Origin of the sequence: Curtobacterium sp. MCPF17_031 (genome assembly GCF_003234035.1) — a bacterium.
In the GTDB taxonomy this organism is placed as follows: Bacteria; Actinomycetota; Actinomycetes; order Actinomycetales; family Microbacteriaceae; genus Curtobacterium.
The window spans coordinates 453,845-567,917 of the sequence record NZ_QKSG01000001.1 but is presented as its reverse complement, the minus strand read 5'-3'; the positions used below and the strand labels follow the sequence as shown (position 1 = coordinate 567,917).

100 protein-coding genes and 1 other RNA gene (1 of these 101 only partly in view) are annotated in these 114,073 nt (G+C 71.8%); 51 read left to right on the top strand and 50 right to left on the bottom strand.

Annotation, left to right across the window (positions count from 1 at the left end; genetic code table 11):
• From tsf to DEJ31_RS02600, 8 genes are all read left to right on the top strand, one after another.
• Positions 1-610, top strand: the 3' portion of a protein-coding gene (gene tsf / locus DEJ31_RS02635; protein WP_110902049.1) for a translation elongation factor Ts. Its footprint begins 218 nt before the window's first position; 610 of the gene's 828 nt are visible here — the last part of the coding sequence; the start codon falls outside the window, past its left edge; its stop codon occupies positions 608-610.
• Between the two features lie 105 nt (positions 611-715).
• The gene (gene pyrH, locus DEJ31_RS02630; RefSeq protein WP_110902050.1) at positions 716-1,435 is read left to right on the top strand and encodes a UMP kinase; all 720 of its coding nucleotides are present in this window, start codon (positions 716-718) and stop codon (positions 1,433-1,435) included.
• A gap of 54 nt (positions 1,436-1,489) precedes the next feature.
• Complete coding sequence (frr, locus tag DEJ31_RS02625) at positions 1,490-2,044, top strand: ribosome recycling factor (RefSeq protein ID WP_111043857.1); 555 nt, start codon at positions 1,490-1,492, stop codon at positions 2,042-2,044.
• Positions 2,044-3,036, top strand: coding sequence for a phosphatidate cytidylyltransferase (locus DEJ31_RS02620; RefSeq protein ID WP_111043856.1), 993 nt, complete (start codon positions 2,044-2,046; stop codon positions 3,034-3,036). The genes frr and DEJ31_RS02620 overlap by 1 nt, the downstream gene beginning before the upstream one ends.
• Positions 3,037-3,122: 86 nt before the next feature.
• Complete coding sequence (locus tag DEJ31_RS02615; protein ID WP_110902053.1) at positions 3,123-3,671, top strand: DivIVA domain-containing protein; 549 nt, start codon at positions 3,123-3,125, stop codon at positions 3,669-3,671.
• A gap of 104 nt (positions 3,672-3,775) precedes the next feature.
• Positions 3,776-4,750 (top strand): transglycosylase SLT domain-containing protein, encoded by a 975-nt coding sequence (locus DEJ31_RS17495; RefSeq protein WP_258366087.1) that lies wholly within the window; start codon positions 3,776-3,778, stop codon positions 4,748-4,750.
• A gap of 12 nt (positions 4,751-4,762) precedes the next feature.
• Entirely contained in the window at positions 4,763-5,068 is a 306-nt protein-coding gene (locus DEJ31_RS02605) for a hypothetical protein (RefSeq protein ID WP_181421432.1), read from the top strand.
• Entirely contained in the window at positions 5,065-5,835 is a 771-nt protein-coding gene (locus DEJ31_RS02600) for an alpha/beta hydrolase (RefSeq protein ID WP_111043855.1), read from the top strand. The genes DEJ31_RS02605 and DEJ31_RS02600 overlap by 4 nt, the downstream gene beginning before the upstream one ends.
• 44 nt (positions 5,836-5,879) lie before the next feature.
• Here the strand turns inward: DEJ31_RS02600 and DEJ31_RS02595 are convergent, their stop codons facing one another.
• Positions 5,880-7,721 (bottom strand): hypothetical protein, encoded by a 1,842-nt coding sequence (locus DEJ31_RS02595; RefSeq protein WP_181427340.1) that lies wholly within the window; start codon positions 7,719-7,721, stop codon positions 5,880-5,882.
• 183 nt (positions 7,722-7,904) lie between these two features.
• Here DEJ31_RS02595 and DEJ31_RS02590 point away from each other — a divergent pair, with 183 nt between their 5' ends.
• Positions 7,905-9,647, top strand: a complete 1,743-nt coding sequence (locus DEJ31_RS02590) for a hypothetical protein (RefSeq protein ID WP_110902056.1) — start codon at positions 7,905-7,907, stop codon at positions 9,645-9,647.
• Positions 9,644-10,654, top strand: coding sequence for a tetratricopeptide repeat protein (locus DEJ31_RS02585; RefSeq protein ID WP_111121127.1), 1,011 nt, complete (start codon positions 9,644-9,646; stop codon positions 10,652-10,654). The genes DEJ31_RS02590 and DEJ31_RS02585 overlap by 4 nt, the downstream gene beginning before the upstream one ends.
• 102 nt (positions 10,655-10,756) lie before the next feature.
• Here the strand turns inward: DEJ31_RS02585 and glgB are convergent, their stop codons facing one another.
• The 3 genes from glgB to DEJ31_RS02570 all read right to left on the bottom strand — a co-directional run bounded on the left by glgB (position 10,757) and on the right by DEJ31_RS02570 (position 17,431).
• Positions 10,757-13,240 carry a 1,4-alpha-glucan branching protein GlgB gene (glgB, locus tag DEJ31_RS02580; RefSeq protein WP_258366086.1) on the bottom strand — a complete coding sequence of 828 codons (2,484 nt, stop codon included), beginning with the start codon at positions 13,238-13,240 and terminating at the stop codon, positions 10,757-10,759.
• Positions 13,237-15,294, bottom strand: a complete 2,058-nt coding sequence (locus tag DEJ31_RS02575; protein ID WP_111121126.1) for a maltotransferase domain-containing protein — start codon at positions 15,292-15,294, stop codon at positions 13,237-13,239. The genes glgB and DEJ31_RS02575 overlap by 4 nt, the downstream gene beginning before the upstream one ends.
• Before the next feature lie 85 nt (positions 15,295-15,379).
• Positions 15,380-17,431, bottom strand: a complete 2,052-nt coding sequence (locus tag DEJ31_RS02570) for a glycogen-debranching protein (protein ID WP_111121125.1) — start codon at positions 17,429-17,431, stop codon at positions 15,380-15,382.
• 58 nt (positions 17,432-17,489) lie between these two features.
• On the opposite strand from DEJ31_RS02570, the gene DEJ31_RS02565 reads away from it, so the two are divergent.
• The 7 genes from DEJ31_RS02565 to DEJ31_RS02535 all read left to right on the top strand — a co-directional run bounded on the left by DEJ31_RS02565 (position 17,490) and on the right by DEJ31_RS02535 (position 23,644).
• Positions 17,490-18,653, top strand: a complete 1,164-nt coding sequence (locus DEJ31_RS02565; RefSeq protein ID WP_111043851.1) for a cysteine desulfurase family protein — start codon at positions 17,490-17,492, stop codon at positions 18,651-18,653.
• 43 nt (positions 18,654-18,696) lie between these two features.
• Complete coding sequence (prfB, locus tag DEJ31_RS02560) at positions 18,697-19,806, top strand: peptide chain release factor 2 (RefSeq protein ID WP_110902061.1); 1,110 nt, start codon at positions 18,697-18,699, stop codon at positions 19,804-19,806.
• 93 nt (positions 19,807-19,899) lie between these two features.
• A complete protein-coding gene (ftsE, locus tag DEJ31_RS02555; protein WP_110825177.1) occupies positions 19,900-20,655 on the top strand; it encodes a cell division ATP-binding protein FtsE in 756 nt (251 codons plus the stop codon).
• Positions 20,652-21,566 (top strand): permease-like cell division protein FtsX, encoded by a 915-nt coding sequence (ftsX, locus tag DEJ31_RS02550; RefSeq protein WP_110902062.1) that lies wholly within the window; start codon positions 20,652-20,654, stop codon positions 21,564-21,566. Before ftsE ends, ftsX begins: the two co-directional genes overlap by 4 nt.
• Positions 21,567-21,716: 150 nt before the next feature.
• A complete protein-coding gene (gene smpB / locus DEJ31_RS02545; protein ID WP_110902063.1) occupies positions 21,717-22,193 on the top strand; it encodes an SsrA-binding protein SmpB in 477 nt (158 codons plus the stop codon).
• Positions 22,194-22,318: 125 nt separating this feature from the next.
• Positions 22,319-22,695: a transfer-messenger RNA gene (gene ssrA, locus DEJ31_RS02540) on the top strand.
• Between the two features lie 193 nt (positions 22,696-22,888).
• Entirely contained in the window at positions 22,889-23,644 is a 756-nt protein-coding gene (locus DEJ31_RS02535; RefSeq protein WP_111121124.1) for a hypothetical protein, read from the top strand.
• Positions 23,645-23,723: 79 nt separating this feature from the next.
• Here DEJ31_RS02535 and DEJ31_RS02530 read toward each other — a convergent pair whose 3' ends face one another.
• The 9 genes from DEJ31_RS02530 to DEJ31_RS02495 all read right to left on the bottom strand — a co-directional run bounded on the left by DEJ31_RS02530 (position 23,724) and on the right by DEJ31_RS02495 (position 34,221).
• Positions 23,724-25,028 carry an LLM class flavin-dependent oxidoreductase gene (locus DEJ31_RS02530; protein WP_111121123.1) on the bottom strand — a complete coding sequence of 435 codons (1,305 nt, stop codon included), beginning with the start codon at positions 25,026-25,028 and terminating at the stop codon, positions 23,724-23,726.
• The gene (locus DEJ31_RS02525; protein WP_111121122.1) at positions 25,028-26,404 is read right to left on the bottom strand and encodes an O-acetylhomoserine aminocarboxypropyltransferase/cysteine synthase family protein; all 1,377 of its coding nucleotides are present in this window, start codon (positions 26,402-26,404) and stop codon (positions 25,028-25,030) included. Before DEJ31_RS02525 ends, DEJ31_RS02530 begins: the two co-directional genes overlap by 1 nt.
• A 99-nt stretch (positions 26,405-26,503) precedes the next feature.
• On the bottom strand, positions 26,504-26,665 hold the full coding sequence (locus DEJ31_RS17075) for a hypothetical protein (RefSeq protein ID WP_181421435.1): 162 nt from the start codon (positions 26,663-26,665) through the stop codon (positions 26,504-26,506).
• A gap of 63 nt (positions 26,666-26,728) precedes the next feature.
• On the bottom strand, positions 26,729-27,448 hold the full coding sequence (locus DEJ31_RS02520; protein WP_181433441.1) for a M50 family metallopeptidase: 720 nt from the start codon (positions 27,446-27,448) through the stop codon (positions 26,729-26,731).
• 76 nt (positions 27,449-27,524) lie between these two features.
• Entirely contained in the window at positions 27,525-28,337 is an 813-nt protein-coding gene (locus tag DEJ31_RS02515) for a hypothetical protein (RefSeq protein WP_111121120.1), read from the bottom strand.
• 1 nt (position 28,338) lies between these two features.
• Positions 28,339-29,937: a polysaccharide deacetylase family protein gene (locus DEJ31_RS02510; protein ID WP_111121119.1), complete on the bottom strand. Its 1,599-nt coding sequence runs from the start codon at positions 29,935-29,937 to the stop codon at positions 28,339-28,341.
• On the bottom strand, positions 29,934-31,763 hold the full coding sequence (gene glmS / locus DEJ31_RS02505) for a glutamine--fructose-6-phosphate transaminase (isomerizing) (RefSeq protein WP_111121118.1): 1,830 nt from the start codon (positions 31,761-31,763) through the stop codon (positions 29,934-29,936). The genes DEJ31_RS02510 and glmS overlap by 4 nt, the downstream gene beginning before the upstream one ends.
• 2 nt (positions 31,764-31,765) lie before the next feature.
• Positions 31,766-32,797, bottom strand: a complete 1,032-nt coding sequence (locus DEJ31_RS02500) for an NAD-dependent epimerase/dehydratase family protein (RefSeq protein ID WP_111121117.1) — start codon at positions 32,795-32,797, stop codon at positions 31,766-31,768.
• An 11-nt stretch (positions 32,798-32,808) separates the two neighbouring features.
• A complete protein-coding gene (locus DEJ31_RS02495) occupies positions 32,809-34,221 on the bottom strand; it encodes a nucleotide sugar dehydrogenase (protein ID WP_110902071.1) in 1,413 nt (470 codons plus the stop codon).
• 388 nt (positions 34,222-34,609) lie between these two features.
• On the opposite strand from DEJ31_RS02495, the gene DEJ31_RS02490 reads away from it, so the two are divergent.
• Complete coding sequence (locus DEJ31_RS02490) at positions 34,610-35,914, top strand: glycosyltransferase family 2 protein (protein ID WP_111121116.1); 1,305 nt, start codon at positions 34,610-34,612, stop codon at positions 35,912-35,914.
• A gap of 99 nt (positions 35,915-36,013) precedes the next feature.
• On the opposite strand, the gene DEJ31_RS02485 is transcribed toward DEJ31_RS02490, so the two are convergent.
• The gene (locus tag DEJ31_RS02485; RefSeq protein ID WP_111121115.1) at positions 36,014-38,713 is read right to left on the bottom strand and encodes a LuxR family transcriptional regulator; all 2,700 of its coding nucleotides are present in this window, start codon (positions 38,711-38,713) and stop codon (positions 36,014-36,016) included.
• Positions 38,714-39,215: 502 nt separating this feature from the next.
• Between DEJ31_RS02485 and DEJ31_RS02480 the strand changes: the two genes are divergently transcribed.
• Positions 39,216-40,781, top strand: a complete 1,566-nt coding sequence (locus DEJ31_RS02480; RefSeq protein WP_110902074.1) for an MFS transporter — start codon at positions 39,216-39,218, stop codon at positions 40,779-40,781.
• A 21-nt stretch (positions 40,782-40,802) separates the two neighbouring features.
• Here the strand turns inward: DEJ31_RS02480 and DEJ31_RS02475 are convergent, their stop codons facing one another.
• Genes DEJ31_RS02475 through aroA form a run of 4 tightly spaced genes read right to left on the bottom strand, consistent with a single transcriptional unit; the run spans position 40,803 to position 45,224 of the window.
• Entirely contained in the window at positions 40,803-41,588 is a 786-nt protein-coding gene (locus tag DEJ31_RS02475; protein WP_111121114.1) for an inositol monophosphatase family protein, read from the bottom strand.
• 19 nt (positions 41,589-41,607) lie between these two features.
• On the bottom strand, positions 41,608-42,750 hold the full coding sequence (locus DEJ31_RS02470) for a hypothetical protein (RefSeq protein WP_146243084.1): 1,143 nt from the start codon (positions 42,748-42,750) through the stop codon (positions 41,608-41,610).
• A 54-nt stretch (positions 42,751-42,804) separates the two neighbouring features.
• Positions 42,805-43,860 (bottom strand): ribosome small subunit-dependent GTPase A, encoded by a 1,056-nt coding sequence (gene rsgA / locus DEJ31_RS02465; protein ID WP_111043838.1) that lies wholly within the window; start codon positions 43,858-43,860, stop codon positions 42,805-42,807.
• On the bottom strand, positions 43,857-45,224 hold the full coding sequence (gene aroA, locus DEJ31_RS02460; RefSeq protein ID WP_111121112.1) for a 3-phosphoshikimate 1-carboxyvinyltransferase: 1,368 nt from the start codon (positions 45,222-45,224) through the stop codon (positions 43,857-43,859). Before aroA ends, rsgA begins: the two co-directional genes overlap by 4 nt.
• A gap of 152 nt (positions 45,225-45,376) precedes the next feature.
• Between aroA and DEJ31_RS02455 the strand changes: the two genes are divergently transcribed.
• The 3 genes from DEJ31_RS02455 to DEJ31_RS02445 all read left to right on the top strand — a co-directional run bounded on the left by DEJ31_RS02455 (position 45,377) and on the right by DEJ31_RS02445 (position 46,938).
• Complete coding sequence (locus DEJ31_RS02455) at positions 45,377-46,192, top strand: sigma-70 family RNA polymerase sigma factor (RefSeq protein WP_111043836.1); 816 nt, start codon at positions 45,377-45,379, stop codon at positions 46,190-46,192.
• The gene (locus tag DEJ31_RS02450; RefSeq protein WP_110902080.1) at positions 46,189-46,431 is read left to right on the top strand and encodes a zf-HC2 domain-containing protein; all 243 of its coding nucleotides are present in this window, start codon (positions 46,189-46,191) and stop codon (positions 46,429-46,431) included. The genes DEJ31_RS02455 and DEJ31_RS02450 overlap by 4 nt, the downstream gene beginning before the upstream one ends.
• 69 nt (positions 46,432-46,500) lie before the next feature.
• Positions 46,501-46,938, top strand: a complete 438-nt coding sequence (locus DEJ31_RS02445) for a GNAT family N-acetyltransferase (protein WP_110902081.1) — start codon at positions 46,501-46,503, stop codon at positions 46,936-46,938.
• Positions 46,939-46,993: 55 nt separating this feature from the next.
• Here the strand turns inward: DEJ31_RS02445 and DEJ31_RS02440 are convergent, their stop codons facing one another.
• The 5 genes from DEJ31_RS02440 to DEJ31_RS02420 all read right to left on the bottom strand — a co-directional run bounded on the left by DEJ31_RS02440 (position 46,994) and on the right by DEJ31_RS02420 (position 55,314).
• A complete protein-coding gene (locus tag DEJ31_RS02440) occupies positions 46,994-47,917 on the bottom strand; it encodes an ROK family protein (protein ID WP_110902082.1) in 924 nt (307 codons plus the stop codon).
• The gene (locus DEJ31_RS02435) at positions 47,914-48,963 is read right to left on the bottom strand and encodes an SIS domain-containing protein (protein ID WP_111121111.1); all 1,050 of its coding nucleotides are present in this window, start codon (positions 48,961-48,963) and stop codon (positions 47,914-47,916) included. Before DEJ31_RS02435 ends, DEJ31_RS02440 begins: the two co-directional genes overlap by 4 nt.
• 62 nt (positions 48,964-49,025) lie before the next feature.
• Complete coding sequence (locus DEJ31_RS02430) at positions 49,026-49,844, bottom strand: DeoR/GlpR family DNA-binding transcription regulator (protein ID WP_220033163.1); 819 nt, start codon at positions 49,842-49,844, stop codon at positions 49,026-49,028.
• Positions 49,841-51,244, bottom strand: a complete 1,404-nt coding sequence (locus tag DEJ31_RS02425; protein ID WP_111043905.1) for a sugar porter family MFS transporter — start codon at positions 51,242-51,244, stop codon at positions 49,841-49,843. Before DEJ31_RS02425 ends, DEJ31_RS02430 begins: the two co-directional genes overlap by 4 nt.
• A gap of 266 nt (positions 51,245-51,510) precedes the next feature.
• A complete protein-coding gene (locus DEJ31_RS02420; protein WP_181433440.1) occupies positions 51,511-55,314 on the bottom strand; it encodes a multifunctional oxoglutarate decarboxylase/oxoglutarate dehydrogenase thiamine pyrophosphate-binding subunit/dihydrolipoyllysine-residue succinyltransferase subunit in 3,804 nt (1,267 codons plus the stop codon).
• A 190-nt stretch (positions 55,315-55,504) separates the two neighbouring features.
• On the opposite strand from DEJ31_RS02420, the gene DEJ31_RS02415 reads away from it, so the two are divergent.
• Positions 55,505-56,944, top strand: coding sequence for a GuaB1 family IMP dehydrogenase-related protein (locus DEJ31_RS02415; protein ID WP_111121190.1), 1,440 nt, complete (start codon positions 55,505-55,507; stop codon positions 56,942-56,944).
• A 167-nt stretch (positions 56,945-57,111) separates the two neighbouring features.
• On the opposite strand, the gene DEJ31_RS02410 is transcribed toward DEJ31_RS02415, so the two are convergent.
• The 3 genes from DEJ31_RS02410 to DEJ31_RS02400 form a co-directional block, all read right to left on the bottom strand.
• Positions 57,112-58,152, bottom strand: a complete 1,041-nt coding sequence (locus DEJ31_RS02410) for a hemolysin family protein (RefSeq protein WP_110902087.1) — start codon at positions 58,150-58,152, stop codon at positions 57,112-57,114.
• Positions 58,149-59,519, bottom strand: coding sequence for a hemolysin family protein (locus DEJ31_RS02405; protein ID WP_111121189.1), 1,371 nt, complete (start codon positions 59,517-59,519; stop codon positions 58,149-58,151). The genes DEJ31_RS02410 and DEJ31_RS02405 overlap by 4 nt, the downstream gene beginning before the upstream one ends.
• A gap of 169 nt (positions 59,520-59,688) precedes the next feature.
• Positions 59,689-60,309: an HAD family phosphatase gene (locus DEJ31_RS02400; protein ID WP_111121110.1), complete on the bottom strand. Its 621-nt coding sequence runs from the start codon at positions 60,307-60,309 to the stop codon at positions 59,689-59,691.
• Between the two features lie 24 nt (positions 60,310-60,333).
• On the opposite strand from DEJ31_RS02400, the gene DEJ31_RS02395 reads away from it, so the two are divergent.
• Positions 60,334-61,182, top strand: coding sequence for an ADP/ATP-dependent (S)-NAD(P)H-hydrate dehydratase (locus tag DEJ31_RS02395; RefSeq protein ID WP_110902468.1), 849 nt, complete (start codon positions 60,334-60,336; stop codon positions 61,180-61,182).
• Positions 61,183-61,283: 101 nt separating this feature from the next.
• Here DEJ31_RS02395 and DEJ31_RS02390 read toward each other — a convergent pair whose 3' ends face one another.
• Positions 61,284-62,006, bottom strand: coding sequence for a YceI family protein (locus DEJ31_RS02390; RefSeq protein WP_258366084.1), 723 nt, complete (start codon positions 62,004-62,006; stop codon positions 61,284-61,286).
• Positions 62,007-62,073: 67 nt separating this feature from the next.
• On the opposite strand from DEJ31_RS02390, the gene DEJ31_RS02385 reads away from it, so the two are divergent.
• From DEJ31_RS02385 to DEJ31_RS02365, 6 genes are all read left to right on the top strand, one after another.
• On the top strand, positions 62,074-63,339 hold the full coding sequence (locus tag DEJ31_RS02385; protein ID WP_220034844.1) for a glycosyltransferase family 87 protein: 1,266 nt from the start codon (positions 62,074-62,076) through the stop codon (positions 63,337-63,339).
• Positions 63,340-63,363: 24 nt separating this feature from the next.
• Complete coding sequence (locus tag DEJ31_RS02380) at positions 63,364-63,693, top strand: thiamine-binding protein (protein WP_111043832.1); 330 nt, start codon at positions 63,364-63,366, stop codon at positions 63,691-63,693.
• Positions 63,694-63,821: 128 nt separating this feature from the next.
• The gene (locus DEJ31_RS17070) at positions 63,822-63,998 is read left to right on the top strand and encodes a hypothetical protein (RefSeq protein ID WP_181421439.1); all 177 of its coding nucleotides are present in this window, start codon (positions 63,822-63,824) and stop codon (positions 63,996-63,998) included.
• A 238-nt stretch (positions 63,999-64,236) separates the two neighbouring features.
• Positions 64,237-65,895 (top strand): MDR family MFS transporter, encoded by a 1,659-nt coding sequence (locus DEJ31_RS02375; RefSeq protein WP_110902092.1) that lies wholly within the window; start codon positions 64,237-64,239, stop codon positions 65,893-65,895.
• A gap of 1 nt (position 65,896) precedes the next feature.
• Positions 65,897-66,373 (top strand): MarR family winged helix-turn-helix transcriptional regulator, encoded by a 477-nt coding sequence (locus DEJ31_RS02370; protein WP_110902093.1) that lies wholly within the window; start codon positions 65,897-65,899, stop codon positions 66,371-66,373.
• A 256-nt stretch (positions 66,374-66,629) separates the two neighbouring features.
• The gene (locus tag DEJ31_RS02365) at positions 66,630-67,898 is read left to right on the top strand and encodes an MFS transporter (RefSeq protein WP_111043829.1); all 1,269 of its coding nucleotides are present in this window, start codon (positions 66,630-66,632) and stop codon (positions 67,896-67,898) included.
• A 208-nt stretch (positions 67,899-68,106) separates the two neighbouring features.
• Here the strand turns inward: DEJ31_RS02365 and DEJ31_RS02360 are convergent, their stop codons facing one another.
• The 5 genes from DEJ31_RS02360 to DEJ31_RS02340 all read right to left on the bottom strand — a co-directional run bounded on the left by DEJ31_RS02360 (position 68,107) and on the right by DEJ31_RS02340 (position 74,275).
• Positions 68,107-68,778: a response regulator transcription factor gene (locus tag DEJ31_RS02360; protein ID WP_110902095.1), complete on the bottom strand. Its 672-nt coding sequence runs from the start codon at positions 68,776-68,778 to the stop codon at positions 68,107-68,109.
• Positions 68,779-68,920: 142 nt separating this feature from the next.
• Positions 68,921-70,237, bottom strand: coding sequence for a hypothetical protein (locus tag DEJ31_RS02355; RefSeq protein ID WP_111121107.1), 1,317 nt, complete (start codon positions 70,235-70,237; stop codon positions 68,921-68,923).
• Positions 70,234-71,391, bottom strand: coding sequence for a sensor histidine kinase (locus DEJ31_RS02350; RefSeq protein ID WP_110902097.1), 1,158 nt, complete (start codon positions 71,389-71,391; stop codon positions 70,234-70,236). The genes DEJ31_RS02355 and DEJ31_RS02350 overlap by 4 nt, the downstream gene beginning before the upstream one ends.
• Before the next feature lie 180 nt (positions 71,392-71,571).
• Positions 71,572-72,771: a homoserine O-acetyltransferase gene (locus DEJ31_RS02345; RefSeq protein WP_111121106.1), complete on the bottom strand. Its 1,200-nt coding sequence runs from the start codon at positions 72,769-72,771 to the stop codon at positions 71,572-71,574.
• A 172-nt stretch (positions 72,772-72,943) separates the two neighbouring features.
• On the bottom strand, positions 72,944-74,275 hold the full coding sequence (locus tag DEJ31_RS02340; RefSeq protein WP_110902099.1) for a bifunctional o-acetylhomoserine/o-acetylserine sulfhydrylase: 1,332 nt from the start codon (positions 74,273-74,275) through the stop codon (positions 72,944-72,946).
• A gap of 179 nt (positions 74,276-74,454) precedes the next feature.
• Here DEJ31_RS02340 and DEJ31_RS17065 point away from each other — a divergent pair, with 179 nt between their 5' ends.
• The 4 genes from DEJ31_RS17065 (at position 74,455) to DEJ31_RS02325 (ending at position 77,511) form a co-directional block, all read left to right on the top strand.
• Positions 74,455-75,045, top strand: coding sequence for a hypothetical protein (locus DEJ31_RS17065; RefSeq protein ID WP_181433439.1), 591 nt, complete (start codon positions 74,455-74,457; stop codon positions 75,043-75,045).
• Positions 75,042-75,425, top strand: coding sequence for a helix-turn-helix domain-containing protein (locus tag DEJ31_RS17060; protein ID WP_181433438.1), 384 nt, complete (start codon positions 75,042-75,044; stop codon positions 75,423-75,425). Before DEJ31_RS17065 ends, DEJ31_RS17060 begins: the two co-directional genes overlap by 4 nt.
• Positions 75,426-75,535: 110 nt before the next feature.
• Positions 75,536-77,314 (top strand): N-acetylglutaminylglutamine amidotransferase, encoded by a 1,779-nt coding sequence (locus DEJ31_RS02330; protein WP_111043824.1) that lies wholly within the window; start codon positions 75,536-75,538, stop codon positions 77,312-77,314.
• Positions 77,311-77,511 carry a hypothetical protein gene (locus DEJ31_RS02325; protein ID WP_110902102.1) on the top strand — a complete coding sequence of 67 codons (201 nt, stop codon included), beginning with the start codon at positions 77,311-77,313 and terminating at the stop codon, positions 77,509-77,511. The genes DEJ31_RS02330 and DEJ31_RS02325 overlap by 4 nt, the downstream gene beginning before the upstream one ends.
• 6 nt (positions 77,512-77,517) lie before the next feature.
• Here the strand turns inward: DEJ31_RS02325 and DEJ31_RS02320 are convergent, their stop codons facing one another.
• Positions 77,518-78,609 carry an acyltransferase family protein gene (locus DEJ31_RS02320; RefSeq protein WP_110902103.1) on the bottom strand — a complete coding sequence of 364 codons (1,092 nt, stop codon included), beginning with the start codon at positions 78,607-78,609 and terminating at the stop codon, positions 77,518-77,520.
• Between the two features lie 86 nt (positions 78,610-78,695).
• Between DEJ31_RS02320 and DEJ31_RS02315 the strand changes: the two genes are divergently transcribed.
• The 5 genes from DEJ31_RS02315 to DEJ31_RS02295 all read left to right on the top strand — a co-directional run bounded on the left by DEJ31_RS02315 (position 78,696) and on the right by DEJ31_RS02295 (position 82,128).
• Entirely contained in the window at positions 78,696-79,472 is a 777-nt protein-coding gene (locus DEJ31_RS02315) for an SDR family oxidoreductase (protein ID WP_111043822.1), read from the top strand.
• An 85-nt stretch (positions 79,473-79,557) separates the two neighbouring features.
• On the top strand, positions 79,558-80,088 hold the full coding sequence (locus tag DEJ31_RS02310) for a phosphoribosyltransferase (RefSeq protein ID WP_181421440.1): 531 nt from the start codon (positions 79,558-79,560) through the stop codon (positions 80,086-80,088).
• Positions 80,085-80,804: a Type 1 glutamine amidotransferase-like domain-containing protein gene (locus DEJ31_RS02305; RefSeq protein ID WP_181433437.1), complete on the top strand. Its 720-nt coding sequence runs from the start codon at positions 80,085-80,087 to the stop codon at positions 80,802-80,804. The genes DEJ31_RS02310 and DEJ31_RS02305 overlap by 4 nt, the downstream gene beginning before the upstream one ends.
• A 2-nt stretch (positions 80,805-80,806) precedes the next feature.
• The gene (locus DEJ31_RS02300; protein WP_111043820.1) at positions 80,807-81,493 is read left to right on the top strand and encodes a uracil-DNA glycosylase; all 687 of its coding nucleotides are present in this window, start codon (positions 80,807-80,809) and stop codon (positions 81,491-81,493) included.
• A gap of 23 nt (positions 81,494-81,516) precedes the next feature.
• Positions 81,517-82,128, top strand: coding sequence for a GNAT family N-acetyltransferase (locus DEJ31_RS02295; RefSeq protein ID WP_110902105.1), 612 nt, complete (start codon positions 81,517-81,519; stop codon positions 82,126-82,128).
• Positions 82,129-82,165: 37 nt separating this feature from the next.
• Here DEJ31_RS02295 and DEJ31_RS02290 read toward each other — a convergent pair whose 3' ends face one another.
• Complete coding sequence (locus DEJ31_RS02290; RefSeq protein ID WP_111121103.1) at positions 82,166-82,864, bottom strand: FadR/GntR family transcriptional regulator; 699 nt, start codon at positions 82,862-82,864, stop codon at positions 82,166-82,168.
• A gap of 218 nt (positions 82,865-83,082) precedes the next feature.
• On the opposite strand from DEJ31_RS02290, the gene DEJ31_RS02285 reads away from it, so the two are divergent.
• The 3 genes from DEJ31_RS02285 to DEJ31_RS02275 are packed head-to-tail and all read left to right on the top strand — an operon-like array spanning position 83,083 to position 86,554.
• A complete protein-coding gene (locus DEJ31_RS02285; protein ID WP_111121102.1) occupies positions 83,083-84,615 on the top strand; it encodes a GntP family permease in 1,533 nt (510 codons plus the stop codon).
• A complete protein-coding gene (locus DEJ31_RS02280; protein ID WP_111043818.1) occupies positions 84,612-85,166 on the top strand; it encodes a gluconokinase in 555 nt (184 codons plus the stop codon). The genes DEJ31_RS02285 and DEJ31_RS02280 overlap by 4 nt, the downstream gene beginning before the upstream one ends.
• A 53-nt stretch (positions 85,167-85,219) precedes the next feature.
• A complete protein-coding gene (locus DEJ31_RS02275; RefSeq protein WP_111121101.1) occupies positions 85,220-86,554 on the top strand; it encodes a cytochrome P450 in 1,335 nt (444 codons plus the stop codon).
• 57 nt (positions 86,555-86,611) lie between these two features.
• Here DEJ31_RS02275 and DEJ31_RS02270 read toward each other — a convergent pair whose 3' ends face one another.
• Positions 86,612-88,276, bottom strand: a complete 1,665-nt coding sequence (locus DEJ31_RS02270; protein WP_111121100.1) for an ABC-F family ATP-binding cassette domain-containing protein — start codon at positions 88,274-88,276, stop codon at positions 86,612-86,614.
• A gap of 104 nt (positions 88,277-88,380) precedes the next feature.
• Between DEJ31_RS02270 and DEJ31_RS02265 the strand changes: the two genes are divergently transcribed.
• Entirely contained in the window at positions 88,381-89,349 is a 969-nt protein-coding gene (locus DEJ31_RS02265) for an NAD-dependent epimerase/dehydratase family protein (RefSeq protein ID WP_111121099.1), read from the top strand.
• Here DEJ31_RS02265 and DEJ31_RS02260 read toward each other — a convergent pair.
• Positions 89,346-90,041 carry a hypothetical protein gene (locus DEJ31_RS02260; protein WP_111121098.1) on the bottom strand — a complete coding sequence of 232 codons (696 nt, stop codon included), beginning with the start codon at positions 90,039-90,041 and terminating at the stop codon, positions 89,346-89,348. The genes DEJ31_RS02265 and DEJ31_RS02260 overlap by 4 nt on opposite strands.
• An 89-nt stretch (positions 90,042-90,130) precedes the next feature.
• Here DEJ31_RS02260 and DEJ31_RS02255 point away from each other — a divergent pair, with 89 nt between their 5' ends.
• The 3 genes from DEJ31_RS02255 to DEJ31_RS02245 are packed head-to-tail and all read left to right on the top strand — an operon-like array spanning position 90,131 to position 92,460.
• A complete protein-coding gene (locus DEJ31_RS02255) occupies positions 90,131-90,796 on the top strand; it encodes a hypothetical protein (RefSeq protein ID WP_111121097.1) in 666 nt (221 codons plus the stop codon).
• On the top strand, positions 90,796-91,011 hold the full coding sequence (locus tag DEJ31_RS02250) for a helix-turn-helix transcriptional regulator (RefSeq protein ID WP_111121096.1): 216 nt from the start codon (positions 90,796-90,798) through the stop codon (positions 91,009-91,011). The genes DEJ31_RS02255 and DEJ31_RS02250 overlap by 1 nt, the downstream gene beginning before the upstream one ends.
• A gap of 9 nt (positions 91,012-91,020) precedes the next feature.
• The gene (locus DEJ31_RS02245) at positions 91,021-92,460 is read left to right on the top strand and encodes an amidase (protein ID WP_111121095.1); all 1,440 of its coding nucleotides are present in this window, start codon (positions 91,021-91,023) and stop codon (positions 92,458-92,460) included.
• A 222-nt stretch (positions 92,461-92,682) separates the two neighbouring features.
• Here DEJ31_RS02245 and DEJ31_RS02240 read toward each other — a convergent pair whose 3' ends face one another.
• From DEJ31_RS02240 to DEJ31_RS02215, 6 genes are all read right to left on the bottom strand, one after another.
• The gene (locus DEJ31_RS02240) at positions 92,683-93,483 is read right to left on the bottom strand and encodes an ABC transporter ATP-binding protein (RefSeq protein WP_110902113.1); all 801 of its coding nucleotides are present in this window, start codon (positions 93,481-93,483) and stop codon (positions 92,683-92,685) included.
• Positions 93,480-94,280, bottom strand: coding sequence for an ABC transporter ATP-binding protein (locus tag DEJ31_RS02235; protein WP_111121094.1), 801 nt, complete (start codon positions 94,278-94,280; stop codon positions 93,480-93,482). The genes DEJ31_RS02240 and DEJ31_RS02235 overlap by 4 nt, the downstream gene beginning before the upstream one ends.
• Positions 94,277-95,215: an ABC transporter permease gene (locus DEJ31_RS02230; protein ID WP_111121093.1), complete on the bottom strand. Its 939-nt coding sequence runs from the start codon at positions 95,213-95,215 to the stop codon at positions 94,277-94,279. The genes DEJ31_RS02235 and DEJ31_RS02230 overlap by 4 nt, the downstream gene beginning before the upstream one ends.
• Entirely contained in the window at positions 95,212-96,165 is a 954-nt protein-coding gene (locus DEJ31_RS02225; RefSeq protein WP_111043810.1) for an ABC transporter permease, read from the bottom strand. Before DEJ31_RS02225 ends, DEJ31_RS02230 begins: the two co-directional genes overlap by 4 nt.
• A 10-nt stretch (positions 96,166-96,175) precedes the next feature.
• Entirely contained in the window at positions 96,176-97,675 is a 1,500-nt protein-coding gene (locus DEJ31_RS02220; protein WP_111121092.1) for an ABC transporter substrate-binding protein, read from the bottom strand.
• A gap of 110 nt (positions 97,676-97,785) precedes the next feature.
• Positions 97,786-98,739, bottom strand: a complete 954-nt coding sequence (locus DEJ31_RS02215; RefSeq protein ID WP_111043808.1) for an alpha/beta fold hydrolase — start codon at positions 98,737-98,739, stop codon at positions 97,786-97,788.
• A 63-nt stretch (positions 98,740-98,802) separates the two neighbouring features.
• On the opposite strand from DEJ31_RS02215, the gene DEJ31_RS02210 reads away from it, so the two are divergent.
• Both DEJ31_RS02210 and DEJ31_RS02205 read left to right on the top strand, forming a co-directional pair.
• On the top strand, positions 98,803-99,714 hold the full coding sequence (locus DEJ31_RS02210) for a siderophore-interacting protein (protein ID WP_111043807.1): 912 nt from the start codon (positions 98,803-98,805) through the stop codon (positions 99,712-99,714).
• Entirely contained in the window at positions 99,711-100,538 is an 828-nt protein-coding gene (locus DEJ31_RS02205; RefSeq protein ID WP_111121091.1) for an ABC transporter ATP-binding protein, read from the top strand. The genes DEJ31_RS02210 and DEJ31_RS02205 overlap by 4 nt, the downstream gene beginning before the upstream one ends.
• Positions 100,539-100,873: 335 nt before the next feature.
• Here the strand turns inward: DEJ31_RS02205 and DEJ31_RS02200 are convergent, their stop codons facing one another.
• The 5 genes from DEJ31_RS02200 to DEJ31_RS02180 all read right to left on the bottom strand — a co-directional run bounded on the left by DEJ31_RS02200 (position 100,874) and on the right by DEJ31_RS02180 (position 106,304).
• On the bottom strand, positions 100,874-101,230 hold the full coding sequence (locus DEJ31_RS02200) for a Fe-S oxidoreductase (protein ID WP_110902120.1): 357 nt from the start codon (positions 101,228-101,230) through the stop codon (positions 100,874-100,876).
• 3 nt (positions 101,231-101,233) lie between these two features.
• Positions 101,234-102,634, bottom strand: a complete 1,401-nt coding sequence (locus DEJ31_RS02195; protein ID WP_111043805.1) for an NAD(P)/FAD-dependent oxidoreductase — start codon at positions 102,632-102,634, stop codon at positions 101,234-101,236.
• A gap of 79 nt (positions 102,635-102,713) precedes the next feature.
• Positions 102,714-103,535 carry an arginase family protein gene (locus DEJ31_RS02190; RefSeq protein WP_111121090.1) on the bottom strand — a complete coding sequence of 274 codons (822 nt, stop codon included), beginning with the start codon at positions 103,533-103,535 and terminating at the stop codon, positions 102,714-102,716.
• Between the two features lie 69 nt (positions 103,536-103,604).
• Positions 103,605-104,327, bottom strand: coding sequence for a PspA/IM30 family protein (locus DEJ31_RS02185; RefSeq protein WP_110902123.1), 723 nt, complete (start codon positions 104,325-104,327; stop codon positions 103,605-103,607).
• A gap of 48 nt (positions 104,328-104,375) precedes the next feature.
• Positions 104,376-106,304 carry a TPM domain-containing protein gene (locus tag DEJ31_RS02180; RefSeq protein ID WP_111121089.1) on the bottom strand — a complete coding sequence of 643 codons (1,929 nt, stop codon included), beginning with the start codon at positions 106,302-106,304 and terminating at the stop codon, positions 104,376-104,378.
• Positions 106,305-106,526: 222 nt separating this feature from the next.
• On the opposite strand from DEJ31_RS02180, the gene DEJ31_RS17055 reads away from it, so the two are divergent.
• Together DEJ31_RS17055 and DEJ31_RS17050 are read left to right on the top strand one after the other, a co-directional pair.
• Positions 106,527-106,730, top strand: coding sequence for a hypothetical protein (locus DEJ31_RS17055; protein WP_111043803.1), 204 nt, complete (start codon positions 106,527-106,529; stop codon positions 106,728-106,730).
• 8 nt (positions 106,731-106,738) lie between these two features.
• Positions 106,739-107,482, top strand: a complete 744-nt coding sequence (locus tag DEJ31_RS17050; RefSeq protein WP_181433436.1) for a 4'-phosphopantetheinyl transferase superfamily protein — start codon at positions 106,739-106,741, stop codon at positions 107,480-107,482.
• Here the strand turns inward: DEJ31_RS17050 and DEJ31_RS02170 are convergent.
• Positions 107,459-107,854, bottom strand: coding sequence for a MerR family transcriptional regulator (locus DEJ31_RS02170; protein ID WP_110902126.1), 396 nt, complete (start codon positions 107,852-107,854; stop codon positions 107,459-107,461). The two genes, DEJ31_RS17050 and DEJ31_RS02170, sit on opposite strands and share 24 nt — an antisense overlap.
• 53 nt (positions 107,855-107,907) lie before the next feature.
• On the opposite strand from DEJ31_RS02170, the gene DEJ31_RS02165 reads away from it, so the two are divergent.
• Positions 107,908-108,636: an SDR family oxidoreductase gene (locus tag DEJ31_RS02165; protein ID WP_111121088.1), complete on the top strand. Its 729-nt coding sequence runs from the start codon at positions 107,908-107,910 to the stop codon at positions 108,634-108,636.
• Here the strand turns inward: DEJ31_RS02165 and DEJ31_RS02160 are convergent.
• Positions 108,633-109,949, bottom strand: a complete 1,317-nt coding sequence (locus tag DEJ31_RS02160) for a M1 family metallopeptidase (RefSeq protein WP_258366083.1) — start codon at positions 109,947-109,949, stop codon at positions 108,633-108,635. The genes DEJ31_RS02165 and DEJ31_RS02160 overlap by 4 nt on opposite strands.
• Positions 109,950-109,957: 8 nt before the next feature.
• Positions 109,958-113,845, bottom strand: coding sequence for a Pls/PosA family non-ribosomal peptide synthetase (locus DEJ31_RS02155; protein WP_258366082.1), 3,888 nt, complete (start codon positions 113,843-113,845; stop codon positions 109,958-109,960).
• Positions 113,846-114,073 lie beyond the last annotated feature (228 nt).

Genomic DNA, 114,073 nt, shown 5'->3' with positions numbered 1-114,073 from the left:
CGTCGAGCTCGCCAGCGAGACCGACTTCGTCGCCAAGAACGAGAAGTTCACGACCCTGGCCGACAAGGTGCTCGGAGCGGTCGCCGCTGCCGGGGCCACCGACGTCGCCTCCGCGAACGCCGCGCCGCTCGACGGCAAGACGGTGCTCGAGGTCGTCAACGAGAACGCCGCCGCACTCGGCGAGAAGCTCGAGGTCCGCACGGTCCGCCGTGTCGAGGGCTCGGCCTTCGAGATCTACCTGCACAAGACGAGCCAGGACCTGCCGCCGCAGATCGCCGTCGTCGTCGCGTACGAGGGTGACAACGCCGCCGAGGCGCGTTCGATCGCGCAGCACGTCGCGTTCGCGAACCCGTCGTACCTGACGCGCGCCGAGGTCCCGACCGAGGCCATCCAGAAGGAGCGCGCGACCGTCGAGGCGATCACGCGCGAAGAGGGCAAGCCCGAGGCTGCGCTCCCGAAGATCGTCGAGGGCCGCGTCAACGCCTTCATCAAGGGCATCTCGCTCCTCGACCAGGACTACGCGAAGGACAACAAGATCTCCGTCGCGAAGGCCGCCGAGAACGCCGGCATCACGATCCAGGGCTTCGCCCGCGTCAAGGTCGGCGCGTAACGAACCCATGACGGGGCCAGGAACCAACCGGTTCCTGGCCCCGTTGTCGTGCGCCCCCGCGCACCGAGTACATTTCCACGAGACCACGACGAAGGGTGCCCCGACATGACCGACGAGAAGACCGGACGCCGACGAGTCCTGCTGAAGCTGTCGGGAGAGGCGTTCGGTGCCGGATCCCTGGGCGTCAACCCGGACGTCATCAGCACCATCGCGAAGCAGATCGCCAGCGCCGCCCGAGAGGTCGAGGTCGCGATCGTCGTCGGCGGTGGCAACTTCTTCCGCGGCGCCGAGCTGTCGCAGCGCGGCATGGACCGCGGTCGCGCCGACTACATGGGGATGCTCGGCACCGTCATGAACGCCCTCGCGCTGCAGGACTTCCTCGAGCAGGCCGGCGCCGCCACGCGCGTGCAGTCGGCGATCAGCATGACCCAGGTTGCCGAGCAGTACATCCCGCGGCGTGCCGAGCGTCACCTCGAGAAGGGCCGTGTGGTCATCTTCGGCGCGGGCGCGGGCCTGCCGTACTTCTCGACCGACACCGTCGCGGCGCAGCGTGCGCTCGAGATCGGTGCCGACGAGGTGCTCGTGGCCAAGAACGGCGTCGACGGCGTGTACTCCGCGGACCCCAAGAAGGACCCGACCGCCGAGAAGTTGCACCACGTCACCTACCAGGACGCGCTGCTCAAGGGCCTCAAGGTCGTCGACGCAACGGCGTTCTCGCTCTGCATGGACAACGGCATGCCGATGCACGTCTTCGGCATGGAGGGCGAGGGCAACGTCCGCGCCGCGATCCAGGGCGAGCGCATCGGCACCGTCGTCAGCAACTGACCGGCGCACCGCCGCCGACTGACTAGACTCGACCCGTACCGAAGGAGAACCACCGTGATCAGTGACGTCATGACCGATGCGACCGAGAAGATGGCGAAGGCCGTCGACGTGGCGAAGGACGACTTCGGCACCGTGCGCACCGGACGCATCAACGCCGCGCTCTTCCAGAAGATCCCGGTCGAGTACTACGGGTCCCCGACCCCCCTCGCGCAGCTCGCGTCCCTGCAGACGCCGGAAGCCCGCACGCTCATCGTGACGCCGTACGACAAGACGGCGCTCAAGGAGATCGAACGTGCCATCGCGACCTTCCCGAACCTCGGTGCGAGCCCGACCAACGACGGCGAGATCGTCCGTGTGACGATCCCCGAGCTCTCGGCCGAGCGCCGCAAGGAGTTCGTGAAGATCGTCAAGAGCAAGGGTGAGGACCACAAGGTCGTCCTCCGCAACATCCGACGCAAGGCGAAGGACGACCTCGACGCGCTGAAGGGCGAGGTGTCCGACGACGACATCGCCCGCAGCGACAAGGAGCTCGACGCCCTGACGAAGAAGCACGTCGACCAGATCGACGAGGCGCTGAAGAAGAAGGAAGCCGAACTCCTCGAGGTCTGATGCGCCGTCCCGACCAGGGCGACGACCGCCCCACATCTGATGACCGCCGCACGTCGGGGTTCCGACAGGACTTCGACGCGCGGGCGAGGGCGGCCCGGAACGACTTCGAGGCGCAGATCCGTCAGCGCCGTGCCGAGTTCGGTGCGCGGAACGAGGCACTGACAGCGCGGACCGGACGGAACCTGCCGGCAGCCATCGCGATCGCCCTGGCGTTCGCGGTGGTCATGCTCGGGTCGCTGCTGCTGTACACCCCGTCGTTCATGGTCGTGGCCGCGTTCCTGCTCGGGCTCGGCGTCTACGAACTGGCGAGCGCGATGCGGTTCGCCGGTCGTGACGTCCCCCGGATCCCGAGCGTCGCGGTCGCGATCGCCACGGTGCCGGCGGCGTTCCTGGGCGGGCAGATCTGGGCGCTGTTCACGCTGCTCGGCGGTGTCGTGTTCATCTCGCTCTGGCGTCTCGTCGAGGTCGCGGTGTCGCGCTCGAAGCCGCCGGCGGCGAGCGTGGCGCGGGACCTGACGAACGGCCTGTTCGTCCAGGCGTACGTGACCCTGCTCGGCGCCTGCGTGGTGCTGCTGTCCGCGCAGGAACAGGGGCAGCTCTGGGTCGTCGGGTTCATCCTCGTGGTCGTCGCCGTGGACACCGGGGCCTACGCCACCGGCATCAACCTCGGCAAGCACCCGATGGCTCCGCGGATCAGCCCGAAGAAGACCTGGGAGGGCTTCGGCGGCTCGGTCGGTGCGAGCATCGTCGTCGGCATCCTGGTCACCTGGCTCATGCTCGGTCTGCCCTGGTGGACCGGGATCATCCTCGGGGTGTTGATCTCCGGGTCCGCCACCCTCGGCGACCTCACCGAGTCGATGATCAAGCGAGACCTGGGCATCAAGGACATCTCGTCGTTCCTGCCCGGCCACGGGGGACTGCTCGACCGGATCGACAGCATCCTGCCGTCCGCGGCCATCGCGTACCTGATGTACCTCGTCGTCAACCACTGACAGTCTGCTCGCCCCGTCGCTCCTCCTGAGCGGACGGCCCCGCGCGTCCAGGTGGCGCACTGGTCGGAGCCTGGCACAATGGCGCCGTGCCATCGACGTTCCCGACTGCCCCCCGCTCGGTCCTCGGCTACGACTCCGACGAGGTCGATCACTTCCTCGAAGACGCTCGTCGCGCGTACACCGCCAACGACAGCGCCCCGGGGATCGAGGCCGCCAAGATCCGTGCGACGGCCTTCTCGATGAAGAAGGGCGGGTACTCGACCGTGCACGTCGACGCCGCGCTCGAGCGACTGGAGGACGCCTTCGCCGCCCGTGAGCGTGAGCGCGAGATCGCGGACGTCGGCCAGAAGGCCTGGTACGCGGAGGCGCGGGGGAAGGCCTCGGACGTCGTCGCGCGACTGGGACGTCCCGACGCGCAGCGGTTCCAGCGGGTCAACTTCCTGACGACCGGGTACCACCCGAAGGACGTGGACGCGTTCTCCCGTCGGCTGCACGGGTACTTCAAGGACGGCAAGCCGCTGAGCCTGACCGAGGTGCGATCCGTCGTGTTCCGTCCGAAGCACGGCGGGTACCGCGAAGCCCAGGTCGACGCACTGCTCGACGCCGTCATCGAGGTCATGCTCGCCGTCCGCTGAGGCCGCCTCGAGGACCTGCACCGGGCCTCCCGTCCGCACCGGACCGACTCACCTGGGTCAGGTGCTTCGCTTTCCGTGATCGTTCCGTTATCCTGGACAGACTCATGGGCAGGCACACGGCAGACAACCGATCCGACCGCGGAACCCGCGCACCGGACGATCTCGCGATCGTCAGTGAGCGCCGAGCGGCGAAGAACCGAATCCGCACGACGGAGACCTCGGTCGCCCGTCCGGTGACCGCACCGCAGGCGCAGCAGCACGTCGCTCCCGTCATCGCGCCGGTGTCCGTCGCGGCGAACCGTGTCTCGGACGCCTCCGCGGCCCGTGCCGCCGTCGCGCCGACCCTCACCGCACCGCGTGTCGTGCGTCGTGCACGCAGCCGCGCGGTCGCCCCGGTCAAGCCGTCGGCGCCGCGGTCCTTCGGGGGCTTCGTCCGGCAGCGCTCGACGATCCCCGTGCTCTCCTTCTTCGCGGTGTCTGCCTTCGTCGGCGGGTCGCTCTTCAACCCGATGCAGACGGACGCCGCGTCGGCCGCGCCCGTGCTGGCACCGGCACCGATCTCGGTGCCGCAGCAGTTCTCGGCGCACGGCACGTACGGCGACTTCGACGCAGCGCGTGACGGCTTCGACGTGACCAAGCCGGCGCCGAAGCCGGTACCGACGCCGAGCCCCACCGCGTCGCCGGACACCGACGCGACCGACACTGACGTGGCGACGACGTCGACGTCCGCCCAGAAGCCGGTCGCCAGCACGCCGGTCGCGCCCGTGGCCACGCCGGACCCGGGCAGCGCCCAGGCCATCGGCCAGCAGATGGTCGCCGCTCGCGGTTGGGGCAACGACCAGTACAGCTGCCTCGTCTCCCTGTGGAACAAGGAGTCCGGCTGGCGGGTCAACGCCTACAACCCGAGTGGCGCGTACGGCATCCCGCAGTCGCTGCCGGGCAGCAAGATGGCATCCGCCGGTGCCGACTGGCAGACCAACCCGGCCACGCAGATCACCTGGGGTCTCAACTACATCACCGGTGTCTACGGCACTCCCTGTGGCGCCTGGGCGCACAGCGTCTCGTACAACTGGTACTGATCGGCGATCGGGGTGCCGCGGAGCAACCGGCCGCGGAGCCCTCGCGGTCGTGGTCATGACGTCGAGCCGGAGGACTCCGGCTTCAACCGCATGCTCAACGGCTGGCGGCGCACCGAACACCGGCGTGGTCGCGAGTGGTCGGTCCAGCCGATCTCGGCAGCGTCCGCGCAGAAGGAGTACCTCTGCCCGGGCTGCGGCCTGACGATCGAGCCCGGCGTCGCACACGTCGTGGTCTGGCGTGCGGACGGCGTCCTCGGCGACGCAGCCGACCTGGCAGCGCGGCGGCACTGGCACCACCACTGCTGGAGCATCGCATGACGTCCGAGCCTGCACCCACCGCAGACAGCGCCGAGATCCGGTCCGGCACGGTCCTTCCCGCCACTCGTACCGACATCGAGCTCGTCACCGACGACCACCTGACCCTCGTCGGCGAGTTGGCAGAACCGCTCGACCGGCCCGCGCGGGGAACCGTCGTCGCCCTGCACCCGCTGCCGACTGCGCAGGGCTTCATGGACTCACACGTCCTGAAGAAGGCCGCCGCGCGCCTGCCCGCGCTGGCCGACATCGCGGTGCTGCGCTTCAACTTCCGATCGGTCACCTCACCTCGCGGTACCTCGGAGGGTGTCTTCGGCGACGGCGTGTCCGAGGGGTTCGACCTCCGTGCCGCCGTGCACGACGTCGTCGAGCGGCGGCTGCCGACGCCGTGGTTGGTCGGCTGGTCGTTCGGCACGGAGGTCGTCCTCAAGCACGCCCTCGAGCACGTCGAGGCGGGGCACGTCGCCGGTGTGGTCCTGCTGTCGCCGCCGTTGCACCGGACCTCCGACGAGGAACTCGCGCGTTGGGCCGCGGTCGAGGTGCCGGTGGTCGCCCTCGTCCCCGAGCACGACGACTTCCTGCAGCCCGACGAGGCAGCCCGACGGTTCGCCATCGCCCCGACGGTCCGGGTCGTTCCCGTTGCGGGGGCGAAGCACCTGTGGGTGGGGGAGAAGTACGTGCGGATCGTCCTTGACGCGATCGCCGATCTCGTCGTCCCGGGCAGCGCTCCGCTGCCGACCCACTGGCCCGCGGACGACCAGCGCCCGTAGCCCGGCCCCGTCCGAGGACGGGGCCGACGCCGCGGACGGCGTCGTCAGCGGACCCTGTCGTCCCGCTCGTCGGAGTCCGACCGGTCGCCCTGCGCCGGCGCCTGCTCGTCGATGACGCCAGCTGCATGGCTCAGGACGCCACGGAGGTTCTCCAGGTACCCCGCCACGGCTTCCCGCTCGGTCCGGATCGCCCCGAGCCGGTCCTCCGCATCGGCCAAGAGCTCGGCGGTCCGGTCCTCGGCGTCTGCGACGAGGCGGTGCGCACGCTCCTGTGCCTCGCGCACCAGGTCGGCGGCGTGCTCCTGCGCGGCGGTCTCCTGTCGGCGGGCGAGGTCCGTGGCTTCCCGCTCGAGGCGGTCGGCGGTCTCACGTGCCGTGGTGGCGCGGCGGGTGGCCTCGGCGAGCTGGAGGTTCGCCTCATCCAGGTACTTCTGCGTCTCGGTGACCGTGGCACGGTGCCGGTCGAGGTACTCCTGCTCGGCGTCGTCGCGGCGCGCGGCGAGTTCGGTCTCGAGGGCCGCGCGGGCGTCGTCACGTTCGCGGGCGATCTCGGCACGCACCTCGTCGCGTTCCTGGGCGAGACCGGCGCGGGCCGTGTCGATCTCCTGGCGGAGGGCGGTGCGCTCGGCCAACAGGTCGTCGAGTTCCGCCGTGCGACGGTCGGCGATCTCGGTGTCGACCTCGGCGTGCTCGCGTTCCCGACGGGCGGCGAGTTCGTTCTCGTGTTCCCGGGCGGCGCGCTCGGCCTCGGCGGTGGCGGCGGCGCGCTCACGTTCGATGCGGGCGACGTGCTCGGCGGTCTCGCGCTCGATCCGGTCGGTGGTCTCCTGCACCCGGCGGGCGTTCTCGGCCGCGGTCTGCTCGGAGTCGACCCGGAGCTGGGCACGCGCGGCCGCGATCTCCTGCTCGAGGTCGGTTCGGGCGACGGCGAGCTCGCGGTCCCACTCGGCGCGGGCGGCGGCCAGCTCCTCGTCGAGGGCACTCCGACGGTCGTCGATCTCGGCGGCGAGTCCGGCCCGGCGCTGGTCGACCTCCGCGGCCAGTTCCGCCCGACGGGTCTCGAGTTCGAGTTCGAGGGCGCGGCGCGCCTCACCGTGCTCGCGCTCCCATGCGGTGCGGGCTTCGGTCAGCGTGCGTTCCAGCTGCTCACGGCGGGTGCGCTCCTCGCGGTCGAGGTCCTCGAGGCGACGGGCCTGGTCGGCCTCGAAGACGCTGCGGCGGTGCTCGGTCTCGCGGTCGAGGTCGGCGGCGGCACGACGGGCATCGGCGGACTCACGCTGGGCGACCTCGCGGAGTTCGGCGACCTCGTGCTCGACCTGGGCGCGGAGGGCGTTGGTCTCGCGGATGGCGACCGAGCGGACCTCGGCGGCCTCGGTGACGGCGGCTCCACGGATGGCGGCGGCTTCGTTGCGGGCGTCCTGCACGAGGATGCCGGCCTCGGAGCGGGCGCGCTCGACGGTGTCGGCGGACTCGGCGCGGGCGCGGGAGAGCTCGTTGGTCGCACGGGTGCGGGCGTCCTCGAGCGTGACCTGGGCTTCGTCGCGGGCTTCGCGCAGGGTGCGCTCGGCCTCGGTGCGGCTGGTGGCGCGGAGCCGCTGGGCGTCGATGTCGGCCTGGCTGATCAGTCGGGTGGACTGCTCCTCCGCGACGCGGAGGGTGGACTCGAGCCGGGTGCCGAGGCCGCTGTAGGTGGGGGTGCCGGCCTCGTCGAGCTCGCCCTGCAGGTCCGAGACACGGGACTGCAGGAGACGGATCTCCTTCGCCGCCTCGGCCCGGTCGGTGTTCGACTTGATCAGTTCGCGGCGGAGGTCGTTCAGAGCCCGTTCGACCTCGTCCTTGCGGTAGCCCCGCAGCTCGGTCCCGAACTCTGCCTCGTCGTTCGCCACGTGTCGCTCCCTGTGGTCGTCCCGGACCACCCCGTGCAGTCCGGACCCCGATTGTAGTGGTGCGTCCGCGTCGGCTCCTGAGGCATGCGGCGGACCCGGGGATGCGCCTCCCAGCTGTCCTGGGTACCCTGGGCCGTTGTCCTGCGCCGATCCACCCACCCCGGCGCGGAGGGAGAGAGATCCGTGCGATTCGTCCTGGCGATCGTCAGCTTCGTCATCGGGGTGCTCCTCGTCGGCCTGGGAGTCGGGCAGCGGACCGTGTTCGCGCCACCCACCTCGATCGTCGCGGCGACGAGCGGGACGAACGCCGCTCCCGTGACCGTGCTGCCCGGCAGCGTCCTCAACGCGAACCCCGGCTACCAGCGCGTCAACGTCTCGGGCTCCGGCAAGGTGTTCGCCGCCTACGGCAAGACGTCGGACGTCGACGCGTGGATCGGTGACGCCGAACACACCACCCTCCGCTACGACGCCGAGGACGCCTCCCTGCAGTCCCGCACCACCGGATCCGGCTCCGACCTGCCCGACCCGAAGGGCAGCGACCTCTGGTACCAGGAGTACGACGATGCCCGTCAGTTCACCGTCCGGCTGCCGGCCGACGTGTCGCTCGTGGTGATGGGCGACGGCTCGGACGCCGCACCCTCGGACATCTCCGTGACGTGGCCGCGCGACACCGCCACGCCCTCCGTGGGTCCGCTGCTGACCGCCGGAGGGGTCTTCGTGCTCGGCGGCCTGGTGCTGCTCGTCTGGGCCTTCCTGCACCAGCGCCGGTCCCGTGGCCCGCGTCGTCGGAGCGGGGGCGGGCGCCCGCCGCGCGTGCGTGCCTCCCGTCGAGCCGCCGCGGCCGGAGCCCAGGTGCCGGCCCGCAGCCGACGTGGTCGCCGCGCGATCATCGCCGTGCCGGTCCTCGTCGCCGGTGCACTCGTGCTGAGCGGCTGCTCCTCGGAGTACTGGCCGACCGGCGGTGGCGCGGACGTCACCCCGACACCGACCGCCACGGCGACCGGTGCCGCTGCCGCGGACACCTCGACCGCCGCGACGAAGCAGCAGATCGGCCGCATCGTGTCCCGCGTGGCGGAGGTCGCCGAGAAGGCCGACGCCGACAAGGACGCCGACCTCGCCGCCACCCGCTTCACCGGTCCGGCGCTCGAGATCCGCAAGGCGAACTACACCATCCGCGACAGTGACGACAAGGCGCAGGCCCTGCCCGCCGTGGACGCCGACGACGTGTGCGTCGCGCTGCCGCAGCAGACCGACACCTGGCCGCGGACCGTGTTCGCCGTGGTCGCCGCGGACTGCACCGACAAGAAGACGGCCCCGCAGGCGCTGACCCTCGTGCAGCAGGACGCCCGTTCCGACTACAAGGTCGAGTACGCGGTCTCGCTCGAGGCCGATGCACAGTTGCCGTCGCTCGCGCCGACCTCCGTCGGTGCCGCTCAGCTCGCTCCGGACACGAAGCTCCTGGCGCTGGCGCCGAACGCCGTCGCCGCGGCGTACGGCGACATCCTCTCGAAGGACACCGAGAGCGAGTCGGCCGACCTGTTCGACAGCGACGGGGACGACCTGCGATCGCGCATCGGCAAGTCCTACAAGGACGAGAAGGCGAAGGGGCTGCCGGACACCGCGAAGATCGAGTACTCGTCCGAGGTGCCCGAGGACACCGCCCTGGCCCTCGCGACGAACACCGCCGGTGCGCTCGTGTCCGTCGACCTCAACGAGGTCGAGAAGGTCACCCCGACGGCGGACGGTGCCGAGGTCAACCCCGAGGGTGCTGTCAAGGCGCTGTCGGGTGTGGACTCCAGCACCAAGGGCGTGACGGCCACGTACGGCGTCCAGTTGCTCTTCTCCGTGCCCCCCGTGGGCTCGGACGACAAGATAGAACTCCTCGGGTTCACTCAGGGCCTGATCGCAGCGAGTGAGGTGCAATGACCAACGTCCCCCCGACCCCGTCCAGCTTGCGTGGAGCGGTCGACCTCTCGTCCCTCGTCGACCGGGCGCAGCGTCCGCCGCAGGGCCCCGGCGTCCCGGCGGCGGCAGCCCCGAGCGGGCCTGCCGCCGGTGCTCCGGCAGCCGGAGCCGCTGGTGACGGCGTACTGAGCGTCCCGTCCCTCGTGATGGACGTCACGGATCAGAGCTTCCAGGACATCGTCCAGCTCTCCACCGTCGTCCCGGTCATCGTCGACATCTGGGCCGAGTGGTGCGGCCCGTGCAAGCAGCTCTCGCCGGTCCTCGAACGACTGACCGAGGAGTACGCGGGTCGCATCGTCCTCGCCAAGGTCGACGCGGACACCAACCCGCAGCTCGTCCAGGCGTTCCAGGCGCAGTCGATCCCGACGGTCGCCGCGGTGATCGGTGGCCGCCCGCTCGGGCTCTTCGTCGGCGCACTGCCCGAGGCCGAGGTCCGCGACGTGTTCGAGCAGGTCCTGCAGGCGGCGGAGCAGAACGGCATCGCCGGCCGGGTCCAGGTCGACGGCGCGATCGAGGCGGACGACGCCGAGCAGGGCGAGCCGGAACCGGAGCCGCTGCCGCCGCACCACCAGGCCGCGTACGACGCGATCGAGGCCGGCGACTACGCCACCGCGATCAGCGAGTACCGCACCGCGATCCTGCAGGATCCGCACGACCAGATGGCCGTCGCCGGTCTGGCGCAGGTCTCGCTGCTCGACCGTCTCGCCGGCAAGACGGCGGACGAGATCCGGGCAGCAGCCGGCGCCGGTCCGTCGGACGTGGCGGCGCAGCTCGCGGTCGCCGACCTCGACATCAGCGGAGGGCACGTCGAGGACGCCTTCGGACGTCTCCTCGACCTCGTCCCGACGGTCTTCGGTGAGGACCGTGAAGCCCTCCGCGTGCGGCTGGTCGAGTACTTCGAGCTGATCGGTGCCGAGGACCCGCGCGTCGTCGCGGCGCGACGGCGACTCGCCAACGCTCTCTACTGAGCCGCGGCGCGCTCGACGCGACACAGGACAGACGGGAGGCCCGGTACCAGCTGGTACCGGGCCTCCCGTCCGTTCCGTGTGCCCCCGCGGGGGAGGTGTGCGTTACTCGGCCAGTCGCAGCCAGACCGCGCCGAGCGGCGGCACGACCAGGTTCGCGGAGGCGGGGCGGCCCGCCCACGGGACGTCCTCGGCCTCGACCGAGCCGAGGTTGCCGACACCGGAACCGCCGTACGCCGAAGCATCGGTGTTGAGCACCTCGTTCCATGTGCCCGCCGTCGGCAGCCCGAAGCGGTGCTCGACGGGGACGCCGGAGAAGTTGACGAAGACCGCCAGCTTCTCGTCACCCGCCTTGCGGAGGAACCCGAGCGTCGAGTGCGGTGCGTCGCCGCTCTCGAGCCACTCGAAGCCCTCCGCGCTGGCGTCGAACGTCCAGAGCGCCGGGTTCTCCTTGTAGACGCGGTTCAGCTCGGCGACCAGGTCCTGCACGCCGCGGTGCCCCGGGTCGTCGAGGAGCCACCAGTCGAGGCCGTTCGCCTCGCTCCACTCCGAGGGCTGCGCGAACTCCTGGCCCATGAAGAGCAGCTGCTTGCCGGGGTGCGCCCACATGAACGCGAGGTAGGCGCGCACGTTGGCCAGCTTCTGCCACTCGTCGCCGGGCATCTTGCCGTAGAGCGAGCCCTTGCCGTGCACGACCTCGTCGTGGCTGATCGGCAGGGTGAACTGCTCGCTGAACGCGTAGACGAACGAGAACGTGATCTCGTCGTGGTGGTACGAGCGGAAGGCCGGGTCACGCTCGACGTACTGCAGCGTGTCGTGCATCCAGCCCATGTTCCACTTCTGCCCGAAGCCGAGCCCGCCGGCGCTCGTCGGCCGGGTGACGCCGGGCCACGAGGTCGACTCCTCGGCGATCATCACGATGCCGGGGTAGCGCTTGTAGGCGGTCGCGTTCGTCTCCTGCAGGAGCGAGATCGCCTCGAGGTTCTCGCGGCCGCCGTGGATGTTCGGCAGCCACTCGGTGCGGGAGTAGTCGAGGTACAGCATCGAGGCCACCGCGTCGACCCGGAGGCCGTCGATGTGGAACTCCTCGAGCCAGTACAGCGCGTTGGCGACGAGGAAGTTGCGCACCTGCGGCTGCCCGAAGTCGAACACGTAGGTTCCCCAGTCGAGCTGCTCGCCGCGGCGGGGGTCCGGGTGTTCGAACAGCGCGTAGCCGTCGAACTTCGCCAGCGCCCACTCGTCCTTCGGGAAGTGGCCGGGGACCCAGTCCATGATCACGCCGATGCCGGCCGAGTGCAGTCGGTCGATGAGGTACCGCAGGTCGTCGGGGGAGCCGAACCGTGCCGTCGGTGAGTAGTAGCCGGTGACCTGGTAGCCCCACGACCCGCCGAACGGGTGCTCGGCGAGCGGCAGGAACTGGACATGGGTGAAGCCCGTGTACTGGACGTGCCCGATGAGGTCGTCCGCGACCTCGCGGTAGCTCAACCCCGGACGCCACGAGCCGAGGTGCACCTCGTAGACGCTCATCGGTGCGTCGTGGGTGGTCGTGGTGGCACGCGCGGCCATCCACCGCTCGTCACCCTCCGACCAGGTGTGGTGTGCGCTCGTGATCACGGAGGCGGTGAGCGGCGGGACCTCGGTCCGGCGGGCGAACGGGTCGGCCCGCTCCACCCAACCGCTGTCGGTGAGGATCTGGAACTTGTAGCGCTGCCCCTCGAGGGCACCGGGCCAGAACAACTCCCACACGCCGAGGTCGTTCAGACGGCGCATCGCGGTGGTGCGGCCCTCCCAGCCCTCGAAGTCGCCGATCACGCGGACCGCGGTGGCACGCGGAGCCCACACGGCGAACGCCACGCCGTCGACGCCGTCCACGGTCTGGACGTGCGCACCGAGGTGGTGCCAGAGCTGCTCGTCGCGGCCCTCGCCGAACAGGTGCAGGTCGAGCTCGCCGAGCGTCGGCGGGAACCGGTACGCGTCGTCGGTGGTCCAGGTCTCGTCGTCCTCGTAGTCGGCCTCGACGCGGTAGCGGCCGAGCTCGCCGCGGGTCGCGCCGGCCCAGACGCCCTCGCCCTCATGACGGAGTTCGACGTCGTCGCCGTCCGGTCGGACGATGCGGACCGCGGTCGCCAGGTGGCGGACCACGCGGACGCTCGTGCCACCGTCGACCGGGTGCGGGCCGAGCACGTCGTGCGGCTGGGACCACCGGCCCTCGGCGACCTGCTGGCGGATCCACTCGTCGACGGGACCGGGTACCGGTTCCGTCGTGGCGGCGGTGGTGCTGGGGGACGTGGCGGGCGCGCCGTCCGTCCGGGAGGCGGCGGTCGCCTCCGTCTCGTCCGGTGCGTCCGTCGTCACTCCGCCGGCGAGGGTGGCCGACTCCGGCACGTCGCGTGAGGGTGTCTCGGGTGCGGCGGCCGGAACGCCCGGGAGGTCCTCACCCGGTGCCGAGGTGTTCGGCTCGGTGCGGACGACCTGACGGGGGATCGCGGGCGGCGGCGGCGGGACCGGCGGCAGGCCCGGTCCACGGGGCGGCTGTGGTGCGCCGTCCAGTGCTGCGCTGTTCTGCCCGGTGCTGTTGGGATCGGTCATCGGTGCGGTCCTTCCACGACGAGCAGGTGCACGGGCTCCTGGAAGGCATCCAGGCGCACGTAGTTCGAGGAGCCCCAGGTCCAGCGGGCACCGGTCACGACGTCGCGGACGTCGAACTCGGTGCCGGGCTCGAGCCCGAGGGCGGTGAGGTCGAGGTGCACGGTCGTCTCACGAGCGGAGTGCGGGTCGACGTTCGCCACGACGATCACCGTGTCGTCCCGACCGGACCGGGTGAACCGGCCGGGCAGGTGCTTGGAGTACACGACGATGGCGTCGTCCTCGGCACTGTGCACGGTGGTGTTCCGCAGCTGCCGGAGCGCAGGGTGCGCCGACCGCAGGCGGTTGAGCATCGTCACGTAGGGGGCGAGGCTCGCGCCCTCCGCCTCGGCGAGCGCGAAGTCACGGGGCTTGTACTCGTACTTCTCGTTGTCGATGTTCTCCTCGGAGCCCGGGCGGGCGACGTCCTCGAAGAGCTCGTACCCGGCGTACATGCCCCACGTCGGGGCGCCGGTCGCGGCGAGGGCGGCGCGCACCTTGTAGCCGGCACGGCCGCCGTACTGCAGGAACTCGGTGAGGATGTCCGGCGTGTTCACGAAGAGGTTCGGGCGCAGGTAGGCGCTCGTCTCGTGGGAGAGCTCGTCGAAGTACGTCTCGATCTCCTCCTTCGTGTTCCGCCAGGTGAAGTACGAGTACGACTGCTGGAACCCGGTCTCGGCCAGGGCGCGCATCATCGCCGGGCGGGTGAACGCCTCGGCGAGGAACACGACGTCCGGGTGCTCGTCGCGGACCTCACGGATCACGCGCTCCCAGAACCACAGCGGCTTGGTGTGCGGGTTGTCGACGCGGAACACCTTGACGCCGAACGTGATCCAGTGGCGCAGGACACGGAGCACCTCGGCGACCAGGCCCTCGGGGTCGGTGTCGAACTGGATCGGGTAGATGTCCTGGTACCGCTTCGGCGGGTTCTCGGCCGTGGCGATGGAGCCGTCGGCGCGGACCGTGAACCACTCCGGGTGCTCGGTGACCCAGGGGTGGTCGGGGGAGCACTGCAGGGCGAAGTCGAGTGCGACCTCCATGCCGGTGTTCTTCGCGGTCTCGACGAAGGCGCGGAAGTCGTCCTCGGTGCCGAGGTCCGGGTGGATGGCGTCATGGCCACCCTCCGGCCCACCGATCGCCCAGGGGCTGCCCGGGTCGTCCGGTCCGGCGGTCAACGTGTTGTTCGGGCCCTTGCGGGCGGTCCGGCCGATCGGGTGGATCGGCGGCAGGTAGACGATCTCGAAGCCCATCCGGGCCACGGCGGGCAGACGACGGGCCGCGGTCCGGAAGTCGCCGCTCTTCCACGAGCCGTCCGGGTTGCGCTTGGCGCCCTCGCTGCGGGGGAAGAACTCGTACCAGGCGCCGACGCCGGCGCGGGTGCGCTCGACGTCGAGCAGCTGCAGGGCGGAGCTCGTGCGCAGCGAGTCGATCGGTGTCTCGGCGATCTCGGCGACGACGCGCGGGTCGTCCACGGCGGCCAGGCGTTCGGCCGCGTCGAGGTCGGTGTCCCGCAGGCGGGCCGCGGCACGGGCGGCCACGGCGGAGCCCTGACGGTCGAGCAGTGCGGCACCGTCGAGCAGGGTCGCCTCGGTGTCGACGCCGGCGGCGATCTTCAGTCGGGCGCCGTGCACCCAGGTCGCCCAGTCGTCGGAGTACGCCTCGACGTGCCACTCCCAGACACCGGTGCCCTCGACCTGCACGGTCGCCTCGTAGCGATCGGTGCCCGCGGCGACGAGCGTCAGCGGGACGCGGAGGGTGCGCTCGTCGACCTGAGGCGCCGCGGGTGCAGGGGTCTGCTGGGCGACGGCCTGCGTCGTCTCGGGCTTCTGGCCGAGGGGCCGGACGAGGACGAGGTCCGCGCCGATGATGCCGTGCCCCTCCCGGAAGACGGTCGCTCCGAACGTGATCACCTCCCCGTCGAAGCCCTTGCCCGGGAAGCCGTTCGGCGTCGTCGGGGCGAGTTCGGTGATCGGGATGCGCCCGATCTTCGGACGCCGGGGTCGGTCTACGGAGGCCACGGAGCAGACGCTACCCGGCTGGGCCGTCCGTGTTCCCCGGGAAGCGTGTCGCGCCTCCGGACCCGGTGTTGAACGGGGCCGTCCGTCAGACGACCTCGAAGACGTGGATGCCGGGGCCGTAGGCCGTGAACCCGGTGCCGGCGGGGCGGTGCCGGGAGTGGTCGCGGTGCTTCTCGCTGGACCAGGCCAGCCGGTACGCGAAGACGTCCTCGCGCGTCGGCAGCGTCAGGTCGCGGGTGCGTCCACTGCCGTGCACCACCACCAGCACGCGGTCGTAGGGCTCGTGCTCCGGCGTCGACTCGACGAAGTACTGCAGGGCACGGTGGATGGGCTGGTCCCAGCCCTCGGCCGTCATCGCCTGTCCGTCCGGGCCGTACCAGGTCATCCGCGACGCCGAGGGCGTGGTCTGCCCGGGGACGCCGAACCGCGACGGACGGAGTGCCGGGTGCGCCGCGCGGAGCCGGGTCAGGGCGGCCATCGCCTCGGTCATGGACTCGGCGTCCTCGTCGTCCGACCAGTCGACCGGTGTCAGGTCGTCGGAGACGACGTAGGCGTTGTTGTTGCCGTTCTGGGTCCGGCTGCGCTCGTCACCCGCGGTGATCATCGGCACGCCGGCGGAGAGCAGCACGGTCGCCATCAGGTTCCGCATCGAGCGCCCGCGCGCCGCACGGACGCCCCGGTCCGCGGTGTCGCCCTCGATGCCGTGGTTGAACGAGCGGTTGTCGTTCGAGCCGTCGCGGTTCTCCTCGCCGTTCGCCTCGTTGTGCTTCGCGTCGAAGGACACCAGGTCGTGCAGGGTGAAGCCGTCGTGGGCGGTCACGAAGTTGACGCCGGACAGCGGGCCACGCTCCGCCCCGAACAGGTGGCGCGAACCGGTGAGGGCCCCGGCGAGCGCCCCGATCCCGGCGTCCGGGGCGCCGCGGCGGCGTTCGTCGGCGATGTCCTCGAGCCAGAACTTCCGCACCGTGTCGCGGAACCCGTCGTTCCACTCGAGGGTGCGGGCACCGAAGGAACCGGTACGCCACCCGTCCGGCCCGACGTCCCACGGTTCCGCGATGACGAGCGTGTCCTGCAGGTCGGGGTGGTTCCGGATCCGCTCGAGCAGCGGGTGCTCGGGGTCGAACACGTGGTCGGCGTCGCGGGCCAGCGACGCCATCAGGTCGAAGCGGAAGCCGTCGACCTGGACCTCACGCGCCCAGTAGCGCAGGCTGTCGAGGACCAGGTCGGCGGTCGCCGTCACCGAGGTGTCGAGGGTGTTGCCGCAGCCCGTCGTGTCGTAGTAGGTGTCGGTGTCCGACCAGCGGTAGCGGCCGGCACCGTCGATCCCGCGGAGCGAGGTCGTGGGGCCGCCGAGACCCTCTTCCGCGGTGTGGTTGTAGACGACGTCGAGGACCACCTGGATCCCCGCCTCGTGCAGCAGTCGGACCATGCCCTTGAACTCGCGGAGCACCCCGTCGGCACCGGCGGCCCGGGCTCCGGCGGAGGCGTGGCCCGCGTGCGGGGCGAAGAAGCCGAGCGTGTTGTAGCCCCACGCGTTCTCGCGCCCGGCCTCGCGCAGCCAGCGCTCGGTGTCGAACGCCTGCACGGGCAGCAGCTCCAGCGTCGTCACGCCGATGCGCTGCAGGTGGGCGATGGTGCTCTCGTGCGCGATGCCGGCGTACGTGCCACGGAGCTCCTCGGGGACGGCCGGGTTCGCGCTCGTGAAGGTCCGGACGTTCGCCTCGTAGACGACGGCCCGGTCGAGGGGGACGACGGGCTTCGTGACGCCGCCCCAGTCGAAGTCGCCGTCGACGACGACGCTGGTCCAGCGGGTGCCGTCGGCGCCGGCCTCGGCGTCGGCGTCGGCGTCGGTCGCGACGATCCCGCGTGCGTACGGGTCGAGGAGCGGGCGCGTCGGGTCGAAATCGTGCCGTGGCCCCGACGGTCCGTCCACGAGCAGGTGGTACGTGTCCCCGACCTGCACGCCGGGCGTGCTGGCGCTCCACTCGTCGGTGTCGCCCTGGCGTGCCAGGGGGAAGGCGCCCCGGCCGTCGACGACCACCGTCACCGCGGTCGCCGAGGCGGACCGCACCGTCATCCGGGGGTCGCCGTCGTCGACCCGGAAGCCGGGCGTGGTCTCGGTCGCGGTCTCGTACACGCCCCCAGGGTACGAGGCCGACCGGGTATCCTGAAAACGCTCCAGAAAGGGGTACCCCGTGCCCGTCTACCTCGACCACGCCGCGACGACGCCGATCCTGCCCGCGGCGCTCGCCGCGTTCACCGACGCGATGGCGACGGTCGGCAACCCGTCGTCGATCCACAGTGCCGGCCAGCACGCCCGGATGCTGCTCGAGGACGGTCGTGCCCGTGTCGCCGCGTCGCTCGGCGCCGACCCGGTGGAGGTCGTCTTCACCTCGGGCGGGACCGAGAGCATCAACCTCGCGGTGAAGGGGCTGTTCTGGGCGCGGCAGCGCGACCGTCGGCGCCCCCGCATCGTGGTTCCGGCGGGGGAGCACCACGCCACCGTCGACACGGTCGACTGGCTGGAGCGCCACGAGGGCGCCGTCGTCGACGTCGTCCCGCTCGACGCGCAGGGTCGCGTCGACCTGGCCGGACTGGAGGCCCGACTCGCCTCCGCCGACGACGTCGCCCTGGTCACGTTCCTGTGGGCGAACAACGAGGTCGGCACCATGCAGCCCGTCGAGCGGATCGTGGCGCTCGCGCACGCGGTCGGCGTCCCGGTGCACAGCGACGCGGTCGCCGCCTACGGGCAGGTCCCGGTGGACTTCGCCGCCTCCGGGCTCGATGCGCTGAGCGTCTCGGCGCACAAGATCGGTGGTCCGGTCGGGGTCGGCGCGCTCGTGCTCGGCCGACGCGCGGTCGTCGAACCGCTCATCCACGGCGGCGGCCAGCAGCGCCAGGTGCGGAGCGGCACGCAGGACGCCCCGGGTGCCGCGGCCTTCGGGGTCGCCGCCGCCGCACCGCACCCCGACGTCCGGCACCTGCGGGACCGGTTGGTCGACGGGGTCCGGGCCGCCGTGCCGTCCGCGGTGCTGATGGGGGACCCGGTCGACCGGCTGCCGAACAACGCGCACTTCACGTTCCCGGGTTGCGAGGGGGACTCGCTGCTGTTCCTGCTCGACGCCGCCGGGGTCGCCGTGTCCACCGGGTCGGCCTGTCAGGCCGGGGTGCCCGAGGCCTCGCACGTGCTGCTCGCGATGGGCCTCGGTGAGGACGACGCCCGCGGCGCACTCCGGATCACCCTCGGGCACACCTCGACCGAGCAGGACGTCGACGCCTTCCTCCGGGCGCTGCCGGTCGCCGTCGAGCGTGCCGGTGCGGCGGGTCTGGCGCGCCGGGAGCCGTCGCTCGGGCGCTGAGTCCGGCGTCGAGCCGGACGCCCGGCCGGTAGGATCGGGGACCATGGTCGAACTGGACATCAGCGAGCAGGTCAACGCCCTCCGAGTGACCTTCGGGAACATCCGCTCCGTGGTCGACGTCGACCGGCTGGAGCGTGAGATCGCCGAGCTCAGCGAGCAGGCCGGTGCGCCCGACCTCTGGGACGACACCGACCACGCGCAGCAGGTCACGAGCGCGCTCGCGCACCGACAGTCCGAGCTGAAGAAGCTGACCGCCACCGCACAGCGCCTCGACGACCTCGAGGTCCTGGTCCAGATGGCGAACGAGGCCGAGGACCAGGAGTCCGCCGACGAGGCGGCCGAGGAACTCAAGGCCATCACGAAGACCATGGGCGAGCTCGAGGTCCAGACGCTCCTCGACGGTGAGTACGACGACCGTCCGGCCGTGATCACGATCCGTGCCGGTGCCGGTGGGGTCGACGCGGCGGACTTCGCCGAGATGCTCATGCGCATGTACCTGCGCTACGCCGAGCAGCACGACCAGAAGGTCACCGTGATGGACACCTCCTACGCGGAAGAGGCCGGCATCAAGTCCGCCACGTTCGAGGTCGACGGCCCGCACGCGTTCGGCACGCTGTCGGTCGAGGCCGGCACGCACCGCCTGGTCCGGATGTCGCCGTTCGGTGCCGCGGGCAAGCGCCAGACGTCCTTCGCCGCGGTGGAGGTCATCCCGCTGATGCCGGAGACCGCGGTCATCGACATCCCCGAGAACGACATCCGTGTCGACGTGTTCCGCTCCTCCGGCCCCGGTGGGCAGTCCGTCAACACGACCGACTCCGCCGTGCGCCTGACCCACCTGCCGACCGGCACCGTCGTCTCGATGCAGAACGAGAAGTCGCAGATCCAGAACCGTGCCGCCGCCATGCGCGTACTGCAGTCGCGCCTCCTGCTCCTGAAGAAGGAAGAGGAGAGCGCGAAGAAGAAGGAACTGGCCGGCACGATCACGGCCAGCTGGGGCGACCAGATCCGCAACTACGTCCTGGCGCCGTACCAGATGGTCAAGGACCTGCGCACCGAGTACGAGGTCAACAACCCGTCGGCGGTCTTCGACGGTGACCTGGACGGCTTCATCAACGCCGGCATCCGGTGGCGCAAGCGTCCCGACGAGGACTGAGCCCGATCCGGCACCGATCTGAGCGACCCCGCGGGTTCCTGAGCCGCGCGCCTGGAGCAGGAACACCGGTTCGCGACCTACCCTGATCCGGTCATGATCAAATTCGACCAGGTCACCAAGGTGTACTCGGGCAACCCGAGTCCCGCTCTCGACAACGTCACCCTCGAGATCCTCAAGGGTGAGTTCGTCTTCCTCGTCGGTGCGTCCGGCTCCGGGAAGTCGAGCTTCCTCCGGCTCGTCCTCAAGGAGGAGAAGCCCTCCCGCGGGCAGATCCACGTCCTCGGACAGCGTCTCGGCGCGCTCTCGTCCCGCAAGGTCCCGTACTTCCGCCGCAACCTCGGCGTCGTGTTCCAGGACTTCCGACTGCTGCCGAACAAGAACGTCTTCGACAACGTCGCGTTCTCGCTGCAGGTGATCGGCAAGAGCAAGGGCTTCATCAGCGAGTCCGTCACCGACGTGCTCAAGCTCGTCGGGCTCTCCGGGAAGGCGACCCGCATGCCGCACGAGCTCTCCGGCGGCGAGCAGCAGCGCGTGGCGATCGCCCGCGCCGTCGTGAACAAGCCCGCCGTCCTGCTGGCCGACGAACCGACCGGCAACCTCGACCCGACGACGTCGGCGGGCATCATGGCGCTGCTCGAACGCATCAACCAAGGAGGCACGACGATCCTGATGGCGACGCACGACGCGAGCATCGTGAACCAGATGCAGCGGCGGGTCATCGAGCTCTCCGGCGGCACGGTCCTCCGTGACGAGCAGGCCGGCGGCTACCAGACCCAGGCCCTGCCCATCCAGCGTGGCGGCGTCTCGAACACGACCGGCATCCAGACCATCCCGGGGCTCATCCGATGAGGCTCGGACTCGTCATGGCCGAGGTCGGTTCCGGCCTCCGTCGGAACGCCTCGATGGTCGTCTCCGTCGTCCTGGTGACCTTCATCTCGCTGACCTTCGTCGGCACCGCGATCCTGCTCCAGATGCAGATCAACCAGATGAAGGGCTACTGGTACGACCGGGCCCAGGTCGCGGTCTACCTCTGCACCGACACCGACACCACGGGCAACTGCACCGGGGCGAAGGCGACCGACGACCAGCGTGCCCAGATCAAGCAGCAGCTCGAGTCGTCCACGCTGAAGCCGTACATCGAGAAGGCGTACTTCGAGGACCAGCAGGACGCGTACACACGGTTCAAGCAGCAGTTCAAGGACTCGCCCGCCACGGAGTTCGTCAAGCCCGAGTACCTCAACGAGACGTTCTGGGTGAACCTGAAGAACCCGTCGCAGGCCGACGTCCTGGTCGAGAGCCTGTCCAAGGTCGCGGGCGTGCAGAGCGTCGTCGACCAGCGCGGGTACCTGCAGCCGATCTTCAACCTGCTCAACGCCTCGTCGTACACGGCGATCGGCATCGCGGGGCTGATGCTCGTCGCGGCGGTCCTCCTGATCGCCACCACGATCCGGTTGTCGGCGTTCTCGAGACGACGGGAACTCGGCATCATGCGGCTGGTGGGAGCCTCGAACCGGTTCATCCAGACGCCGTTCGTGCTCGAGGGGGTGATCGCCGCCGCGGTCGGAGCCGTGCTCGCGGGTGGTGCGATCACGGCCGTGGTCTGGTTCTTCGTCCGCAACTACCTGACGAAGCGGTTCTCCGGGACGGCGTTCATCGGGATGGACGACGCGGCGGTCGTCGTCCCGGCGGTCATCGTGATCGGTGTCGTCCTGGCGGCTGTCTCGGCCTCCATCGCGATCCGTCGGTACCTGAAGGTCTGAGCCGAGCACCGGCCCTCACGCAGGTCGTCACGTCGAAGGCCCGCACACCGAGACCGGGGAGATCCCGGGAAGGTGCGCGGGCCTCCCGGCGTTCGATATGCTGGGCGGCTCGCGCGCAGCGCGGACACACCGAACGAAGAGGAGCCGGGCATGGCGAAGGAACGCGGGGAGAAGGTCGTCGCGACGAACCGTCGTGCGCGCCACGACTACCTCATCGAGGACACGTACGAGGCCGGCATGGTGCTCAGCGGGACCGAGGTGAAGTCGCTGCGCGAGGGTCGGGCGTCGCTCGTCGACGGGTACGCGTTCGTCGACGCGGGGGAGGCGTGGCTCGACGCCGTGCACATTCCCGAGTACACCGAGGGGACGTGGAACAACCATGCTCCCCGTCGGAAGCGGAAGCTGCTCCTCCACAAGCAGGAGATCGTGAAGATCTCGCACAAGACGGCACAGGGTGGCTACACGCTCGTGCCGATGAAGATCTACTTCCACGACGGTCGGGCCAAGGTCGAGATCGCGGTCGCGAAGGGCAAGCGCGAGTTCGACAAGCGCCAGGCCCTGCGCGAGAAGACCGACAAGCGCGAGGCCGAACGGGCCATGCGCTCCCGCAACCGTCTCGGCGAGTGACCAGCCAGCTCGACTAGCATGGGACGCGTTCAGTCGGTAGACTGAACAACTGCCTGGCCCGGTTCGTCCGGGCACCAGGCTTGGCAACTCAACAGCGTGACAGTGGTTCGCACGACGGCCTGCATGGGGATGATCGGTTTCGACATTGCCTGTGTGCCGACGGGAAGCGGGCCGAGGACCCACGGTCATCTCGTCAACGATCCGTGGAAAACAACAAGTGCCAATTCCAAGCGCACTGACTTCGCTCTCGCTGCGTAAGCAGCCCAGCACATGAAGTCCGTCGGCCAGGTGATCGTCTTCTAACCTGAGTTCCGGCGTCATCCAGAGGACTTGCTGCACGGTTGCGCCTCAGGGCCGTGCGGGACTTGCACTGAGACTGGGCCCGTCGTCCGAGAAGCCGGTAGCAACGGACGGGGCCGAGCAGAACGAACATCCGGATACGCCCGTAGAAGACGTCGAATTGCAGCGATGGACGGGGGTTCGATTCCCCCCATCTCCACCACCTGCCGATCGTCGGACCGCTGTCACGTGAGTTGCCATCGAAGGCCCTGCACCGTTCTCGGACGGTGCAGGGCCTTCGGCATGTCCGGGACCGGTGTCGGGACGGGCCCGATCCTGTCCTGCCGGGTGCGAGGGCTACGCTCCGGGACACGGCGCCGCACCCCGTCGGCGCCGTCCCGAACGAGAGGTACACCGTGCAGGAGATCGCGATCCGAGTCCGTCTGCGGGAGCAGGACCGTCTGGGCCTGGCCGAGTACGAGCGCATCGTGGGGTCGGTCGCCTCCGTCGCCGCCGTGGTCGCTTGGCTGCCGACGCCCGACGCACGGCTGGTGCTGCGCGGTCGTGGTGCCGAGCCGGTGCGTCTCGAGACCATGTCCTACGGCGCGGTGTTCGAGATGCTCGTCGTGATGGACCAGCACACTCCGGGTGTCGAACGTGCGGCGGCTGCGGTCGCGGCGTTGCTCGAGTCGGTCCGGCACGAGCACGTCGAGGACGACGTCGCCGGGATCGCGGGGGAGCTGGACCGCCTGGACCGTTCCGCTCCGCGTGGACGGTCGGCGCCCGAGCGTGCGCTCCGGACGTTCCTGGAGGGTGCCCGGGCGGATGCGTCGGCACGGAAGTCCACGACGCGACTGCGCGCTGCGCAGGCGCTGCTGCGGCTCGCCGAGTCCGGTGCCGAGGTCCTGGTCGAGCGGGTCGAGGACGCTCTGGCACCGGTCGTCAGCGAACAGGCGGTCGACGTGCTCGTGGACACCGGTTCGGCCGTCGTCGTCGAGCCGGTCGACGGTGTCGAGTCGGCCGCTGCGCCCGAGCCTGTCCCGCTGCAGCAGGAGAAGCCGTCCGCCGAGAAGGACAGCAAGAAGAAGGACAGCAAGAAGAAGGACGGCAAGAAGAAGAACGGCAAGAAGAAGGACAGCAAGAAGAAGGACGGCAAGAAGAAGAAGAAGTAGCTTCGCGAGACGCAACCCCGGCGTCAGGACGCAACGCTGTGACGTGCCGTCCCGACGCCGGGGTTGCGTCTTGCGGAAGTCAGAAGTCGAACAGGTTCTGCCGCAGACCGCCCGCGCCGTACTCGCGACGGAGGATCCCGCGCTGGCGGAGCACCGGCACCAGGTCGCCGAGCATCCGGTACACCTGCGCCGGGTGCAGGTCACCGGACAGGATCACCCCGTCGTTGTCGGCGTCCGACCCGAGCTCCTCGATGAAGTCCGCGAACTCCTCCGCCGTCCCGACGAAGCCCGAGCGGTCGGCGACACGGCCGAGGCGGGCCTTCCGCGTGAGCAGTTCGCGCAGGGGTGCGTCCGGGGTGTCCCCGAGGAGCCCCCGGACGGTGCCGGCCGAGACGTGGTCGGCGAAGGTGCCGGCCGGTATCGGCGCGTCGAGGTCGAGGGCGAGCAGGTCGGTCTCGGAGTCGCTCGACCACGCGAGCGCGACCGTGCGGAGGTCCTCGTCGGTCGGGTGCCGGGATGCTTCTACGATGCGGTCGGCCTCCTCCGGTGAAGAAACCACGACGGGCTTGAGCACGAACAGGACGCGCAGGTCCTCCGGTCGGCGTCCGACCTCGGCGGCGGCGGCGTGCACCTTCGTCCGGTAGGCGGCGACCGCAGGGGCCGACAGGGGAGCGAGCGCGAGCTGCACGTCGGAGTGCGCGCCCGCGAAGCCGAGTCCGCGGCCGGAGCCACCGGGGGAGACCACGACCGGGTCGGACTCGAGCGGCAGGGCGTTCAGCGGCCCCGCGGTCCGGAAGTACCGGCCCTCGTGGGTGAAGGCGTCGAGTTCGGATCCGTCGGCGAAGTGCCAGTCCGACTCGGACTGCAGGTGTCCCGACCCCCACGAGTGCCAGAGCCGACGGAGCAGGCCGATCCACTCCTCGGCGCGGTCGTAGGCGGCGTCGTGCGGCAGCGGTTCGAGACCGGCGTGCCGAGCGCTGCCGACGTCGGTGACGACGTTGACGCCGAGCCGGTCCGACGACAGGTGCGCGAGCGTCGCCAGCTGTCGGGCTGCCAGGTACGGCGGGGTGACGCCGGCGTTCACGGTCGGGGCGATTCCGATGTGCCGTGTCGCGGCGAACAGCCACGGCGCGAGCAGCAGCGGGTCGTGCTTCGGCCCGCCGTACGCCTGCCGGATCCGCAGGTCGAGGGTCGTCGGGTTGCCGAGCGAGATCGCGTCCTCGGCGATGACCAGGTCGAGGCCGGCGTCCTCGAGGGCACGGACGGCCTGCTGGTACATCTCCGGTCTGGTCCAGTCGTGGCCCCAGTGCCAGTCCGCTCGACCCCATGCCTGCGGGCCGAAGCCGCGCGAGAAGAAGTACCCGACGTGCTGCATCCTCGCCATCAGTGGGCCCCGTCGAGGACGGTGACCGCCGTGCCGGTCGCGGGGTGCCCCTCCCGGCCGACGACCCGACCGTCCGTCGTGACCGCGCGCACCGCGGCGAACCCACGCTCGAGGTCGCGGAGCAGGTCGGTGGCGTCCTCGATGCCGATCGACAGGCGCACGAGCCCGTCGTCGATGCCCTGCGCCGCCCGCTCGGCGGCCGTGCGCCCGGCGTGCGTCGTCGTCGCCGGGTGCAGCACCAGCGACCGCACGTCGCCCAGGTGGGTCATCCGGCTGAACAGCTCGACCGCGTCGATGAACGCGTGCGCGGCCGGCTCGCCGCCGGCGAGCGTGAACGCGAAGACGGAACCGGCTCCGCGCGGCAGGTAGCGCTGGGCGAGGTCGTGGTACGGACTGGAGGCCAGACCCGCGTGGTCGACACTCGTCACCTCGGGCTGCGCCTCCAGCCAGGTCGCGACCGTCAGCGCGTTCGCCACGTGCCGCTCGACGCGGAGCGACAGCGTCTCGATGCCCTGGCGGAGGAGGAAGGCGTTGAACGGCGAGGGGGTCGGTCCGATGCGAGAGGCGACGACGTCGCGCGCGTAGGCGAGGAAGGCACCGGTGCCGGCACGGTCGACGTAGCTGGCGCCGCCGAGGGCACGGTCGGGCTGGGTGAGGTGCGGCCAGCGCTCCGGGTTCGCGGTCCAGTCGAACCGGCCGCCGTCCACGACGACCCCGCCGAGGCCGGCCCCGTGCCCGGAGAGGAACTTGGAGGCGGAGTGGATGACGATGTCGGCTCCGTGCTCGACGGGCTGCACGAGGTACGGCGTCGCGAGGGTGTTGTCGACGACGAGCGGGACGCCGGCGCGATGGGCCACCTCGGCGACGCCGGTGATGTCGAGCACGTCGTTCTTCGGGTTCGGGATCGACTCGGCGAAGAACAGCTTGGTCTCGGGCCGGACGGCTGCGGCCCAGGCCTGGAGGTCTCGTGCGTCGGTGACGAAGTCGACCTGGATGCCGAGCCGGCCGAGGTTCTGCAACAGCAGGCCGCGGGTGCCCTCGTAGATGCTCGCGGCGCTGACGACGTGGTCCCCGGCGGCGAGGAGCCCGAGGAACGCGACCGTCGCCGCCGCCTGACCGCTGCTCACGAGGATCGCGTCGGCGCCCCGCTCGAGGAGGGCGACACGCCGCTCGACGTCGGCGTTCGTCGGGTTGCCGAGCCGGGTGTAGGTGTAGCCGTCGTCGGTCCCGGCGAACCGGTCGCGGGCCTGGGCGGCGTCGTCGAACAGGAAGCCGGAAGACATGTGGATCGCGGGCACCCGTGCCCCGTGGGCGGTGTCGGGCATGAAGCCGCCGTGCACCTGCTCGGTCGCGAAACCGGGTCGTTCGTCCGTCATGCGTCCACCTCCGTGCCGGGTCGTCCGGCCGCTCGCGCGTCCGGTCGTCGCCGTACTCTCGCAGGCCCGGCGTGGTCGCGGGCCGATTGCGGCGTCGGGTTACGGAGCGGGAAGCGGTGCGGCCGCCGTCCGTCCGGCGGCGACGCGCGGCACGACCGCGAGTCGTCCGGCGAACCCGGGCGCGGGCGGTGCGGGCAGTGCGTCGACCGGGAACCACCGGACGTCGTCGCTCTCGGCGCCGACCGTCACCGTGCTGTCCACGGGAACGGCCGCCAGGAAGCCGACGTCCCAGTGGGTCGCAGGTCCTGGCCTCCGTCGTGCCCGCTAGGTGCCGAGGAGGGCTCGGACGCCGGTGAGGACGGTGTCGCCGACGGCGAGCAGCGGCCCGCGGGCAGCCCACACCGCGATCCCGTTCACGGCGAGGAACAGCACGAACCAGACGACCGCGGGCAGGTGCATCTCGGCCGCTGCGATGTGGAAGTCGGTCTGCACCCGCGACCCGGTGAGGAGCCACCGGACGACCTGCACGAGCGAGCGGAGCCCGTCGACGAGGAGCGCGGCACCGAGGGCCGCCACCACGAGGAGGGTGAGGTCCGACGGGCGGACGGCGACCCAGACGGCGAGCGCGTCGACCCCGATCACCACGAGCAACCCGAACCAGTTCCGGACGAACAGCAGGGCGACCAGGCCGACGACGCCGAGCACGGCGACGGGCAGCCACGGCGAACCGACGACGGCGCCGGTGACGAGCAGCACGCCGGCCCAGATCGGCGCGCTGTAGCCGGCGAAGAGGTTGAGCAGCCGCACCAGCCAGCGGAGGCCGTCGGGGACCCGTCCGAGTTGGACCCAGGCCTCCCCGGAGCCGTCCGGGTGCAGGTCGATGCGTCGGATGCGGCCGCCGAAGGGGACGACGACGACGCAGTGCCCGACCTCGTGCACGATCGTCGCGGCCAGGCGGGCGACCCGACCGAGGAACGGCACGAGGGGCAGCACGGCGCCGATGAGCAGGGCACCGAAGACGGCGGATGCGGGCAGGGAGGTCAAGCCGACATCGTCGCAGACCGTCCTCAGCGGTTCACTGGGAGCAGACCTCTCGGGAGTGTGCTCGTCGCAGGTGCGCTCACTGCGACACCTGGCTGGTCGTGACGATGCGGCGCCACGGTCCGTTCGGGACCTCGTCGGCCTCGACGAACCGCCAGCTGACCCGGTCGTCCTCGCCGTCGAGCTCGGCGTACCCGAGACAACCGTTCAGCGCGGGGGAGACGTCGACCCCGGCACCGTTGTACCGCTTGTTGACCGGTCGCTCGTTGCCGGGGCCGAAGACGTAGGCGCTGTCGTGGTAGGTGCCCGGGCCGGCGTCCTGGACCTGGCCGTAGCAGGTCCGCCCGTCCTTGCTCAGCTGCACCCACCGGTTCTTGAGGTAGCTGAAGCCGTCGTCGCCGCGGTGCTTCCGGTAGGCGGGATCGCCCGCCCAGGGGACGACCCGGTCGCGGTCGCGGAACCCGGTGCGGTCGTTGACGTCGTCGTACGGGACGTCGAGGTAGAACGGGTTCTCCTTCGGCTTCATGTGCGTCGGGAAGTACCCGTTCGCGGCTCGGCGTCGTTCGGTCTGGCAGACACGCTCGACGATGGCGCCGTCGCAGCCGCCGTAGCTGCCCTGCCAGTCGTCGTCGTAGGTGGAGTAGACCTGGCTGCCGTCGTCGGCGTCCGGGTCGAAGACCTCGCCGACCCAGAAGGTGGTGGAGACGATCCTGGTGTGCCACGGGTAGGTGCGGGCCACCGCGCCGCCGCCGGAGGGACTGCCGCAGCCAGCGAGCACCGCGGCGAGCGCGAGCGTCCCGACGAGTGCCGCGGCCGTGCGCGGACGCGCACCGCGGCCCCGGGAGCCGCGGGTGCGGGTCTCCCGGGGTCGGGGCTCCGGTGTCGTGCTCACGTCACCGGGCGATCGTGCCGGGCAGCGCCGACGATGCGGCGGTTGCCGATCCGGCAGGCGTGGACGGGGTGTCGAGCTGGCCGGGCATGCCCGACGTGTCGAGCTGCCCCAGGACCGCACGGGACCGGACGGTCAGGGCGTCCACGGCCGGGGCGATCCGGCTCACGCTGCTGCTCGCCTTCGCCTTCGCCTTCGTGGTCGCGCTGTTCGTCGTGGTGGTGGTGGTCGCGAGTGGCGGGGCGCCGACGGTGTCGTACGCGGCGACGTCGTCGGTTGTCAGCGTGCCGTTCGAGAACAGGTTCAGGCCGAAGCTGATCCCGTCGAACCCGGCCGGGATCTGGTCCGTCGTCCACACCGCCTGCGTCCATGTCGAGGCCGAGGCGTACCAGGGGCTCGACGTCCAGTAGTGCCAGGAGCCGGTCGTCGAGTCGCGCAGGTAGACGGTGAACTGCGTGACGGTGTTCGACTTGTAGTACTCGCGGAGCGAGTACGTGTGGCCGGCGACCACGGTGGGGGCACAGTCACCGAGGTCGAACGTCGGCAACCACTTGGCGTCACCGTCGACGTGGTCGCTCACGGTGAGCGACGTCGCCTTGGTGGTGGTGCCGGTGCGGCCCGGGGTGACGGTGCTGAACGCTGCCGTGTTCGAGCCGTACCCGCCGTACTGCCAGCACTTCTGCCCGCTCGGGCTGGTGGTGGAGGTCGTCTGGAAGGACGGGTTCTGCACCGCGTTGACACCGGGGGCTGCGGGTCCCGGGACCGGGGACTGCACGACCGGCTGCACCGGGGTGCCGACGGCGTCGCCGACCGTCTTCACGGTGGTGGCGTTCGCGGGGTCCGCGGAGTAGGCGGCGAGCCACTGGGCGAACTGCGCGAACAGTGCCGGCGAGGTCGTCGGGTCGAGCGAGGTGTCGTCGCTGATGTGGTGGAAGGTGAGCTGCACCCAGCCGCCCTTGTCGGTCTTCGCCTGGGTGACCTGCTGCTGCAGGTCGGCCAGGGTCCAGTTCGCCTCGACCTGGCTCGGTGCCCGGGTCAGCATGACGTTCCGCGGCGGCAGGGTCTCCGCCGTGACGCAGCCGGCGCAGTCGTACGGTGTCCGGACGTCCCCGAGGCCACGGGCACTGGCGTACCCGCAGGCGCGGACGGCGTCACGCGTCTTCGTGGTCGACTCCGCGAACGGGTAGGCGAAGCTCCGGACCGTGTAGCCCCATGACGACAGCGTGGCACGGGACTGGCAGGCCTGCCGCTGCGCCTCGGCCTGGGACAGCGCGGACATGTCGGGGTGGGTGACGCTGTGCCCGCCGATCTCGTTGCCGGCCGCTGCGAGGGTCGCCAGGTCCGACTGCTGCATGTAGCCGGGGGCGTTGAGGTAGCCCGTGATGATGTAGAACGTGCCGGTCAGGCCGTTCTGCTGCAGCGCCTGCGCGGCCAGCATCTGGTCGGCGTCGCCGTCGTCGAAGGTCAGGCTGACCGTGACGGGCTTCGTGGCCGTCGCAGCGCGTGCCGGGGCTGCCCCGAGGAGGCCGGTGACGACGATCGCCACCGCCGCCAGGACGGCGAGGACCACCGTCAGGCGGTTGAACGACTGGTCCTTGGTCATTCGACCGTCACCGACTTCGCGAGGTTGCGGGGCTTGTCCACGTCGCAACCGAGTTGCAGCGCGAGCTCGCGGGCGAGCATCTGGAGGGGGACCACGGACTCGAGCGGCCCCCAGAGCGACATGCCCTGGTCGGTCACGTCGGTCCGTCGCGAGACCAGCCGGCCGGCGTCGCGGCGGAGTGCGGGCACGTCGGTGCCGACGCCACCGATGGTGATGACGAAGCCGCCGCGGGCTCGGACCTCGGCGACGTTCGCCTGGATCTTGTGCTCGCCGTTGTCGACGACGACCACGGGGGTGCCGTCGGTGACGAGTGCGAGCGGACCGTGCTTCAGCTCACCGGCCGGGTAGGCCTCGGCCCACCGGTAGGAGAGCTCCTTGAGCTTCAGTGCACCCTCGGCGGCGAACGGGAGGCCCGCCCCACGTCCCAGGAACAGGAACCCGGAAGCGTCCCGCACGCTCGAGACGAGCAGCGGGATCCGGTCGAGCGACGCTTCGGCCGCACCGGCGAGGAGGCCGGGGAGCCGCTGCATGTCGCCGACGAGCGCCAGTGCCCGCGACCGGTCGATGCGGTCGGACGCCACGAGCGCCGAGATCATCGCCGAGACGCCGACGACGACCTGCGCCGTGAACGTCTTCGTCGCGGCGACGCCGATCTCGGGCCCGGCGTGGCAGTCGAGCACCGCGTCGGCTCGTCGGGCGAGCGAGGAGTGCAGGTTGTTCGTCAGCGCGAGCACCTGGTACCGGTCCGCGAACCGGTCGAGTGCACGAAGCACGTCCGCGGTCTCACCGGACTGGCTGATCGCGACGACCAGCGTGCCCGGTGTCAGGACGGCCTGGTCGGCCTCGCTCCCGACGACGGTGTCGGTGGGGACGCCGCCGAGCCCGCGGAGCGCGGTCGAGATGACCTGCCCGGCGTTCAACGACGTGCCGCACGCGACCACCGCGACGCGCTCGAACGGCGCGAGCCCGAGGCTGCGCCACATGCTCCCGTCGACCACACGACCGGCGATGCGGTCGAGGATCTCCGCCACGACGGTGGGCTGCTCCTCGATCTCCTTCGCCATGTGGTCGGTGTGGTCGCCGAGCTCGAGTGCCTCGGCGGCGAACGGCGACGGCGTCGCGAACGGCACCGCCACGACCTCCCCGCGGGACGACCAGGTCCAACTCTCGCCGAGCTCGACGACGTCACCGTCACGGAGTGCGACGAAGGTCTCGGCCCAGGTGGCGATCGCTCCGATGTCGCTCGCGACGAAGTCACCGCGGGCGGCACGGGCCACCACGAGCGGGGACCGGTCGGCCGCGACGACCATCCGGCCGTCCCGTGCGTCGAGGACCACGATGGCCCAGGACCCCTCGAGCTGTGCGGTCGCGATCTGCACCGCGAGCATCAGGTCAGGGTCGACCGCCAGGGCACGCTCGACCAGGTGCGTGATGACCTCCGAGTCGACCTCGGACACGAACACGTGCCCCTGGGCGCTCAGCTGCCCGCGGAGCAGGTCCGCGTTCTCGATGATGCCGTTGTGCACGACGCTGATCCGGCCGGAGCAGTCGGCGTGCGGGTGCGCGTTCGTCTCACGGACGGCGCCGTGCGTCGCCCAGCGGGTGTGTCCGATGCCGATCCCCGTGAACGGGTCTCCGGAACGGGCGGCGACCAACGTGCGCAGGTCGCCGACCCGGGACACCGAACGGATCGTCTCGGTGCCGCCGGTGCTGGTACGCACGGCGATGCCGGCCGAGTCGTACCCGCGGTACTCCAGGCGCTCCAGGCCGTCCAGGAGGTACGGGGTGGCATCGTCCGCCACCCGTGCCGCGATGATGCCGCACATGTTCAGACCACCGCCGTCGCACCCGCCGGCGCGCCGGCCGCGGCGGCGTCGGCGTCGGCGGAGGAGTCGGCCGTCCGGCTCCGGACGTCCTCGGCGACCAACCGGACCACGGCCTCCAGAGGGGTCACCGGGGCGAACCCGACGGCGGCCTTCGCGCGGGTGTTGTCCGGGACACGACGACGCATGTCCTCGTAGCCCTCGCCGTACGCCTCGTCGTAGGGGACGTAGGTGATCCGGCTGTCCGAGCCCGTGATGTCGATGACGAGCTCCGCGAGTTCGGCGATGCTGATCTCGCGCTCGCCGCCGAGGTTGAACGCCTCGCCGTAGGCCTCCTCGTGCTCGATGAGCGCGACCATCGCGGGGACCACGTCGCCGACGAAGGAGAAGCAGCGCGACTGGACGCCGTCGCCGTAGACGGTCAGCGGTTCGCCGCGGACGGCCTGGCCCACCAGGTTCGGGACGACCATGCCGTAGCGGCCGGTCTGGCGTGGGCCGACCGTGTTGAACGGACGGGCGATGGCGACGCGCAGGCCGTACTCCTTGAAGTAGGCGTGCGCGAAGGCCTCGTCGATGCCCTTCGCCGCGGCGTACGTCCAGCGGGCCACGAGCGGCGAACCGAGGACGCGGTCGGCGGTCTCGTGCAGCGCGTCGGCGGTGTTCTTGCCGTAGATCTCGCTCGTCGAGACGAGGAGCAGCTTGGCGCCGGCGGCGACACAGGCGTCCAGGACGTTCTCGCTGCCGTGGATGTTCGTGCGGAGCCCCTGCAGCGGGTGGTCCACGATGAGCTTCACGCCGACCGCGGCGGCCAGGTGGAACACCCGGTCCGACCCGGCGACCAGTTCGGTGACGAGCGCACGGTCGAGGATGCTGCCCTCGACGACGCGCAGCCGGTCGTGTCCGGCCACGGCGGCCAGGTTGTCAGCACGACCGGTGGAGAAGTCGTCGAGCACGACGACGTCGTCGCCGTCGGTGAGCAGGCGTTCGACGAGGTGGCTGCCGATGAACCCGGCGCCTCCGGTGACGATGGACTTCATGGCCTTCCCTTTCAGAGGAGGATGCGGCCGGTGAGGTCCGCAGCCCGGTAGGTGGTGTCGATCACGAGCTGCTCGCCGGTGATCCAGGACAGGTCGGCGTCACTGTGCCGGGTGTGCAGGAGCACGACGTCCGCGCCGAAGGCGGCCTCGTCGACGACGTCGTCGAGGACGGTGCCGTCGTGCAGGCGGACGGAGTCGAAGCGGTGGTCGGCGAACCCGACGTCGGCACCGGCGGCGATCAGGCCCTCGAGGATCTCGAGCGCGGGGGACTCGCGGAGGTCGGCGACGTCGCGCTTGTACGCGATGCCGACGACGAGCACCCGCGCGCCGCGGAGACCACGGCCGGCGTCCGAGAGGACCTCACGGGCGCGGTCGACGACCCGACCCGGACGAGCCGCGATCTCGGCCATCGCCTGGGTGATCATCGGCGCGGCCTGCCGGTCCGCCTTGAGCTGCCAGAGCAGGTAGTGCGGGTCGCACGGGATGCAGTGTCCGCCGACACCCGGACCCGGCATGAACGCCATGAACCCGTACGGCTTCGTCGCCGCGGCGTCGACGACGTCCGCCACGTCGATGCCCATCGTGCGGCAGATGTCCGAGAACTCGTTCGCCAACGCGATGTTCACGGCGCGGAACGTGTTCTCGAGGAGCTTCGTCATCTCCGCCGCGGCGAGCGAGGGCACGCGGTGCACCCGGGCGTAGCGGCCGAGCATCTCGTCCGCGATCTCCGCACACTCCGGCGTCGCGGCGCCGAGGACGCGGGGGACGTCCTCGTGCGCGACCGAGGCGTTGCCCGGGTCGATGCGCTCCGGGCTGAACGCGACGAACACGTCCTTGCCCGGCAGCAGCCCGCGCTCGGTGAGGGGTTGCACGAGCAGGTCGTCGGTGCACCCGACGTAGGTGGTGCTCGTCAGCATGAGGAGCTGCCCGGGGACGGCGTGCTCGACGACCGTCGCCGCGGCGCCGCGGAGGATCGTGAGGTCCGGCACCAGGTACTCGTCGACGGGCGTCGGCACGCACACGATCACGGCCGCGGCACGTGCCAGCATCGAGGGGTCGTCGGTGAGGACGAAGTCGTCCGCCAGGAACGCCGACTCCAGACGCACCCGGTCGTCCTCGAGCAGGTCGGCGCCGCGGGACCGGATCGTCTCCAGGCGACGCTGCGACACGTCCACGCCGATCACCGAGGTGCCCGAGTGGTGGTACGCCAGGGCGGTCGGCAGCCCGACGTAGCCGAGGCCCACGATCGCCACGTCGAACTCGAAACCACGGGTACCGCCGGCGGCGGTGGTGCCGTCGGTGCCCGGCACGATGCGGTGCAGGGAAGCGGGGACGTCCGGGGACGTCGGGACGGCCGACGTCGCCGGAGCGACCGGCGACGTGCGGACCGACAGGGCGTCGGACGGCGATGGTGCGATGGACATGCGGGTTCCCCTCGGATCGGGACACAACCGGGAGGGTCGTCCCGGCAGGCACCGACCGCCGCCGGGTGGACCGCGGGATCAGGTGGGCCTCGTCCGGGCCGTCGTCCGTCCCCGGATCAGGCGGGGACGGACGACGGCGGTCCGGGTGCGGCCGGTCGGGTACCGATCTCGGGTACGCGGTCCTGCCCCGATGACGGGGCCGGCGGTCGGTGCGTTGCCACCATCACGGGTCGAGCGCCCCTCCGGCAACGCCCCCGGACCGGTCTTGCGGTGCTCCGCAGCACCGTGGCGGCGACTGCGGCACCGCATGCGGACTCCCGCAACCGCATGCGGCCACGGCTGCGGGAATGCGGTGCGCGGCCCACTCCGCGCGGCTTAGCGTCGCCCCATGCTCACGTTCGTCGTCGCCCTCGTGCTCGTCCTCGGCGTCAACACGATCCTCTGGACCACGGTCGGCGCGACCCGCGTGGTCACCGCCCGCCTCCACCGCATCGGCGCCGACGGCCGCGGTCGCCGCGCCCGCCGCCGCGGCATGCCGGCACCTGTCCCGCGCGGCTACCGCCCACCGACGACCGCGGACGTCGCCGTCCTCGTCGCCGCGCACAACGAGGAACTCGTCATCGAACGGACCATCCGCTCCGCCGCCGAACACCTGCCGCCCGAGCAGATCCTCGTCGTCTCCGACGGGTCCTCGGACCGCACCGTCGAGATCGCCCGTGCCGCCGGCGCGCAGGTGTACGACCTGCAGCCGAACCGCGGCAAGGCCGGGGCGATCGCCGCCGCCATCGAGCAGTTCGCGATCCCCGAACGATTCGAGGTGATGATGCTGCTCGACGCGGACACACACCTGTCCACCGACTACTTCAGCACCGGACTTCCCGAGTTCTCCGCACCCGACGTCGTCGCCGTCGCCGGACGTGCCACCACCATCCTGGAGCCCCGAGCCCCCACCGTCTTCGGTCGCCTGCTCGTCGCCTACCGCGAACGCGTCTACGTCGCCGTCCAGTACCTGCAGAAGTTCGGCCAGGCCGCCCCCGCCGCGAACGTCGTCGCCATCGTCCCCGGCTTCGCCTCGATGTACCGCACCCGGATCCTCCGCGACATCGACATCACGGCCGAGGGGCTGGCCATCGAGGACTTCAACATGACGTTCGAGGTGCACGCGAAGGACCTCGGTCGTGTCGCCTTCCGCCCCGGCGCCGCCGTCGCCTACACGCAGGACCCCGACACCCTCCGTGACTACGCCAAGCAGGTCCGTCGCTGGAACCTCGGCTTCTGGCAGACCCTCCGGCGCCACCGGTTCGGCCTCCGCCGCTTCGGGCTCGCCACCGGACTGTTCGTCCTCGAGCTCCTGACGTCGAGCCTGATGATGCTCCTGCTGCTGCCCGCGGTGGCGCTCGCCGGGACCGCCGCGATCCTGGTGGCCCTCGGGATGGGCGCCGGCTTCCCGGACGCGGTGCTCGCCGTCGACCCGGTCACCGGGATCGTGATCGGCGTGCTGCTGCCCGACTACCTGCTCACGATCGTCGTCGCGGTGGTGTCACGTCGGGGCGTGTACGTCCTGTACGGGCTGACGTTCCCGCTCCTCCGGGTGCTCGACTCGTACCTGTGCCTGCGCGCACTCGTCCTCGCGTTCCGCGGTGGCTCGAGCGGCGTGTGGCACAGCCCGACGCGCCGCGCGGCGACCGTCTGACCGTACGACGACCGGACCCGGCGACCCAGTCGGCACCATGACGGACGGGAGGCCCGGTACCAGCTGGTACCGGGCCTCCCGTCCTGTGTGCCGTCGCGGCTACCCCAGCAGCGCCACCAGGTGTGAGCGTGAGCGCGCCCCCACCTTCCGGTAGATCTGGGTGAGCCGGAGCTCGACCGTCCGCTGCGACATGTACAGGGACGAGGCGATCTCGCGGTTCCGGTAGCCCTCCGTGACCTTCTGGACCACGGCCTGCTCCTCGGCCGTGAGCAGGGTCAGCACCGGCGTGCCGTCCGGCGCGCTCCGCGGCGTCGTCGGTGACGGCGTCGAGTCGTACTGCGACTGCCGGAGCGCGGACGAGCCGACCGCCGGCGGCATCGCGGCGACGCCCTGCGGCGTGACGAGCGGACGACGGAGCCCCGCTGCCTCGTACGCCGCCGCCGATGCGGCACCGAGTCGCGCACGGTCCGGACCGGTGCCCGTCGAGGCGAGTGCCGCGAGGGTCCTGGCTCGTTCGAACTGCGAATCCGTGGGCTCGAACAACTCGAGCGCACGGTGGCGTGCGGCGTCCCGGGTGGTGTCGTCGCTGACGAGCGCCAGGCTCCGGGCCAGGACGAGGGCGCCCCAACGCGACGGGTGTGCCCGGTGGTCGGCGGCGAGCCGGGCCGTCATGGTCCGCGCGTCGTCGGTCCGTCCGAGCCGGACGTAGGACTCGATCAGGTCCCCGAGGTGCCGGAGCACCGTCGGGTTCCGGACGGTCCGTCCGATCGCGTCGGCGGTCTCGAGTGCCACGGCGGCCTCTTCCGCGCGGCCCTCGAACAGCAGGACCCGACCGCGGAACGCGTGCAGCTTCGCCGTCGCGCCCCAGAGCCCGCTCGTCGAGCGGAGCGCCAGGCACCGGTCGAGCACCTCGAGGCTCGCCATCGGGCGTCCCTCGAGGAAGTGCCGCCAGGCGATCGCGATCGCCCGCGAGGGCTCCCGCAGTCGCTCGACGACGCTCGACCCGGTCTCCCAGGCGTCGATCGCACGGAGGGCGAGCCGGAAGTTGCCCGAGCGCACCTCGTTCTCGGCGGTCAGGTACCGGGAGGCCTCGACCCACACCGGTGCGGTGTGCGAGGAGCGGGCGAGGACCAGCGCGAACACGCGGCGGGCGCTGCGGTACCGCTCGGACAGGCTGAGCGCATGGGCGAGGAGGAGCAGTGCCGGGTCGGAGAGGGCCAGCAGGCTGGTCATCGCGAGTCCGTCGTGCAGGTCCCGGTCCGGTGGCAGGTGCCCGTCGACCGCGGCGACCATCTGCCGAGCGGCCTGCAGGATCTGCTCCGTTCCGGCAGGCAGTGCCGACTCGAACGGTTCCGCGCGGTGCAGCAGGTCACGGGCGTGCTCCAGTTCCCAGGCCTCGGCCCGGAAGCTGGCGACCAAGGCCAGGAGCCCCGTGACGGCCTCCGCCTCGTCGGCGTCGCTCGCGTCGGCGGGGAGGAGGAGCTCGTCGGCCTCCACGGCTTCGCCGTTGAGGTACTGCACCGAGTAGTGCAGCCGGAGGCGGCGCACGTCGTCGAGGCGGGACCGGAACGGAGCGATCGCGGCGAGGTACCGGGCCGCGTAGCCGAGGAGCCGGTGTGCGAGCAGGACCTCGGCGACCGCGAGGAGCGCCAGGTGCTCGCTCTCGGAACGGGCGCCGACGTGCAGGGCGCGCTCGGTGAGCATCACGGCGGCACCGGAGTCGCCGTCTGCCGCGTACGCCAGGGCGGCGTGCAGCAGGGCGACGGCGTCCGGGACGTCGTCCGTGAAGCTCTGGTGCCACGACGCCGAACGCGGATCGTGGGTCGCGGCGGACACGGCGAGCTCGGCGTGGGCTGCCCGACGGTCGCGGGCCGTCATCCGCCAGTGCAGGAAGGAACGCACGAGCGGGGAACGGACCGAGATCGACTGACCGCGGACCGTGACGAGGCCGACGGACGCGAGGTCCTCGACGACGTCGCGGTCCCACTCCGGACCGGCGGCCTTCGTGACCGGCACCAGGGCGAGGCGGGCCAGGACGTCCAGATCGCGTCCTGCGACCGCCGCGAACACGGGCGCTGCGACGCGGTCCGTGGTCGGCGTCGGGCGCAGCGGCAGCACGAGGGGCTCCGCGCCGAGCAGCTGCTCACGGCGAAGCATGCCGAGCTGTTCGCGGAGCACGCCGGGGTTGCCGGCGGTCTGCTCCGCGATGACCGCCAGCACGCCGTCGTTCGCGTCGTCGGCGGCCATCTCACGGGCGAGCAGCAGCGCCTCGTCCGGGTGCAGGGCCTCCAGGCGCAGCGCCGGCAGGGCCGCGAGCGGGCTGTCGGGCAGCACGCTGGTCACCGTGGCGACGACACGCAGGGACGTGCCGACGAGTCGACCGGCGAGGAACGCGATGAGGGTCTGGCTCGCCTCGTCCATCCGGTCGAGGTCGTCGATGAGGACCAGGGTCGGCGCCATCTGGAGAGTGCGCAGCGTGTCGAGGAGTTCGTGCGCCACGACGATGACCTGTGCGGGGTCCGCGTCGCGCACGGTGCCGAGGATCCGGGTGACGTGTGCGGCGGCCCGAGGGTCGTCGAGTGCGCTGAAGAGCGTCGTCACACCACCGAGCGGCCAGCGGGATTCGCTGCCGTTCACGCCGATGCGGACGACGGGGAGGGAGACGCGGCTGCTGGCCGCGTCGAGGACGCTCGTGCGTCCGGAGCCGGGATCGCCGACGACGACCAGCGCGGACTCCCGAGGGAGTACGGCGAGGGTCGTGATCCGGTCGACCTCAGTGCGTCGACCGGTGAGTTCCATCAGGACTCACCGGCCTCCGGCGCCAGGGCCAGTGACGGGCACGGGGGAGCGAGACGCGCCGGCGGGGAAGCCGGCGACGTGGGAGCCCGCAGCGGAGTGGGTGGCTCCGCGGTGGGTGGTGCCGGCGGACGACGGGTGGGTGACCCGTTTCGCTGGCAGGGTCGACGTGTGGACAGATCGCGGATGACGAGCCTGGGTGGGCTCGGTTCCGCTCGGGAACGATGATGTCATCGTCTTGATCACCCCTCGGGTTAGGGTCTTCGGACGAATGACGGTGGTCCGGTGCACGCTGGGACTAGGGATCCCGTTGCACCCACCTGGACTTCCGTCGTGAGAACGGTAACCCCTCATCGGTCGTGCTGAGCGGTCCGTCAGGGAAAGGTCTCGATCCGCGTGCCCCCAGTCCGGGGGGACCCGCGGACCCCCGTCCGGACGCCGTGATACGGGTCGGGGTACAGAACCGTGGGTCTGCCCGGAGCACGTCCCGGGTACGAACGGGTCGATGAGTGACCGAACGGGCGAACAGACGAGCGACCGGACATCGGACCGGCAACGATGGAGGGCGTTCGGGGTGTGCGTCGCGGTGGCGGCGCTGACGATCCTGGACCTGTCGAAGGTCAACGTGGGGCTGCCCTCCATCGAGGAGTCCCTGCACGCCACGAGTTCAGCACTGCAGCTCATCGTCGCCGGGTACGCGCTCGCGTTCGGGCTGGCCCTGGTGCCGGCGGGACGTCTGGGTGACCTGACCAACCGACGCCGGCTGTTCGTCATCGGGCTCGTCGCCTTCACCGTCTCCAGTCTGCTCTGTGCGCTCGCACCGACGATCGAGGTGCTCACGGTCACCCGGATCCTGCAGGGCTTCGCCGCCGGGACGCAGATGCCGCAGGTGATCGGCCTGGTCCAGCAGCTGTTCCGCGGCGAGGAGCGCGGCCGGGCCTTCGGCCTGTTCGGCGCGGTCATCGGGGTGTCCACAGCGCTCGGCCCGACCATCGGCGGCGGGCTCATCGCGCTCGGCGGCGAGCAGGACGGATGGCGGCTGCTGTTCTGGATGAACGTGCCGCTCGGCCTCGTCGCGCTGGTCTTCGCCTGGCGGCTGCTCCCGCGCGGGTCGCAAGGGAAGGCAGCGGACCGCGAGCTCGACATCGTCGGGATCCTGCTGCTCGGAGTCGCGATCATCGCGTTGATGCTGCCGTTCGTGACCACGTCCGGCGGCGGTGGATCCGCCGCCCGGTGGCTCTGGCTGGTGGTCTTCGCGGTCTTCCTGGTCGGGTTCGTGCTGTGGGAACAGGGGTACAAACGCCGGGGGAAGTCGCCGGTCGTCCACTTCGAGCTGTTCCGCCGTTCGTCCTACCGGAACGGCCTGGCGATCGTCGCCGTCTACTTCGCGGCCCTGCCCGCGTCGTTCCTCATGGTGACGCTGTACCTGCAGGAGGGTCTCGGGCTCGCCCCGGTGTTCGCCGGCATGGTGAGCATCCCGTTCGCGATCACGAGCGCCGTCGGCTCCTACGTCGGCGGCCGGCTCGTGAACCGCATCGGTCGGGCACTCGTCGTCGCCGGGCTCGGGGCCGTCGTCGTCGGCTTCGTGCTGCTCATGCTCGCCGCGGTCCTCACCCCGCCGGAGGTCACGCCGTGGGCGATGGCCGGGGCGTTCCTGGTCGGCGGCCTCGGAGGCGGATTCGTCGTCTCGCCGAACCAGACCCTGACGCTCGCCGAGGTCCCGGTCGAGCAGTCCGGCGTCGCCGGCTCGATGCAGCAGCTCGGGCAGCGCGTCGGGACGGCGATCGGCACCGCGGTGGCGACGAGCATCTTCTACGGGATCGTCCGGAGCGAGTCCGCCGGGTCGGGGTCCGGCGGCCGGCTCGAGGCGTACCACGACGCGTTCCGCAGTGGCACGACCTTCACGGTGTCGCTCATCGCGCTGGCGCTCGTGCTGGCGGTCGCCGACCTGCTGGTCCGCCGTCGTGCGGCGCGGCGGGACGGCGGGGAGGCCCGCCCCGCCTCCGACGAGCGGGCGGACGACGGGACGGGGTCGGCCGGGCGCGTCGCGGAGCCGCGCCGACAGGACTGAGCGGGTCGGGCCTCCCGTCCGTCAGTCGCGGCGGACGACCTCGACGACCGCGTCGTGGACCAGGCCGTTCGAGGCCAGGGCGCTGCCGTGCCACGGCCCCGGGTCGCCGTCGAGCGAGGTGAAGCGCCCGCCGGCCTCCTCCACGATGGGCACGAGGGCCGCCATGTCCCACGGCTTGAGGTCCGGCTCGCCCGCGACGTCGAGTACCCCCTCGGCGACCATCATGTACGACCACATGTCGCCGTAGGCCCGGGTGCGCCAGACCTTCCGGGACAGCGCCACGAGGGAGTCGAGCCGGTCGTCGTCGTCCCACTGCTGCAGGGAGTTGTAGCTGAGGCTGGCGTCCTCGAGTGTGCGGACACCCGACACCTGCAGCGGCCCCTCGAGCGAGTGCGCGCCGAGACCCTCGGCGGCCCACCAGCGCCTGCCGAGCGCCGGGGCGCTCACCACGCCGAGGACCGGACGTCCGTCCACCGCCAGTGCGATCAGGGTCGCCCACACCGGCACACCCCGCAGGTAGTTCGCGGTGCCGTCGATCGGGTCGACCACCCATTGGCGATGACCCGCACTGACGGCCTCGGCACCGCTGTCCGCCGTGGTCTCCTCGCCGAGGAACGCGTCGTCCGGTCGCTCCGCGGCGAGTCGATCGCGCAGCACCCGTTCGACGGCCTGGTCGGCGTCGGTGACCGCGGTGTGGTCGGCCTTCTCGGTGACGTGCAGGTCCGCGGCGCGGAAGCGGTCCAGGCTGATCGCGTCGGCGGTGTCGGCGAGGGAACGGGCGAAGTCCAGGTCGGCGCTGAGGTCCACGACCCGAGCGTAGCGGCGGTCAGGCCGCGACGACCTCTTCCTCCTCCAGCCGGGTGACCGCACGCTCGCGGCCGATCCGGCTCCGGCGGGCGACGAGCCCGTGGACGAGGACGCAGAGCAGCACGGCGGTGACGAGCCAGAGTCCCAGGACCAGGCCGCTCCGACCGAGCGAGGCGCCGGGGAAGTACTGCAGGTCCTGTGCGGCCTGCAGCCAGGCCGCGCCGCTCCAGAAGGTGTTGAGGCCCGCGAAGAACCCGGGCTGGAACGCCGGCTGGAAGATCCCGCCCGAGGACGTGAAGTTGAGCATCACGAACAGCATCGTCAGCACCGGGGTGGTCCACCGGCCGATGAGCGGGTGCAGGCCGACGCCGAGCGCGATGATGACCGCGTCGTACAGCCAGGCGAACAGGAACACCTGCCACTGGTGGGTGGTCAGCACGCCGTACACCGGGCCGGCGACGACGATGCCGATGCCCGCGACGACCCCCGCGGTGACGAGTCCGACGACGGCGGTCCACACCGGGCGCAGGCGCGTGGCGAAGGCGGCGACGGCGATCGCTGACGAGTACCCGCCGACGCTCAGGCCGACCAGCAGGAAGAACAGGCCCTGACCGGTGGTGTCCTCGGCACCGGTCGGGACGACGTCGACGACGTGGAACGGCAGGTGTTGCTCGAACGCGATCGGCACGAACACCTCCTCCGCAGCCGAGGCCGTGGTCTCGCTGGCGGCGGTCGAGACGTAGAGCGTCGCGTCGGCGTCGCTCGGGGCGTAGACCGCGGCGAGCTCCCGGTCCCGGACCTGCTGCTCGGCGGCCCGGCTGGCGTCGACGACGTGCGCGACGAGGGCACCGTCGGACTGGTCGGTCACCGTCTGCGCGAAGACCTGCGTGCTCGGGGTGGTGCCGACGATCCCGACCGGGAGGTCGTGCGGGGTGGGGGCGTGGAAGGCACCCAGGTAGGCCAGGGTCATCCCGACCGCGAGGAAGAGCGGGACGAGGATGTGCGAGCCGAACGAGCGCAGCACCTGCCCGAGGCCCTGCGGGCGCAGCACGCCGGGGGAGCGGTGCGGTGGGCGTGGGGCCGCATGGCCGTGCACGGTGGGAGCGATGGGGGAGGACGACGCGTTCGGGGACGCGTAGTTGTACTTTGCAACTTCGGACACGAGGAGCGAGACTACGCCCCCCTCGACGCGAAGTCGAGGGGGGCGGCGCGGGCTCTACGCCGTGCCCGGGTCCTCGGCGCCCATGCCCGTCAGCAGGGCCCGGAACGAGTCGAGGCGCTCGACGCCGGTCGTCCCGAGTTCGCCGCTCTGTACCCGGTCGACGATCTCCCAGTCGTGCGCCTGGTCGAGCGGGATGCCGTCGGGGGCGTCCTGCACGGTCACCGCATGCGAGGCGAACGCGCGGAACACGTTCTCCGGCTGCACGTGCCCCAGGCCGAACGACCGGACGCCCGGGGTGTCGATGATCCAGCCGCCGTCCCGCACCCGCAGCGCGATCGAGGACGACGACGTGTGCCGCCCACGACCGGTGACGGAGTTCACGACGCCGATCGCCCGCGTCGACCCGGTCAGGGCGTTCACGAGCGTCGACTTGCCGACGCCGGAGTGCCCGACGGTGACGGTGACCTTGCCGTCGAGCAGCTCGTGCAACGCCTCGAACGGCACGTCGTCCGCGCGGCTCGTCACGATGCGCAGGTCGAGGCAGGCGAAGTGCGCCAGGAACGACGTCGGGTCGGCGAGATCGGTCTTCGTGATGCAGAGGATCGGGTCGAGCCCCGCGTCGAACGCCGCCACCAGGTACCGGTCGATGAGCCGGGTCCGGGGCTCCGGGTCGGCCGCGGCGACGACGATGAGCATCTGGTCGGCGTTCGCGACGATGACGCGCTCGACCTCGTCCGAGTCGTCGGCGCTGCGTCGGAGCAGCGAGGTGCGCTCGGCCACCCGGACGATGCGGGCCAGGGAGCCCTCGTCACCCGAGACGTCGCCCGCGAGCGAGACGTGGTCACCGGTCACGACGGACTTCCGACCCAGCTCGCGTGCCTTCGTCGCGGTGACGACGTGCTCGCCGTCCTCGCCGGTCACCAGGACGCCGAACCGACCGCGGTCGACGTTCGTCACCCAGCCGGTCGGGGCGTCGTCGTACGAGGGTCGGGTCTTGGTGCGCGGCCGGTTGCCCTTCGGGTTCGGGCGGACACGGACGCTGGACTCGTCGTACTGGCCGTACGGCTCGTCCTCGTCGGTGCCGCCGTCGGTCTCGTCCCACCAGCTCATGCCGGATCCCCTTCGCTCGTCCGCGCGGTGCTCGTCGCCAGCAGGTCGGCCCACAGCTCGGGGAACTGCGGCAGCGTCTTCGCGGTCGAGCCGATGTCGTCGACGGCCACGTCCGCAGTCACCAGGCCGACGACGGCTCCGGCGGTGGCCATGCGGTGGTCCTCGTACGCGGCCCAGTCGCCGCCGTGGAGCCGTGCCGGCTCGATCCGCAGGCCCTCCGGTCGTTCCGTCACCGCGCCTCCGAGACCGTTGACGTCCGCCGCGAGCGCGGCCAGCCGGTCCGTCTCGTGGCCCCGCAGGTGGCCGATGCCCGAGACCTCGCTCGGTCCGTCGGCCAGGGCCGCGAGCGCGACCAGCGCGGGGGCCAGTTCGCCGCCGCGGGTCAGGTCCAGATCGACGCCCGGTACGGAGGCCCCACCCCGGATCCCGACGCCGCCGTCGAACACCAGGTCGTCACCGTCCCGCGTCACGGTCGCGCCCCACAGCGGCAGGAGCGTCTCGAGGTCGGCACCGACCTGCGTCGTCTCGGTCGGCCAGGTCCGGATCCGGACCGTGCCTCCGGCGACGAGGGCGGCGACGGCGAAGGGGGCCGCGTTCGAGAGGTCCGGTTCGATCGTGACGTCACGCGCTGCGATCGACCCGGGGTGCACGACCCACTCCCCGACCGACGGCTCGTCGACCTGCACGCCGCGGGCGCGGAGGACCTCGACCGTCATGGCGATGTGCGGCAGGCTCGGCAGTCGCTCGCCGGTGTGCCGGAGGTGCAGTCCCTCGGTGAAACGCGGCGCGGAGAGCAGCAGCCCGGAGACGAACTGGGACGACGCCGACGCGTCGATGTCGAGCGCGCCGCCCCGGACCGCGCCGGTGCCGACGAAGGTGAAGGGCATCGCGCCGCCGCCGTCGTCGGTGACCTGCACCCCGAGGTCGACCAGGGCCTGGACCACCGCGGCCATCGGACGCTTCCGGGCGTAGGGGTCGCCGTCGATCGTGACCGGTCCCTCGGCCAGGGCGGCGAGCGGCGGCAGGAAGCGCATCACGGTGCCCGCGAGACCGCAGTCCACCCGGACGTCGCCGTGCATCGGTCCGGGCGTGACCCGCAGGTCGGGACCGTACGGGTTCTCCGGGTCGCCGGCCGCGGGGCGGACCTCGTCGATCCCGACGCCGAGCTGCCCGAGCGCGGTCGTCATCAGCGACGAGTCCCGCGAGTGCAGCGGCAGGTGGATCGTCGACGGGCCGTCGGCCAGGGCGGCGAGGACGAGCTCCCGGTTCGTCAGCGACTTCGAGCCGGGCAGAGCGACGTCGCCGGCCAGCGGGCCGCGCGCGACCGGGGCGGTCCAGGGGTGGGAATGCGTCGTGGCTGCCATCGGTTCACAAGACTACTGAACCCATCGGGAGGAGCACGGTGATCGCACTCGCACCGTCACGAACGGCCGACACAGCACTGCTGCCTCGGGTCGTCACGACGCTCGCCGAGCCACATGGCCCGGACACCACCGTCCGCCTAGACTGGCGGGCGATGACGACCGACGAACCGCAGCACGCACCGGACGACCTGGTCGACGAGACCGAGGCGCAGCTCGACGCCGTCGAGGACGAAGACCTCGCCGGACTCGGCTCGGACGCAGGGACCGTCGACGCAGCGCCCGAGCCCGTCGACGCGAAGACCGTGTCCGAGCACGAGCTGCGTCGTCTGTTCGAGGACCAGGCGCTGCCGTTCATGGACCAGCTCTACGGTGCGGCGATGCGGATGACGCGCAACCCGGCCGACGCCTCCGACCTCGTGCAGGAGACCTTCGTGAAGGCGTTCGCCGCCTTCCGACAGTTCCGCCAGGGCACGAACCTCAAGGCGTGGCTCTACCGGATCCTGACGAACACGTTCATCAACACGTACCGCAAGAACCAGCGGAACCCGTACCAAGGCACGATCGACGAGCTCGAGGACTGGCAGCTGGGCGGCGCGGAGAGCGTGACCCAGTCGATCTCGGCGCGCTCCGCCGAGGCCGACGCCATCGACCACCTGCCGTCCTCCGCCGTGAAGGACGCGCTGCAGGCCATCCCGGAGGACTTCCGGATGGCCGTCTACTTCGCCGACGTCGAAGGGTTCTCCTACCAGGAGATCGCCGACATCATGAAGACCCCCGTGGGGACGGTCATGAGCCGCCTCCACCGTGGCCGCCGGCTGCTCCGCGGACTGCTGGCCGACCACGCACGTGAGACCGGTGTCGTCCCGGACGCAGCGTCGACGGCGACGATGCGCGGACGAGGCCGAGGTGCAGGCACGCGGGCGGCCACGACGGCCGGCACCCGCACGACCCGGAAGGACGCACGATGAGCGGGTGTGACTGCTCGAAGGCGAAGGCGGAACTCGAGGAGTTCCTCCACGACGAGCTGCGACACGAAGACGCTGCGGACATCCGCGAGCACATGGACGGCTGCGAGGACTGCCTCACGGAACACCGCGTCGGCGTGGTGCTCATGGAGACCGTCAAGCGCGCCTGCCGCGAGACCGCTCCGGAGCAACTCCGCGACGAGGTCCTCGCCCGGCTCCGCGCGGTGCAGTCGGCCCACTGACGCCCGGTCCAGCGCGGCCGGGGTCGTCACGCCCGCGGTGACGGCGGCGTGAACGGGTAGGGTGCGGACATGACCGACGCCGAGCCGATCAGCACCTGGACCGAACCCGACGTCGCCGCGGTGACCGATCTGCTGCGCCTGCTCGGCCACCGGGTCGAGCCCGCCGCGATGCAGGCCCGTCTCGACCGGCTCACCGCCGAGGCCGGCCACCGAACCTGGGTGGTCCGTGGCGACGACGGTCGTCCGATCGCGGTCGCTGGCGCGCAGGTCACGTGGACCTACGCCGGTGACGAGCCGACCGCGCAGCTCCTGCTGCTGGTCGTCGATCCCACGTTCAGGAGGCACGGCACCGGTTCCGCACTCCTCGGCACGTTCGAGACGTGGGCGGCCGAGCAGGGCGCGCGGCGGCTGTCTGCCGTCAGTGCCGCTGCGACCGACAACGCGCACCGCTTCTACCAGCGCCGCGGGTACCACGAGGCCGGCGTGCGCTACACGAAGATCGGGTAGCGCCGGCACGCAGACGACGCGCACCTTCCGCGAGAGCGCGTTGCCCGCCGCCGGTCTACGCCGAGCCGGGCGCGATCGCGAGCGCCGCGCCGATGGCACCGGCGTTGTCGCCGAGAGTGGCCGCGCGCAGGTCGACGTCCACCCGGTAGTCCTCGGACCGGTCGAGTGCCGTGAGGACGTCATCGCGGATGAGCGGCAGACAGACCGCTGCGCTGCCTCCGAGCACCGTGACCCGCGGTTGCCAGAGCGTGTGCAGCGCCGCGAGCCCGCGCCCGACGGAAACCGCGTACTCGTGGAACACCGCACGCACCCGGTCGTCGTCCTGTGCTCGCGTCATCGCTTCGCCGATCAACCCTCGCTCGATGGGCTTGCCGCGCATCGCCTCGCTGAGGCGGCGCTGCAACGTGGTGCGCGAGGCAGCCTGCTCGAAGCAACCGGTGAGGCCGCAGTAGCAGCGCTCAGGGGCACTGCTGATCGGGATGTGGCCGCCCTCCGGGTGAGCGCCGTCCGCGCCGCGGACCGGGCGCCCGTCGACGAGCATGGCGACACCGACGCCGGTGCCGAGCGTCACCATGAGGAGCCGGTCGGACTGCTCCCCGGCACCGCCGCCGCGTTCACCGAACGCCGCGGCGACTGCGTCGTTGTCGATGCCGACGGGCACGCGCAGACGGGCTTCGAGCCGTGCGACGAGGGGGAAACCGGAGAACCAGGGCAACGTCGCTCCGTTGTGGACCACGCCAGTGACGACGTCGACGGGTCCGCTTGCCCCGATCCCGACCGCGGTGAGTTCTGCGCCCGCGGGCACCACGTCCTCGATGAGTCGAGCCAGTCGATCGACGCGTTCCGCCTCTGTCCCGGCACCGAGCTCTGCGGTGGGGACGTCGAGCGCCTTGACGATCTCGCGGTCGACCACGCCGATGGCGCGGGATCCGGTACCACCCAGGTCGACCCCGACACGGCAGGGGCGCGGGACGTTCACAGGGCGGCCGTCACTTTCTGGCCGAAGCGGAAGCGCCCGGCGACCTCACCGGTGGCCTTCGCGAATGCGAGGGTGAGCAGCTGGGTGCGGACCGACCCGACGGTGAGTCGGGCGAGCGCGCTGTCCCGGTCCGGGGTGGCGAGCAGCTCGGTCCCGGGGTACGCCCGAGGCCCGACGGTCAGGACGGTGGCACCGGAGCGGACGAGGTCTCCGGCGAGCCCGGGCAGGAAGGGGTCTGCCTCCGCACCCTGGCCGAACAGCACCGCGGTCAGCCCCGGGCCGGCCAGTTCGTACGGGCCGTGGCGGAAGGCGCCGCCGACGAAGCCCTCCACCGGGACCTTGCTCGACTCCTTCGTGATGAGGGCGCCGGTGAGTGCCGTCGCCGCGTCGTCCCCGATGCCGATGTAGGCGAAGCGAGCGCGAGGTGCCTCCCAGGCCTGCTGTGCGAACGTGTCGGCGTTCGGCCACTCGGTCAACAGGGCCGAGACCTCGTCGGCGATCCTGCGGACGTCCGCGTCGACGTCGTCGACCGATCCGCCGGTCATGCGTGCGAGGGCGCGGTGCTGTGCTGCGAGGGTGTTGAGGTAGCTCTTCGTGCTGACGGTGGCTTCCGGGCCGCTGTGCAGTTCGAGCACGATGTCGGCCATCGCGGCGAGCGGACTCGACGTGTCGTCGGTCGTGGCGATGGTCAGCGCTGGCTTGCTGGACCCGGTGAGCACGTCCGCGAGGGCGGCGACCTCGCCGCTCCGCCCTGACTGGGACGTCGCCCACACCAGCGTCCGGTTCGTGACGCGCTGGGGGACGTCCAGGAGTTGACCGGCGTCGATCCGGACGACCGGCAGGCCGGCGGAAGCGAGCGCACGTTCGATCGGGACGGCGGCGTAGTCGGACGACCCCATCCCGGTCAGGATGATCCGGTCGTGGTCGCGGAGGTCGACGTCGCGGAGTGCCTCGGGCAGCGGAGCGTCCGCCTGCCGGTGGAGCGCCGCGGGCTGCTCCAGGATGTCGTCGATGTAGGAGGAGGTCTCGGCGGGGCCGTTGGACATGGTGGTTCCCTCGTTGTCTCTGAGATGGGTGAGGTGGTGCGGTGTGCCGCGAGGTCGCTGCGTCAGCGGGGGACCGGGACGCAGCGGAGCACGTCGCCGTACGCGGCGCGGTCCTCGACCGGGATGCCGTCATCGGTGATCACGGCATCCACGTCGTCGAGTGCGCACACGGTCGCGAGCGAGCGCCGGCCGAGTTTCGAGCTGTCCGCGACGACCGCGATGTTCCGCGCGGCGGCGATCATCGCGCGTTTCAGGGGGAGCTCGACGACGTTGATGTTCGTGATGCCCGCGTCGGGATCGACGCCTTCGGCACCCAGGAACGCCCAGTCCACGTGCAGGCCCTCGACCGCTTGTGTCGCCACGGGGCCGACCAGGGTGAACACCGTGTCGAGCAGCAGCCCGCCGGTGACGTGCACCTGGTGGACTCCCTGGCTCCGCAGGCACATCGCGACCATCAGGTCGTTCGTGACGACCGTCAGGTCCCGGTGGTCGCCGAGCGCTGCAGCGACCTGGAAAGCCGTGGAGCCGTTGTCGATCAGGACGGACTGACCGTCACGCACGAGGCCCGCCGCGGTCACACCGATCGCGGTCTTCTCAGCGAGGTGCTGCGAACGCCGTACCTCGTAGGGCGTGTCGATCGTGTCGGCCGGGTCCGCGGGGAGCGCGCCGCCGTGCAACCGCCGGATGAGGCCAGCCCGTTCCAGGCGTTCCATGTCGCGACGGATCGTCGACGAGTCCACGTGCAGCGCTGACGTCAGGTCGACCGCTCTGACGTACCCGCTGTCGCGCACCCGGTCGAGGATCGCCTGACGGCGCTCGGCCGGCGTCTGCGGCATCGGCGACCCCCAGGAGTGGTGTGCAGGTGCTTCGATCGTAGTCATGCTCTGACGTGGCTCTCGTCATCGGCGCCGGTCCGGACGGAACCCGCGCGGAAGTGCTCCTCGAGCTCTTCGAGCGTCCGCCCCTTCGTCTCCGGCATGCGGAAGCAGAAGCCGACGAACACCAGGCAGATCACGGCGAAGATCGACATCGTCGCCGGTGCGCCGATGGAGTCGAGCAGTGGCAGCGAGAACAGTCCGATGAGCAGGTTCGTGACGAAGATCACGAACGTGGCGGCTGCCGTCGCCTTGGCACGGACGTGCAGCGGGAAGATCTCGGAGATCACCACGTAGGCGACGAGGCCTGGGCTGACGGCGTACACGACGATGTAGACCGCCAGGCAGACGAGGGAGAGTGCTGCGGTGCTGCCGCTCGCGGGGAGGGCGAGCAGCACGGCGAGGGCACCGAGCGACCCGGTCATGCCGATCGATCCGATCAGCAGCATGGGTCGGCGGCCGACACGGTCCACGAGTGCCATCCCGACGCCGGTGAAGACGACGTTGACCACGCCGAGACCCACGGTGGCGAGGAGTGACGCCGACGCGCCCATCCCGATGGACTGCAGGATCTGCGGGGCGAAGTAGACGATGAGGTTGATCCCGCAGCCGTTCGCGAAGAAGGCCACCAGGATGCCGATGACGACCATCGGGCGGACCCATCCGCGGAACAGGTCACGCCAGCGGCCGCGCTGGGCCGACTCGTCCTCGTTGTCGACCGCCTCGATCTCCGCCACCTCGTGTGACACGTCATCGCGTCCACGGATGCGTCGGAGGACCTGCAGTGCCGCTTCCCGGCGCCCCTGGACGATGAGCCACCGCGGAGACTCCGGGATGAGCAGGACGCCGAACGCGAGCAGGACGCCGGGCACCGAGGCCAGACCGAGCGACCATCGCCATGCCTCCGTCGATGCCAGGGCAGCGTTGATGCCGTAGCCGACCAGGATCCCGAGGGTGGTGAGCAGCTGGAAGCCTGCCACGAGCGCTCCGCGGAGACGGGCCGGTGCGAGCTCGGCGATGTACACGGGCACCAGGACCGAGGCCGCGCCGACACCCACACCGACGACGATCCGCCCGGCCATCAGGACCGACAGGTCCGGAGCGACCGCGGAGACCAACGCCCCCAGGCTGAAGAGGACCCCGGAGAGCAGGAGCGTCCACCGGCGCCCGAACCGGTCGGCGAGCGGGCCGCCGGCCAGCGCGCCGATGGCCCCACCGAGTGTCGATCCGCTGACGACCGCGCCTTCGAGGAAGCTGCCGAGGTGGAAGTCGCCTGCGACGAAGCCGCCCGCGCCACCGGAGACACCGATGTCGTAGCCGAAGAGGAGTCCGCCCAGGGTGCTGACGGCGATCGCGATGTACACGTACCCCGTCATCCGGTCGCGAGTGGGAGGCACTCGGGTCATCGATGTCATCTGTCGTCGTCCTTGCTCGTTCACGTCACTGGGAGAGATGGGACGCTTCCGGTGGAAGCGGCGGTGCACCAGTCAGTGTTGCTGCACGAAATCGTGCAGACAAGAGCAAAAGCGTGCGCGTTATCGTGCACGATCTGGACACCCGCCCGAAACGGGATCCCCGTAGCATCCGCCTGTCCTGCGCTCCGACCCGCCCCGACAACGAACAACGCGCCCCGTCGGAACGGGGCGCGTTGTACGTGCGGGTGTGCGAAGGGCTACCGCAGCGCGCGGTCGATGACGTCGGCGGCCTCCTGCGCACTGCGCTTCGACGAACCGGTGGCCGGGGCCGCGCTCGCGGAACGGGACGAGACGGACAGCGGCCGACCGTCGAGGTGCGGCGAGAGGTTCATGCACACGAACGGCCAGGCGCCCTGGTTCTCGGGCTCCTCCTGCGCGAAGACGACCTCGGCCTCCGGGTAGCTCGCGAGCACCTCGAGGATCCGGTCGAGCGGCAGCGGGGCGAGCTGCTCGAGTCGGACGAGTGCGACGTCGGTCGTGCCGCGCTTCTCGGCCTCGGCGCGCAGGTCGTGGTGGATCTTGCCCGAGTGCAGGACGACGCGGCGCACCGAACGACGGTCGATGCCGTGCGACTGCAGGCGGTCGTCGTCCAGCACCTCCTGGAACGAGCCGGACGTGAAGTCGGCGACGGCGCTCGTCGCCTGGCGCAGGCGGAGCATCGCCTTCGGGGAGAACACCACGAGCGGCTTCTGCGGCTTCGCCCACGCCTGTCGGCGGAGCAGGTGGAAGTACGACGCCGGGGTCGACGGGCGAGCCACCACCATGTTGTCCTGCGCGCAGAGCTGCAGGTAGCGCTCGATGCGGCCGGAGGAGTGGTCCGGTCCCTGACCCTCGTAGCCGTGGGGGAGCAGCAGCACCAGGCCGGAGCGCTCGCCCCACTTCTGCTCCGCCGAGGAGATGAACTCGTCGATCACGGTCTGGGCACCGTTCGCGAAGTCGCCGAACTGCGCCTCCCACAGCACCAGGGCCTCTGGGCGCTCGACCGAGTACCCGTACTCGAACGCCATCGCCGCGTACTCGCTGAGGAGCGAGTCGTAGATGAAGAAGCGTGCCTGATCCTCGGTCAGGTTGGCGAGCGGCAGCCACTCCTGACCGTTCGTGCGGTCGTGGAAGACCGCCTGACGCTGCACGAACGTGCCGCGGCGGGCGTCCTGTCCGGCGAACCGCACGGGCTTGCCCTCGACCAGGACCGAACCGATCGCCATGAGTTCGGCCATCGCCCAGTCGACGCCGCCGGCACGCGTCATCTCGCGGCGCTTCGTGAGCAGCTGCTGCAGCTTCGGGTGGATCGAGAAGCCCGACGGCGGGTTGCCGTGCGCATCGCCGATGAGTTCGACGAGCTCCTGCGAGATCGCCGTCTCGCGCACCTCGAGTTCGGAGTCGTCACGCTGCGAGGTCGGACGCTCGAGACCGTTCACGGCACCGGAGTCGTCGACCGAGACCATCGGCATGGTTCCGGTCTGTGCCTCGTGCGTCTCGGCGAACGCACGCTCGAGGCGGTCCTGGAAGTCGCGGTGCGCGTCGTCGTACTCCTGCTGCGTGATGTCGCCGCGGCCGACGAGGGCCTCGGTGTACAGCGTGCGGACGGAGCGCTTCGCCTCGATGAGGTTGTACATCAGCGGCTGCGTCATCGAGGGGTCGTCGCCCTCGTTGTGGCCGCGGCGGCGGTAGCAGACCAGGTCGATCACCACGTCGCGGTGGAACTCCTCGCGGTACGCGAACGCCAGGTCGGCGACGCGGGACACGGCCTCCGGGTCGTCGCCGTTCACGTGGAAGACCGGTGCCTGGATGGTCTTCGCCACGTCCGTCGAGTAGACGGACGTGCGGGCGGACTCGGGCGGGGTGGTGAAGCCGACCTGGTTGTTGATGACCAGGTGCACGGTGCCGCCGGTGCGGTAGCCGCGCAGCTGCGACATCTGCAGCGTCTCGACGACCACGCCCTGTCCGGCCATGGCCGCGTCGCCGTGCACGAGCACCGGCAGCGTGCCGAACGTCCCCGCTGGCTTCCGGTCCTGCTTGGCCCGGACGATGCCCTCGAGCACGCCGTCGACGGCCTCCAGGTGGGACGGGTTCGCCGCGATCGTCACCGGGATGGCCGTGCCGTCGGACGCGCGGAACACGCCCTCGGTGCCCACGTGGTACTTGACGTCACCCGAGCCCTGCCCGGAGACGGTGCCGGGCAGCTGGGTGCCCTCGAACTCACGGAAGATCTGGCCGTACGTCTTGCCGGCGATGTTCGTCAGGACGTTGAGGCGGCCGCGGTGCGCCATCCCGATCGCGACCTCGTCGAGGCCGGCGCCGGCGGCGTTCTGGATCAGGGTGTCGAGGAAGGCGATGGTCGACTCGCCGCCCTCGAGCGAGAAGCGCTTCTGGCCGACGTACTTGGTCTGCAGGAAGGTCTCGAACGCCTCGGCCTCGTTGAGCTTGCCGAGGACACGCAACTGCTCGTCCTTCGACGGCTTCGAGTAGGGCACCTCGATGCGCTCCTGCACCCAGCGGCGCTGCTCCGGGTCCTGGATGTGCATGTACTCGATGCCGACGGTGCGGCAGTAGGCGTCGCGGAGGATCCCGAGGACGTCGCGCAGGGGGGCGGTCGTCGTGCCGGCGAGCCCGCCCGTGACGAACTCCCGGTCGAGGTCCCAGAAGGTCAGCCCGTGGCTCTCGATCTCGAGGTCGGGGTGCGTGCGCTGCCGGTACTCGAGCGGGTCGATGTCGGCCATCAGGTGCCCGCGGACGCGGTAGCTGTTGATGAGCTCCTGCACGCGTGCGGTCTTGTTCACCCGGTGCGCCAGGTCGACGTTGATGTCGTTCGCCCACTGGATCGGCTTGTACGGGATCCGGAGCGCGGCGAAGATGTCGTCGTAGAAGCCGTGCTGACCGATCAGCCGCTCGTGCACCTTCTTGAGGAACTCGCCGGAGCCGGCGCCCTGGATGACGCGGTGGTCGTACGTGCTGGTCAGCGTGATGGTCTTGCCGACGCCGAGCTCGACCAGCGTCTTCGGTGCCGAGCCCTGGAACTGCGCCGGGTACTCGAGCGCTCCGGCGCCGACGATGCAGCCCTGGCCCTTGGTCAGGCGCGGGACGGAGTGCTCGGTGCCGATGCCGCCGGGGTTCGTCAGGGAGATCGTCGTGCCCTGGAAGTCCGACGGGGTGAGCTTGTTGTCCCGGGCGCGCTTGACGACGTCCTCGTAGACGGAGAGGAACTGCCCGAACGTCAGGGTCTCGGCCCGCTTGATGCTCGGGACGAGCAGGGAGCGCGTGCCGTCCTTCTTCGGGACGTCGATCGCGATGCCGAGGTTGACGTGCGCGGGGGTGACGAGGAACGGCTTGCCGTCGCGCTCCTCGTAGGAGACGTTCTGGCTCGGGAACTCCTTGAGCGTCTGGACCATGGCCCAGCCGATCAGGTGCGTGAAGGAGATCTTGCCGCCGCGGGCCCGGCGCAGGTGGTTGTTGATGACGATCCGGTTGTCGATCATCAGCTTCGCCGGGATCGTCCGGACGCTGGTCGCGGTCGGGACGGTCAGCGAGGCGTCCATGTTCGACGCCAGGGTCTTCGCCATGCCGCGCAGCGGGGTGGCGACGTCCTCGTGGGTCTCCTCGTGCTCGTCGGCGGAGTCGTTCGCCTCGGCCGGGATGGGGGGCGGCGTCGGCTGGCGCGAGGTGGTCCGGGCCTGGAGCGGGGTCTTCGCCTCACCGGTCGCGGGCTGCTGTGTGCTGGACGGCCCGGCGACGGCGGCGGGCTGCTCGGCGGGGGCGTCCGCGGCGGCAGCGGCCTGCGCGGGGGCTTCGGCGGTCGAGTCGGTCGCGGCGGTCGAGTCGGTCGAGGTGGTGGAGGCGGTGCTGCTGAGCTGGGTGCGGTGGTAGCTCTCGAGGACCGGCCACCAGGACTCGTCGACGCTGCTCTTGTCGGCGACGAACTGCTCGTAGAGCTCGTCCACCAGCCACTCGTTCGCGCCGAATTCGCCCGCGGTCTCGTCAGTTCCGGTCAGATGGCTCGACACAGCCGATCGCCCACTCTCCGTCGATTGATGCTCGTGTGTGTCGTGCAGGGCAACCCTGTCCCGCACGCCGTCAACCCTAGCCGCTCATCCGTGGCCGTGAGGTGGGAGACGGCGGGTGAGTCGAGCCTCCAGACCCGGTCCGCGTGGCGCTCCCCGGCGACCCTCCGCAGGCCGCCGTACAGTGGCCGTCATGAGGTTCTACGAGACGCGGCCGACCCACGACCTGACCTACTCCGACGTCTTCCTCGTCCCCAGCCGGTCGAGCGTGACGAGCCGCTTCGACGTGGACCTGGCCACGAACGACGGCACCGGCGCGACGATCCCGATCGTCAGCGCGAACATGAACTCCGTGACCGGTCCGCGGCTGGCCGCGACCCTCGCTCGGCGGGGCGGCCTCGGCGTGCTGCCGCAGGACATGCACCTGCAGGACCTCGACGCGGCGATCCGCTGGGTGAAGGCACAGCCGGTCGCGTTCGACTCCACGCTCGACCTGGGCGCCGACACCACCGTCGCCGAGGCGCTCGAGCAGCTGCTGCCCGTCGCCGGCCGTGGTGTCGTGGTCCGCGACGAGGCGGGGGAGTACCTCGGCTGCGTGCCCGCGACCCGTCTCGCCACCGCCGGTGCGGACGCGGTCCTCGGCGACCTGCTGCACGGCGCGACGACCGCGATCGACGCCGAGGACGCCGGGTCCTCCCGCCATGTGTACGACGTGCTCACCGCGGCCGGCGTCGACTTCGCGCCGGTGATGCGGCACGGCAAGGTCGTCGGCACCGTCAGCCCGACGAGCGCCATCCGCTCCGACATCTACCGGCCCGCGGTCGACGCCTCCGGCCGACTGCGTGTCGCCGCGGCCGTCGGCATCACCGGCGACGTCGCCGCGAAGGCCGCAGCGCTGGCGGACGCCGGTGTCGACGTCCTGGTCCTGGACACCGCGCACGGTCACCAGGAGGGCATGATCCGCGCGCTGCGCGCGGTGTCCGCGCTCGACCTCGGCATCCCGCTCGTCGCCGGCAACGTCGTCACCGCCGACGCCGTGGCCCACCTCGTCGCCGCGGGTGCGTCCATCATCAAGGTCGGGGTCGGTCCCGGGGCGATGTGCACCACGCGCATGATGACGGCGGTCGGTCGTCCGCAGTTCTCCGCCGTCCTCGAGACCGCCGCCGCCGCGCGTTCGCTCGGCGCGCACGTCTGGGCCGACGGTGGCGTCCGCTACCCCCGCGACGTCGCGCTGGCCCTGGCCGCGGGTGCGTCGGCCGTGATGATCGGCTCGTGGTTCGCCGGCACGCTCGAGGCACCCGGCGTGCTCCGCCGCGACGACGCCGGACGCGCGTACAAGGAGAGCTGGGGGATGGCGTCCGCCAAGGCGGTGCGGGAGCGCTTCGAGCGCCTCGACCCGTACGAGCGGGCGCGCAAGGCGCTCTTCGCGGAGGGCGTCTCGTCCTCGACGATCTACCTCGATCCCGAGCGGCCGAGCGTCGAGGACCTGCTGGACATGATCACGACGGGCCTCCGCAGCTCCGCCACCTACGCCGGCGCGACGAGCCTGCCCGAGTTCGCCGACCGTGCCCTGGTCGGCATCCAGTCCGCCGCCGGTTACGAGGAGGGCAAGCCCCTGCCCGTCAGCTGGTAGCGGAGCACCGACGGACGGGAGGCCCGGTACCAGCTGGTACCGGGCCTCCCGTCCGTGAGGGCGTCGCGTCAGCGGCGGGCTCGGCCGTCCTCACCGCGGAAGCGACAGTCCAGCGCCGATGACCGGGACACGACTGACGCTGCCACGAGTGGAATCACGACGTCGGGTCAGCGACGCCGGGTCGCGTCCTCGACGGTGCCGATGAGTTCCTCGAGGATGTCCTCGAGGAACAGCACGCCCGTCGTCCGGCCGTCCGCGTCGAAGGCCCGCGCCACGTGGCGTCCGGCCCCGCGCATCGTCGCGAGCGCGTCCTCCAGGTCCATCTCCGTGTAGAGCGAGATGAGCTGGCGGATGCGCTTCGGCGGCACCGGGTCGTCGAACTCGTCCGGCCGCAGGTCGATGACGTCCTTGACGTGCACGTACCCGGTCGGGTCGCCCGCGTCGTCGACCAGGACGTACCGCGAGAAGCCGCGCTGGGCGACGGCCCGTTCGACGTCGGCGGGCGTCGCGTCCTCGTGGAGGGTGACGAGCCCGGACATCGGCACGGCGACGTCCTTGACCTTCTTCTCGGTGAACTCGAACGCCATCCGAAGTGTGCCGGAGTCATCGGCGAGGGTGCCCTCGCGTCGGGACTGCTCGACGATGGTCTGCACCTCTTCCACCGTGTACGCACTGACGGCCTCGTCCTTGGGCTCCACCTTGAACAGGCGCAGCACCGCGTTCGCGACCTCGTTGAGCCCGACGACGACCCAGTGCAGGCCGTGGCCGATGTACCAGAGCGTCGGGACGAGCAGCAGCGCCGCCCGGTCCGGCATCGAGAACGATATGTTCTTCGGGACCATCTCGCCGAAGACCACGTGCAGGAACGACACGAGCAGCAGCGTGAAGACGAACGCGATGACGCCGATGACCTCGCCGCTCCAGCCCGTCAGGTGCAGCGGGACCTCGAGCAGGTGGTGGATCGCCGGCTCGGAGACGTTGAGGATCAGCAGCGAGCAGACCGTGATGCCGAGCTGTGTGGTCGCGAGCATCCGGGTGGCGTGCTCCATCGCCCACAGTGTCATCTGTGCGGCTCGCGACCCCTGCTCCGCACGCGGCTCGATCTGCGAGCGGCGGGCCGAGATCACGGCGAACTCGGCTGCGACGAAGAACGCGTTGCCGCCGAGCAGCACGAACAGCCAGAAGATGCCCCACCAGTCGGAACTCATCGGGTGGCCTCCTGGTCCGTCGTGGTGGTGCGCTTGCCGTTGCCGTTGCCGTTGCCGTTGCCGGCGCTGCTGCCCAGGGTGTCCTCGCCGACCGGGTTCGGCGTGTACCGAATCCGGTCGATGCGCCGGCCGTCCAACCGCTCGATGCGGAAGACGCCGGAGTCGATGGCGACCTCGTCACCCACGACGGGCAGGCGTCCGAGCTCCTGCATGAGGAACCCGCCGACGGTCTCGTAGGGGCCGTCCTCGGGGACGGTGACGCTCGCGCGGTCCTCCAGCTCGTCGGGGCGCAGCAGCCCCGGGAAGGTCAGCCAGCCGCGGCTCCGGACGACGTCGATGCGCGCCCGGTCGTGCTCGTCGGACACCTCGCCGACGATCTCCTCGACCAGGTCCTCGAGCGTGACGACGCCGGCGGTCCCGCCGTACTCGTCGACGACGATGACCATCTGGTAGCCGCGACCTCGGACCTCGGTGAGCAGGGTGTCGCCGGGCATGGTCTCCGGCACTCGTTCGGCGTCGGTCATCAGGGCGCCGACCGGCACCTCGGCGCGCTTCTCACGCGGGACCGAGACGGCCTGCTTGACGTGCACGAGCCCGACGACGTCGTCCGCGTCCTCCTCGATGACGGGGAAGCGGCTGAAACCGGTCTTGCGCGCCAGGGCGATGACCGCCTCGGCGCTGTCGGACACGCGGATCGTCGACAGGCGCGGACGCGGCGTCATCACGTCGCTGGCGTTGAGCTCGGAGAAGGACAGCGTGCGCTCGAGCAGCGTTGCGGTGTCCTGTTCGAGCGAGCCCTCGGACGCGGACCGGCGGAGCAGTGACGTGAGCTCCTCGGCACTGCGGGCGCCGGAGAGCTCCTCCTGCGGTTCGATGCCGATCGCGCGGAGGACGGCGTTCGCGGTGCCGTTGAGCAGGGCGACGGCGGGCTTGCACACCGTCGTGAAGCCGACCTGCAGGGGCACGACCAGGCGTGCGGTCTGCAGCGGCAGGGCGAGCGCGAAGTTCTTCGGCACGAGTTCGCCGAGGATCATCGACAGCAGGGTCGCGATGACGAGCGCCACGATCGAGCCCACGGTCTCGACGACGCCCTCGGCGAGGTTCATCGCGAGGAACGGCGCTTCGAGCAGCGTGGCGATCGACGGCTCGAGCAGGTAGCCGGTGAGCAGCGTCGTCAGCGTGATGCCGAGCTGCGCGCTGGACAGGTGCGTCGAGGTGACCTTGAGCGCACCGATGACGGTGCTGAGACCGGTCTCACCGCGGTCTCGGCGGGCTTCGACGTCGGCGCGGTCGAGGTTCACGAGCGCGAACTCGGAGGCGACGAAGACGCCGGTGCCGAGCGTCAGCAGGATGCCGCCGATCAGCATGACGATGTCGACGGGGCTCACGAGGCACACCTCGGAGTCGGGCAGCTCACTGTGTGAGCGGCGGGCATGTGATGGTCAGAACTAGGAGGGTCGTCCACAATGCCTCGATGGTACCGGGCGCTTCCTCGGAGGAAGCGAGAAGGCGTCAGGAGGTGAGCCATGCCTCCCGTCAGATGCTGGCCGCGAGCTCCTCGAGCGACCGGCGCAACCCGGCGGCCGAGGTGAAGTGCACCCCCACCGCGCCGACGGCGTCTGCGCCGGCGGCGTTCTCCGCGCGGTTGTCGACGAAGACCATGGCACTCGGCTCGATGCCCAGACGTGTGCAGGTCTCGCGGTAGATCGAGGCGTCCGGCTTCAGGACGTGTTCCTCCGCGCTCACCACGACTGCCTCGAACAGCGAGCCCATCGGCGAGCGTCGGTACGGGTCGCCGAAGTCGAAGCCCGCGTTCGAGAGCAGCGCCAGCCGGGTGCCGCCGTCGTGGAGCTCCTCGACGAGGGCCAGGACCTCGGGGTCGACCTCGAACCAGCCGGCGAAGTCGAGCGCCCACAGCCGGTGCACCTCGGTCACCGACCAGGTCCGGCCGGTGCGCTCGGCGATCGCGCGCCAGTACTCCAGCACCGTCAGGTCGCCGCGGTCCAGGTCGTGTCGGAGCTCCTGGTACACCGGGAACAGCGTGTCGGCGTCGAGCCCGGTCGCGTCGAGCAGTGCGGCACGGGCGGCGTGCGGGGTCCGGCTGATCACCTCGCCGTAGTCGAAGACGACGACACGACCAGGCAGGGACAGGCTCATGCCCGTCACCGTACCGTGGGCACGATGAACGACTTCGTCTCCGTCCGACCCGTCGACGCCGCCCGCTGGATCACCGTCCCCACCGGCGACACCTCGAAGTACCGACGCGGGGTCCTCGGCGTCGCCACCGGGTCCGCGCAGTACCCGGGTGCGGCCGTGATGGGGGTCGACGCCGCCGTGCACACCGGCCTCGGCATGGTCCGCTACGTCGGCCCGGAGCGGGCCACCGACTTCGTGCTCGCCCGTCGGCCCGAGATCGTCGCCGGCGTCGGTCGCGTCCAGGCGTGGCTCCTCGGGTCGGGCACCTCCGCCGGTTCCCTCGACGAGCTCGACGAGACGACCCGCGCCGGTTTCACGCACGCCTCCGACGACGGTGTGCCGGTCGTCGTCGACGCGGGGGCGATCCCGCTCGTCGACCTCGGCCCGCTCGCGGTGCTCACCCCGCACGCCGGGGAACTCGCGTCGCTCCTCGGCGTGTCACGGGACGAGGTCGAGGGCGACCCGCGCGGCTCAGCACTCCGTGCCGCCGAACGGACCGGGAGCGTCGTGCTCCTCAAGGGCGCCGACACGCACGTCGTCACGCCCGACGGCGGGGTCCGGCTGGTCGCGTCGTCGGCGACCCCCTGGCTTGCGGCAGCGGGGGCCGGGGACGTGCTCGGCGGGGTGCTCGGCGCGCTCGTCGCCGCCCGCGCCGGCACGTCCGAGGTCGGACCGGAGGACCTCGCGCACCTGGCGGCGGCGGCAGCGGTCGTGCACGGGGTCGCTGCCCGTCGGGCCTCGCGTGGTGGGCCGTTCCCGATGACCTCGCTCATCGAGCAGCTGCCCGGGGTGGTGCGCGACCTCGCGGTGACGGGCGACGCGCAGGTCGACTGACGGGGCCGCGGGACGGCCCGTCGGACGGGAGGCGCGCCGGCGGGCCGGTGCCGTGCCTCCCGACTGTCAGCCGGTCGCGCCGTGACCCGCCCGGTCACCGGTCAGGACGACGGCGAGGCGTGCACGAGGAACTCGACCGCCCCCGCGTCGTCGACCTTCACGAAGCCCAGGTTCGGCGCCTGCACCGAGTAGTCGGAGAACGTGATCGGGACCGTGCCCGAGACGTCGACGCCGTCGCCGCTGAGTCCGACCTGCAGCGTCGCCGTCACCGGCTTGGTGACGCCGTGCAACTCGAGGGTGCCGGTCGCGGGGACCTCGGTCGTGCCGCTGCCGGTCGGGACGGCGTCGGACACCGGCTCGGTCAGGGTGAACGTCGCCGTCGGGAACGCCTGCGTGTCGAGGGCCGAGTCGCGGAAGTACGAGTCGCGCTGGGCCGAGTCGGTCGCGATGGTGCCGACCTGCACGGTGATCGTCGCCGCGCTGATCGTGGTGCCGTCGACGGTCGCTGTCCCGGTGACCTCGGACGTGCGGCCGGTGACGGTGACGTCCGATCCGTTGAGGACCTCGTGGACGCGGTAGCCGGCCTCGGACCCGTCGCCGACCGTCCAGGTGCCGGACAGGTCCTGCGCGTCGAGCGTGGAAGGAGCACGGCTGGCGGCGACCGTCGGTGTCGCTGACGCCTTGGCGTTCTCACCGGAGGTGTACGCGCGGGTGCCGATCGCGACGGCGACCACCGCGACCACGGCGACGACGACGAGCACGACGAGCACGACCACGAGGCGGCGCCGGGGGCGGGGGGACGGGCGGTTCGGAGCGGAGGTCACCCGAGGACGGTGACACGTCACTCTCGGGATCGGCTGAGGATCTGTGCCCGGTCGGTACGCTCGTCCGGTGCGCAGGAACCCGTGGCCCGAGATCGTCGTCTTCGGGGTGGCGTTCGTCACGGTGCACCTGGTCCTCTGGTACCTGACGCTCGTCGTGCCGAACCAGCCGATCGGTGACGTCACCATCACCTACCGACGGTGGATCGAGTCGGGGCAGGCGTCGCACTTCTGGGTCGGCATCGACTCGGCGTGGGTGTACCCGATCCTGGCGATCGTGCCGATGGCGGCCGCGGCCCTCGGCGGCACCGCGTCGATCGGCACCGGATGGCTGCTGCTCATGGTGCTGTTGAACGCGGTCGCGGCCGCGGTCCTCTGGCGCTTCCGGGCGTTCGGCGTCCGGGTGGTCTGGTGGTGGCTGGTGTTCCTGCTGGCCCTCGGTCCGATCGGCCTCGGACGGATCGACACCGTCGCCACCGCGGTCGCACTGGTCGGCGTGGCATTCGTCGCCGCACGACCCGAAATCGCCTCCGCGGTGTTCACCGTCGCGGCTTGGATCAAGGTGTGGCCGGCCGCCCTGGTCGGGGTGCTGTTCGTCCTCCGCCGCGGGCGTCGCGTCGAGGTCGTCGCCGGTGCGTTCACCGTCACCGGGCTCGTCGTCCTGGTCGACGTGCTGTTCGGCGGTGCGACGCACCTGCTCTCGTTCATCGGCGAACAGACCGGTCGTGGGCTGCAGATCGAGGCGCCGCTCGCCACCCCGTTCCTCTGGGCCGCCGCCGCCCACGTGCCCGGCGCTGCGGTCTTCTACGACCGGGAGATCCTGACCTTCGAGGTCTCCGGTGCCGGCACGACGGTCGCCGCGGCACTCTCCACCCCGCTGATGGCGGCCGTCGTGGTCGTCGGCGTCGTGCTCGCGCTGCTCGCCGTCCGGACCGGGGCCCGCCGCACCCAAGTCGCCCCGGTGCTGGCGCTGCTGTTCGTCGCGGCGCTCATCGCGACGAACAAGGTCGGGTCGCCGCAGTACATCGGGTGGTTCGCGGTTCCGGTGGTCTGGGGGCTCGCCGCCGGACGGGGGAGTGCCTGGCGGTTCCTGCCGGTCGCCGCCGCGATGCTGCCGATGGCCTTCCTCACGCAGCTCGTCTACCCGGGCTACTACGACCAGGTGCTCGCCGTGCAGCCGTGGATCCTCGTCGTCCTGTCGGTGCGGAACGCCCTCGAGGTCGCCGTGCTGGTCTGGGCGGTCGTCGTGCTCGTCCGGCTGTGGCGGCAGGGGATCGAGCCACGCGCCTCCCGTCGGGCCGCCGACGCGACGCAAGCGGACCCCGTCGCGCGTTGACGTGTGGCGGGGCAGGATGGGGGCATGATCGTCGCCTTCTCCATCGCCCCGTCCGGTGGGCCCGCCGCAGCCGAGGACGGCTCCGTCCACGACGCCGTCGCCGCAGCCGTGCGGGTCGTCCGTGAGTCCGGCTTGCCGAACCGCACCTCGTCGATGTTCACCGAGCTCGAGGGGGAGTGGGACGAGGTGTTCGCCGTGGTCAAGGCCGCCACCGACGCCGTCGCGCCGTTCGGGACGCGGGTCTCGCTCGTGCTCAAGGCAGACATCCGGCCCGGGCACACGGGGGAGATCGACGGGAAGCTCGAGCGGCTCGAGGCGGCGCTCGCCTCGGCCTCGGACGGTCCCGAGCACTGAGTGCCCTCGGACGGCGCGGTCTCAGCGCGACACGCCGCCCACGTTCCAGCGATGTCAGCGGTCGGGTGTGTGCTGGATGCATCGGCCGGCGCACGAGTGCCGGCACCCGCGACGGAAGGAGCCCGCTCATGATGCACGACGGTTGGTGCCCGGACTGCGACCTCCCCTCGGTCGTGATCGACGTCTCCGATGACGAACAGCACGCTTGGGCGAGCTGCACCGAGTGCGGCACCGGTTGGGTGCACCGCGACGAACTGCCGGAGGCGCGCATCGCCACCCGCGCACCGGAGCAGCGAGCAGCCTGAACCGTGAGTGATCTCGACGCCGAGCGCTGATCCTCAGCGGACCCCGACCCCGACGGTGACCCACCGCCGGGGTCGCTTCATGTCGGCCGCTCGGTTCGTTGACTTCGGTCAATCATGTGCAATGATTGACGCTGGTCAAGTAACGGGTGCAGCGTGGCATGCCGGAGAGTTCTGAGGAGTCCAGATGTCACAAGCCGAACCCGAGGCCGCCCACGGGCCTTCATCCGACGCACCAGCGATGACGCAACGGCAGGTGCTCGAAGCGCTGTCCGGTCTGCTGCTCGGCATGTTCGTCGCGATCCTCGCCTCGACCGTCGTCAGCACGTCGCTGCCGCGGATCATCGGCGACCTCGGCGGCGGTGAGAGTGCCTACACGTGGGTCGTCACCTCGACACTCCTGGCGACGACCGTGTCGACCCCGGTGTGGGGCAAGCTCGCCGACCTCTTCAACCGGAAGCTGCTCATCCAGCTGTCGCTGGTGGTCTTCGTCCTCGGGTCGGCCCTGGCCGGCTTCTCGCAGAACCCCGGGACGCTCATCACGTTCCGCGTCCTGCAGGGTCTCGGTGCCGGTGGCCTGACCGCGCTGAGCCAGATCATCCTGGCCGACATCATCAGTCCCCGCGAGCGCGGTCGCTACGGCGGGTACTTCGGTGCGGTCATGGCCGTCGGCACCGTCGGCGGACCGCTCTTCGGTGGCTTGCTGACCGACAGCCTCGGGTGGCGGTGGAACTTCTTCGTCGGAGTCCCGTTCGCGGTCGCGGCGATCATCCTGCTGCAGCTCACCCTGAAGCTCCGCGCGATGCCGAAGCGCAAGGTGTCGATCGACTACCTGGGCATCGCGACGATCGCCGGTGGTGTCTCGCTCCTGCTGATCTGGATCACCCTGGCGGGGAAGAACTTCGACTGGGTGTCGCCGACGTCGGCCGTCATGGTGATCGGCGCAGTCGTCCTGCTCGTCGCGACGGTGTTCATCGAGCTCCGCGCGACGGAGCCGATCCTCCCGATGACGCTGTTCCGGAGCCGGACCTTCTCGATGTCCGTGATCGGGTCGATCGCCGTGGGCATCGCGATGTTCGGCGCCACGGTCTACCTGGCGCAGTACATGCAGCTGGCTCGCGGGGCCACTCCGACGCAGTCCGGCCTGCTGACGATCCCGATGATCGGCGGACTGCTCATCGCCTCCACCGTCGGCGGCAGTCTCGTGACGAAGACCGGCAAGTGGAAGCCGATCATGCTGATCGGGTCGATCGCGCTCGTGGTGGGTCTCGCCCTCATGGGGACGATCGAGTACGACACCCCCTACCTCGTCGTGGCCGTGTACATGTTCGTGATGGGTTCCGGCGTCGGTCTCGTGATGCAGAACCTCGTCCTCGTGGTGCAGAACACGACGGAGCCGCGGAACATCGGTGCGGCCTCTGCCGGTGTCGCGTTCTTCCGCTCGCTCGGTGGTGCGCTCGGGGTGTCGGTGCTCGGGACCGTTCTCGGCAACCGCGTCACCGACCTGCTCGGCGACAAGCAGGCCGAACTCGGCAAGGCCATCGCGGCGCTCGGCGCCAAGGGCGCGGCCGTGGCGAAGGAGCTGTCCTCTGGCAGCATCCCGGCCGTGAGCAAGCTGCCGTCGGGCGTCCGCCAGATCATCGAGTCGGCGTACGGGCAGGGGGTCGCCGACGTGTTCCTGATCGCGGCACCGATCGCGGTCCTGCTCGTCCTGGCGATCGTCTTCATGCCGAACGTGCCGCTGACCACGAAGACCGTCGCCGAGCGCTCCACGGACCAGGGGCCGCTGGCCGGGTCCGCCGAGGACTTCGCCGGCATCGGTACCGTCACCGGATCGCACCCGGTCATCGAGGCCGGTGGTTCCCAGGGTTCCGCCGGGACACGTGCTCGAAACTCGTGAGATGACGTCGTCCGGGACTCCGCCCACCGCAGGTGACGACGGGTTCCCGGACGGCCTGGAGGTCCGCGTCGGAGTGCTGGAGCGCCAGTTCGCGGCGCTGTTCAGCGCGTACCGCGCGCGCCTCCGGCAGCAGGCAGCGGACGTCGACCCGGCACTGCAACCGTCCGGCTTCCGGACGCTGCAGGAGCTCGTCAGCCGCGGTCCGCTCGGCGCGGGGGAGCTGGCGGAGTCGTTGGGGTTCGACAAGAGCGTGCTCAGCAGGCAGCTCCGGCAACTCGAGTCGCTCGGTCTGGTCTCGAGGGGTCAGGACCCGGCCGATCGCCGCGCGGTCGTGATCAGCCCCACCGATGACGCCGTCGCCAGGATGGAAAGGATCCGCAGCGGAGCGCGAGACGAGTTCCGCACCAACCTGGCGGAGTGGCCCACCCGCGACCTGGACGAGCTCGCCCGACTGCTCGCCAACCTCCGGCCGCGGTGACGCTCCGTACCAGCACCAGCACCAGCACCAGTACCAGTACCAGCACCGACAGCTCGTCGTGACGGGACCTTCGCGCCGATCGGGAATCCCGGTCGGCGCGGCCGCGTTCCATCGTCCAGTCGGCGACGGTGTCGGCATGTCGGTCGAATCGATTCGGCCACTCGTCTTCCGCCGCCGTGTTGGAGCGGTCTACACTGATCCGGCACCCGATCCCACGTGCTCGTACCCACCGTGCTCGCGCACGAGAACAGGTCCCATGTCCCAGCTCACGCCGGCACGTCGTACGCTCGCCATCCTCGCTCTCGCGCTGGGTGGCTTCGCCATCGGGACCACCGAGTTCGTCGCGATGGGCCTGCTGCCGAACATCGCCGAGGCGCTGCTGCCCGGCCAGTACTCCGCCGACCCGGAGGGCGGAGTCGCCCACGCCGGTTGGATCGTCAGCGCGTACGCCCTGGGGGTCGTGGTCGGTGCACCGACGATCGCGGCGATGTCCGCCAGGTTCCCGCGCAAGGGCCTGCTCATGGTGCTGCTGGTCGGGTTCGTCGTCGCGACGGTCGCGAGCGCGGTCCTGCCCTCGTTCGGCCTGGTCCTCGTCGCCCGGTTCGTCGCCGGACTCCCGCACGGTGCGTACTTCGGCATCGCCTCGATCGTCGCCGGCGACATCATGGGACCGGGGAAGCGCGGCAAGGGCATCGCCCTCGTGCTCCTCGGCCTGTCGGTCGCCAACGTCGTCGGTGTCCCCGCGGTCACCTGGATCGGTCAGGTCGCCAGCTGGCGGACCGCCTACGGGGTCGTCGCCGCGCTGTTCGCGCTGACGTTCCTCGCCGTGTCGGTGTTCGTGCCGCGCAGCGGTCGGGACGTGCACGCGACCATCGGGCGGGAGCTCCGGGCCTTCCGGGTGCCGCAGGTCTGGATCGTGATGAGCCTGGGAGCGGTCGGCTTCGGCGGCTTCTTCGCCGTCTACTCGTACATCTCGCCGCTGGTGCAGAACGTGACCGGGTTGTCGGAGTCCTCGGTGCCGCTCGTGCTGGTCGTCGTCGGGCTCGGCATGGTCGTCGGCGGTTTGCTCGGTGGATTCTTGGCGGACCACAGCGTCAAGGCCACCATCTTCGTCGGGCTGTTCGCCCTGATCGGCGCGCTGCTCGTGACGGTCCTCACCGCACAGTGGGTCGTCGGCCTGTTCATCGGGGCGTTCCTGCTCGGTGCGACCTCGTCCGCGATCCCGCCGGCGGTGCAGTCCCGACTGATGGACGTCGCCGGTGACGCCCGCACCATCGCGGCAGCGCTCAACCACTCCGCCTTCAACCTGGGCAACTCGCTCGGCGCTGCGCTCGGCGGCGCGGTCATCGCGGCCGGCTTCGGCTTCGTCGCCCCGGGCTGGCTCGGCATCGGTCTGGCGCTGCTCGGTGTCCTCGTCGCGGTGATCAGCTACGCGGTCGAGAACCGAACGAACCGACGCGCAGCGGCGGTCCGGACGGCGGGAGCCAGCACCGGCCCGATCCGCGAGTCCGTGTCCTCGCACTGACGGCACCTCGCGGCACCTCGCGGCGCCGGGTGGGTCTCACGGACAGCAGTGTCCGCGCGCGCTGACCGACCCTGGCCGTATCGCCACACGCCGTGACTCGCCGCGTGCGCTCCGCCGCGGTGCGCGCATCGTGGCATCTCGACGCGTGAAATGCCTAAATTGCGGCACCTCGCGGTGGAGCCCGCCCGCTCGCCCGGCGACCCGGCCCCTACAACCCGTGTGGGGAACCGTCCTGGACGATGATGCCGTCGGTGATCGCCCGCTTCCGGAGCGCCACCTTCGTGCCGACGTCGAACCCGGCGACGCGGTACTTCTCGCGGATGCGCTTCAGGTAGCTCTTCGCGGTCTCCTCGGAGATGCCGAGCTGGTAGGCCACGCTCTTCACGGGCTCGCCACCGCCGTAGAGCGCCATCACACGACGCTCCTGGGCGCTGAGCTTCGGCACGCCGCCGACGTCCCCACTGTTGATCGCCAGGTCGAGTTCGGCGGAGACGTACTGCTCGCCGCGCTGCGCCGCACGGATCGCCTCGACGATCATCGCCGCGTCCTCGCTCTTGACGAGGTAGCCGAGGGCTCCGGCACCGAGGGCCTCACGAACCACGTTCGGCTCGGAGTACGTGCTCATCACGACCGTCTTCACGCCGGCGGTCTTCAGCGTCGAGATCTTCAGGGACACCGGGATGGAGTCCTTCAGGTCCAGGTCGAGCAGCACGACGTCGACGGGGAAGGCCGGACTGGTGAGCAGCTCCGGCCAGGTGGTGACCGCGGTGACCATCGCGATGTCATCGGCTGCGTTCCGGATCCACTCGGTCAGGGCGCTGAGCAGCATCCGGTGGTCGTCGACGAGAGCGAGTCTGATCGGTTCTGCTGGAGTCGCCATGCGCGATGGTCCTTTCTGGTGGGTCCGTCCCGGGCCTGCTGATCCTAGGAGGATCGGCGACCGGGTTCGGGGAGGCTGGCCATGTTGTCCGGTAGCGGCACTCGCTGCGTGCCGGCGTCGCTGCCGGGAGGCTCGTGGTGCGTCACATCTGCGGGTGCCGGTTGACGACGCAATGCGCCGTGACGTGCAGCACGCCGTCGCGGACGCTGTCGGTGTAGGGCCCGATGCGCTGCAGGGCCGTCCACGCGGCCGGGCCGAGACGACGGCGGGGGACTCCGCGCGACTCGATGACGACCGGGACGTCCATGGTGTCGTCGGTGACCGGGTGGCCGTCGCTGCCGACGGGACCGAGGGTGACCGAGACGACGGGCACGCCGGGCTGCTGGGCGCGGCCGTCGCCGACCATCTGCCACAGCGCCTGGAGCAGGCCGTCGCGCTGGGCGGGGGTCAGGTGCCCCGCGAGGGCGCTCGGGTCGGTGACGGCGACGGAGCGGCCGAGGTTGTCGGACTCCGTGATCGCGTGGTACAGCCAGGTCTCGCGGCGGCCCTCGATCAGGTGCAGGCGGAGCTCGGTGGCGAGGGACGCGGCGACGGAGGCCGATGCGTCGGACAGCGGCAACGGGTCGGAGCCGTTCGCGACGGCGTCGAGCAGCTTCTCGGCGGCGAGGTCCAGGCGGGCGAGTTCGTCCGAGGCGAGCATCCCGACGGCGAACTGGGGGGCGCCGACGTTGCTCTGCACGAGCACCCGGTCGAGTTCGCGCTGCACGAGCTGCCGGAAGCGGTGCACGACGAACAGCGCCACGGACGGCGGGACGACGGTGACCGCGAGCATGGTGACGATGCCGGGCAGGGTCTCGGTCGTCAGCGGGGTGGACACCACGGCGTAGACGGCGAACGCCAGGCCGAGGCCGACGATCGCGGCGATGACCTCACGGGCGGGCCGGAGGGTCGTGATCGGCAGCAGCGCGAACCCGGCCGCCATCGACGCGGTGGCGGTGTGGCCGACGTCGTGCTGGTCCCACATCCCGATGAAGTCGAGCGTGACGATGCAGGCGAGCACGACGCAGATCAGCCCGAAGGCGACACCGGTGAGTCGTTCCCCGTACGTGAGGACCGTGGCGAGCACGCAGCTCGCGGCGACGACGAACAGCCCCCAGGCGGCCGCGGTCAGCCACGGGTTGGTGTAGTCGTCCCAGTGCACGAGGAAGAAGACGATCCCGCCGAGCGCCTCGAGTCCGGTGAGCACGGCGGCACCGAGCCCGAGGTGGCCGGCACCGAGCGAGGCACCGGGCTGGGCTGCCTGTCGGAGCGAGCGGGCACCGGTCGAGGTGGAGGGCAGGCCGCGCGCCTGTCGTCGTTCGGTGCCCCGGTAGCGTTCGCGGGCCTCCCGGCGGGTGCGGGGTGCGGTCTGCTCGCCGGGCAGTCCGTGGGTGATTGTGTCCTCCGGGACGCCGCTCATCGGGGCGCCTCCAGGACGACGGTGGTGCCGGCGCCGGGTGCCGAGAACAGGCGGGCGTCGCCGCCCACCTCGCGGAGGCGGTTCACGACGCTCTCCTTGAAGCCGAGCCGTTCAGCGCTGACGGTGTCGAGTTCGAAGCCGACGCCGGAGTCGGTGACCATCGCGCGGACCATCGCCTCGTCGTGCACGATCGTGACGTGCGCCTCGGGGACGCCGGCGTGGCGTCGGACGTTCTCCAGGCACTCGCCGAGCGCGAGCAGGAACGCGTCGAGCACGTGCTTCGGTAGCAGGACCTGCCCGGTGCCGTGCCAGGCGACCTCGAGACCCATGCGGCCGAAGCGCTGCTTGACGGACTCGAGGGTCTGGCCGAGCGGCGACTCCTCGGTCCGGGTGAGGGAGTAGTCGCCGGACTGCTGCGGTTGCGGGGTCGCGCCGAGGCGGAGGTGGCGGAGGAGCCGTGCGTCCTCGGCGGCCTGCTCCCGCATCGCGTGCTCGGAGACGCCGACGCCGGAGTGTGCCAGCAGGGTGAGGGTGGCGAGCACGGTGTCGTGCAGCAGTCGGGCGCCCTGTCGTCGCTGCGCCTCGGTCTCGCTGGCCTGGCGTTCGGCGCGGTGGGCGGTGCCGATGCTGTAGATGCGACGAGCCACGCGCGGGATGCTGCGGCTGATCCAGACGGCGACGACGGCGACGAGGACCCAGCCGAGGAGCACGCCGCTGACCGGGGCGCTGAGGACGGCGCCGCTGGCCCAGCTCATCAGCCCGAGGGAGACGACTCCGGCACCGGCTGCGAGGCCGAGTCCGACCCGGTGTCCGCGCTGCGCCATGAGCAGGGAGGCGAGTCCACCGCCGGCCAGCGGGACGAGTGCGCTGGCGATCACGCCGCGGTCGTCCGCCGTCACGGCCGTGGTGAGGATCGTCACGGCGCCGAGACCGGCGACGACGGTGGTGGCCGTCCACCAGGTCGAACCGTTGGCGCCGAACGCGAGGAGCGCCCCGACCATCACGGCGATGCAGCCGAGTCCGAGGACGAGCTGTGCCACGGGGACGGCGAGGGACGTGGCCACGCCCACGACGCTGACGAGCGCGCAGACGACGCCCACGACACGGGTCGTCGACCGGAGGAGGCGGTCGCGTTCCTGCGCGAGGAGTTCCATCGTTGGTCCTGGCTGTTCCTGGTTCGGGAAGCTGGTTGGTCTTGGGAAACCGAGCACTGGTCGAGACCGTGCACTCTGCATCATTCCACGGGCGACACCCGTAGTGGGGTCTTCGGCGCGCGGGGGTCGACGGATCGGTCTGCGGGTGTCCCGTCTTCCGGGGACACCGATGCACCCCGATCAGTCGAGCAGTCGCCGCAGGTGCGCCCCGACGGCCTCGTGTTCGATGAGGAAACCGTCGTGACCGAACTCGCTCGTGATCACCGCGGCGCGGTCGCCGTCCAGCGTGTCGGGCACTCCGGCGGCGATCCGGTGCTGGTCCTCGACGGGGAAGAGCCGGTCGCTGGAGACGCCGACGACGAGCGTCCGAGCGCTCACCCGGGCGAGCGCCGCAGCCACTCCGCCGCGGCCGGCACCGACGTCGTGCGAGTCCATCGCGTGCGTGAGGGCGACGTAGGACGCCGCGTCGAACCGTCGGGTGAACTTGTTGCCGTGGAAGTCGAGGTAGCTCTCCACCGAGAATCGTCCGTCGTCGCCGAGCGGGGAGACGTCGCTCTGCCACGAGCGGGCGAACCGGCCGTTGAGCTCGTCCGAGGCCCGGTAGGTCATCATCGCCATCCGCCGCGCCAGCGCCAGGCCCCGGTGCGGGCCCTCGCCGGGTTCGGCGTCGTGGTGGTCGCCGCCGGCGAACCCCGGGTCCATCTGGATCGCCGCACGCTGCAGGGAGTTCGCGGCGATCTGGTCCGCGGTGGTCTGCGCGGTGCTCGCCAGGACCGCGAGCCGGGCGACGCGTTCCGGGGCGGTGACGGCGGCCTCCAGGGCGTGCATGCCGCCCATCGACCCACCGACGACGGCGGCGAAGCGCTCGATGCCGAGTCGGTCGGCCAACCGCAGCTGCGTGGCGACCTGGTCGCGGATCGTGACGAACGGGAACCGGGAGCCCCACTCGACGCCGTCGGGTGCGACCGAGGACGGGCCGGTGGTGCCCTGGCAACCGCCGAGCATGTTCGGCGCGACGACGAACCAGCGGTCGGTGTCGATGGCACGGCCGGGTCCGACGACGTCACCCCACCAGCCCGCCGTGCGGTGACCCGGTCCCGGCGGGCCCGCGACGTGCGAGTCGCCGGTCAGGGCGTGGAACACCAGGACGACGTTGTCCTTCGCGGGGGAGAGCGTTCCCCAGGTCTCGTACGCGACGCGGACCGACGGGATCCGGCCGCCGCGGACGAACTGCTCGCCGAGCGCCTCGAAGCGCCGTGCGCCGGTCGGGTCGCCCGGCCGCCACGCACCGGTGACCGGCGGCTTGCCGAGGGTACCGAGTTCGGCGCCGGGCACCAGGGTGGACGGCACGGAGTCCTCGGGGGTCGTCTGCCAGTCCATCGTGCGTCCATCCTCCCTGGAGGCGCGGCTCGCCGCCGCCGTGTTACGTCACGTCCGGCGCGTCTCGGCCTCGCGGGACGCAACGTGGGCGGCTTCCCGCAACGGAACACCGCTGCGAGGAGCCGCCCACGTTGCGTCCCGTGGGTGCCTCAGCCGGGAGGCGCGGCACGGGTCAGGCGCGCAGGCCCGCCTGGGCGACGGCGCGGGCCGCGGCGAGCCCGGCCTCGAGGTCGGCCTTGAGGTCCTCGACGTTCTCGATGCCCACCGACAGGCGCACCAGGCCCGGCGTGACCCCGGTGGTGAGCTGCTGCTCGGGGGTCAGCTGCGAGTGGGTGGTGGACGCCGGGTGGATCACGAGCGAGCGGACGTCGCCGATGTTCGCCAGGTGCGAGAACAGCTGCAACTCGTCGACCAGGGCACGACCCGCGTCGACGCCGCCCTTCAGTTCGAAGGACAGCACGGCGCCGACACCACGGGGCGCGTACTTCGTCGCCGCCGGGTACCACGGGCTCGTCGGCAGCCCCGCGTACGCCACCGTCGCGACGTCCGGGTGCCGGTCGAGCCACTCCGCGATCTCCTGCGCGTTGGAGACGTGCCGTTCCATCCGCAGGCTCAGCGTCTCGATGCCCTGCAGGAGCGCGAACGCGGTGTCCGCCGAGTTCGACGCACCGAGGTCGCGGAGCAGTTGCACGCGGGCCTTGACGATGTACGCCAGCGCGTCACCGACGGCCTGCGAGAACACCGCCCCGTGGTACGACGGGTCCGGGGTGCTGAACTCCGGGAACCGCTCGGCGTGCTCGGACCACGCGAACGTCCCGCCGTCGACGATGATCCCGCCGATGACGGTGCCGTGCCCGCCGAGGAACTTCGTCGCCGAGTGCACCACGATGTCCGCGCCGTGCTCGAACGGACGGATCAGGTACGGCGTCGCGATCGTGTTGTCGACGATCAGGGGCACACCGGACTCGTGCGCGACGCCCGCGACGGTCTCGATGTCGAGCACGTTGATGCGCGGGTTGCCGATGGTCTCGGCGAAGAACAGCTTCGTGTTCGGACGGACCGCGCGACGCCACTCCTCCGGGTCGTCCTGGTCCTCGACGAACGTCGTCTCGATGCCGAGCTTCGCCAGCGTGTACTTGAAGAGGTTGTAGGTGCCGCCGTAGATCGACGACGACGACACGATGTGGTCACCGGCACCCGCGATGTTGAGCACCGCGTAGGTCTCCGCCGCCTGGCCGCTCGACACGAGCAACGCCCCGGTGCCGCCCTCGAGCGCGGCGATCCGCTGCTCCACGACGTCGTTGGTCGGGTTCATGATCCGAGAGTAGATGTTCCCCGGCTGCGCCAGCGCGAACAGGTCGCGGGCGTGGTCCGAGTTCTCGAACACGTACGAGGTGGTCTTGTAGATCGGCGTCGCCCGGGCACCCGTGGTCGGGTCCGGTGCGGCACCCGCGTGCACCTGCGTGGTCTCGAACCGCCAGGCGGCTGCGTCGTTCGTGGTCATCGGGGCTCCTCTTCCGTCGCCCGTCACGCTACGCAGCTGACCGGGCGGGCACCAGCGGGGGAGTCGTCGGACGTAACGCGCAGTGCCGAGGGGGAGGGGCCTCGCGGCATGGCGGGAAGTGGACGACGGGTCCGCTCGTGTCGCGACAGGGAACACGCGTGACCTACAGTGTCGCCGTCATGCCCTCTCCGAACCCGCCCGCGCAGCCCGGACGCTCGCACGTCAGACGGCACGACGTGGCCGGCCGGGACATCGACGAGGCCACCCACTTCTACGAGCGTGTACACGACGCGCACGCCGTGCGGCTCACGCAGGACGAGGACCGGCCGTTCGGGTACCGGCTGCGTGCCGTCGGCGACGAGCGGTTGCGACTGCGCAGCTCGGCACTCAGCGCTCGCCGCTGGGGCCGGATCGAGCCCCAGGGCCGCTACCTCGTCACCTGGGCGCACGACGGCGAACTGGCCATCGACGGCGGCACCGACACCGAACTCGTCGTCAGCGCCGGCACCCCGCCGTCTACCCGACCGGCCGCCCCTTCACCATCGAGGCCCCGCCGAGCATCACGCTGCACACGATCGACATCGACGGCCCGGCCCTCGAAGCGCTCCACCTGGCACGGAGCGGCGAGCACGCGGAACCGCTCCGGTTCGCCCAGACGCCGGACCCCGAGGGACTCGCCGCACTGCAGCGCACGCTCGCCGCGTCGACCCCGGTCCTCCTCGACCCGAGCGCCGACCGCCTCACCCGGGCACGCCTGGTGGACGCGGTGAGCCGCCGGGTCCTCGACGCCTTCGCGCCCGCCCCGGCCTTCCCACGCTTCCCCGGCCACCCGGCGAACGTCGTCCGCGCGCTCGACTACATCGAAGCCCACCTGACCGAGCCGATCACGACGGCCGACCTCGCCGCAGCCGCCGGCCTCAGCCAACGCGGACTCCAGCAGGCCTTCGGGCGGAACGACCTGCCCACGCCGCTCGAGGCCCTGCGCGAGGCAAGACTCCGTCGAGCACGCACCCTCCTCGCCGACGCCCGACCCGGCGAGGTCAGCGTCGCCACCGTCGCCCGACAGCTCGGGTTCGTGCACCTCGGACGCTTCGCCGGGTACTACGCCGAGCGGTTCGGGGAACGCCCGAGCGACACGCTCCGCGGCTGACCCGGTCCCCGGGCCGCTGCCCGTGTCCGGCACACGCGGCAACGGTCCCCGTCTGACCTCCCGCCCTGTCGTCCCGGCGTTCCGTGGGCCGCCGGGACGAAAGGCACGACATGTGTGGACTGGCTGCCGAACTGCGGTTCGACGGGGGACGGGCGGACATCGACGCGGTCCGACGGATGACGACGTGCATGCAGGACCGCGGCCCGGACGGCGGGGGACTCTGGGACGGCGGCTGGGCGGTGCTCGGACACCGACGGCTCAGCGTCATCGACCGCACCGACCGTGCCGCGCAGCCGATGGAGTCCGGCGTGCAGGACGTCGCGATGGTCTTCAACGGGTGCGTCTACAACCACCGTGAACTGCGCGGCGAACTCGCCGCCGACTACCCGTTCCGCACCACCAGCGACAGCGAGGTCATCCTCGCCGCCTACGCCCGCTGGGGTGAGCGCTTCGTCGACCACCTCGTGGGCATGTTCGCCGTCGTCATCGTCGATCGCGACCGACACCGGGTCGTCATCGCCCGCGACCGGCTCGGCGTCAAACCGCTCTACCTCGCCGAGGTGGAGGGCGGCCTCCGCATCGCCTCCACCCTGCCGGCACTCCTCGCCGGCGGGGACGTCGACACCGCCCTCGACCCCGTCGCACTGCACCACTACTTCAGTTGGCACTCCATCGTGCCGGCACCCCGCACACTCCTCCGCGGCGTGCAGAAGCTCCCCGCCGCCACCGTCCGCACCATCGACACCACCGGCACCACCGAGGACCGGCTCTTCTGGTCACCCGCCTACGAACGCGACCCGGCACGCGCCCACTGGAGCGACCGTGACTGGGAGGACGCGATCGAGGAGAGCCTCCGCACCGCCGTCCGCAGGCGGCTCGTCGCCGACGTCCCCGTCGGGGTCCTGCTGTCCGGCGGACTGGACTCGAGCCTCCTGGTCGCGATGCTCGCCGACGAAGCCGGCGGCACCACGGGCACCTACAGCATCGGCTTCGACGGCGCCGGCGGCGAGGACGGCGACGAGTTCGCGTGGTCCGACCTGGTCGCCGACCGCTTCGCCACCGACCACACCCGGATCCACGTCCCCGCCACCGACCTGCCCGCGGCACTCGTCGACTCCGTCGGCGCGATGCCGGAACCGATGGCCACCCAGGACGTCGCGGCCTTCCACCTGCTGTCCCAGCGCGTCGCCGAGACCGAGCGGGTCGTGCAGTCCGGACAGGGCGCCGACGAGGTCTTCGCCGGCTACGCCTACCACCGCCCGGCGATGGACGTCCGACGCGGTGGCGCGCTCGCCGCGTTCACAGGCGCGTTCGTGGACCCCGCCGCGAGCGCCCGCACCCTCCTCGCACCCGGCGCCCTTCCGGCCACGGACGTCAGCCACCTGCTCCTGCAGGAACACCTCGGCGCACCTGGCGCCGAGACCGCCCTCGACGCGGTCCTCCGGCTCGACACGCACCTGCTCATGGTCGACGACCCGGTGAAACGCGTCGACAGCATGACCATGGCCTCCGGTCTGGAGGCCCGTGTCCCGTTCCTCGACCAGGACCTCGTCGCACTCGTGGCCGCGTGCCCGCCCGCACTCAAGACCGCCGACGGCGGCAAGGGGGTCCTGAAGTCCATCGGCCGACGCCTGCTCCCACCGGAGGTCGTCGATCGGCCCAAGGGCTCCTTCCCGGTGCCGGGCGTCCGCAACCTCGACGACGACGTCGTCACGGTCGCGCGGGACGCCCTGCTCGCACCCGAGGCACGGGACCGCGGCCTCGTCCGCGCCACCGCCGTTGACGCACTCCTCGCCGACCCGCGCCGCCACCGGACCCGCGCCGGGGGGACCGTGCTCTGGCTCCTCGCGGTCCTCGAGCTGTGGCTGCAACGACAGGGCATCCGGTGAGCGGCCCACGCGCGGTGCAGTGGACCAGCCCCGAGGACGGCTTCTGGCTGGCCCGCGTCGACGGAGTCCTCGCCGGACAGGTCGACCGGCACCGCCACGGGTACCTCGTCACGGACGCGCACAGCCGCTGGGTGGGGGACTACCGCGACCTCGGCACCGCCCAACAGCAGCTGCGCCGGTCCCTCGACGGGATCTGAGCGCGTTCAGGCCGGGTCCCGGCGGAACAACCAGTCGACCTTCGGCTCGAGCAGCCACCGCATCCCGCGCCGCACGAACGGCTGTGCCAGGAACAGGCTCACCGCACACGCCACCAGCACCATCAGCAGCACGAACGGCCACGCCGAGTGCTCACCCGCCAGCACCCCCGACTCGCGGATCGGGTAGAGCAGGAACGTGTGCAGCAGGTACACGTACATCGTCGCCGCACCGAACCGCGTCAACCAGACCGTCCGCCGCGGCACGAGGACCAGGAACGACGCCGTCAACAGCGTCGCCAACAGCATCAGCGCGAAACGGACCCCGCCGGCCCACCACGCGTCCTCGCCGAGTCCCGAGTACGAGTCGTCGTAGAAGAACCAGTGGTGCAGGTCGAACTCCTTGAACTGCGGGATCCACAGCGCGCACGACACCGCCCACGCCAGGAACACCACACCCGCGAGGACCCGCACGCGGACCACCGTCCGCCGGGAAGCCTCGTACCAGCGGTCGAACAGCCCCCACTGCTTCACCTGCCAGCCGAGCAGGAAGAACGGCAGCAGGCTGATCGCCCGGCCGAGGGACAGCGTCGAGTCCACGTTGTCGAAGTACCCGACGCCGATGCTCAGCACCACCGCCCACACCAGCGGTGCCCGCAGCTGCGCCAGGTACGGCAGGATCAGCCGGAAGATCCCCAACGCCAACAGGAACCAGAGCGTCCACGTCGGCTTCGTCGGGTTGAACTCCTTGCCACCCTCCACCACCGCCTGCACCACGGTCCAGATCGTCTGCATGATGATGTACGGCACCACGATGTCCGTGAACGTCCGCCGCATCCGCTTCGCCGTCGGGGTGTCCGCCGACGAGAAGTACCCGCTGATCACCCCGAACGCCGGCATGTGGAACGCGTAGATGAACGTGTACAGCGCCAACGCGTGCTCACTGCCCGTGGTCTGCCGCTGGATCGCGTGCCCGATCACCACCAGCGTCACCGCCAGGAAGCGCGCCGTGTCCCACATCGGGATCCGCCGCCGGATCCGACCCGGGTCGAGCGCGCCCGCCGGGGCAGAGGGCGCGGGAGGGGCGGCGTCCGTCGTCATCCTCCGCACGTTACCGTCCGACGGGTGCCCCGGTGTCGGTAGCGTTGCCCCGGGCCGCCCACCGTCCCCGACCCGCGAGGAGCATCATGACCACACGTCGAGCCGTCGTCACCGGAGCCAGCTCGGGCATCGGCGCCGCCACCGTCCGCCTGTTCCGCCGACACGGGTGGGACGTCCTCGCCGTCGCCCGCCGAGCCGACCGGCTCGAGGTGCTCGCCGCGGAGACCGGCGCGGACACCCTGGTCGTCGACGTCACGGACTCCGCCGACGTCGCGGCGCTCGCCGCACGGGTGGACGAGCTCGGCGGCGCGGACGTGCTCGTCAACAACGCCGGGGGAGCGTTCGGGTCGGCCTCGGTCGAGCACAGCGACGCCGACGACTGGCGGGCGATGTTCGAGGTGAACGTCCTCGGCACGAAGCGCGTCACCGCTGCCCTCCTGCCGGCACTCCGTCGTCGTGCCGGCGAGACCGGCGGCGCGGACGTCGTGACCGTGACGAGCACGGCGGGCTTCGTCGCCTACGAGAACGGCGGCGGGTACGTCGCCGCGAAGCACGCCGAGCACGCCCTGGTCGGCGTGCTCCGACTCGAGTTGAACGGCGAACCGATCCGGGTCGTCGAGATCGCGCCGGGCATGGTGAAGACCGACGAGTTCGCACTGGTGCGGTTCGGCGGCGACAGCGACGCGGCCGCGGCGGTCTACGACGGGGTGGAGGCACCACTGGTCGCCGACGACGTGGCCGAGGCGATCGTGCACGCCGTCGAACTGCCGGCCCACGTCAACCTGGACCTGGTGACCGTCCGGCCGGTCGCCCAGTCGGCGCAGCACAAGCTCGCCCGCGGGCCGCTGACCCCGAAGGCGTAGCGGCCGGGCCACGGCGCGGGGCCCGCAGCGCCCGGGCGGCGATCACGGGTCGCGGTCGGAGCATCCCTGCCGGTACCGTGGGCGGATGCCGATCAGCAGCGAACCCGCGGAGTCTCCCGCCTCGTCGACCGTGACCGTGACGAGCGGACCGGAGGTGCTCGGTTGGCTCGAGTTCGGCGACGCAGCCCGGCTGCTGGCGAAGGACGTCCTGTCCGCCGGCTTCGAGCCCGAGGTCGTCGTGGCCGTCGCCCGTGGTGGGCTCATCATCGCCGGTGCCGTCGCCTACGCCCTCGGCACCAAGCAGTGCGGCTCGATCAACGTCGAGTTCTACACGGACGTGGAGCAGCGCCTGGAGGAGCCGGTCGTGCTCGCTCCGGCCCTCGACGCACCGAGCCTCGCCGGCAAGCGGGTCCTGGTCGTCGACGACGTGTCCGACTCCGGACGCACCCTGGCCCTGGTGGTCGACATCATCCGCAGCGCCGGCGCCGACGTCCGCAGCGCCTGCCTGTACTCGAAGCCCGGCACCGTCCTCGAGCCGGACCACGTGTGGCGTCGTGTCGACGGCTGGATCACGTTCCCGTGGAGCGCCCTCGCACCGGTGACGGCCGAGTCGTGAGCATCCACCTCGTCGGCGGCGGCCCCTTCGTCGCCGCGGATGCCGCCGCGGGCTTCACCGCCGAGGCCACCGCCCGCTCGGCCGCCGTGGGACGGACCGTCCCGCGCATCGCACTGCTCTCCGTCGCCTCCGCGGACGGGGCCTCGCCGTCGTCGACCGCGGACATCGCCGAGGTCCTCGGAGGGTCCCGTGCCGCCGAGGTGCTGGTGACCGAGGTCGCGGCGGGCGCGGTCTTCGAGACCACGGTCCTCAGCGACGTCGACGCCCTCGTCGTGGGCGGCGGTCGTACCCCCGACTACCTGGACGCCGTCGCTCCGCTCGTCGACCAGATCCGCCTGCTCGTCTCCGACGGGCTGCCCTACCTCGGCTACTCCGCCGGCGCGATGATCGCCGCGGACCGCGCCCTGGTCGGCGGCTTCCGCATCGGCGGCGTCGAGGTGTGTCCCGAGGCCGCGTCCGAGGGGCTCGACGAGGTCGAGCTCCGCGAAGGGCTCGGGCTCGTCGACCTGACCATCGACGTCCACGCGGTCCAGGCCGGCACCCTCGCCCGCCTGGTCGCGGCCGCCGAGGCCGAGTTCGTCACCGCGGGCCTGGCCGTCGACGAGGACACCACGCTGGTCGTCGGCGAAGGCGCCCTCGAGGTCCGGGGCACGGGGAGCGTCTGGCGGGTGGTGGCGGGCGACGAGTCCGTCTCGGTCGCCACCATGGGCGCCTGAGCGTGCAGCCGAAGCCCCTCGCCGACCTGGTCGACCCGGGCTGGGCGGCAGCGCTCGCGCCCGTCGAGGACGACGTCCACCGCATCGGCGCCTGGCTCCGTGCCGAGACCGAGGCCGGTCGTCCGTACCTGCCCGCCGGTCCCGCCGTGCTCCGCGCCTTCGAGGAGCCGTTCGACCGGGTGAAGGTGCTCGTCGTCGGCCAGGACCCGTACCCGACGCCCGGACACCCGATCGGGCTGTCCTTCGCCGTCGACCCGCACGTGCGGCCGGTCCCGCGCAGCCTGCAGAACGTCTACCGCGAACTCCACGACGACCTCGGCGTCACGCCGCCGCCGCACGGTGACCTCCGCGCCTGGTCGGACCAGGGCGTGCTGCTGCTCAATCGCGTGCTGACGGTGGGCGTCGGCGAACCTGCCAGCCACCGCGGCAAGGGCTGGGAACGGGTGACCGAGCGGGCGGTCGAGGCGCTCGTCGCCCGCGACCGTCCGCTCGTCGCCGTGCTCTGGGGTGCGCAGGCCGCGTCGGTCCGACCGCTGCTCGGTGACACCCCGGTCGTGGCGTCGGCCCACCCCAGCCCGCTCAGCGCCTCCCGCGGGTTCTTCGGCAGCCGCCCGTTCTCGGCCGTGAACGACCTGCTCGTCGCCCAGGGGGCCGACCCCGTCGAGTGGACACTGCCGACGGAGGCGTGACGGGCCTCCCGTAGGCTCGTGTCGTGCTCGAGGAGGAATACCAGCAGCGGCGCGTCCTGCCGCGCCACCTGCGTGCCCCGGCGCCGGTCGAGCCGGCGTTCGCGTACGCGATCCGTCCCGTCACGGCCGCGGACCTGCCCGAGGTCCGCGAGATCCACACGCACTACGTGCGCAACTCGTCCGTGACCTTCGACGCGGCCGCGTTCACCTTCGCGGCGTGGAAGAAGCGGTTCGACGAGGTCCAGCGTCGCAAGCTGCCGTTCCTGGTCGCGGAGAACCCGTCCGGACAGGTGCTGGGGTACGCGCTCGTCGAGCCGTGGAACATCCGCGACCGGTCGAACCGGGTGGTCGAGGACTCCATCTACCTCGGCGCCGCGGCGGGCGGCAAGGGCCTCGGCCGGGCGCTGATGGAGGCGCTGCTCGAAGCCTGTCGGACCGTCGGCGTGCGGGAGGTGATCGCCGTGATCGCTGACCGGTCCGCAGACGCGTCGATCCGGCTGCACGAGCGGCTCGGCTTCGAGGAGGTCGGACGGATGGGCCGCGTCGGCTACAAGTACGACCGGTGGCTCGGCACGGTCACGATGCGGTTGCGCCTGCGGAGCACCCGCAAGCCGCTGTTCGGTCCGCGCGACTGACGTCGACCGCCGAACGAGACCCCGTCCGGACCCGTCGTCAACCTGCTTCGGCGACGAACTCGTCCCGGGTGGTGCGCACCAGGTCGGCGGCCGCGGCGGAGGCGACCCGGGCGTCCCGGCCGACGACCGCCCGACCGACGGCCTCGTGCCGGGCCGCCGCCCCCGCCGTCCACCCGGTGATCGTGTCCCGCGGCTCGCTCGTCCGGGTGCGCAGCAGCGCCTCGACGGTGCCCGCGAAGTGGGCGAAGACCGCGTTGCCGGAGCCGGTGAGCAGCGCGCGGTGGAAGCGGACGTCGGCGTCGAGGTAGGCGCGCCCGTCACCCGCGGACGCTGCGGCGACCATCTCCTGCGCGGCGGTGAGGACGGCGTCGGCCGCCGCCCCGCCGTGTTCCGCGGTGAGGCCTGCGGCGACCGGCTCGATGCCCAGCCGGAGGTCCAGGAGTTCGCGCTGCTGGGTGAAGTACGCCCCGGAGGTGCCCCGCCAGCGGATCACCGACGGGGACAGCAGCTCCCACCGGGTCGCGGGCTGCACCTGTGTCCCGACGCGCTGTCGTGGTTCGACCAGCCCGAGGGACTGCAGGACACGCAGTGCCTCGCGGACGACGGACCGCGAGACGCCGAACTCGGCGACGACGTCGTCCGGGCGGAGCACGGTGCCGGGGACGAGGGTGCCGTCGACGATGCGCTGCCCGAGCGTGTCGAGCACGTGGGCGTGCAGGCCGCCGGGTGTCGGCATCGTTCCTCCTCGTCGGACCTCGTCACGCGGATGTGTGACGCGGTGACCATTGCAGCGGCAGACTGCGCCTGAGTCCGGGTGGCGCGCGGACGACGACGATGTAGTCTGATTAATCAGATTATTGCACCGGCGACCGCGGCTGGGATCAGCACCCCGGTCCACCCGGCACCAGCAGCAGGACGGCAGCAGCGCAGGAGCTGCTCCAGGAAGGGGCACAGATGCCTCACCTCCAGACCACCGCGGCCAGCCCGCTCGGCGTGAGCTCGCTCCCGCCGGGCCACGTGCTCGCCGCGGGCACCGAGACGGTCGACCCGTCCGGTTCGATCCCGCAACTCGTCATCGCTGCGCTCATCGGCATCGTGGTGATCATCGCCCTCATCACCTGGCTCAAGGTGCACCCCTTCGTCGCCCTGACGATCGGTGCGCTCGGCGTCGGCATCGGTGCCGGGCTCGCCCCGGAGAAGGCGGTGGCGAGCTTCGGGGACGGTTTCGGCGCGACCATGACGAGCGTCGGGATCCTCGTCGGCCTCGGCTCGATGTTCGGCAAGCTCCTCGTCGACTCCGGCGCCGCTGACCGGGTCGTCGACACCCTGGTCCGGCGGTCCTCGGCCGCGGCGCTGCCCTGGACGATGGCACTGATCGGTGCGCTGATCGGCCTGCCGATGTTCTTCGAGGTCGGCCTGGTCCTGCTCATCCCGATCATCGTCCTGGTCGCGAGGCGCAGCTCCGTCCCGATCATGAAGATCGCGATCCCGGCCCTCGCCGGGCTCTCCACGATGCACGCGTTCGTCCCGCCGCATCCCGGTCCGCTGGTCGCCGTCTCGACGGTCGGTGCGGACCTCGGCACGACGCTGGCGTTCGGCATCGTGCTCGCGATCCCCGTCATCGTCCTGGCCGGCCCGGTCTTCGCCCGCTTCGCGGCGCGCTGGGTCGACGTCCCGGTGCCGGACATCTTCGGCGCACGGGGCGAGGACCCCGCGCACTCCGGCCGGGAGGCCCGCCGCACCCCCGCCTCGGAGGACACCGCGTCCCTGCCCCACGGCAAGAGCGACTTCACGCGGGTGATCAGCGAGCCACGCAGCCCGTCGTTCGCCGTCGCGCTGGTCGGCATCCTGCTGCCCGTCGTGCTCATGCTCGCGCAGGCGATCCGCGAGGCCACGGCCCCGGACGCGCGTGGTGCCTGGGTGGGCGTGCTCGACTTCCTCGGGACGCCGATGATCGCGATCGGCATCGCGACCGTCTACGCGATGGTCTTCTTTGCGATCGGCGGCGGCATGGACCGGTCCGCGGTCGCGAAGTCGCTCGAGAGCGCGTTGCCGCCGGTCGCCGGGGTGCTCCTCATCGTCGGTGCCGGCGGCGGCTTCAAGCAGGTGCTCATCGACACGGGCATCGGCGGCGTGATCGCCGACGCGGTCAAGGACTCCGGCATCTCGGTGCTCCTCGTCGCCTGGGTGGTCGCCGCGCTCGTCCGCGTCGCCACCGGGTCCGCCACCGTCGCGACCGTCACGGCCGCGGGCATCATGGCCCCGATCGCGCACGACCTGTCGTCCCCGATGACGTCACTGCTCGTGCTCGCGATCGGCGCCGGGTCGGTGTTCCTGTCGCACGTCAACGACGCCGGGTTCTGGCTGGTGAAGGGGTACCTCAACACCTCGGTGGGACAGACCTTCAAGTCGTGGTCGGTGCTCGAGTGCCTGATCTCGGTCATCGGTCTGGTCGGCGTGCTCGTCGCCGGGATCTTCATCCGATGAGCGGGCAGTCGGACGAACGGCAGCCCCGCTCGGAGTCCCGGACGCTGGACGCGCAGGTGCTCGTGGTGATGGGCGTCTCCGGTTCCGGCAAGTCCACCGTCGCGGCGATGGTCGCCGACGAGCTCGGGTGGGAGTTCGCGGAGGGCGACAGCATGCACCCGGAGGCGAACGTCGCGAAGATGCACGCCGGCACACCCCTGACGGACGAGGACCGCTGGCCGTGGCTCGACGTCGTCGCCGGCTGGATCCGCGGCCACCTCGACGCCGGGACGAACGGGGTGGTGACCTGCTCGGCGCTGAAGCGGTCGTACCGGGACGTGCTGCGGGCCTCCGGGGTGGTGTTCGTGCACGTCGCCGGGGACGGAGCCCTGCTCGAGGAGCGGATGTCCTCACGGTCCGGGCACTTCATGCCGGCGTCCCTGCTCGCATCGCAGCTGGCGACCCTCGAGCCGCCGCAGCCGGACGAGGCGCACCTCACCGTCGCCGCCGACCGCTCACCGGAGGAGGAGTCCGCCGAGGTGCTCGAGCTGCTGGGGTTCCGGACGGCCTGACGGGACCGCCCCGCTTGAGAGGGCGGACGGGCGGACGTCGGCAGCATGGGGGCATGCCTGTCGACGACTCCCCGTCCCTGCTCACCCGCGGCTACGGCTTCGGCGCCCACGTCTGGCGCCGGGCGGCCGACGGTGCCAGGGCGGTGCCGATGCGCTTCCTGCTCCGTGACGCGCTGCTGGTCCGCGGTGCCGAGGGCGTCGAGCTGTTCTACAGCGACCGGATCGCCCGACACGGTGCGATGCCGGCGATCGTGCAGCAGACGCTGTTCGGCGACGGGTCCGTGCACAGCCTCGACGGCGCCGAGCACCGGCACCGCAAGGCGACCTTCGTCGACGTCGCGTACGAGGACGAGCAGGTCGCCCGCCTCACCCCGCTCATCGCGCAGGAGTGGCACCGGGAACTCGACGAGTGGCTCGGCGGCGGGCAGCGGTCCGCCTACGACGCCGCCGTCGGTGTGTTCGGCCGGGCCGGCATGCGGTGGGCGGGTCTGCCCGGGACGCCGGACGCGAAGACCCGATGGGCCGCCCGCCTGGCGCAGATCGTCGACGGGTTCGGTGTGCCGTACTCGCCCGAGTACCTGCTCGCCGTCCGGAACCGGTGGTGGTCGAACCGGCACGCGGAACGGCTGGTCCGGGCGGTCCGGGACGGCGATCTCGACCCGGCCGAGGGCACGGCGCTGTACGAGTGGGCGTGGCACCGTGACCGCTCCGGCGTCCTGCTGCCCGCGGTGACCGCCGGCGTCGAGCTCCAGAACAGCATCCGTCCGCTCATCGCGGTCGCCCGGTTCGTCGCGTTCGCCGCGAAGGAACTGCACGACCGGCCGGAGTGGCGTGCCCGGATCGCCGAGGAGTCCGTCACCCGACGCTCACTGGAAGGGGGGCCCGTGGCGACAGCCTTCGCCCAGGAGGTCCGTCGGACGGCGCCGTTCGTGCCGATGCTGCCCGGGTGGGCGACCGAGGACGTCGAGCTCGACGGACAGCGGCTCGCGAGTGGCGGCCGGGTCCTGCTCGACCTGCTCGGCACCGACACCGACGACCGTTCGTGGCCCGCGGCCGACCGGTTCGACCCGGATCGGTTCCTCGGCGTCGACGACTACGAGGCGATCGAGACGTTCGTCCCGCACGGTGGCGGCGACGTCGCGACCGGCCATCGGTGCCCGGGGGAGAAGCTCGCGATCGTCGCACTCGCCTCTGCGGTCGCGACCCTCAGCGACCCGCGTTTGAGCGTCCTCGACGAGGGGCTCGACGTCGACCGTCGCCGCCTGCCCACCAAGCCCGCGTCCGGTGGCCGGGTCCGGGCCTCCCGGTCCCCGGGTGATGTCGCCGGCGGCCGATCGCGGGCGTCCGGATCCGGCGGCTGCCCGTTCCACCGCGGCGGCGGCCACTGACCCCGTCCCACCGGACGACATCGGGCGGGGCGGGACGGAGCGCGCCGACCTCCCGGATCAAACCTCGGTGACCCGCCCGGCCTCGACCCGCCACTGCCGGTCGAGCTGTACGGTGTCGAGCATCCGCCGGTCGTGGGTGACCAGCAGCAGCGTGCCTTCGTAGGACTCGAGCGCCTGCTCGAGCTGCTCGATCGCGACGAGGTCCAGGTGGTTCGTCGGCTCGTCCAGCACGAGCACGTTCACCCCGCGAGCCTGGAGGAGCGCCAGGCCGGCCCGAGTCCGTTCGCCCGGCGAGAGCTCACCGGCGGCCCGTCCGACGTGGTCGGCCTTCAGCCCGAACTTCGCGAGCAGGGTGCGGACGTCCGCGGTGTTCATCTCGGGGACCAGTCCCTCGAACACGGCGGCCAGAGGCTCGGACCCGGTGAAGAGCGAGCGGGCCTGGTCGACTTCACCCACCGCGACGCTGGACCCGGTCGAGGCCGTGCCGGTCGTCGGTTCCTGCCGTCCGAGCAGTGCCCGCAGCAGCGTCGACTTGCCGGCACCGTTCGGGCCCGTGATGCCGATCCGGTCACCGCCGTTCACCTGCAGCGACACCGGCCCGAGGGTGAAGCCGCCCTGCTCGTAGCTGGCGTCCGACAGGGTCGCGACGACGGCCGAGGACCGCGGTGCCTGCCCGATCGTGAACTCGAGCTGCCACTCCTTGCGCGGCTCCTCGACCTCGTCCAGCCGGGCGATCCGCGACTCCATCTGCCGGACCTTCTGCGCCTGCTTCTCGCTCGACTCGCTGGCCGCCTTACGGCGGATCTTGTCGTTGTCCGGGGCCTTCTTCATCGCGTTCCGGACGCCCTGGCTCGACCACTCGCGCTGCGTCCGGGCCCGTGAGACCAGGTCGGCCTTGGTGGACGCGAACTCGTCGTACGCGTCGCGCTTGTGCTGACGGGCGATCTCGCGTTCCTCGAGGTACGCGTCGTAGCCACCGCCGAACAGCCGGTTCGACGACTGCGCCAGGTCGAGTTCCAGGACCGCCGTCACCGAGCGGGCCAGGAACTCGCGGTCGTGGCTGACCAGGACGACGCCGCCGCGCAGGCCGCGCACGAACTCCTCGAGCCGGTCCAGCCCGTCGAGGTCCAGGTCGTTCGTCGGCTCGTCGAGCAGCACGATGTCGAACCGCGAGAGCAGCAGCGCTGCCAACCCCACCCGGGCCGCCTGTCCGCCGGACAGCGAGGTCATCAGCGAGTCCGCCGTGACCGAGCCGTCGGGTGCGTCGAGGGTCAGGCCGAGGTCGGCGAGCACCACCGGCATCCGCTCGTCCAGGTCCGCGGCACCCGAGGCCAGCCACCGTTCGAGGGCGACCGAGTACCGGTCCGCTGCGGCGCCCCCGGCGTCCGGCTCGCCGAGGGCCAGCGCCGTCGTGTCCATCTCCGCCGCCGCGTCCGCGCACCCGGTCCGGCGGGCGACGTACCCGGCGACGGTCTCACCGGGCACCCGCTCGTGCTCCTGCGGCAGCCAGCCGACGAACGCATCCGTCGGGGACAGGGACACGGTCCCGGCGAGCGGCTCGTCGACCCCGGCCAGCAGACGGAGCAGCGTGGACTTGCCCGCGCCGTTGACGCCGACGACGCCGATCACGTCACCGGGTGCGACCGTGAGGTCGAGGGAGTCGAACAGCGTGCGGGCGGCGTAGCCGCCGGCGAGCCCCTTGGCGACGAGCGTGGCGGTCATCCCTCCATCGTCCCACCTCGCCGGGGCGGCCACGGACCGGGGCGGGAGGCGCGGTGCCGGGCCGCCCCGCGCCTCCCGTCCGGTGCGCTGCCAGACTGGCCCGCATGCGACACGTTCTGGTGCTGGGCGGGACCGGGTGGTTGGGCCGGGCGGTCACCGAGGCGGCGATACGAGGCGGTGCCGAGGTGACATGCCTCGCCCGCGGGGAGTCGGGGGAGCCGCCGGCCGGCGCACGGTTCGTCCGCGCCGACCGCTCGGCTGCCGACGCGTACGCGCACCTCGGCGACGACTGGGATGAGGTCGTCGAGCTCGCGACCGATCCGGCGCACGTCGTGAGCGCGCTCGAGGCGCTCGCGCCGCGTGCCCGGCACTGGACCTCCGTCTCGACGATCTCTGTGTACGCGCGGACCGACCGGGCCGGCGACGACGAGGACGCGCCGGTCGTCGAGCCCGTGAACCTGACGCAGTACGCCGACGCGAAGGCCGCCGGGGAGCGTGCAACCCGGCGGGTGCGCGGGACAGAAGCGCTCGTGGTCCGGCCCGGCCTCATCGTCGGACCCGGCGACCCGAGTGACCGGTTCGGCTACTGGGCTGCTCGGCTCGACCGCGGCGGCGACGTGCTCACTCCGGTCCTCGACGACCGTGCGGTGCAGGTGGTCGATGTCACAGACCTGGCGGAGTGGATCGTCCGGGCCGGGCGGGTGGGCACGGTCGGGACCGTCGACGCCGTCGGGCCGAGTACGTCGATGCGGGCCTTCCTGGACACCGTGGCGACCGCCACCGGGTTCGACGGGAGGCTCGTGGCGGCCGACGACGAGACCCTCCTTGCGCAGGGGGTCACGTACTGGGCGGGGCCGGCGTCGCTGCCGCTGTGGATCCCGGTGAGTGAGGTCGGGTTCGCGCGGCGGGCCGGTCGGGCGTTCCTCGCGGCCGGCGGGACGGTTCGGCCGCTCGCCGAGACCGTGCGGCGCGTCGTCGAGGACGAGCGTGCTCGCGGGGTTGCGCGCGGTCGGCGGTCGGGTCTGACGGCAGCGGACGAGCGGCGGGTCCTCAGCGTGGTCCAGGCGGACTAGCCCAGCGGGGTCGCGGAGTCGAAGGCGACGGTGAGCAGGGGCAGCTCGTCGCGGGGGAGCACCGCCGTCAGGAGTCGCCCGTCGTCGAGCTCGGTGGCCAGGCCGAGCACGAAGGGGTCCGTGTCGAGGAGCAGCCCGGGGCGCTCGACGCCGTCGACCAAGACGGGGTGTCCGGACTGGACGCTGCGTTCGTCGACCAGCGTCGGCCAGGGGTCCTCGGTGGACTCCGGGAGAGCGAGTTCGTCGCGGTACCCGTTGACGAGGACGTACTGCACGTGCTCGACGAGCGCCTCGGCAGGTGACGGGCGGGTGGTACCGCGCCGGCTCCAGTGGGTCTGGACCGCCTCCCACAGCATCGGGTACCGCATCCGCTCGACCGTGGCGACGAGCCAATCCGGGCGTGGCCAGGGCGGGACCTCCTCCAGGGACCGTCGCCGCTCGTCGTCCATCGCCGCCAGGTTCACCGGGTCGTCGTGGTCCTCCGGATTCCGCCAGAGCGTGTACTGCCGCGACACGGTGGCACTGTCGCGGACGCCGTCGGATTCGCCCGTCTGCACGCCGACGGAACCGAAGTCCTCGAGGTGCCGCTGTGCGACGAGCCCGGCGATGCCGAACCCCAGCGAGCGGGCCGCGGCCCGGCGCGCGATCTCCGGGTCGGGCCCATCCGCACTGAGCACTCCGCCGTGGTCCATGCGCCGAGCCTGGTCCCGTCGAGGCGGTCGGTCAACCACGAACATAGTCAGGATCGCCGCGGCACAACGAATGTCGTTATGCTCAGCGCATGTCGATCCCCGATGAACACGCCGCCGCACTCCGCCAGAAGAGCTCCGTGAGCTTCGTGTTCGTCGTCTCCCTCGGCATGATCGTGGTCGCCGCCGTCCGTGCGTGGTCCATCGTCGCCGAGATGGTCGACCAGCTCGCCCACCGGACGACCGGCATCGACTGGACCTGGACACTCGAGATGCCGGTCGACCAGCCCTCAGGGGCAGCGTCCGGCGGCGCGAGGGTCGTGGCGGGGACGACGCCGGCGGTGACGGAGATGTTCGGACGGGTGCAGGACCTCCCGGCTGCGACGATCGTGCTGCACGGCCTGAGCGACCTCGTGACCGTCCTCACCACCGGCGGCATCGCCGTCTGTCTGCTGCTCGTGACCCGCAGCATCGGCGACGGGCGTCCGTTCGCCCGCGCCTGCTCACGCGCGCTCGTCACGCTCGCCGTGATCGTCTTCGTGGGGTTCGAGGCCGCCGCGGTCCTCCGGATCGTGGCCGAGGTGACGCAACCGTCGATCGCTGGGGCACTGCCCGAGTTCACGGGCACTTACATCGGCCACGGCGGGCAACTGAGCACCCCCTTCTGGCCGCTCGTCGCCGCCGCCGGCCTGTCCGCGCTGGCAGCGGTGTTCCGGACGGCCGAGGGCTACCGGGACGACGCGACCGGGCTGGTCTGATGGCGATCGTCTGCCGTCTCGACGAGCTCCTGGCCGCCCGGGGGATGACGCTCGTCGACCTCTCCGAGCAGGTCGGCGTGAGCACCGTGAACCTCTCGATCCTCAAGAACGGGCACGCCAAGGCCATCCGCTTCAGCACCCTCGAGGCCATCTGCGTCGCCCTCGGCTGCCAGGTCGGCGACCTGCTCACCCAGGCGCCGACCGCGTCCGCCTAGGCTCGATCCGTGTTCGAACTCCACCACCTGTCCGCGCAGGAACTCTGGGACTGGATCCGCCGCGGTGACACCACCGCCCGCGAGGTCACCGACCACTACCTCGCCCGCATCGAGCGGCTCGACCCGGAGCTCGGCGCCTTCGTGACCGTCACCGCCGAGGCCGCGCGTGCCCGGGCCGACCACCTCGGCGACCTCGTGCCGACGTCGCGGCCGTTGTGGGGCCTCCCGTCCGCGGACAAGGACCTGACGGACCGGCGCGGCGTCCCCACCCGGTCCGGGACGCTCGCCCTGCCGGGTGACCCGGCGACGGTCGACCACCCGCTCGTCACCGCCCTCGACGACGCCGGGGCGATCAGCCTGGGCAAGACGGCGACGCCCGAGTTCGGCATGTCGTCGTCCTCTGAGACGCGCTTCGGCACCACCCGCAACCCGTACGACACCGCGCGTGCCCCGGGCGGGTCGTCGAGCGGCGCCGCCGTCGCCGTCGCGGCCGGGCTGCTGCCGGCGGCCGTCGGGTCGGACGGCGGAGGCTCGGTGCGGATCCCGGCCGCGGCCACCGGCCTGGTCGGCCTCAAGCCGAGTCGTGGTCGGGTGCCGTCGATGCCCGGGCGTTCCGGGCTGGGCGGACTCGCTGTCGCCGGGCCGCTCACCCGGACCGTCGCCGACGCGGGGATGCTGCTCGACGCACTCGTGGCGCCGACCGGTCTGGCCGAGCGCCAGCCCTACGCGCTCGTGACACCCGAGGTCGGCGAGGGGCCGTTCACCGCGGCCGCCGTCCGGGGCGAGGGACGCTTCGTCGTCGGGCTGCTCGACGGCTCGCCGTGGGACGACTTCGTCGACGTGGTGGTCGACCCGGCCGCGCGGGAGGCCGTGGACACCGCTGTCCGTGTGCTCGGCGAGGTCGGGCACGGGGTCGAGGAGGTCGCGATGCCGCGCGTGCCGTACGACGAGTCGTTCCAGGTGGCGTGGGAGTCCTCGGGCGCCGGCATCGCCCGGATCCCCGGCATCGACCTCAATGCACTGACGCCCCTCGTCGCCTGGCTGGTGTCGCGAGGGCGGGAGCTGTCCGCGACGCAGGTGCTCGACGCGATGGCCGGACTCGACGCGTTCTCGATCGCGCTGATCCGGGCGTTCGACCGGTTCGACGCCGTCCTCACCCCGACGCTCGCCATGACCCCGAGGCCGCTCGGCTGGTACGGCGACGACCCGGAGGAGGACTTCCGTCGTCAGTGCGCGTACTCGCCCTGGACGTCGATGGCGAACGTGTCGGGGTTGCCTGCGATCTCGTTGCCCGTCGGGGTCACCGGCGAGGGGCACCCCGACGGCGCGGGGCTGCCGATGGGCGTGCAGCTCATCGGACGTCCGGGCGGCGAACGGGTGCTCCTGGCGATCGGGGCGCAGCTCGAGCGCCGGCTGCGCTGGCAGCGGCGGCACCCGGCCGGCTGGTAGCGCCGGCGCTGGGCGCTGGGCGCTGGGCGTGGGTCGCTCGTCGCTCGGGCCTGTCGCCTCGCCTCGCCTCGCGCCGGGGGGGTGTCGGCCACGCCCGGGTCCTGGCGCCGAGTGGTCACAAGTCGTCGTTCTGGGGCGGCGTTCGCGACGGTTCGTGACCGGTCGGCGGAAGTGAGCGGGGTGTCGTGACCGCTCGGCCCGGCTCGTCGCGCTCCCGCGCGCCTACGGCAGCGTCGGCGCGGCCGCGACCAGGGCCCGGGTGACCTCGTGCGTCGGCGCGTCGAGCAGGGACACCGGGCCGTGCTCGACGATCCGCCCCGCCGACATCACCGCGACGGTGTCGCACAGGCGCTGGACGACCCCGATGTCGTGCGAGACGAGCACGAGTGTCGCCCCGAGGTCGTCCACGAACGAGCGGAACAGGTCGATCACGCGGGCACGGACCACCACGTCGAGGGCGCTCATCGGCTCGTCCCCGAACAGGATCCGCGGTCGGTGCACCACCGCCCGGGCGATCGCGATCCGCTGGCGCTGCCCGCCGGAGAACTCGTGCGGGTACCGGTCGGCGGCGTCGGCGGGCAGGTCCACCCGTTCCAGGACCGCCGCGACCATCGCGCGGTGGTCGCCGGCGACACGGAGTGCCCGGAGCGGTTCGGTTACGATCGCACCGACGCGCATCCGCGGGTCGAGCGAGGCGACCGGGTCCTGGAACACGATGCCGGTCTCGCGCCGGAACCAGCGCGAGGACGCGGCCGATGCCCGCGCGTCCACAGGGCGGCCAGAAGCGTGGACCGTGCCGGTGGTGGGGGCCTCCAGCCCGGCGAGGAGGCGGACGAGCGTCGACTTGCCGGACCCGGACTCACCGACGATCCCGAGCCGTGCGCCGGACGGGACGATGAGGTCGACGCCGTCCAAGGCGGTGCGGACCGCGCCGGGCTCGAAGGGGCCACGTCGGGGAAGCCGGTACGTGCGGCTGAGGTCCGCGCCTGCGAGGGCCGGAGCGGCGGTGTCGGGCTCCGTCACGAGGTCCTCCTGGCGGTGGCGCGGGCTGCCTCGACGAGCGCGAGTGTGGCGGGGTGCCCGGGCGTGGCGAGCAGGTCGGCGACGCGACCCTGCTCGACGACACGTCCGCCCTCCAGGACGACCGCCGTGTCCGCGATCCGCGACAGGACCGCCAGGTCGTGCGTCACGAACAGCATCCCCGTCCCCCTGGAGGCCGTGAGCGACTCGAACAGGTCGAGGATCCGCGCCTGCGTGGTCACGTCGAGGGCCGTGGTCGGCTCGTCGGTGACGAGGAACGCGGGCTCGCCCGCCATCGCCATCGCGATGCAGATCCGCTGCCGCTGCCCGCCGGACAGCTGGTGCGGGTACTGCCGGAGCAGCAGTTCCGGGTCGGGCAGACCGACGTCCCGGGCGAGTCCGACGGCGGCCTCGGCGGCGGCGCGCCGGTCGAGACCCCGGTGCAGCCGGAGCGGCTCGACGATCTGCCTGCCGACGCGCCGGAGCGGGTCGAGGGCGGTCCCCGGCTCCTGGAACACCATCCCGATCGCCGCGCCGCGGGTGCGTGCACGCTCGCGGTCGGGCAGGCCGACGAGCTCCCGTCCGTCCAGGCGGATGCTGCCGGTGACGGTCGCACCGGCGGGTTCCAGGCCCATCAGGGCGAGTGAGGTCATCGACTTGCCCGACCCGGACGCGCCGATCACGCCGACGCGACGGCCAGGAGGCACGGTGAACGTCACGTCGTCGAGCACCGTCCGCCCCGCGATCCGGACCGTCAGGCCGCGGACCTCGAGGCCGGTCGTCGCCGTTCCGGTGCTCATGCGATGCCCTCCGTTCCGCTGACCGTGCCGGTCGTGCCGCGGGTGTCGGGTGTGTCGGGCGTGCCCACTGCGGTGCCGGGTGCGGGAGCCGCGTCCGGCCCCCGCCGACTTGTCGTCAGCCGAGGGTCGGTGGCGTCCCGGACCGCGTCGCCGAGCAGGGACAGCGCCATCACCACGAGCGCGATCGCCGCACCCGGCCAGGTCGCACTCCACGGGTGCACCCCGATGTACGTCTGCAGGTCGGACAGCAGGCGCCCCCAGGACGCCGTGCCCGCGTCGGCGCCGTAGCCGAGGTAGGACAGCCCGGCCTCGGCGAGGACCGCGGTCGCCATCGCGAGCGACAGCTGCACGGTGAACAGCGGCGCCGCGTTCGGCACCAGGTGGCGGAACAGCACACCGAGCGGGCCGACCCCGGACGCGCGGGCTGCGACGACGTAGTCGCTCCGGGCGATGCGCCGGATCTCGCCGCGGGCGACCCGGGCGATGGTGACGCCGAACGCCAGCCCGACGGACACCACGACGACGCCGAGCGACCCGCCGTACACGGCGGTGAGGAGCATCGCGGTGAGGAGGGTGGGGAAGGCGACCAGGACGTCGAGGAGCACCGCCGTGGCCTCGCGGACCCAGCGGGCGGTGAGGGAGCCGATCGCAGTGAGGACGATGCCGACGACGGTCGCGATGACGCCGGCACCGACCGCGACGACGAGGGTGGTGCGGGTGCCGGCGAGCAGGTAGCTGGCGATGTCGCGGCCGACCCCGTCGGTGCCGAACCAGTGCGCGGCGCTCGGGTGCTCCCACTGGTGGAACGGGTCGGTGCGGAAGGGGTCCTCGGGCGTCCAGACGAGCGACACCCCCGCCAGGACGACGAGCAGCCCGAGGACGACCACGGCGAACAGTCCGGTCGGGGTCCGGAGCAATCGGCGGAGCGCGCTCATGACGAGGCCTCGCGCTGGCGGGGGTCGAGCACGCGGTGCAGCACGTCGACGGCGAACCCGACCAGCAGCACGAGTCCGGTGAGCACGAGGAGTTCGGACTGCACCTTCGTGATGTCGCGCCGGCCGACGTCGGTCACGAGCATGCGGCCGACCCCGGGTAGCGAGAACAGCTGCTCGACGACGACGGCGCCGACCAGCAGCCCGGCGATCTGCACCCCGAGGACCGCGAGTACCGTCAGCGCGACACTCGGCAGGCCGTGGCGGAGGAGCGCCCGGTTCTTCGTCAAGCCGATCGCCGCCGCGGTGCGGACGTGGTCGGCGTCGAGGACGGACAGCGTCGCCGACCGGGTGAAGCGGAGGATGACGGCCCCCTCGACCGCGCCGATGGTCAGCGCGGGCAGGACGAGCGCCGCGAACGCCCGGCCCGGGGTGTCCCAACCGTCGAGCGGGAAACCCTGCACGGGCAGCCAGTGCAGGGTCACGGCGAACAGGGCGACGAGCAGCATGCCGGCCCAGACGACCGGGATCGCGGCGACGGCCTGCGCGACGGCGGAGATGACCGCGCCGCCGGGTCGGCGCCGGAGCACCGCGGCGAGGACGCCGAGCGGGACGCCGATCACCAGCGCTGCCGCGAGGGACATGCCGGCGAGCGGCAGCGTCACCGCGAGCTTCTGCGCGATCTCCGGAGCGACCGGGCCACGGGTGACCAGCGAGTCGCCGAGGTCACCGCGGAACAGGCCGCCGATCCAGTCGAGGTACTGCAGCACGACGGGCCGGTCGAGCCCGAGCTGCTCGCGGAGCGCGGCGACCTGGGCGGGCGTCGCCTCGGCGCCCGCGACCACCTGCGCGACGTCACCGGGGAGCACGCGGAGCGTCGCGAAGACGATCAGGCTCGCCACGAGCAGTCCGACGGCGAGCAGGAGCACCCGCCCGACGAGGAATCGGGTCACGACTCCGATGCTACGAGACGGCGAGGTCCGCCAGGTCCAAGCGAGTCGTGGTGCTGTCGAACGGGAAGCCGGTGACCCCGTCGCGGACCGCCGTCGTGGTGGTCGCCGTGTAGAGCCACTCGGCTGCGGCGTCCTCGCTGACGATCTTCGCCGCCTGCTGCAGGGCGCGCACCTTCTCGGCCTGGTCGGTGGTCACCAGCGAGGCCGCGTAGAGCCGCTGGACCTCCGGGTTGTCGTACCCGAAGTAGTAGTCCGGGTTCGCCCAGTTGCCGAAGTCCCGCGCCTCGGTGTGGTTCACCATGCTGAGGTCGAAGTCCTTCTTCTCGAACACCGAATCGAGCCAGGTCGCGAAGTCGACGCGCTGCACCTTGAGCGTGATGCCGACCTCAGCGAGCTCGGAGGTCAGGACATCGCCGATCGCCGTGGGGTACACGTTGGCGTAGGTCAGGGTGAGCGTCGGCTTCGTGACGCCGGCCTGCCGCAGGAGCTTCTTCGCCGCGGCGGGGTCGTACGCGTCGATGTCGGTCAGGTCCTGGTAGCCGGGGTCGAGCGCGGGGATCGGGCCGCCCTGCTCCACGCCGCCGCCGCCGATGGCCTTGATCACGGCTTTCGGGTCGATGGCCTGCCGGATCGCCCTGCGGACGCGGACGTCGTCGAAGGGTGCCTTCTGGTCGTTGAACGCGAGCGTGTACTTGTCGGTCGTCTTGCCGGTGTGCAGTGTGACGCCGGAGGTGTCCTGCAGCTGGCTCTTCAGCGTGCCGTCGACCGCGGTCTCGACGTCGAGGTCCCCGCCGGCCATCGCGTTGACGGCCGTCGACGGGTCGGTGATGTACCGGAAGACGACCTTCGCCACCTTCGCCTTCGCTCCCCAGTAGTCCGGGTTCCGGCGGAAGGTGAGCGAGTCGCCCTGCTTCCAGCTGGCGACCTCGAACGGCCCGGTGCCGTTGGCGGTCTTCGTCCGGTCGTTGTCGGCCGCCTGCTCGAGGACCAGGCCCGCGCGGCCCGTGAGGTTCCAGAGCAGGTCCGAGTCCGGCTTCGAGAGGGTCAGCGTGACGGTGTCGTCCCCGGTGGCGGCCACAGTCTCCACCGCGGCGAGGTCGTCCGCGTCGACGTACGACTCGTGCGCCTTGACGTCCTCGAACGACCAGACGACGTCCTTCGCGGTGACCGGCTCGCCGTCCTGGAAGGTCGCACCGTCGCGCAGCGTGAACGTGTAGGTCAGGCCGTCGTCGGACACCTCGTGCGAGGACGCCAGCACGTCGCGGACCTTCCCGTCCGCGGTCCGTCCGACGAGCCCCTGGTAGACGTTGTCGATGAGCACCTGATCGAGCGCGTTGCCGGACTGGGTGCGGATGTCGAGGCTGGTCGGTTCGAGCACCAGGCCGACCCGGACCGTCCCGTCGGCGCTGCCCCGGGTGTCGTCGGAGCCGCCGGAGCAGCCGGTCAGGGCGACCGAGGTCGCGACGACGAGGGCTGCCGCGGCCAGGGCGGTGCGGTGGAGCGGACGCATGCTGGGTTCCTTCCCGGAGCCAGACCCACGAGGGCCGGGACGAGGGCGGCGCGACGACGGTCGTCAGCGACGCTCGGACGAGGCTACCGGGCGGCCGGGCACCGGCGGTGTCAGGTCTCGGACGAAGTCTCGGGGGGTTCTTCGACGCCATCCAACAAGCCGTGAGCCGTCGCCCATTCCCGGATCGCGTCCGCGAGGGCGAGCGGCGCCTGCGTCTGCACGGCGTGCCGCGACTCCACCGTCACGATCGTGGCGTCCGGCAGCCGCTCGGCGAACACCTGGTGCAGCTTGGGGGAGACGTACCCCCGGTCACCGCGGACGAGCAGCAGCGGGACGTCGAGCTGCTCGAGGTCCGGCCACGCGTCCGCGAACCGCCCGACGGACGACGTGCGACCGCCGAGGTGCGGGAAGTGGTGCCGCCGCACGAGTCGTCCGTCGGCGCCGAGCCGGGTCGAGTGGCGCGCCTCCCGGAGGAGTGTCGCCTCGTCCCCACCGACTCGCGCGGCGATCGCCCGTTCGACGACCTCGTCCAGGCTCGCGAACGGCTCCTCGGACTCCAGGGCACGGGCGATCCGGTCGACGGCCCGCTGCGCGAAGTCCGGGGACATGTCGACGAGCACGAGCCCGGTGACCCGCTCGGGTGCGAGGGCGGCGAGCCGCGCGGACAGGATCGCACCGAGTGAGTGGCCGACGACGAGCCCCGGCGGCACGTCGAGGGCGTCCAGGGCGGCGAGGACGGTCGGTGCCGTCGCGGTCGCCGCGTAGTCCGCGTCCTCCCGCCAGGCCGAGCGGCCGTGCCCGGGCAGGTCGAGCGCGACGGCCGGCTGGTCGATCGCGACCGCGGTCTGGTCGAAGCTGTGGGCGTCGATGCCGAGCCCGTGCAGGTAGGTGATCCGCGCCTCCCGTCCGACTGCCGGCGGGCTGGTGCGCGACCAGCGGATCGCGGAGACCGTCCCACCGCCGTCGGTACGGACGTCCTGCCGGGAGGCGCGGAGCGGCTCGGTCACGCCGCTCGCGGCCGCCAGGGCGGGGACGTCGGCGAATTCGTCATCGTGCTCGGACACCCGACCAGTGTCGCAGTGCCTCGCGCCCTTCTGTCGTTAGGTTAGGCATGCCATACTCGAGGTGTGGCAGCCCGGTACCGTGTCTTCTCCGTCCGTGTGGCCGCCGTCACGTCGCTCACCCCGCACTTCGTCCGGGTGACGCTGACGGGCGATGAGCTCGCGGACTTCTCGGCCGTCGGTCTCGACCAGCGCATCAAGGTGCTCCTGCCGCTCGAGGGCCACGGGTTCTCGGACCTGCCCGAGGGCCAGGACTGGTTCGCCGCGTGGCGTGCCCTGCCGGACGCGACCCGGAACCCGATCCGCACCTACACCGTCCGCTCGTTCCGGCCCGACGCCCACGAGCTCGACATCGACTTCGTCGCCCACGGGGACGCCGGCCCCGCATCGCGGTGGGTGTCCGCGTGCCGCGTCGGTGACGAACTGCGGATCGTCGGGCCGAGCGTCCCGGAGTCGCCCGCCGACCTGCCGTCCGGCGCTGCCGAGTTCTCGCCCGGGTCCGCGAACCGGATCCTGCTCGCCGGGGACGAGACCGCCGCGCCCGCGATCTGCGCCATCCTCGAAGCCCTCGACGTCAGCGCCGTCGGACACGTCTTCATCGAGGTCCCGACCGACGCCGACCGGCTGCCGGTGTCGGCGCCCGCCGGGGTCGAGGTCCGCTGGATCGCCCGCAACGGCGCCTCACACGGGGCCCGGATGACGGACCACGTGCACGCCTGGGCCTCGACCGTGGCACCGGACCCGCTCGTCGTCGACCGACGCGCTGCGGCCGCGGCCGAACTCGTCGACGTGGACGTCGACGAGCAGGTGCTCTGGGACGTCCCGCGTGAGGACGACGACCTGCCCGTGTACGCCTGGATCGCGGGGGAGGCCGGCTGCGTCAAGGAGCTCCGTCGTCACCTCGTGCGGAGCATCGGCCTGGACCGGAAGCAGGTCGCGTTCATGGGGTACTGGCGGCACGGCAAGGCGGAGTGTTGAGTCCTGCCGGTCGTCCGGCCACCGTCCTCACCCCGGAGGCGCCGGTCACCGCGCTCGGAGCCCGGGGGCTCCGGCTCGGGTACGACGACCGGGTGGTCGTGCAGGACCTCGACGTGGACGTCCCGGACGGCGAACTGACCGTCATCGTCGGGCCGAACGCGTGCGGCAAGTCGACGCTGCTCAAGGCGCTGGCGCGGACGCTCAAGCCCTCGGCCGGTACCGTGTACCTGGACGGCCGGCCGATCACGTCGTACCGCCCGAAGGCCGTCGCCCGGCGGGTCGCGATGCTGCCGCAGACGCCGATCGCCCCGGACGGCATCACCGTGCGGGACCTCGTGGCCCGAGGACGGTTCCCCCACCAGGACCTGCTGCACCCCTCCAGCGGGACCGATCGACAGGTCGTGCAGGCGGCCCTGGCGCAGACCGACATCCTGGGGCTCGCCGACCGTGGCGTCGACGAACTCTCCGGCGGGCAGCGGCAGCGGGTGTGGATCGCGATGGTGCTCGCGCAGCAGACCGACATCGTGCTGCTCGACGAGCCGACGACGTTCCTCGACATCGCGCACCAGTACGACGTGCTCGAACTGGCGTCCACGCTCCACGCCGCCGGGCGCACGGTCGTCGCGGTGCTGCACGACCTCAACCAGGCGGCCCGCTACGCCACGCACATGATCGCGATGCGGGACGGCGCGATCGTCGCGCAGGGGACGCCGGCGTCCGTCGTCACCGAGGAACTCGTCGCGGACGTCTTCGGGCTGCCGTGCGTGGTCGTGCCGGATCCGGAGACCGGGACGCCGCTGGTCGTCCCGCGCCGCGTGCGCTGAGCCGGGCTGCCGCGTGCGCTGAGCCGCGCTGCCGCGCCCGGCTCGGGTCCGTCGAGTGGTCACACATCCTCGTTCTCAGCGTCGCGGAACGACCGAACGTGACCGGTCGGCGGATCGGTTCCGGGGTGTCCTGACCGTTCGGCGCGAGGACGATGCCCGGTTGTCCTCTGCCGGGCGCTCAACCGAATCGGCGGCGCAGAACGGCACCGCACAACGGAAACCGGCTCGAACCGCGGGATCCCGTGGTTCGAGCTGGTTGCTGTTGTGCGTGGCCGGGCGGCGACGGGCGGCGGGCAGCGCCGGCCGAGCCGGGTGCCGAGCGCGGGCAACGCGGGTCAGCGGTAGCCGCCGTCCTCCAACCCGGCCTCGACCTCGAAGCGGTTGCGGAGCGGGTCCCGCCCGGAGATCCCGTAGAGGAGGGGCATGAGCATGCCGTAGCGGCGCCACTGGTCGACGTGCACACGCTCGTGCCGCAGGACCCGGTCGCCGTCGTTGTCCCGCGTCAGGTAGACCGAGCCGACGCAGGTCCCACCGCGCCGGAAGACCCAGCGCGGCAGTCCCCGGCAGACGATCAAGCCGTCGACGACCCGCACGGGTCCGGACGACAGCGGCAACCCGATCGCCAGGCCCACGGCGGTCGCGAAGAGCCATCCCGCGCGGGACACCGGCGAGTCGACGAACGGGTTCCGCATCGGCTACTCGGGGCGGCCGTAGGTCTCGAGCAGGCGCAGCCAGATCTCGTTCATGGTCGGGTACGCCGGGACCGCGTGCCAGAGCCGGTCGACCGGGACCTCGCCCACGACCGCGACGGTGGCGGCGTGCAGCATCTCGGCGACGTCCTGCCCGACGAAGGTGACCCCGACGACGACCCCGCGGGACTCGTCGACGACCATCTTCGCCCGGCCGGTGTACCCGTCCGCCTGCAGTGCCGAGCCGGCGACGCTGCCCAGGTCGTACTCGACCGCGCGGACGTCGATGCCCTGCTGACGCGCCTGCTCCTCGGTGAGGCCGACGCTCGCGACCTCGGGGTCGGTGAAGGTGACCTGCGGGACCGCGGCGTGGTCCGCGGTGGCGACGTGCGCGCCCCACGGCTCGGCGTGCACCGGACGGCCCTGGACCCGTGCCGCGATGACCTCGCCGGCTGCGCGGGCCTGGTACTTGCCCTGGTGGGTGAGGAGCGCTCGGTGGTTGACGTCGCCGACGGCGTACAGCCAGTCGGTGCCGGTGACGAGCATGGTGTCGTCGACGTCGAGCCACTCGCCGTCGGTCAGCCCGACGGAGGAGAGCCCGAGGTGCTCGGTGCCGGGCGCGCGGCCGGTCGCGGCGAGGACCTCGCTCGTGACGAGGGTCGTGCCGTCGTCGAAGGTGGTGGTGACCAGCCCGTGCTCGTCGCGGTCGACGCGGGTCGGGTTCACACCGGTGCGGACGTCGATGCCCAGCTCCCGCATGCCGTCGGCGACGAGTTCGCCCGCGAAGGGCTCCATGCCGCCGAGGAGACCGTGGCGGGCGGCCAGCGTCACCTTCGCGCCGAGGGCTGCCCAGGCGGTCGCCAGCTCGGAACCGGCGACGCCGCCACCGATGACGAGCAGGCTCTCCGGGACCTCCTGCGCACTGGTGCCCTCCCGCGTGCCCCACGGCTTCGCCTCGGCCAGACCCGGGACCGGCGGCAGGGTGTGTACCGAACCGGTGACCAGGGCGACGGCGTGTGCGGTGTACGTGGTGCCGTCGACCTCGATGGTCTTCTCGCCGGTGATCACGGCACGGCCCCGGATCAGTGCGATGTCGGCGGACTCGAGCCACTGCACCTGCGATGCGTCGTCCCAGTTGCTCGTGAACGAGTTGCGGCGTGCGAGCACGGCGGCCGCGTCGACGTCACCGGTCACGGCTTCCGCCGCGCCAGCCACGCGCTTGGCGGCGGCGACCGCGTGGCTGCTGCGGAGCAGTGCCTTGGACGGCATGCAGGCCCAGTAGGAGCACTCACCGCCGACGAGTTCGGCTTCCACCACGGCGACCGTCAGGCCGCGCTTGTGGGCGTAGTCCGCCACGTTCTCGCCGACAGCGCCGGCTCCGATCACGATGAGGTCGTAGTCCGTCATGTGGCCGAGCGTAGCCTTCGCCGGGCGGTCATCGGCCGGGAGCGGTGCGCCCGGTGGAGAACCGGACCCGACGGGTGCGTCAGGCCGCGCGCGCCGCGGTGGACAGGGCGCCGACGACCCGCAGGATCACGCCCAGGTCCTCGACGGCACGGCTCGGGTCGACCGGGGCGAACCCGGTCAGGGCTGCTCCGACGAGCCGTCGTCCGTCCGCGGCCGCCTGGACCAGGGCGACGAGGGCTGCGCCGTCGATGCCGAAGGGGACCGGTTCGAGCAGCCCGTCGACCTGCGAGGGGTCGAGGACGTCGAGGTCGACGTGCACGAACACGCTGCCGGCACCGGTGCGCTCGACCGCGGCACGGACGGTGTCCGGGGTCGCCGCGTCCACGTCGAGGTGGGTGATCCCGGCCCGGTCCAGAGCGGCCGCCTCGGCGGGCTCGGTGCCGCGCGTGCCCGCGACCACCACCGACGACGCCGGGACGACCGGCAGGTCCGGGAACAGATCCGACGGCCTGTCGACCAGGAGGCGCAGCGCGGCCGTCTCGGCCGCGACCGGCTGGGCGCGGTTCAACGCCCGGAACCCGCTCGACCCGGAGAGGCGCACCACGGCCGTGTCCGCCCCGACCAGGACGGAGGCGCCGAGCACGCTGGACCCGTCGCCGCCGATCACGAGGACGGCTTCGGTGGCGACAGCCGCCTCCGCGGCGACGGAGCCGGAGACCGTGAGCACCGAGGTGTACCGCGCGACCGCGGTGTCGAGGCGGTCGCCGGCACCGGTCGGCACGTCGATCGTGGTGGTCGCCGTGCGGGGGAGGTCCGCTGCGACGGCGGCTGCTCCATCCGCGAGCCGCATGGCGCGCGACGACGCCGAACCCTGCCACTGACCGACCACGATGAAGCGCATCCTGTCAGTCTGTCAGGCGGGTCCGACGTCGTCCGGAGCAGTCGTCGTGCGTGTGCCGGCCCGTCGGGGTCAGACCGTCGGGCCGCCGGACTTCAGGGCGGCGAGACGGGCTTCGACCTCGGCGTCACGGCCGACGTCCTCGAGGCTCTCGAACTGTGCGTCGAGACTGGAGGCCTGCAGCTCCTGCTGACCGATGACCTTCGCCTCTTCACGGCGGACCTTCTCCTCGAAGCGGGCCAGGTCACTCGTCGGGTCGGTGATGTCGATGTTGCCCAGGGCGTCGTTGACCTTCGACTGCGCCTCGGCGGTCTTGGCACGGGCGACGAGGGTGTTCCGCTTCGACCGGAGCTCCTCGAGCTTCTGCTCCATGCCGGCGAGACCCTGCTTGAGCTTCTCGACCTGCTCGTTCTGCGTGGCGAGTGGTGCGGCGTTGTCCTGAACCTCTTGTTCAGCGGCGATCTGCTTGCCGATCGCGATCTTCGCGAGGTTGTCGAACTTGTCGGCATCCGAGGCCTTGCCCTCGGCGCGGTACCTGTCGGCAGCGGCGGAGGCGTTCGCGGCCTTCTGACCCCACTCCTGCGCGGCGCGGACGTCCTCCTCGTTGTCCTGCTCGAGCAGGCGGAGGTTCCCGATCGTCTGCGCGATGGCGCTCTTGGCGTCCGCGATGTTGTTCGAGTAGTCGCGGACGAGCTGGTCGAGCATCAGCTGCGGGTCCTCGGCGTTGTCGATCAGCTGGTTGATGTTCGCCCGGACGAGTGTGGAGATGCGGCCGAAGATGGACTGCTTTGCCATTGCTGGTTCCCTTTCGTGGATGCACTGCTGGTTGGTCGAGAGGTCTGGTCAGAACCGGCCGCCGCCGGAGAAGCCGCCGCCGCCGAAGCTGCCGCCACCGTAGCTGCCGCCGCGCCCGCCGAGCAGACCGCCGAGGACGATGCCGGTGACGAGTCCGCCGAGCTGTGCGCCACCGCGGCCGCCACCCATGCCCCCGCCGGCACCGGGCCATCCGCCCATGTCGTTGTTCGCCTCGTCGACGGCCGCGGCCGCGTACTGCTCGGCCGCACGGGCCGCCTGCAGCGCACGCTGTGGGTCGGTCACAGCGAGGTCGAGGGCGTCGTCGAGCGCGCGTTCGGCCTCGGACAGACGGGTGCGCGCGGTCGAGCCGACACCACCGCGGTGCACGGTGACGTACTGGCGGGCCTGGGTGATCCGGCTCCGGGCGTCCCGCAGTGCGGCGTCGAGGGCCTGGGTCGCGCGGCGGTGCTGCTCCTCGGCGGTGCGGGCGCTGGCGAGGGCCGCGTCGATGTCGGTGTTCGCCTTGGTCAGTGCGTCGACGGCGCCGACCGGGTCGCGGGGGTCGACGTCGGCGCGGAGGACCCGCTGCGCCCGCGCCACGGCGGCGGCCAGGTCTGCACCACCGGTGGTGAGGGTGCCGGCGGCGGCGAGGTCCCCCTCGATGTCGGCGCGCATGGCCTCGGCGCGGCTCGCGGCGTCGGCGAAGGTGGTCTCGGCCGCGGTCACGGCACCGGTGAGCTGCTGCACCTGAGCCAGTGCGTGCTGGCCGTCGCGGACGGCGACGACCGCTCCGCCACGGTCACCGGCGGCGAGGGCCGTCCGGGCTGCGGCGGCGCGCTCGTCGGCGTACCGCAGGACCTCGCCTGCCTGGTCGACGTTGTCGGCCACGGTCGCGAGGGTCCGGCCGGTGTAGGCGCTCCGGACGCGCTCGAGAGCGGCACGGGCTGCGTCGACGGCGGCGGGAGCCGCGGTGAGCGACGTCGTGAGTTCGGCGGAGGCGGTGTCCACCGTCTCCTCGAGCGCCCGGAGCTGGTCGAACGCCTCGGTCTGGGACTCGATCGCCGCGTGGGCCTGCTCGCACGTCGCGATGATCTGGTTCGACCAGTCGACGCGCTGCTGGGCGCTGTCCGGGACCTCGTCGTCGAGCTGCTGTTGGAGGGCGAAGGCCTTGCGGACCTCGCGTCTGGCGATCGCGACGGTGTCGGCGAACGGCTTCGCGGCGTCGTCGCCGAACTGGGCCGCGGCGAACCCGACCTCTTGCTCGGCGGTGCGGATCTCGTCGTCGATCGTGACGAGGGCGCCACCGGCTCGGCGTTCGAGCTCGGCGAGGGTCTGCTCCTGCTGCTCGCGTGCCGCGGCCGCGCGGCGCCTGGTGCGGGTACGGATCACCAGGACCGCGACGACGGCGGCGAGCACGGCGAGGCCGAGCAGGATCCACAGCCAGGTCAGGTCGGCGGGCTGCTGGCTCTGCTGGAGTCCGGCGGCGAACGCGGTCGCGGCGGCGGCCCACTGCCCCTGCTTCAGCCGGGGGAGCAGGTCCGAGTCGACCGCGGTCTCGACGTCGCCGGAGCTGATGGCGGTCTCGTTCGTCTGCTGGACGTCGTAGTTCCGCTCGTCGACCGCGACGGACAGCAGGATGCCGTCCGTCTCGATCTGGTTCCGCTGCAGCGTCGCCGCGCCCCATGCCGTGTGGTCGGTCGGGTCGGTGAACGACGGGACGAAGACCACGTAGAGCTGCGTCTGCGTGTCCTGGTAGAGCTCCTGCACGGCCTGCTCGACGTCGGCCTGCTGCGCGTCGGTCAGTGCGCCGGCGTCGTCGACGACGTAGGCGCTGCCGATGTCGACCGGTGCCGTGGCCTGCGCTCCCGCTGCGGGGAGCACGACGAGCGCCACCGCGGCCACCGCCGAGACGATCCCCGACAGCAGCCGCGTCACCCTCGCCGAACCGAGGTCCGTCCTGCTTCCGACCGCGCGCATCCGTCCTCTTTCCGTGGTCCTGTCGACCTGGTCCGTGGCCGTCGCCCGGAGTCTATCCAGGCACCCGCTGGACCGGCCCGGGCTGTGGACAACTCGGTCAGGAGGCGTCGACCTGTACCCCGTCTCGCCTCCGTGGCTCCGAGCCGGATGCGGACGATCCGGGAGGCGTGTCCCCCGAAACGGGGTATGGTGAGTCCACGTCAACGAGGAAGGGGTCCAGCAATGGAGCGAGCGACCACCGCAGAAGTCGTCCCACTGGAGGACGGGTACCACCGCGTGTCGACACCGCTGAGCGGTGTGATCGGGTTCGTCCGCGAGAGCGACGGCCGGTACGAGGTCCTCCGTGGCCGCGTCCGCCAGGCCACCCGGTCCGAAGGCAAGTACGCGACGATGAACGTCGCACTCATCGCCCTCACGCACGCCTGAAGGGCTCCGTGTCGGACGGTGTCGTCGTCCGCGTCCTGACCGGACGTGGGACACGCGCCGCCGACCGGGAGGCCCTGGTCGCGTTCGTCGCGGACGTCACCGACACCGCCGAGGCGCTGGTGCGTGTCGTGCGTCGGTGCGCGCACTGTGGGGCGGCCGACCACGGCCGTCCGGCAGCCGTCGTGGACGGTCACGACATCCGCGTGAGCCTGTCGCGGACGACGGGCGTCCTCGCACTGGCCGCCGTCCCGAGCACGACGAGCCCCGACACGATCGTCCCGAGCGCGATCGTCCCGAGCGCGATCGTCCCGAGCGCGATCGGCGTCGACGTCGAACGCCCCTCCCGCGTCACCGCCGCCGAGCTCGACGCCTTCACGCCGGGGGAGCGTCAGCGGGCCGAACGGTCCGGGTCCGCCGCCGTCCACCTCACCGCGTGCTGGGCCGTGAAGGAGGCCGTCCTGAAACGGGACGGTCGGGGCCTCCGCGTCGACCCGACCGAGGTCAACGCGGTGCTCGGGTGCATCACGCCCGAGCCCAGCGGGCACACCGCGCGCTTCGACGGCCTCGTGCAACCGGTGACGGTCCTCCGGCTCGACGACGACCTCGTGCTCGCCGTCGCGGCAGGCAGCGCCCCGGTCACGGTCCAGGACCGACGCGTCGGGCTGGTCATCGACCAGGAGAGCGCCCACCGAGGCGTGGCGCTCAGCGCCCGGGAACGACCCCGGCCATCAGGCGGCGGCGGCGTTCGCTGAGGAGCGACACTCCTCCGGCGGCCGTCCCGCGACTGACTCCGCGGCGATGCCGCGGAGGCGCGCGAGGCGATCGTGGGTAGCGGTGAGGTCCTCGATCTGGCGTCGGATGCGATCGCTCTCCTCGTCGAAGTGGTCGAGCATCGTCGACGTGGCGACCCCGGTGTCGAGGAAGGGCAGGAGTTCGATGATCCGGCGGCTCGGCATGCCCGCTGCGTAGAGCATCTGCATGAAGCGCACACGCGTGACGTCGGACTCGCGGTACTCCCGGTGTCCTCCTGCGGTCCGCTCGGACGCGAGGAGGCCTTGTTCCTCGTAGTACCGCAGCGACCGCACGCTGACGCCGGCCTGTTCCGCGAGTGCACCGATCCGCATCCTCGACTCCCGGGCTTGATCCTCACGCTGATGTCAGGTTCTACCGTAGCGGCATGAACATCTCTGGAGCCACTGCCCTCGTCACCGGCGCGAACCGCGGGATCGGACGCCACCTCGCCGCCCAGCTGGTCGCACGCGGGGCCAAGGTGTACGCCACCGCCCGCCGTCCTGAACTGATCGACCTCGAGGGCGTCGAGCCGCTCGCCCTCGACATCACCTCCCCGTCGTCCGTCGCAGCCGCCGCCGCGGTCGCGACCGACGTCGACCTGTTGATCAACAACGCCGGGATCGCCACCACGGCGACCCTGCTGGGTGATCTGGACGCGGCGCACGCCGACATGGACACGAACGTCTGGGGCACCCTGTCCGTGATCCGGGCGTTCGCTCCCGTCCTGTCCGAGAACGGTGGTGGGAGCATCGTGAACATCGCCTCGGGCGCCTCCTGGCTGGCCATGCCGGGCGCCTCCGCCTACGCGGTGTCGAAGGCTGCCCTGTGGAACATGGGCAACGCGTTGCGGCACGAGCTGGCCGGACAGGGGACATCGGTGATGTCCGTGCACCTCGGCATCGCTGACACGGACATGGCGGCGGGAGTCCCGCTGGCGAAGACCGACCCGGCGGACGTGGCGCGCGCGACCCTCGACGGGGTGGAGCGCGGCGTGTACGAGGTCGTGGTGGACGAGCAGACGGCGTTGGTCAAGCAGATGCTCGCCCGTGACCCCGAGGAGTTGTACGCGGTCCTGGCCCAGATGCTCGCGGGGGAGACGCGGCCCCGGGACTAGGGCAGTTCCGGCACCCCGGGCTCGTCGATCCACGGTCCGATGGCGAGCAGCACGTCCTCGGGCGTCCTGCCGGCCGCCGCCGCGAACGCCCCGACGACGTCGGGCGTCGCGACCGTCCCGTGGCGGTGCCGTTCGGTGATGGTCCGGAGCCCCGCGGTGAAGGCCTGGTCACCGATCGTCCGACGGAGGGCGTGCAGGGCGATCGCCCCACGCTTGTAGACGCGGTCGTCGAACATGTCCCGAGCGCCCGGGTCGGCGACCACCAGGTCCTGCGGCTGGTCGAGCAGGCCGGCCCGGTGCTCGGCGGCGAGCACGTCCGCCGAGGCACCGCCGCGGTGCTCGGACCAGAGCCACTCGGCGTAGCAGGCGAAGCCCTCGTGCAGCCAGATGTCCCGCCACTGCCCGAGGGTGACCGAGTTCCCGAACCACTGATGGGCGAGTTCGTGGGCGATCAGCCGGTCGGTCCCGTGTTCGCCGTCGACGTGGTTCCGGCCGAAGACGGCCAGGCCGTGTGCCTCGAGCGGTATCTCGAGCTCGTCGTCGGTGACCACGACGCCGTAGTCCGCGAACGGGTACGGGCCGAAGCGGTCGGTGAACAGGGCGATCATGTCCGGCACCCGTCCGAAGTCGGTCTTCACCGCCGCGGTCAGGTCGGCCGGGTGGTGCAGCGTGACCGGGACGTCGCCGCCGCGGATCGTCGTCGTGCGGTAGCGGCCGATCTGCACCGTGGCGAGGTACGACGCCATCGGTTCGGTGACGGCGAAGGTCCACCGGCTGCCGCGTGCGGTGCGGTCACGGCCGAGCAGTGCCCCGTTCGCGACGACGTCGTACCCGGCTTCGCAGGTGAGCTCGATCCGGTAGGTCGCCTTGTCGTCGGGCCGGTCGTTGCAGGGGAACCACGACGGCGCACCGATCGGCTGGCTGGCGACGATCACGCCGTCGGTCAGCTCCTCCCACCCGAGCGTGCCCCAGGGGCTCCGGAGCGGTCGGGGTGCGCCGCGGTAGCGGACGTGCACGGTGAACTCGGCTCCGGCGGGGATCGGCGTCGCGGGCGTGACGGTCGTCTTGTGGGTGCCGACGGAGACCTTCTTCGCGCGGACACCGTCGACGTCGACCCGGTCGACGGACAGCCCGTGCAGGTCGAGGACGACCCGGTCGAGCGCTTCGTTCGCCACCGCAGTGACGGTCGCGGTCGCGTCCAGGCGGTTCGTGGCGACGCGGTAGTCGAGGTGCAGGTCGTGGTGGCGGCTCGACCAGCGTCGGTCGCCGCTGTGCGGGGTGTACGGGTCGGCGGAGGGGTCGGTCTGCTTCACGGTGCCGGTCAGTCTGTCACGGCCCCGGGGGCGTCACGCCACGGCGGGTGTCCCCACGGCGCGATCGGGTTGCCGGCCCAGAGCGTCCCGGCGGGGACCTGCTCGCCGCGCATGACGAGGCTCGCCGGTCCGACGGTCGCACCGGGGCCGATGCCGGCGGCGGGCAGGACGACGCCGTGGGGGCCGAGCGTCGACCCCGCGTCGAGGGTGACGGCGTCGAGCTGCATGACGCGGTCGTGGAACAGGTGGGTCTGGACGACGGTGCCGCGGGCGACCGTCGCGCCGTCGCCGATCGTGACGAGGTCCGCCTCGGGCAGCCAGTACGTCTCGCACCACACGCCGCGGCCGATCGTCGCGCCGAGACTCCGCAGCCAGACGGACAGGGCGGGCGTGCCGATGGCCTGCTCGGCGAACCAGGGACGGGCGACGGTCTCGACGAAGGTGTCCTGCACCTCGTTGCGCCAGACGAACGAGGACCACAGCGGGTGCTCGGTCGCGGTGATCCGGCCGACGAAGGCCCACTTCGCCACGGTCGACACGGCCGCAGCCACCGCTCCGGCGACGATGAGCACCGGGCCGGCGAGCAGCACCGTCCACCCGATGCCGACGGTGCTCCAGGACGCCAGGAGCGTCAACGCGACGCCGAGGGCGATGCCGGCGGACACCATCGGGGCGAGCAGACGCAGCAGCTCCCACGCGCCGCGGGCGACCTTGAGGCGGGTCGGCGGCCGGAAGGTGCGCTCCTCGTCGAACTGCGCGGCGGCCCGGCGCAGGCGGACCGGCGGGCTGCCGAGCCAGGACGACCCGCGCTTGGCCTTCTTCGGCACGGCCGAGAGCACCGCGACGAGTGCCTCGCGGGGGACCGAGCGACCGGCACCGGTCATGCCCGAGTTGCCGAGGAACGCCCGACGTCCGACCTTCGAGCGGCCGATCTTCACCCGTCCACCGCCGAGTTCGTACGTGGCGACCATCGTGTCGTCGGCCAGGAACGCACCCGAAGCGATCTGCGTCAGCGCGGGGATGAGCAGCACGGTGGAGATCTCGGTGTCCCGACCGACCTGCGCACCGAGCAGCCGGAGCCACAGCGGCGTGACGAGGCTCGCGTACAGCGGGAACAGCAGCGTCCGGGCGGCGTCGAGGATCCGCTCGGTGCTCCACACCTGCCAGCCGGTCCGGGAGCGCACCGGGTGTCGTCCCTCGACCAGTCCGAGTCCGAGCAGCCGGACCGCGGCGACGACGAGCCCCGCGTACACGACGCCGGCGACGACCGTGCCGAGCGGGACGGCGAACAGGGCTGGACCCACCACGGCGACGAGCGAGTCCGGACGCCCGACCACCGCGGCGACGACGGCGAGCCCGGCGGCGACCCCGACCACGGGGAGCCCGGCGACGGCGACGGAGCCGACCCCGTAGGCGAGCAGCCAGCGTCTCGGGGAGGCGGGGCGCGCCTCCCGGCCGTGGCGTGCCGAGCCGACGCGTCCGGCGGGAGAACCAGCCCATCGTTCGCCGTCGGGGACGGGCCCGGCGACGGCGGAACCGGCCTCGACCTCGGCGCCGTCACCGACGTGGGCGCCGGGCATCAGCGTCGAGCGGCTGTGCACGACCGCGTCCGCTCCGATGTGCACCCGGCCGAGCCGGAAGACGTCGCCGTCCACCCAGTGCCCGGCGAGGTCCACCTCGGGTTCGACCGAGGCCCGCTTGCCGATCGTGAGCATGCCGGTCACGGGCGGCAGCGTGTGCAGGTCGACGCCGCGACCGACGGTCGCGCCGAGTGCCCGGGCGTAGTAACTGATCCACGGCGCGCCCGCCGTGGAGGGACCGTCCACCGCCTCGGCGATCCGCTCGGCGAGCCAGACCCGAACGTGCACCGATCCACCACGGGGATGGTCGCCCGGACGGACGCCGGCCAGCAGCAGACGGGCCGCGACGACCGTGAGCGTCATCTTGCCCGCGGGGCTGACGAACAGCAGGAGACCGACCACGAGCGCCGGCCAGGGCAGCACGGGCAGGAACGGCATGGTCGTGGCGTGCAGGACCTGTGCGACCAGCGCCGTCCAGCTGAGCAGCCGCAGTCCGCGGAGCACCTGGAGCGGCAGCCCGAGGAGGGTCAGCAGCGCACCGGTCGCGGGCGGGACCGGCACGACGTCACGGCGGACCGCGGCGACCGGACCGGACTCGTCCAGCGCGTCCGCCAGTGCACCGATGCGGGGATGGTCGTACACGTCGGCGACGGTCGTCGTCGGGTACCGCTCGCGGATCGCGGAGACCAGCTGCGCAGCGGTCAACGAGCCGCCACCGTGCGCGAAGAAGTCGTCGTCGACGTCCGCGACGGGCACGCCGAGGATCCCGGACCACCGTTCGGCGATCCACGCGACGGTCGGCGGCAGGCCGGTGCCGGTCACACCCTCGAGCGGCCAGGGGAGGGCCGCTCGGTCGACCTTGCCCGACGTGCGCGTCGGCAGGACGTCGACCACGGCCAGGAGCGGCACGAGCGCGGCGGGCAGCTCCTGTCGCAGTCGCTCGTTCGCCGCGGCCGTGTCGATGGACGCGCCGGCGACCGGTGCCACGTACCCGACGAGCACCTGGTTGCCGGCAGGGGTCCGCTGCACCACGGCAGCACCACCCGCGACTCCGTCGAGCGCCTGGAGCGCGGCGTCGATCTCGCCGAGTTCGATGCGCCGCCCACCGAGCTTCACCTGGTCGTCCGCACGACCCTGGAAGACGAGCCCCTCCGGGTCGTAGCGGACCAGGTCGCCGGACCGGTACGCCCGCGCCCACCCGAGGGTCGGGAACGGCGCGTACTTCTCCGCGTCCTTCGCCGGGTCGAGGTAACGGCCGAGCCCGACACCCCCGATGACGAGCTCACCCACCTGCCCCGGCGCGACCCGCTGCCCCTCGGCGTCCACGACGGCCAGGTCCCACCCGTCGAGCGGCAGCCCGATCCGGATCGGGGTGCTGCCGTCGAGCAGGGCCCCGCACGCGACGACCGTGGCCTCGGTCGGTCCGTAGGTGTTCCAGACCTCCCGGTCCCGCGACGCGATGCGGGCGGCGAGCTCGGGCGGGCACGCCTCACCGCCGAAGACCACCAGACGCACGGACTCCAACGCGTCGTCCGGCCACAGCGCCGCGAGCGTCGGGACCGTCGACACGACGGTGATCCCGTGCGCGATGAGCCACGGCCCGAGGTCCACACCGCTCTTCACCAACGACCGGGGCGCCGGGACCAGGCAGGCGCCGTGCCCCCAGGCCAGCCACATCTCCTCACACGACGCGTCGAACGCGACACTGAGCCCGGCGAGCACCCGGTCCGCCGGACCGAGCGGAGCGGCCTGCAGGAACATCCGCGCCTCGGCGTCGACGAACGCGGCAGCGGAGCGGTGGGTGACGGCGACGCCCTTCGGCACCCCCGTGGACCCGGAGGTGAAGATGACCCACGCGTCGTCGTCGGTGGTCGGGGGTTCGGCGCTCGCCGTGGGGTCGGTGACCGGCAGGGCTGCGCCGTCGCGGTCGCGGAGCACCCCGCCGGCCCCGATGACGCCGACGACACCGGCCTCACCGAAGACGAGGGTCGCGCGTTCCTCGGGGTCGTCGGCGTCGACGGGGACGTAGGCGGCACCGGCGGCGAGGACGGCGAGGATCGAGAGCGAGAGGTCGCGGCCGCCGGAGGGGATGCGGATGCCGACCCGGTCGCCGCGGCGGACGCCGTGCCGTGCCAGGTCGTCGGCGCCCTCGTGCACGAGGGCGACGAGCGCGCGGTAGTCGAGCGGCCCCTCGGGCGTCTCGAGGGCCAGGGCGTCAGGGTGCGTCCCGGCGGTGGCGGCGAGGACGTCGAGCAGGGTCCTGGCGGGTGCCGCGAGGCTGCCCCGGTCGAGTTCCCGCTGCGTGGAGTGCGTCACGCCGCGTGATCCTAGAGCCCCGAGGTGTCCTCCTCGGAAACAGCGGTGACGCTCACACGTCGGAGTCGCCACGACGAGGTGCGTCCCTCGTCGGAGTCGTCACGACGAGGTGCGTGAACCTGTCGGAGTCACCACGACGAGGCGCGTCACCCTGTCGGAGTCGTCACGACGAGGTGTGTCACCCTGTCGGAGTCACCATGACGAGCTGCATCGACCCACCGGGGTCAC

What these genes read in the sequence shown, in the direction of transcription:
- pyrH (WP_110902050.1), top strand. Translation starts at nt 716, where the DNA reads ATGACCGACGAGAAGACCGGACGCCGACGAGTCCTGCTGAAGCTGTCG.
- DEJ31_RS02620 (WP_111043856.1), top strand. Translation starts at nt 2,044, where the DNA reads ATGCGCCGTCCCGACCAGGGCGACGACCGCCCCACATCTGATGACCGC.
- DEJ31_RS17495 (WP_258366087.1), top strand. Translation starts at nt 3,776, where the DNA reads ATGGGCAGGCACACGGCAGACAACCGATCCGACCGCGGAACCCGCGCA.
- DEJ31_RS02600 (WP_111043855.1), top strand. Translation starts at nt 5,065, where the DNA reads ATGACGTCCGAGCCTGCACCCACCGCAGACAGCGCCGAGATCCGGTCC.
- DEJ31_RS02585 (WP_111121127.1), top strand. Translation starts at nt 9,644, where the DNA reads ATGACCAACGTCCCCCCGACCCCGTCCAGCTTGCGTGGAGCGGTCGAC.
- glgB (WP_258366086.1), bottom strand. Translation starts at nt 13,240, where the DNA reads ATGACCGATCCCAACAGCACCGGGCAGAACAGCGCAGCACTGGACGGC.
- prfB (WP_110902061.1), top strand. Translation starts at nt 18,697, where the DNA reads ATGGTCGAACTGGACATCAGCGAGCAGGTCAACGCCCTCCGAGTGACC.
- ftsE (WP_110825177.1), top strand. Translation starts at nt 19,900, where the DNA reads ATGATCAAATTCGACCAGGTCACCAAGGTGTACTCGGGCAACCCGAGT.
- ftsX (WP_110902062.1), top strand. Translation starts at nt 20,652, where the DNA reads ATGAGGCTCGGACTCGTCATGGCCGAGGTCGGTTCCGGCCTCCGTCGG.
- smpB (WP_110902063.1), top strand. Translation starts at nt 21,717, where the DNA reads ATGGCGAAGGAACGCGGGGAGAAGGTCGTCGCGACGAACCGTCGTGCG.
- DEJ31_RS02530 (WP_111121123.1), bottom strand. Translation starts at nt 25,028, where the DNA reads ATGGCGAGGATGCAGCACGTCGGGTACTTCTTCTCGCGCGGCTTCGGC.
- DEJ31_RS02525 (WP_111121122.1), bottom strand. Translation starts at nt 26,404, where the DNA reads ATGACGGACGAACGACCCGGTTTCGCGACCGAGCAGGTGCACGGCGGC.
- DEJ31_RS02510 (WP_111121119.1), bottom strand. Translation starts at nt 29,937, where the DNA reads ATGACCAAGGACCAGTCGTTCAACCGCCTGACGGTGGTCCTCGCCGTC.
- glmS (WP_111121118.1), bottom strand. Translation starts at nt 31,763, where the DNA reads ATGTGCGGCATCATCGCGGCACGGGTGGCGGACGATGCCACCCCGTAC.
- DEJ31_RS02500 (WP_111121117.1), bottom strand. Translation starts at nt 32,797, where the DNA reads ATGAAGTCCATCGTCACCGGAGGCGCCGGGTTCATCGGCAGCCACCTC.
- DEJ31_RS02495 (WP_110902071.1), bottom strand. Translation starts at nt 34,221, where the DNA reads ATGTCCATCGCACCATCGCCGTCCGACGCCCTGTCGGTCCGCACGTCG.
- DEJ31_RS02490 (WP_111121116.1), top strand. Translation starts at nt 34,610, where the DNA reads ATGCTCACGTTCGTCGTCGCCCTCGTGCTCGTCCTCGGCGTCAACACG.
- DEJ31_RS02485 (WP_111121115.1), bottom strand. Translation starts at nt 38,713, where the DNA reads ATGGAACTCACCGGTCGACGCACTGAGGTCGACCGGATCACGACCCTC.
- DEJ31_RS02480 (WP_110902074.1), top strand. Translation starts at nt 39,216, where the DNA reads ATGAGTGACCGAACGGGCGAACAGACGAGCGACCGGACATCGGACCGG.
- rsgA (WP_111043838.1), bottom strand. Translation starts at nt 43,860, where the DNA reads ATGAGCTGGTGGGACGAGACCGACGGCGGCACCGACGAGGACGAGCCG.
- aroA (WP_111121112.1), bottom strand. Translation starts at nt 45,224, where the DNA reads ATGGCAGCCACGACGCATTCCCACCCCTGGACCGCCCCGGTCGCGCGC.
- DEJ31_RS02455 (WP_111043836.1), top strand. Translation starts at nt 45,377, where the DNA reads ATGACGACCGACGAACCGCAGCACGCACCGGACGACCTGGTCGACGAG.
- DEJ31_RS02450 (WP_110902080.1), top strand. Translation starts at nt 46,189, where the DNA reads ATGAGCGGGTGTGACTGCTCGAAGGCGAAGGCGGAACTCGAGGAGTTC.
- DEJ31_RS02445 (WP_110902081.1), top strand. Translation starts at nt 46,501, where the DNA reads ATGACCGACGCCGAGCCGATCAGCACCTGGACCGAACCCGACGTCGCC.
- DEJ31_RS02435 (WP_111121111.1), bottom strand. Translation starts at nt 48,963, where the DNA reads ATGTCCAACGGCCCCGCCGAGACCTCCTCCTACATCGACGACATCCTG.
- DEJ31_RS02430 (WP_220033163.1), bottom strand. Translation starts at nt 49,844, where the DNA reads ATGACTACGATCGAAGCACCTGCACACCACTCCTGGGGGTCGCCGATG.
- DEJ31_RS02425 (WP_111043905.1), bottom strand. Translation starts at nt 51,244, where the DNA reads ATGACCCGAGTGCCTCCCACTCGCGACCGGATGACGGGGTACGTGTAC.
- DEJ31_RS02415 (WP_111121190.1), top strand. Translation starts at nt 55,505, where the DNA reads ATGAGGTTCTACGAGACGCGGCCGACCCACGACCTGACCTACTCCGAC.
- DEJ31_RS02410 (WP_110902087.1), bottom strand. Translation starts at nt 58,152, where the DNA reads ATGAGTTCCGACTGGTGGGGCATCTTCTGGCTGTTCGTGCTGCTCGGC.
- DEJ31_RS02405 (WP_111121189.1), bottom strand. Translation starts at nt 59,519, where the DNA reads ATGCTGATCGGCGGCATCCTGCTGACGCTCGGCACCGGCGTCTTCGTC.
- DEJ31_RS02400 (WP_111121110.1), bottom strand. Translation starts at nt 60,309, where the DNA reads ATGAGCCTGTCCCTGCCTGGTCGTGTCGTCGTCTTCGACTACGGCGAG.
- DEJ31_RS02395 (WP_110902468.1), top strand. Translation starts at nt 60,334, where the DNA reads ATGAACGACTTCGTCTCCGTCCGACCCGTCGACGCCGCCCGCTGGATC.
- DEJ31_RS02380 (WP_111043832.1), top strand. Translation starts at nt 63,364, where the DNA reads ATGATCGTCGCCTTCTCCATCGCCCCGTCCGGTGGGCCCGCCGCAGCC.
- DEJ31_RS17070 (WP_181421439.1), top strand. Translation starts at nt 63,822, where the DNA reads ATGATGCACGACGGTTGGTGCCCGGACTGCGACCTCCCCTCGGTCGTG.
- DEJ31_RS02375 (WP_110902092.1), top strand. Translation starts at nt 64,237, where the DNA reads ATGACGCAACGGCAGGTGCTCGAAGCGCTGTCCGGTCTGCTGCTCGGC.
- DEJ31_RS02370 (WP_110902093.1), top strand. Translation starts at nt 65,897, where the DNA reads ATGACGTCGTCCGGGACTCCGCCCACCGCAGGTGACGACGGGTTCCCG.
- DEJ31_RS02365 (WP_111043829.1), top strand. Translation starts at nt 66,630, where the DNA reads ATGTCCCAGCTCACGCCGGCACGTCGTACGCTCGCCATCCTCGCTCTC.
- DEJ31_RS02360 (WP_110902095.1), bottom strand. Translation starts at nt 68,778, where the DNA reads ATGGCGACTCCAGCAGAACCGATCAGACTCGCTCTCGTCGACGACCAC.
- DEJ31_RS02355 (WP_111121107.1), bottom strand. Translation starts at nt 70,237, where the DNA reads ATGAGCGGCGTCCCGGAGGACACAATCACCCACGGACTGCCCGGCGAG.
- DEJ31_RS02350 (WP_110902097.1), bottom strand. Translation starts at nt 71,391, where the DNA reads ATGGAACTCCTCGCGCAGGAACGCGACCGCCTCCTCCGGTCGACGACC.
- DEJ31_RS02345 (WP_111121106.1), bottom strand. Translation starts at nt 72,771, where the DNA reads ATGGACTGGCAGACGACCCCCGAGGACTCCGTGCCGTCCACCCTGGTG.
- DEJ31_RS02340 (WP_110902099.1), bottom strand. Translation starts at nt 74,275, where the DNA reads ATGACCACGAACGACGCAGCCGCCTGGCGGTTCGAGACCACGCAGGTG.
- DEJ31_RS17065 (WP_181433439.1), top strand. Translation starts at nt 74,455, where the DNA reads ATGCCCTCTCCGAACCCGCCCGCGCAGCCCGGACGCTCGCACGTCAGA.
- DEJ31_RS02330 (WP_111043824.1), top strand. Translation starts at nt 75,536, where the DNA reads ATGTGTGGACTGGCTGCCGAACTGCGGTTCGACGGGGGACGGGCGGAC.
- DEJ31_RS02320 (WP_110902103.1), bottom strand. Translation starts at nt 78,609, where the DNA reads ATGACGACGGACGCCGCCCCTCCCGCGCCCTCTGCCCCGGCGGGCGCG.
- DEJ31_RS02315 (WP_111043822.1), top strand. Translation starts at nt 78,696, where the DNA reads ATGACCACACGTCGAGCCGTCGTCACCGGAGCCAGCTCGGGCATCGGC.
- DEJ31_RS02310 (WP_181421440.1), top strand. Translation starts at nt 79,558, where the DNA reads ATGCCGATCAGCAGCGAACCCGCGGAGTCTCCCGCCTCGTCGACCGTG.
- DEJ31_RS02290 (WP_111121103.1), bottom strand. Translation starts at nt 82,864, where the DNA reads ATGCCGACACCCGGCGGCCTGCACGCCCACGTGCTCGACACGCTCGGG.
- DEJ31_RS02285 (WP_111121102.1), top strand. Translation starts at nt 83,083, where the DNA reads ATGCCTCACCTCCAGACCACCGCGGCCAGCCCGCTCGGCGTGAGCTCG.
- DEJ31_RS02280 (WP_111043818.1), top strand. Translation starts at nt 84,612, where the DNA reads ATGAGCGGGCAGTCGGACGAACGGCAGCCCCGCTCGGAGTCCCGGACG.
- DEJ31_RS02275 (WP_111121101.1), top strand. Translation starts at nt 85,220, where the DNA reads ATGCCTGTCGACGACTCCCCGTCCCTGCTCACCCGCGGCTACGGCTTC.
- DEJ31_RS02270 (WP_111121100.1), bottom strand. Translation starts at nt 88,276, where the DNA reads ATGACCGCCACGCTCGTCGCCAAGGGGCTCGCCGGCGGCTACGCCGCC.
- DEJ31_RS02265 (WP_111121099.1), top strand. Translation starts at nt 88,381, where the DNA reads ATGCGACACGTTCTGGTGCTGGGCGGGACCGGGTGGTTGGGCCGGGCG.
- DEJ31_RS02260 (WP_111121098.1), bottom strand. Translation starts at nt 90,041, where the DNA reads ATGGACCACGGCGGAGTGCTCAGTGCGGATGGGCCCGACCCGGAGATC.
- DEJ31_RS02255 (WP_111121097.1), top strand. Translation starts at nt 90,131, where the DNA reads ATGTCGATCCCCGATGAACACGCCGCCGCACTCCGCCAGAAGAGCTCC.
- DEJ31_RS02250 (WP_111121096.1), top strand. Translation starts at nt 90,796, where the DNA reads ATGGCGATCGTCTGCCGTCTCGACGAGCTCCTGGCCGCCCGGGGGATG.
- DEJ31_RS02235 (WP_111121094.1), bottom strand. Translation starts at nt 94,280, where the DNA reads ATGAGCACCGGAACGGCGACGACCGGCCTCGAGGTCCGCGGCCTGACG.
- DEJ31_RS02230 (WP_111121093.1), bottom strand. Translation starts at nt 95,215, where the DNA reads ATGAGCGCGCTCCGCCGATTGCTCCGGACCCCGACCGGACTGTTCGCC.
- DEJ31_RS02220 (WP_111121092.1), bottom strand. Translation starts at nt 97,675, where the DNA reads ATGCGTCCGCTCCACCGCACCGCCCTGGCCGCGGCAGCCCTCGTCGTC.
- DEJ31_RS02200 (WP_110902120.1), bottom strand. Translation starts at nt 101,230, where the DNA reads ATGCGGAACCCGTTCGTCGACTCGCCGGTGTCCCGCGCGGGATGGCTC.
- DEJ31_RS02195 (WP_111043805.1), bottom strand. Translation starts at nt 102,634, where the DNA reads ATGACGGACTACGACCTCATCGTGATCGGAGCCGGCGCTGTCGGCGAG.
- DEJ31_RS02190 (WP_111121090.1), bottom strand. Translation starts at nt 103,535, where the DNA reads ATGCGCTTCATCGTGGTCGGTCAGTGGCAGGGTTCGGCGTCGTCGCGC.
- DEJ31_RS02185 (WP_110902123.1), bottom strand. Translation starts at nt 104,327, where the DNA reads ATGGCAAAGCAGTCCATCTTCGGCCGCATCTCCACACTCGTCCGGGCG.
- DEJ31_RS02180 (WP_111121089.1), bottom strand. Translation starts at nt 106,304, where the DNA reads ATGCGCGCGGTCGGAAGCAGGACGGACCTCGGTTCGGCGAGGGTGACG.
- DEJ31_RS17055 (WP_111043803.1), top strand. Translation starts at nt 106,527, where the DNA reads ATGGAGCGAGCGACCACCGCAGAAGTCGTCCCACTGGAGGACGGGTAC.
- DEJ31_RS02170 (WP_110902126.1), bottom strand. Translation starts at nt 107,854, where the DNA reads ATGCGGATCGGTGCACTCGCGGAACAGGCCGGCGTCAGCGTGCGGTCG.
- DEJ31_RS02165 (WP_111121088.1), top strand. Translation starts at nt 107,908, where the DNA reads ATGAACATCTCTGGAGCCACTGCCCTCGTCACCGGCGCGAACCGCGGG.